We start from the raw sequence: 115,343 nt of genomic DNA, 5'->3' as shown, positions 1-115,343 counted from the left end.
CGAAGTTTCAGAAATACAGGTACGGTCTTTTCGCCTAATATTTTTGGAATTCAGAATGTTGCTCTTTTTCTGCTGATAAATCATTTTGAGAAAAGGTCGCTTGTAAAGCGTATCTTACTTCCATTGTTGCTGTTGGTTATTTTTTTCACGGCAACACGAGCCCCTTTTGTAATCCTTATAATTTCGCTGGCAGTCTATTATGCTTTGTACAGCAAGACAAAGATGATGAAGATTCTGCTTTATGGCATTCCGATATTCTTCATAGCAATGGATAATCTTCCGGAAACGAGCATGATTGGAAAAGCTGTTAATAGTGTTATCGATATCTTTCTTACTGGCGGACAGAATACGAGCGGAAGTTCCGTAGAGTTGCGCGAATCTCAGTGGGAGGTTGCTGCTGCCATTGGTTCTACAGCGCCGTTTTTTGGACATGGAGTTGGTTTCACCGACAATCTTATAACCGAGACTGGAGTAATAAAGATGGCATATATGGGTGGATTGTTTGGTGCCGAAGGATATCAGTTTTATCTTGCCATAGACTATGGCTTGATATATAGCCTGATGGCCATTTTCTTCTTTTTGTCAATGTTGCATTTTTTCATGAAGGGATATTTTACTCAAAAACGTTCGGAATACGCAATCCTTGGGTTTGTGCTTACGGTTTTCGAAATATTTTTCCTTTTTTCTTCGCGTCCACAAGCTTCCTGGCAGGTAACAATGCTCTTTGCCGGATTGTTTATGAAATTGTTGTGTGATGCAAGGCATAATGCAAATAATAACGAGATTTTTATTCAAGTAGAATGATATGAATATAGCTTTAGCTTGCGATAATAATTTTGCTCCATTCGCAGCCGAGGTGATAGCATCGGTTCTCAGAAATGACAAGAACGTAAGTTTCTTTCTGCTGTCAGACGACCTCGACAAAAATAATTCAGACAAACTGTCGGAGATGACACGCCAGATGGGCGGAAACTTGAAGATTGTTTATGTAGATAAAGGTTTGTTCAAGGATTTTCCAATGCCGGATGCTGGCGAAGGTGTCAGTCATATAAAAATATCGACATACTTCAGATTGTTTCTGCCTCTGCTTTTGCCAAGTACGGTAGAAAAATTGATTTATCTGGACTGCGATATTGTCGTAAGACATAGCCTAAAACCTCTGTTCGATGAGGATATTTCCGACTATTATCTTGGAGCTGTTTATCATACCAACGATGCTCCGATAAACAATGGCTCGTTCGTCAGACTTAACATTCCGCAGTCGCAGGGATACTTTAATGCCGGCGTTCTGCTCATAAATTTGGAGAAATGGCGGCGAGATGGAATCTATGAAAAATGTATGGCCTTTTTGCACACGGATGCTGATAAAATCGTAAACCACGATCAGGATGTACTGAATGTGGTTTGTGGCGGCAAGACGAAGCTTCTGCCATGCACTTGGAACTGTACCAATGGCTTTTTCTATCAGTTTTTTATGTCAAAGGACGACCGCATAGCAAGGATATACAAAGAGAATATTGACGAAACGATAAGCGACCCTGCCGTTGTGCATTTTGCATACAGACCAAAGCCATGGGAGATGATATGTGTTCATCCTTATAGAACGGATTTTATAAAATGTCTGAAAATGACTCCGTATAAGAAGGTGAACTACAAATGGCCTACGCTTTTTGAACTTGTAGAGTATTTCATTAAGCCTCAGTTCTTGGGATATGGAAGATTCAGACGCGGATTACACAAAAACAGTTGAAGTAAAAACATCTACGCAAATAAATAAAAATACATATATTATGTTGAGACATGGCTTCTTGATTTTAGCTCATTCATATCTTGATCATCTTGGCAGGATAATTGATGTATTGTCAAGTCCTAATCATTACTTTTTCATCAATATAGACCGAAAAGATGTTGATGGAGGTAGCTTTATGCAAAAATACGCGAATCGGGAAAATGTATTCTTTCTTACTGGAGATGAACGTATGGAAGTTGCTCATGGTGGCTATACTCTTGTTGAATGTACCATGAGGCTTCTGCGCTTGGCAACGAAAAATGGAATGGACTATTGCCATCTTATAAGCGGTCAGGATTTTCCATGCAGGGGAAATGAGGAATTTGACAAATTCTTCGTTGAGCACAATGGCTATTCTTATATGTATATGGATTCTGAGGAATGCAGAAAAGATTTTATAAAGCATAAATATCCTTCACGGGTAAAACCTTGGTTCTTTAACGATATTCCGAACAGAAATATACATTTGGTAGATTTATTGGTAAGAGGTTTGAATTTTATAAGTAGGCGAATATGGTGGAGAACTGACATTCCCAATTTGTGTGGCGGATGGCAGTGGTTCTCATGGCACAGAACCGTAACAGAATTCGTACTGAATGAAGAGGAGCGTAATCCGTCGTTTTTCAAAAGATTTCATCATACATCATGTAGCGATGAGTTGATATTCTTCACGCTCCTTTATAATTCGATGGAGGAACTGAACATCGTATCGGACAATTCACTAAGATATATAAATTGGAAAAAGGTTGTGCCTGGTCGCAAAGGTAAGCATTCTCCTTTAACCTTAAACGAAGAAGAATATGATGAGATAATTGAAAGTGGTGCCCTTTTCTGTCGAAAAGTTCATCCAGTTATTTCTGAAAAATTGATTACTTTGCTGGAAGAGCGAATGAAAGGACAGAGTTTGTGATGCGAAAAACTGAAATGTGATGAAAAATAAAAAAATTTCGTGGATAACTCCATTATGCTATGTAGATGTTGATTTGCCGATAATAAAGGAGTTGCAGAATGTTTATGATATATATTGGTTTGTCATCTTAAATTCGAAAGACGGAGAAAATACAAAAAAATATATAGAAGAAACACTTGGAGAGAACAAAAGCGTGCATATTTCATATATGTGGCAGATTCATCGGATACGTTCTCTTAAAAATCTTTTCTTTGTCGTTAATTTCATGCTGAAGGCAAGAAAAGTTAAGCCGGATGTATACTATACATCTGAGTACGCTTTGCCATTCGGAGTATTCTTCTATAAATTGATTTTCCCGAAAAAGAAAACCATTGCCGCTTGTCATAACGTTGTAACCCCAAAGGGAGCAAGCAATGAGCGATTTGCTAAGTTCTATACACATATATGGCTTTCTACATTTAAGAATATCCAAACATTTTCGGTAAACCAATATAATGCCCTGGTCGGGAAATATCGCAGGAAGAACGTATTGGTTGCGCATTTGGCACTAAAAGATTATGGAGAGCCGGTTGCAAGGACAAAGAGCGAAAAGATAAGATTTTTGGTCTTTGGAAATATTGTCAGATACAAGCGTATTGACTTGTTGCTGAAGGCTGTCAATATTCTTAATAATAAGGGCATCGACAATTTTGTCGTGAAGATTGCTGGTTCTTGTAACGACTGGGAAGAAAAATATGCTCCACTGATAGAATGTCCAGACAGATATGAATTGGATATCCGAAGAATTCCAAACGAGAACGTGGCTAATTTGTTTGGCGATAGCGACTATTTCGTCATGCCATATCAGGATATAGCCCAAAGCGGAGCAATAACTGTAGCTTTCCGTTATAACCTTCCTGTTCTTTGTTCGGATATCAATCAGTTCGCTGAGTTTGTCATAGACGGAAAAACAGGCTTTCAGTTTAAGAGTCAGGACGAAAATGCCCTTGCTTTGAAGATGGAGTGGATAATAAAGAATCATAATATTGTCTATGACGAAATAAGAAGCAACGAGCAGCAGTTTGTTGACGAGAATTTTTCTTTAAAGTCAATCATAAGCAAGTATAAACATTATATTGATAATCTATGAGTTTGCTCATGTTGGCGGACGAGAGGCATTGTACGGGCTGTTGTGCGTGTGTTGATTCTTGCAGCCATAATGCTCTTTCGGTTTATACTGCTGAAGACGGGCATTTGTATGTGGCTAAGGATAGCAAAAAATGTATATCCTGTCACAAATGCAAGAAAGTGTGCCCGGTGATGAACGGAATAGAATATTCTTCAAATGTCGTAAGTCACTCACAACCGTATTCTGTTATTTGCACAAACGATGATTTGTATGCAAAATCCACATCTGGTGGAGCTTTTGCGGCTATTGCCACCCAGTTCATAAGCGATGGTGGATATGTATGTGGAGCAGTTTTTGATTCAAACTCTGTAAAACATATAGTAAGCAATGACTTGGGCGATATTTCCCGAATGCAGGGCTCTAAGTATCTGCAGAGCTCGCTTGAAGGAGCGTATAAAGAAATATCTTCTTTGCTGAAGCAGGGAAAGAAAGTCTTGTTTTGTGGAATGGGATGTCAAGGGGCTGCAATGTATTCTTACTTTAGCAACAACAAGAATCGCAATCTGTTGTATATTGTTGATATGATATGTGGCGGTGTTCCATCATCTTTTCTGTTAGGAAAGTACTTGGAAAATGAAAGGAGATTCAAGCAAGTCGTAGGTTTCAGAAAAAAAGGTAAATATACCCTTTTATGTAAGAATCAACATGATGAAATTGAGGATTTGTCATATAATAATCTGCCTCTTATGGGCTTCTTTTCTGGGTTGACAAATCGTTACAGTTGCGGAGATTGCCGTTTCTGTGGAGTGGAGCGTCTGTCGGATATCACGATAGGAGATTTATGGGAGGCCGCCAAGACCGAGAAAAAGCAGAAGTCGGTTGCTATTGTTCATACTCCCAAAGGAGACGAATTATTGCAGAATAGGCAGGATATTACAAAGAGAACAACAGATTGGAATTTCATAAGATACAATTATCGTTGTGTTGTAGGCAAAACAATGAATAATTACCGTTTGCAAAGAATCTTGCTGGCATGGAATTTTAAGCATCTGTCATACAAAACACTCTGTGGTATGTATGGATGCAGTTCCAAAAATCCAATCTTCATCTTGCTGAAGGCATATAATTGTATATATAGGAAGATTGTAAATGTTTACATAAAGATAAGGCTGAACAATATCATCAGGCATCTATCTGAAAAATAAATATTGATAAACATGAAAGTAGGCTTATTAACATATTACGGCGACTTGAATTGTGGTACGAGCATGCAGGCGTTTGCCACTCTTCAGGCTTTGCAGAAGGCATATCCAAACGATGAGGTCGAGATAATTCCGTTTCATGGTTTTAAACCGAGAAGAAAGCCTTATAAGACCTATTCGTTGAAAAACATCTTTTACGATATCAAGCGATTTAAGAAATATCGTGATTTTACGGCACAGCAGTTGCAGGTTGCTAATGATATTATTATAAATAATGTTGAGGCTGCTTTGAATTACATAAATTCTCGTCATTATGATGTCATCTATGTCGGAGCCGACACTTTGCTTGAGTTAGATCATGTGCCAAGCGACTATGATGGCATTTCTGCATATTGGCTGAAAAATGTAAATGCAAAGAAAGTACTTATTGCCGCGTCTGCAAAAAATGTTGTCTTTGATAAATTGTCAAAAAAACGGCAAAATGACTTGAAGATAGCAGCCGGCCAATTCGCTCATGTTGGAGTGAGAGATCGCGTTACGATGGCACTTTTCAAGCGTGTACTTGATGATGACAAGAAGATTGAATACATCCCCGATCCGACATTTACTTATCAGATTGACTATTCATATATAGATTCCTATTTAAGCAACAAGGGCGTTTCGATACCAGAAAAATCGGTATTCGTACAGTTCTTCAGCGATGATTATTGGCTTGATGATGTGGCGAAAGACTTGAAGAGGCGAGGCTATACGATGGTAACAAACCGTGGCGTGTCTTGGAGCGACATTGTCCTTATTGATATGTCGCCTTTGGAGCAAGTCGGATTATATAAATATGTGTCTTTTGTTATAACTCATCGTTTCCACGACGGCGTGTTCTGTATGAAGAACCACACTCCTGCGTTGATTTATGTAAAGTCGGGTAAGGAATTTATGACAGAATATGGTGAGAGCAAGCACGTTTCATTGTTAAAGGATTTCGGATTATACCCGCAAGCCTTCTTAGGTGTTTTGGATTCGGAGGAAGGATTGTCTGATGTGTGGCAAAGTTTTCAGGACGTAAAGAATGTATTTGATGAGGAAAGAATAGATGAGATTTTGCGCAAAAACGAGAAAACATATCTGGAATATCTGAATGTAACGACAATCTAGATTCTCTTAAAAATGTTTTATATCCATAATGATATTTCTTCACGGGTACTCTTTTTGGGAGTATCAAAAAAGACAAAAGGCGGAATGACGGCGGTTCTTGTTTCGTATGACAAATATATCGAGAATATGCGATTCATTCCTACATGGAAACTTGGCAGTAAGTTTGTGAAATTGTGTTATGCAGTGCAGGCTTTGGTCAGAACATGGTTGCTACTGAAGTTCGACAAGCGCATAAGTATTGTTCACATTCACGGGGCTGCAAATGCCTCGTTCGACAGATGCCGAATGTTTATCCACATGGCTAAAAAGTACGGAAAAAAGGTAATTCTGCACGAACATGCCGCTGATTTTGTTGAGTATTACGAAGGGGCATCTCACAAGCAGGACATTGTGGCAACTCTTAGGATGTGTGACTGCCTGATTGTCTTGTCACAGTCGTGGAAGGATTTCTTTTCATCAATAGGGATGGAGAAGGATAAGATTCATGTGCTTAACAATATCGTTTCTCCTCCTCAACATTGTTCTTACAAAAAAACAAATGATGGCAGACTCCATCTTTTGTATCTAGGAGAAGTAAGTAATCGTAAGGGAGTTTTTGATTTGTTAAATGCCGTTGCTGATAACAAGGCTTATTTTGCAGATAAACTAATCCTTCGGATTGGAGGCAACGAGGTGGACGGAGACATCAAATCATATATTCGAAAAAATGGCCTGGAGTCTTTTGTGTCGTACGAAGGTTGGATTAAGGGGCAAAGAAAAATCGATTGCCTGAACTGGGAGGATGTATATATTCTACCGTCGTACAACGAAGGGTTGCCTATTGCAATTCTAGAGGCTATGGCATACGGGCATCCTGTTATTTCAACTCCAGTCGGTGGGATTCCAGAGATTGTTAAAAATGACGAGAACGGCATTATTGTACAGCCTGGAGACATAAATGCTATTGCTGGTGCAATAAAGTTTTATGTAGAGAATCAGACTGCAATCAAAAAGCATGGAGAGTGCGCTTATAATGTAGTACAGGCATTTTTCCCTGAAAAAGTATTCCACAACTTGGAGAATATATATAAACAAGTGTTGGCGGACTAAATATAATTTGAACAATAATACTATAATTCTGATGAAGACTGTAAAAATCTTAAATGTTGATATTCAGAATATAACTAGACGGGAACTTTTGGAAAATCTTGAAGAGGGTGTTCTTGTCACTCCGAACATTGATCACATGGTAAAACTTCAGAAAGACAAGGATTTCTACGATGTGTACAAAAAGTCGGAGTGGGTGGTGTGTGACAGCAAGATTCTTGGTCTGTTTAGTCGCTTGCTCAGACGCTCTGTCAGGGAAGTAATCCCTGGTTCTAGTTTCTTCACATCTTATTATATGTATCATAAGGATGATGAGGAGTGTAAGATATTTCTGCTAGGAGCAAAAGAGGGCATTGCTGCCAAGGCAATGGAACGTATCAACAAGAGAGTAGGGAGAGAGATTGTGGTCGGAGCGCATTCTCCTTCATTCGGCTTTGAGAAGAATGAGGAGGAATGCAAGGATTTGGTGCGAATCGTAAACGAGAGTGGTGCTAATGTACTTCTTGTAGGTGTTGGAGCTCCAAAGCAGGAGAAGTGGATAATAAGGTATCGCGACAGTATGCCAAATGTAAAACTCTTCATGGCACTCGGAGCCACTATCGATTTTGAGGCTGGCACTCTGAAACGTGCACCAGAAAGATGGAGAAAATACGCAATGGAGTGGCTTTACCGCTTCTTTAAAGAGCCAAAGCGCTTGTTCCGGCGCTATTTTGTTAGCGACGTTCAGTTTTTGTATTATTTTGGCAAGCAATTGGCTGGCATATATCATGATCCTTTCCGTAAAAAGGAAAAAAGGGTATTCGCTCCGTCTAAGCGCAAGCATTTCTTGCGTCGTATCCGAAAAGGATTTAAACGAAAGTGAATTATTTTTTCTGTTTATGTCACATAAAACAGATTTGTTCACTATCTTTGTAAAATCTTTATTTTATGAAAATGTTGCAGAAAAACAATGGATAAACATAGATTAGCAATAGTTGTACCATGCTATAAGGAAGAACTTGTGCTTCACGAAACCACCTCGCGCCTTACACAAGTGCTGGATGCTTTGGTTAAGGACGAACTCGTTTCGGCAAACAGTTACATTCTGTATGTAAACGACGGAAGTACCGACAATACATGGAACATTATCAGCGAGTTGCACGAGTCGAACAAGTATGTAAACGGAGTTAATCTGGCAGGAAACGTCGGTCATCAGAATGCCCTCGTTGCCGGTCTGTCGAGTGCCGTTGAAAACTGCGACATGGCAATCTCTATCGATGCTGACCTTCAGGATGATGTGAATGCCATCCGCGAGATGGTTGTGAAGTATTATGACGGCTGCGACATCGTTTACGGCGTTCGTCAGAGCAGAAAGACAGATACATGGTTCAAGCGCACTACGGCGTTGGGCTTCTATTCTGTAATGAAGTCAATGGGTGTGAAATCGGTCTACAACCATGCCGACTACCGTCTGATGAGCCAGAGAGCATTACGGCAGCTTTTGCTTTACAGAGAGCGCAATCTTTTCCTTCGCGGAATGGTTCCAACCATCGGTTACAAGACCGATTGCGTTTATTACGACAGGGCAGAGCGCTTTGCCGGCGAGAGCAAGTATCCGCTCAAGAAAATGATAAGCTTTGCCTTCGACGGCATCACCAGTTTCTCTGTCAAGCCAGTTCATTTTGTGCTGTATTTTGGAATTATATTCTTGATTATAGCATTTGGCATTTTTTGTTTTGTGATGTATTCACTGTTCATGGGACATGTAGTGCAGGGCTGGACATCTCTGATGCTTTCTATATGGTTCTGCTCGGGCAGTATTCTCCTTGGATTGGGAATAGTGGGCGAGTATATCGGCAAGATTTATGTCGAAGTTAAGGATCGTCCAAGATTTAATATCGAACGTATTCTTATGCATGACAAATAATATTTTTGTGTCATAAGCAAAAAATTGCTTATGACACAAAAACGAGTAAGTTCTTTTTTTTTGAATATTGAATAAATTTTCCAATCTTGCCTTGTGGTAAAAGTTAGGAGTTTTTTTTGTTTTTGTCATTTTTTCTCTGTATTTTTGCATAATAAGAATAACTAGAGGTGATGTTTTTTTATTATGTCGCTTTTTATAAGTACGTGAAAAGAACATACTTCCCTTATTTTGATATTATTGTTCCCATCGTATAAGTTGATACTTTGGTGTCCCCTTTGTGTATATGTGTGGTTGTGGATGGCTATAATGTAAAACTTTAATTTGATACTCTAATTACTGTCAAACATGAGAGCTATTTTAACTTAAATCAATAATTTTATTTTTAGATTATTCGAATTAATACTTATTAGACAATATATAATATTCATTGTCTAAAAAATATAATTTCAGATGGTTCAATTTATTCAAGGATTTTGGGTATTGCTAATTGTTTTCTTCCTACTCTTTAAATTTAGGATAGGTCTGGCATTCTATTTAGCATACCTTATTTTAGTTCCTTATATGAACATTAATTTTTTGGGTTTCAATTTCCAATGGAATTTGATAAATACACTGCTGCTTTTATGTTTCATTTATACGTTTAAGACTAAAAAATACACAATTGATTATACTCCATTTTTACCTTTTATTATATATTTTTCTGTGTCTTTGTTACTGATGTTGTTTCAGACAGATACGCCGTTTAGTTTTGAAATTAGCACGTGGCGAAAAAAAATTTTTATAACACAACTTTTTCCTTTTATTCTGTGGAATCAGATAAAAGTTGATTATAAGTCTTTTTTCTTATACAAGAAAGTATTATTGATTTGTATTTCTTTGGTCGTTTTGTATGGCTTATTATTAGCCGCTATTCCTGGAAATAACCCATATATTGGTCTAATTTCGATAGCAAATGGTTCGACGTTTGATGATGAATATGCGTTAGCTGATGGTGGTGGACGCTTATTTGGAAGAATATCTTCTGTTTTTACTCACCCTATGAGATTTGGCTTCTTTTTAGGGGTAGCAATGATATATGTATATAATCTCTATATAAAGTACACAGGCACTGACAAAATGAAGTTTTTTTTGTTATCGCTTATTTTACTTATTGGAGTCAGTTTTGTAACATGTGGAATCCGTTCTGTTTTAGGTGGTTTTTTTGTTACTTTTATTTTTTATTTATTGCAAGTTCGTCAATTCAAAAAAATTTTTTTATCGATAGTATTCTTTTTGATTTTATGGTTAATAATAAAAAGTATTCCTGATTTGATGGGCTATTTTTCTTCAATGGTGAGTTATGAAAGTTCAAGTTCTGAAGTGCGTGGCTCGTCTATTGAACAAAGAATGCAACAGTTGAATGGGTGCTTTGATGAGGTGAAAAATTGTTTTATTCAAGGTAAGGGATTTGAATGGCATAAGTATGATTTTTATGTAAGGGGATATCATCCTGTAATTTTATGTTTTGAAAGCTTAATTTTTATAATATTGTGTGATAGTGGCTTGTTGGGCTTTTTTTTATGGGCCTATATGGCATTTATTTTGTTTCGTTATAATAAAAAAATTTGTGGAAATATAACTCAAAGAAGTGTTTTAAATGCTTTATTCGTTTTTTACATTTCATATTCTTGTGTGACAGGAGAATGTGGTTTCCTAATAAATTTTATGATATTTTATGTAATGATGATTGGGGAGATTTATACAAATAAGCAAACTCTTTTTCCTTAAGTTAGCCTTGGGGAAATGTCTATAATTGTAGTTGAATATTTTTAATAGCATGAAGTAAGATAAATCGTTACATGATACGAAATACAAAGCAAATAGCAAAAAATACACTATTCCTATACATTAGGTCTATTGTGGTAATGTTTATTGGTGTATATACGAGTCGTGTTGTATTGCAGACTCTTGGTGTTGATGATTATGGTGTTTATAATGTTATCGGTGGCTTTGTCACGATGTTTTCAATCCTTAGTTCTTCGCTTGTTCATGCAAGTCAGAGGTTTATTTCTTATGAGATGGGGAAGGAACATCCTCAAATGGAAAGATTGTTTTGTGGCACAGTATCTATTCATTTATTGTTTGCTTTTTTTGTTTTTATTCTATTCGAAACAATAGGTCTTTGGTTTCTAAATACTCGGTTAAATATAAATCCTGAAAGAATTGTGGCTGCAAATTGGGTATTCCAGTGTAGCGTTCTTGTCTTTTGTGTTAACCTTATTAGTATTCCTTATAATGCTACTATTATTGCTCATGAAAGAATGAATGTGTTTGCGTATATTAGTATTTATGAGGTGATTGCTAAACTTGCGGTTGTGTCATTATTACCTGTCATCGGTTTTGATAAACTGATTGTTTATGCAATATTGATGCTAATGATAGCTGTGTCTTTACGTTTGATATATGGCATATATTGTTCACGTAATTTTGAAGAATGTAAATTTCACTTTGTTTATGATAAGCCTTTGTTTAAAGATTTGTTGAGCTTTTCTGGTTGGAACTTTATAGGGAGCACAGCAGCAATACTGAGTACTCATGGTATAAATATTTTAATTAATATATTCTTCGGAGTTGCACTAAATGCAGCACGTGGTCTTGCTGAGCAGGTAAACCAAGCTGTTAATTCGTTTATTACGAATTTTATGACGGCTATGAATCCTCAAATAACAAAGAGTTATTCTGCTGGTGATTTAGAGTATATGAACAAACTAATGGCAAGAGGGGCAAAATATGCGGCTCTTTTATATTGGTTTATAGTTCTTACGTTTTTTGTCGAATCTGAAAATATTCTGGGAATATGGCTTGTTGAGGTTCCGCCTTTTTTGCCGCTTTTCTTGAGGCTTACAATCATTTATTCAATTTTTCAGGCATTATCACACACTCTTTATATAGGAATGTTGGCCTCTGGTAATATTAAAATATATCAGATAGTGATGGGAAGTATCTATTTCTGTTGCTTCGCGTTGTGTTATGTACTTTTTAAGATAGGTTTAGGACCCGAATTTGGCTATATTACTACTATATTGGCTGTTGTTATAGCGTTGTTTGTACGTTTACATTTATTAAAAAATATTATACCCGCTTTCTCTCCTAAATATTTTTTCAAAGAATCTGTAATGAGATCATTTGTTGTTATAATACTGTCAGTTGGATTAGTATTTTTGTTCAAATATAATGTTCCAATCGAAAATCGCTATTTTGAGTTGTTGACAATTTTATTGCTTTCAATGACTGTTGTGGTCGTGTTAGCATTGACATTGGCATTTCAAGAAACAGAAAGAACCTTTTTGTTTAATCGTGTCAAGGGATTTTTCAAACGTGAATAGGGATAGGAAATTTCAGAAAAAATATACTTTCACTGTGATGTAAACAGTTCTAAACGTTTGATGTTTTGTGTATCTAATATTTGTAGACTTTGATATAGGTGAGGAACGAATGTTAGATTGAAGAATTATTGTAAACGACAAGAATAGATCCTAAGAATATTTGAATAATTCACATTGATTATCAGCAAAAAATATAAGTGGTATTTGTCATAAAATACTTTTTATGAAACGCTAGTTTTTGTGATAGCCACCTTATTAGGTGGGGAGATGGCGAGAAGATTTAACCTTGAATAGATTGCCTGCGCAAGTCCTAAGTTATTGATAATAGTGAAGAGCGAGTAGCCTGACTTATCCCAAGAGATCTGAAGGACAGAAAATGCGGTTACTTGGATATTTATAGCTGAAATATGGATTTAAAACAAAATAAAGTTTTAGGTTATTATATAGGGTATGCGAGTGAGCAGAATTTGCGTTATAAGGCGAGTTCTGGTGGAATAGGTACTGCTTTACAAAAGTATCTTTTATCACTTGATGATTTTGGTACTAGTGTTACGTTCGTATTTAATAGCAATAAATGTATGTATGAGCCAAAAATGATTTATACATCTGATGATATCAATGTATGTGGAAGTATATATCAAGATGTTGACATTTTTGAGTTTGTAAAAGATAATATAAATAATATTCGTTCGGGAATAGTTGTTACTTGTCCTCCATGTCAGGTATCTGCGTTGAAGCAGTTGTTTAAAAAAAATGGCATACAAGCATTTATAATTTCGTTTTGTTGCTCAGGTCAGACAACCATTGAGGGAACATGGCGTTATTATGAGTTCTTGGGAATAAAGAAGGAAGATGTGGCGAATATGCAGTACCGGGGGAATGGATGGCCCAGTGGTATTCAGATATGGTTGAAAAATGGAAATTTTATTTATCGTGACAATTATACTGAGCCATGGAGTATTATTCACAAGTCTGGTTTATATCGTCCGAAGCGCTGTTATTATTGTAAATTAGATACAAGCTATAAGGCTGATATTTCAATTGCAGACCCTTGGTTGAAGAATTATAAATTGAACGATAAGATCGGTAATACTTTATTTCTTATTAATACTGAGCAAGGAATGGATGTTATATCAAAGATGCAGGAATTAAATCTAATAGACTGCATTAAATCTGATTATAATTCATATTACAATGCTCAGAAGAATAATATTGAAAAAGTAAAAAGAAATTCTGGCCAGCAGGCGTTTTTGAACAATATTACAAGGCTTGTATCTTGTGGACTTTATGTCAGTTTGTTTTCGAAAACTTTGTGGTTGATGAAACTTCATGTTTGGATAAAACGTGGTCTTTTTGTTGTTTCTTCAAAAAAGAATTTTAAAGACTATATTTTAAGGACTAACAAATAAAATCAATATAAATATAGAAGTTGGGTATTATGAAAAAATATATAAATATATCTGGATTCAATATACGTTCGGCAAATAGAGGTAATGCTGCGTTGACTTATGGAACTGTATCATTTTTGGAGAATAAAGGTTTGCTGAAAGACGGTATGGAGATTATACGCTATCATTCTTTCAATAATCCTTTCAAATTAAAAAATTTGTTGACTCAATCAGAAATAGTAACTATAAACGGCAAGCAGTATGTGCATAAGGAAATACCTATCTTCTCTTTAGAGAAAATGCTCATTAAAAAGTTTGGGATTATTTTGCCTTTCACTCCATTTGGACGTACTGTTAATAAAATAGCTTTGGAAGCTGCAGATTATGGTGGCGATGGCTTTTCTGATATCTACGGGGATGAAACTTTTTTAGAAAGAATGCGTCAGACCTTTCTACTCTCAAAGGCAAATGTTCCGCTTGTGATGCTTCCACAAACCATAGGCCCGTTCAAGAAGAAGCAGAACTATGATTTGGCCGTAAAAATAATGCGTTATGCCAGGGAAGTGTATGTTCGTGATGAAAAGTTCATTCCAGAACTCGAAAAGTTGGGGATTAAATATACATTGACAAAGGATATATCATTTTTTATGAAGCCTGAGCCTTGGGATATTGAGATTAAAGAAAAGGCTGTCGGACTGAATGTCAGTGGTCTTGCATATGGCAATAGATTTAAAGGACTAGAAGGACAGTTTGATTCATATCCAAAGCTGGTTTCTGAGATAATTGAGAATTTCAGAAAGAAAGGATGTACTATATATCTAATACCACATTCATATACATACAACAAACCTAATGATAATGACGACATGTTAGCTTGTCGCGAGGCTTATGCGCGTTTGTCTGACAAGTCGAATGTTGTGCTTGTTGATAAGGATATGACATCTCCACAGGTTAAGTATGTTATAAGTCGTATGACATTTTTCATTGGTGCTCGTATGCATGCAAATTTTGCTGCAATATACACAGGTGTTCCGGTTTTTGGAACAGCATATAGCTATAAGTTTGAAGGTGCTTTTAATGCTAATGGATTAAACGGCAAGGAGCAGACGGAAATGATAAATAATCTGAAAAATGAAGACATCGATGCTTATGTCAGGAAGATTGATTCTGTGTATGCGAAATATTGCGAGTAATAATTATAATAATAAAATCAAATAATTGTAAGAACTAATAAATGGAACAGAATAAACCAAAAGTTATAGCATATTATTTGCCTCAGTATTATCCATTCCCAGAAAATAATGAATGGTGGGGAAAAGGATTTACAGAATGGACAAATGTAGGAAAAACTCGTCCATTGTTCAAGGGACACTATCAGCCGAAAGTGCCTGCTGATTTAGGTTATTACGATCTTCGATTGCCAGAAGTTGCCGAGCAGCAGGCTGAGTTGGCTAAGCGTGCTGGTGTTTATGGTTTCTGTTATTGGCATTATTGGTTTGGCAACGGAAAGGAGTTGCTGGATATGCCTTTCAAACGTGCATTGGAGACAGGCAAGCCTGATTTTCCTTTTTGTTTAGGATGGGCAGCCGAGGGATGGATGGCAAAGACCTGGAATAAGGATAGCAACTCTGGAAGATGGCTTATTCAGCAGGAATTTCCAGGAGAAGATGACAACTTGAATCATTTCAATCAGTATCTGAAGGCATTCAAAGACCCAAGATATATCAAGGTCGATGGACGTCCATTTTTCCTACTTTATGGCTTGAAAAATTTCCCTGACATACAAGGTTTTATGGATCAGTGGAATCGTTTGATAAAAGAAGCAGGAGTTGCAGATTCTTTTTATTTTGTTGGCTTGGCAAAAAATATGGATGAGTTAAATGCTTGTCCTGGAAAGTTTGATGCCACTTCTGTGAATAATTTGTATATATCTTCTTATTTTTATAAGGGAACTTATATGAAAGGCTATCGTTTCATAGAGCGTATTATCGGAAAATTACGTAAGCGTCCTATCATGATAGATTATCGCGAAGTTGTGGATAAGATTTGGTACGATGATTGTGAGCGTGAGGATTTTATTCCAACTATAATTCCTAATTGGGATCATACGCCAAGAAGCGGCTACAATGGAACGATGTTTTACAATACCACTCCAGAGTTGTGGGATGAGATGTGTAAAAAGGTTGTTGGAAACACGCTTAAAAAGAACAACAAATTCATCATGTTGAAGTCTTGGAATGAGTGGGGAGAAGGTAACTATATGGAACCGGATTTGAAGTACGGTACTAAATATATTGATATTTTGGCTAAATACACAAAGTAGTTGTCATAATATTGACAAAATATAACGTTTGAAGATAATAATTGATATACATATGAGCAATCCAATATTAACCATTGGTATTCCTACATATAAAAGGCCAGAGCAAATACAGCAAACTGTAAGAATTCTTCTTCCGCAGTTGACTGATGAAATTGCGCTGGTTGTATATGATAACTGTAGTCCTGTTCCGGTTTCTTCATTGTTTACGGACGAAGAAAAAAAACATTTTACAATAAAACAGAACAAAGCCAACATTGGTGGTGATGCTAATATTGCTGGCGTATTATATAATTGCGATACCAAATGGTGCTGGACGTTAGGTGATGATGATTATATTAGAGAAGATGCTGTTGAGGTAGTTTTAGCACACATTAAGAAATATCCAGATTTTGCATTCTTCAAGTTCAATTCTCCATATGTTCAAGAAACACATGGGTTTATGGATGTTGCAAAATTGTGTAAGCGTAGAAAAATCTTTTCGGTATACAGTAGATTAACGTTTATGTCAACAAGTATTTATAATATGGAAAAGATGCACGATTATCTTTTCTATTACTATAGATACCTTTCTACTAAGAATGGACAGAACATTTTCTTGCTGAAATATTTGGAGGCAAATGACGATGCTGTTTGTCTCTTTACGGAAACTTCTATCGTAGATTTAAAGCCTTCATCGGTAATTCCTGCTTGGAGTTATGAAGATCTTATAGTATCTTGTCCTTTGTTGTTTTATGCATTTAAGGAGAAGAGAAAACAAATGAATGGAACACTTTTCGTTGGAATAACATTTGGATATTTTCATGGAATATTCTTTTCTAACCTAAGTTTATTTAAGGGATTAAAGTGGTTCTTTTATGTGGTAAGAAACTATGGTGTGGTAAACACAATACGTTATCATGGCATATTGTTGACAATGTATATATTATCTTTGTTTGTTCCGAAAAAACTGGTTGAAAAGGTTAAGGCATATAGGCGAAACAAAAAGGGATGATATGAATGTAAACTATACCTATAGCAATAAATTGTGTACAGGTTGTGGCATATGCGAGGACGTTTGTCTTAAATCAGCCATAACCATCAAGCGTATAGATGGAGAGTACAAGCCAGTAATAGACGAAAGTTTGTGTTTGGGTGATAAATGTAGTAGGTGTCTGAAGGTATGTCCGGGAGTAGGGTGTGACTTAACACAGCGGGCGAAGGATTTATTTGTTGAGGAATCGGTAAAAGAAGATAAATATATAGGACGCTATGTCGGACTGCATACAGGGTGTAGTCTTGACGAAGATATTCGATATCATTCGGCAAGTGGTGGTATGGTTAGTCAGTTCCTGATATTTTTATTGGAGAATAAGATTATAGATGGTGCTGTTGTAACCGGGTTTGACAAAGACAAAATTACGCCATACTCTTATATAGCAAAGACTCGTGAAGATGTTATTGCTGCGCGCAGTTCCAAGTATTGTCCAGTAGCACTCAATAAAATCGGAAACGAAATCATCAAGGCCGAAGGAAACAGATACGTAATAGTTGGTGTTCCTTGCCATATCCAAGGCTTGAGAAAACGCGCATCAATAGATCGTAAATTCCGTGAAAAGATTGTCGGATATTTTGCAATATATTGTTCTTCGGGAAGAAATTTTTATTCTCAAGATTATATTTTCAAACACTATGGTGTTGACAGAGAGAATATAAATAATTTCCAGTACCGCGATAACGGTTGCCTTGGATATTTAACAATAGATACTGTTGATGGTTCTTCTGAAAAGCATGTCAAAGTGCCGTTTACAACATTCTACGGACCACTGTTGCGTAGTTTCTTCAAACCGCATCGTTGTTTGTCATGTATCGACCATTATGGCGAACTTGGAGATGTGTGCTTTGGTGACATTCATATAAAGCCTTATTCTGATGATAAAATTGGAATAAGTTCTTGGATTACAAGAAGTGAATATTGGGAAAATTTATTCAGAACGGCTGCTGACGAAGGATATATAAAAATGGATGAGCTGGATGCACATACGCTCAACGAAAGCCAGAAGGTCATGTTGTATCCAAAGAAACGAAAAGCTGCAGTTGTGGTTGTGATGGATAAAATGATAGGCAGGAAAACTCCTGTTTATGATAAAGAATTTGAAAAACCAATGTTAAAAGATTATATTGCAGTTTTAGTGTGTCATGCACAAAGATTCATTGGCAGACACAAGAAAATCTGGTGGGCTTTGGAAATAATAAATAAAGGAAAGTAATTTGGATATGATTGGTTTGTGTATAAAATGTGAAAATGCTAATTACGGTAGTAAGTTGCAGGCACTGGCAACTATACGTATGACTGAAAATTTGGGTCATGAGTGTAGGGTGATTCATTATGGAAGAGCAGGTCTGTGGTTCAAAATAAAATCTTTGCCTAAATTTTTTCTTTGTTCCAGTTTTCGCCAGGATTTGATTGAGAACTGGAGTCGTAACAGGATTTACAAGAAACATCCGAAATGGACTCCTCTTTTGAAGCTGCGTAGTGATATTTTCAAAAAATATGATGAAAATCATTTTGACAGATACGATGTCTATGGAGCCTATTTCAAGGATATTCAAAATATTGCGAAGAAATTCGACGCTGTTATGACATGCAGCGATCAGTTGTGGTCGCCATCGGGATATGGAACAGATTTTTACAACTTGATGTTCGTTCCTGATAATGTGCGCAAGGTTTCATTCGCATCAAGTTTTGGAGTTGACAATATACCTTCTTATCAGAAGAAGGGGACAGCTCGGTATATCAACAGAATAGAATATGTCAGTTGTCGTGAAAACCGAGGCGCAGAGATTGTAAAAGAACTGACCGGTAGAGACGTTCCTGTTTTGATGGATCCTGTGTTCGGTTTTGACAAGGAACAATGGGCTGAAATGGTCCCAGTTGAAAAGATATATGACGAACCTTATATATTCTGTTATTTCCTGGGAGCCAACAGCAGTCATCGTGAGGCTGTAAAGAAATTTGCAAAGCAGAAGAATATGAAGGTCGTATTTCTGAAATTCTTGGATCAGTACGTTGAGTGTGATGAAGATTTCGGTGATATAACTCCTTTTGATGTCGATCCGAATAAATTTCTTAATATTATTCGTGGGGCAGAATACATTGTTACAGACTCTTTCCACGGATGTGCGTTTAGCATTATAAATCAGAAAAAATTTGTTATACTAAACCGCTATTCTTCATCATCTGGTGCGTCAAAGAATTCACGTATTGATACTGTTTGTGGAAACTTAGGACTTCAGAAAAGACGAGTTAATGCAGACTCGGACATTGCCGCTATTATCGACGAGCCTATAGCATGGACTGATGTGTATGAGAAGTTGGATGTGTACAGAAACAGAATGTGGAACTATCTGAAAGAAGCGTTGAACACAAAGTAACAGATTTTCATGATAGTTAGGGCGTCAGATAAAATCCAGGTAGACTTAACAAGATGTCAGCAGTGCGGTTCGTGTATTTCTGTTTGCAAGAAGAATGCAATAGAGTGGGGTACGAACAGTAATACAGGTTTGCTTGACATAACGATAAATCAGGACAGATGCGTAAAGTGTGGACATTGCTATAACATATGTCCTGCTAATAAAGATACGCAAGTTGATGATATAAACGGATTGATAAACTCTCGCAGTTTTTATTTGGGGCATAGTAAGGATGATGTAGTAAGAACCAAATCTACTTCGGGAGGAGTTGTTAAAACAATAATTGTAGAAGGCTTGAAGTCTGGCTTTTTTGATGGGGTTTATACGTTAAGAAAGACAAACAAATACCCTTTTGCTGAGGGACATTTATTCACCTCTGCAGACATCCCAGATTATACTGACATTCCCAATTCTGTATATCATTCAGTACCATTAAATTTGAATATGGAACAGATCCGTGATTGTAAGAGACTTCTGATTATAGGAACAGCTTGTCAGTTGTCGGCTCTGTCAAAATATGCAAGAAAGCAATGTTCTGAATTGTATAGCATCTGTATTTTCTGTAAGCAGCAGAAGACTTTCGATTCAACACGCTTTATTGCAAAAATGGCTGGCGAGAAGCTAAGAAATATTGACGATTTGAGGGCTGTTGAGTATCGTGGCAACGGGTGGCCGGGAAGATGTAAGTTTAATGATAAAAAAATACCGTGGGAGAAAGCTGCTACATTACCATTTGGAAAAAAACTGTGGTGTGTTCCCGGATGTCATATTTGTGGTAATCCTTACGGAGAAGACACAGATATAACAGTAATGGATCCGTGGTGGCTTAATGTAGACAGAAAATCAGGTCAAAGCCTCTTTTCTGTAAATTCGGAAGGTGGACAAATTCTGCTGCAAGCATTGTCTTCTTATCTTGATTATAACGCGAAAAGTGTATCTGATGTAACCCCTGCTTTGTCAATAAGTGTGCTTAACGAGAAAAATAAGTTCATTCCTTATTTCAGAGGAGAGGCTGTAAGTGATGATTTAAGGAAGAAAGGCGATGATATTGTCAGAAAAAGATTACTTTTGGAACGAATCCTGACATCGTTGCCAAGGATGCCAAAATTATTTTATAAAGTTATAAATCGCTTGTTCTGATCATATGGAAATAAAAGTAATAACAAGACATGCCCCGATTAATTATGGTTCTGTGTTGCAGGCATTTGCAACAATCAGAATCCTTGAGAAATTAGGACATAATGCATATATCATAGATTATAGACGTCAGAGTGCATATTCTTTAAGGAATTTGTTAAGACAGATTAAATTAAGTTCAGGAATAAAAAACGTTTTTTTCAGTGTGTTGCGAGCATTCTTTATCAGTTTCGAGCATCGTAATGTGGAAAAGAAGTTCGAACAAATGCGTGGACGTTATTTGAAACTGACGAATGCGTATTATTCTTGTAATGAGATAGTTGGCTTGAAGGCTGATTGCTTCGTTACTGGAAGTGACCAAGTTTGGGGAATAGACAGATATGATGAAACATATTTCTTACCTTTTGTAAAGGAGGGGAAGAAAATTGCATATTCTGCAAGCTTTGGAAAAACAGATATTGACGAAAAGTATTTTGATAAATATACAAAATGGCTGAAGCAATATAGTCATATAACAGTCAGAGAAAATACGGCTGTCGATTTGCTTAACAAGATGGGAATAGATTGTCTTGGAGTGGTGCTAGACCCTGTTTTGTTATTGACAATGACAGAGTGGAACGAATTTATTGAAGAAAAGAATGATAATACTGCATGTGATGACAAATTGTTAGTGTACTATTTGCACAACAATCCCGAGTTGAGAAAGTATGTTAAGAACTTCTCTAAAAACAGGAATATAAGATATGCAACAATGTCAGCGACATGGCATCATCTGATTTCGGGAGGCGATAAAATCTTTGCTCCAGAAATAAAAGATTACATCAAGACTATAAAACATTGCAAGTATTTTGTTACTGATTCTTTTCATGGAACGGTGTTTGCAATTTTGTTCAATAAGAAATTCTCGGTAATTCTACCGAATGATGGTACGGGAACGAGAATAAAGAGCATTCTTGAAATGACACATATGGAGGATCGAATCATTACAGACTTGAGTGATTTTTCAGTGGTAGAACGTGAGATTGACTATAATCAAGTTAACGAAATTATTGCTAATGAGCGTGAACGTTCAATAAAACTGTTGGACATGATGATAAAAAACTAACGCTCTTACAAATAACAGATTAGAGTCCAAGAGAAAAGGATACAATGGCAGCAATTGTTGCTGAATTTATGGAAAACGGAAATATATGAAAGTTGTATTGTTAGCTGGTGGTTTTGGCTCCCGCATTTCTGAGGAGTCGGTGTTTAAGCCAAAGCCCATGATCGAAATAGGTGGAATGCCTATTTTGTGGCACATTATGAAGGAGTATGCCTACTACGGACATAATGAATTCATTGTTTGTGCCGGATATAAGCAGGAGTATATAAAAGAATGGTTTGCAAACTATTTCTTGCACAACAGTGATGTGAGTTTTGATTTTCGTGACGGAAAGAACGAGATGACAGTGCATCAAAGCAAACTTGAACCATGGAAAGTTACTGTGGTAGATACAGGTTATAATACCATGACTGGTGGACGCATCAAGCGAGTGCAAGAGTACGTCGGAAACGAGACTTTTATGATGACCTATGGCGATGGTGTATGTGATGTTGACATCAACAAACTTTTGGAATTCCATAAAAGCCATGGCAAGACCGCAACTTTGACAGCTGTTAAGATGATGCAGGAAAAGGGTGTTTTGGATATCAAGAATGGTGCAGTTAAGGCGTTTCGAGAGAAGAATCAGGTTGATGGCTCTCCGATAAATGCCGGCTATATGGTTCTTGAACCATCTGTTTTTGATTTGCTTGACGGTGACGACTGTATTTTTGAGCGCAAGCCGCTTGAGACGCTGGTTGCTAATGGAGAACTAATGTCATACATTCACGAAGGTTTTTGGCAGTGCATGGACAACATCCGTGAAAAGAATATGCTTGAGAGATTACTGCAAGCAGGTAATGCTCCGTGGAAGAAGTGGGAACGTGTTGTACCTCAAATATAATTTGTATGATTGATATTTTTAATAACTTCTATAAGGGCAAACGCGTTCTTGTAACTGGCCACACTGGTTTTAAGGGCAGTTGGCTGTCTATCTGGCTTCATGAACTTGGTGCTGAGGTGGTAGGCGTTGGACTTGAACCATACTCAGAGAAGGATAATTTTGTCCTTTCTGGCATCGGGCAGAAAATAAAGGCCGATATCCGTGCCGATATCCGTGATGGAGAGAAGATGAAGCAAATATTCAACGAATATCAGCCTGAGATTGTTTTTCATCTTGCTGCACAGCCTTTGGTTCGTCTAAGCTATGAGATTCCTGTAGAAACTTATCAGACCAACGTGATGGGAACTATCAATATTATGGAAGCCATCCGTGCAACGCAAAGCATAAAGGTTGGTGTGATGATTACCACTGATAAATGCTACGACAATAAAGAACAAATGACTGGCTATAAGGAGAACGACCCTTTTGGTGGTTACGATCCTTATTCCAGCAGTAAGGGAGCTTGCGAGATTGCCATTCAGAGTTGGAGACGCAGTTTCTTTAATCCCGAAGATTATGGAAAGAAACATCATGTAAGTTTGGCAAGTGTTCGTGCCGGAAACGTGATAGGCGGTGGCGATTGGTCTAAAGACCGCATCATCCCAGATTGTATCCGTGCCTTGGAGGCAGGAAAGCCTATTGAGATTCGCAGTCCTAAAGCCGTACGTCCTTGGGAGCATGTTCTTGAACCTCTGAGTGGTTATATGCTTCTAGCCCAGAAAATGTGGGAAAATCCTACAGAATATTGCGAAGGCTGGAACTTCGGGCCAGAGCAGGAGAGTGTCTTAAATGTTTGGGATGTTGCTACGGCTATGGTCGAAAACTTCGGTTTCGGAGAACTGAAGGATGTGTCAGACCCTAATGCGCTTCACGAGGCCAACTTGCTGATGCTCGATATCACCAAGGCCAAGACACGCCTTGGCTGGAAGCCTCGCTTGGACGCCAAGCGTTGTGCTGTATTGACATCAAGTTGGTACAAGAGATATAAGAACGAGGATGTCTATGACATCTGTATTGATGAAATAAATGAGTTCTTAAAGTAATGAAAAAACTGCTTATAACAGGTGCTGGGCCTAATGGAATTACTGGAAGGTTGATAAAAGAGTACTTTGCCGATAAGTACGTTCTGTTTACGCCCGGAAGCAGGGACTTAGACTTGACAAATGATGCAAGCGTTGCCTCTTATTTTACTCAAAACAAGATAGACTATGTTATCCATTGTGCCACATTTCGTCCCACATCGGTAGACAAGTCTCATTTTGTTGATGAGGAACTGGAGAGTAATCTGCGAATGTTCTATTCATTAGCTGCACAAAGTGACAAATTTGAAAAAATGATTTATTTTGGCAGCGGAGCGGAGTTTGATAAGAGTCAACCAATAGTTAATGTTTCTGAAGATGACTTCGGAAGAAGCATTCCTAAAAATAAATATGGCCTTGCAAAGTATATAATGAATGATTTTGCAAGGACAAGCCGTAATATCTACAACTTTAGGCTTTTTGGCACGATTAACAAGTACGAGCGTTTCACCAAGAATGTGATATCTAATCTCTGCGTAAAGTCTATCAAGGGACTTTCTGTAAAATTACGACAGGATTGTCGTTTTAGTTTTGTGGATATTAGTGATATTTTGCCGCTTCTCGATTATGCTCTCAGTAATAATCTTAATTATCATGACTATAATATAGTCATGGATCAGAATTATCTTCTTTCTGATATTGCGAAGATTATTATTGATTTGACAGGCAAAAATCAAGAACTAGAAATAAACAATCCAGGATTAAACTTGGAATACACTGCGTCAAACGACAGAATAAAGAGTGAGTTTTCTGTACGTTTTACTCCTATAGAGGAAGCCGTGAAGCAGGTTTATGATTATTATTACCAAATAAAGGATACAATTGATATATCAGATATTGACGCAAGATGGAAATGAAAATAAAGGTTTCAGATTATATTGTTGATTTCTTGGAGAACTGTGGCGTGAAGCATGTATTCATGCTTCCGGGCGGTATGGCTATGCATATCAACGATTCTATTGGCTATTCCAAACGACTAAAACCGGTTTGGATGCTTCATGAACAAGCTTGTGCATTTGCAGCCGAGTCATATGCTAGAATCACCAACAACTTGGGAGTTGCTTGTGTAACATGCGGTCCAGGTGCAACAAATACATTGACAGGCGTAGCATGTGCATGGATAGAATCAACTCCTCTTCTTGTAATAACAGGTCAGGTAAAAAGAGCTGATATTGCACAAGATCCCAACTTGAGACAATTGGGCGTTCAGGAAGTTCGTATTGTAGAGATGGCTAAACCTGTAACCAAGTACAGCGTGCAGGTGTTGAACCCTGAAGATATTAGATTTGAACTTGAAAAGGCTGTGTCAATTGCACAGGAAGGTCGACCGGGTCCTGTTTTGTTAGATATTCCTGTAGATGTTCAGGCATGTAAGGTAAATCCAGAAGAATTACGATCATACATTCCTCAAAAGAATGATTATTCTTGTTCTGAAAAGACTATCGACGAGGTCGTATCTCTATTGAATAATGCAAAAAGACCTGTATTCTATGTCGGAGCCGGAGTTTCTATTGCAAAAGCCAAGCAGAGTTTCCGCGAGTTAGCCGAAAGACTGAATATTCCAACCTTATGTCATTGGAACGGAATGGATATCTTGGAAAATGACCATCCTCTGTATATGGGACGTCCGGGAGCCGTTGGTCAAAGAGCTGCTAATTTCGTTCTTCAGAACGCCGACGTTCTGATAACCATAGGAACTCGTCTTGCTTTATTGCAGACAGGTTTCAATTTTGCAGGATATGCTAAGAATGCAAAGCATGTGATGGTAGATATTGATCAGGCAGAGCTTGACAAACCAACATTGCATCCTTATCTGAAGGTAAGATGCGATGCTGGAGATTTCATCAACAAATTGAGCGCAAGAACTGATATTCAGATAGGTGATACTACAGGCTGGATTTCTATATGTAAGTCATGGAATCAGAAGTATCCGTCGCTTAATCCAGAATGGCTAAAGAATTCAAAATTTGTTAATTCATATTACCTTATGGATGCAGTTTCTTCGCAAATGACCGAGAGTGACATCTATGTTGGAGGTCGAGCTGGAACATGTGTTGATGCAGCCATACAGGCTTTTAAGGTTAAGAAGGGACAAGGAGTCTATGTTACAAAAGGTCTGTCTTCAATGGGTAATGGACTTCCTGCTGCTATCGGAGGCGCCTATGCCACAGGTAAACGTGTCGTTTGTGTAAATGGCGATGGCGGTTTTGTGATGAATATTCAGGAACTGGAAGTTGTTAAGAGGGACAATCTGCCATTAAAGATATTCATTTTGGATAACCGAGGTTATTCGACAGTTAGAAATACTCAGACAAATGTCTTCGACAAACATTATATGGGATGCAGTCCTGAGTCTGGCTTAACAGTTGGTAGCATAAAGCGCGTTGCTGAAGCTTATGGTATAAAGACATACGAGATATGTAACCATGAATCAATGAACGATGTCATAAAGGAAGCTTTTGCCTATGACGGACCTGTGCTGGTAAATGTGATTGTAGATCCAGACCAACCAATTGTTCCTAGACAGGCTAATTATAAGACACCTGAAGGACAGATGGCTTCTAGACCTCTGGAAGATATGAAACCATTGCTTGATCCGGAGGAGATAAAAGAGATTATGTCTGTATCACAAATGTAAAAACAATCTATCAATATTGTTTTTAGGCAAGTTCGCCAGATAATGAAAATACTACAGATAGACGCTTATCATCATATTTTGGGCGGAGCAGAAAAAGTGATGTTCAATACGGCCGAGTTGTTGAAGGAGCACGGCCATGATGTCGTTTTCTTTTCGCTGTGCTGGGACGAGAATTTTGATTCTGAATACTCATCTTATTTTGCGCCATCAAGGGAGTCGAGAACAGGCTTGTTGAGGCCTCTGAAAAATGTGGCTTCATATTTTTACCATACCGAGGCGGCAAAGAAAATCGGACTGTTGATTGAGGTTGAGCATCCTGACATCGCCCAGATTCATTTGATGTGGGGCAATATTTCTCCATCTATTCTTGATGTTTTAAAGAAGTACAACGTACCAGTCATAATGACGGTTCACGACTACAGAATGGTTTGTCCTGCGTACGTATTCAAGAATGGCAAAGGAAATATTTGTGAAGAGTGCGACGGACATAAGTTTTGGAAATGTATTACAAATAAGTGTTGTAAGGATAGTTATTCAATGAGCCTTATGATGACGGCCGAGATTTATTTCCGAAACAAAGTACTTCATGCGCCTGAGAAAATTGACGGTTTCCTTTTTGTAAGCAATTTTGCAAAAGAGAAGCATGAACCGTATATGCCTTTCCTGAAGGACAGAAAGACCGTAGTAATGTACAACTTTTCGGAAGGTATAGATGCTGAACGGAATATACCTTCTGGTGAAAAATATATTTTGTACTTTGGACGCTTGTCTAAGGAGAAAGGTGTACACACTCTCCTGAATGCAGTTAAGGATTTGAATAATGTACAACTGAAAATAGTCGGAACAGGTTCGGAAGAAGTCCTTTTGAAAAATTTTGTAGCCGAAAATAATATAAAGAATGTTGAATTCTTAGGCTATAAGCAAGGAGATGAATTAAAGTCGTTGGTAAAAAATGCTTATTTTATAATCGTTCCGTCCGAGTGGTATGAGAATAACCCTATGACAATAATCGAGGCTTATTCGGCTTCAACTCCTGTTATAGGTTCGAGAATCGGCGGAATTCCGGAGATTATTGTCGATGGCGAAACAGGATTTAGTTTTAAGTGGGGTGATGTTGCAGAGTTGCGAAGTGTAATATCAAAGGCTGATGCTTTGTCTAGAGACGAGTATTTACAGATGCGTAGGAAAGCATTGGATTTTGCGCATAAGCATTTTGACAGGGAAGACTATTATAACAGATTGATAAATTTTTATAAGGAGTTCTTATAATAAAACTCATTAAACAATGAAAAAGATAGCAATCACAGGAGCATCTGGCTTCATTGGCCAGCACTTGCTCAGACATTATTTGCAGGAAGGAGCACATGTTGTTGCCATTGTACCTCATCCTGAGAAAATAGAACAGTATAAAAAGTTTGAGAATCTTGAAATAATAAAGGTTGGTTTTGAAGATTTTGATAAAATATCAACAATGACAGATGTAAAGGATATCGATATCTTTTATTATCTGGCATGGGGCGGATATGGAAAGGCTACAAACGACTATGTTGCTCAGTCGCAGAATATAAAGCCGTTGTGCGATGCTGTTAATGAGGCAGCAAAGATGGGATGCAAGAGATTTCTCTTCTCTACATCATTCTCTGAATATATGGTAAGCGAGAAAGAAACACTTAGCCATACAGCAGGAGCACATTGTAATGTATATGGTGCGGCAAAGCAGGCTGCCCGTGTGTTGGCTCATGCAACAGCAGCTCAGAGAGGTATACCATTCTTAAGCGTGGCCTTTGCAAACACGTTTGGTGTGGGTGATTGTTCACGCCGCTCTACAAACTTGTTCGTGCACAAGTTGCTTAAGGGAGAATCGCTAGACTTGACTGAAGGCATACATTTGTACGACTGGAATTACATCGATGATACTCTTTCTGCTCTTGTCTTGGCTGGAGAGAAGGGCTTGCCAGATTCTGTTTACTATATTGGCAGCAATTTACGATTGCCTTTGAAGGATATTGTAGCGCGTGTTCGCGATATAATATGTCCTGATGCAGAGATCCGTTTGGGCACTTATCACGAGGATTTTCATGTTGACTATACAAGTGTTGATGTTACAAAACTCTATAGAGATACAGGCTATCAGCCTAAGTGGAACTTTGACGATGCAGTCAGAAAGACTGCCGAGTGGGTTGCAACATTAGATTGGGATTAATGTAAAAAAATATATACTATGGCAAAAAAGAAAATTTATATAGCTGGTTGTGGCGGAATGTTGGGTGAGGCTTTTTACCAGCAGTTCAAGGGTGATTACGAGATTAAGTGTACCGATAAGGATGTAAATGCCGATTGGCTTTCATTTCTCGATTTTCGCGACTTCGAGGCCTACAAGAAGGATGTCATGGATTTTAAGCCTGACTATCTGTTTCATTTGGGCGCTTATACAGATTTGGAGTGGTGCGAGAATAATGCTGATGAGACATATCTGACTAACACATTGTGTGTTGAGAATGCTGTATATATAGCCAACGAATTGGACATACCATTGTTATATATTAGCACTGCCGGAATTTTTGATGGCAAGAAGCAGTTATACGACGATTGGGATATGCCAAATCCGTTGGGCGCTTATGCACGTTCCAAGTATATGGGCGAGCGTTTTGTTGTCGAAAATGCAAAGCGTTATCTTGTTTGTCGTGCAGGCTGGATGATGGGAGCTGGTCCTTCAAAGGATAAAAAGTTCATTCAGAAACTGATGAAACAGTTGAAAGAAGGAAAGAAAGAACTTTTTATTGTGAACGACAAGGACGGAACTCCAACATACACACAGGATTTTGCAAAGACAGTCAAGAATCTGATACAGAAAGAGTACTGGGGGTTGTATAATTGTGTATGCGGTGGACAGACAAGCAGACTTGAGGTTGCACAGGAACTTTTGAAATGTCTTAATTGGGAAGATAAAGTAAAGATAAATGTCGTAACGTCAGAATATTTTGCCAAGGATTACTTTGCTCCTCGTCCTGCATGTGAACGCCTTTGGACTCGCAAGTTAAATCTGCGCGGGGTGAGCGCAATGAGAGACTGGAAGGTTTCTTTGAAAGAATATATTGATAATTATTATAAGGGATATTTAGATTAGTCTTCGGTTTCCAGAGAATCTGAAGAGAATTTTTTATGGAAGAAAAGAAAAAAATGCGTATTGCTGCATTTGGCGGTTTTCGTGATATTCCGCCAAGAGCTGGTGGCGCAGGTAGTGATAAATTTGCAGTTGAGTTATATCCTCGTATCGTAAAGAGAGGATATTCTCTTTTGGCATATACGCGTATATATCCGAACGAAACGCGCGAAGATAAGAATCTGGAATACGAGGGAATACGCCTAAAGCCATTCAAGACTGTTAGCAAGGCTGGTTTTGACAGTCTTTTACATTCTTGTAAGTGTACATGGGACGTTATTGTTCACGATACAGCCGATGTTGTACATCTGCACAGTGGAGCAAACAGTTTGTGGGCTTTGTTTCTTAGATTGGCAGGAAAGAAAGTTGTCGTAAGCCAGTTCGCAATGGACTGGAAGCGCGATAAATGGCCATGGTATGGGAAATTGTATTATCTGTTTTCTAACTATCTGACAGCTCATATCCCAAATGCTGTTGTGTTCGACAATGTATACACAAAGGAGTATTACGAAAAGAAATATAACAAGACGTATGATTTTATTCCATACGGCAGTGAAGTTCCTGAACCGTCTGATAATACGGACATTCTTGACAAACTATCGTTGAAAAAAGGAGAATATTTCCTGTTTGTAGGTCGTTTCATTCCAGACAAAGGATTGCATCTGCTCAAAGAGGCTTTTGAAGGACTGAAGACAGACAAGAAGTTGGTTATGATTGGCGGCTCTCCAAATCCTAATGAATACGAGAGCAAAATTAAGACTACATCAGATTCGAGAATCATTTGTCCGGGATATGTGTATGGTGAGGATACCAATATTCTAATGAAGAATGCCTATGCATATTGCCAGCCTTCGTTGATAGAGGGACTTTCTCCTGTGATTCTAACGGTTATGGGACTCGGAACTCCGCTTATCTGTAGTGATATCCGCGAGAACACTTTTATTACCAAGGATAATGCCATAACTTTTGAGAGTGGAAATGCCATGGCACTTCGTGAAGTTCTTCAGAAGGCATTGGATAATCCTGAACTTCTGAAGAAAAACGCAATTGATGGACAAAAGGACATAAAAGAACGTTTCAATTGGGAGTCAATAACTGATCAGTACATTCATATAATGAGACGAATAAATGGATGAAAAAAAATATTTTGAAGAAATCGATATTACTAAGGGATTTGCAATTTTGCTTGCTGTAATTGGACATTCTTTTCCCGATGCAGAAATAGGGTGGAAGATTGTAGGCAAAGATTCTTTCGCATTTTTCTTAGAAAAGTGGATTTATTCATTCCACATGCCTGTGTTTTTCTTGTTTGCAGGTTTCTTGTTTATTCCCAGATTGCATAAGATAGGAGTAGGCGCAACTCTTTTAAAAAGATTTAATAGGCTAATGCTGCCATATTTGTTTTTTTCTATTTTATATATTTTGATTAAAACAATTGGAGCCTCATATGCCAACCACCCGCTGTCTCAAAACTTTTGGGTGGAAATGCTTTGGGGAGTGAGTCCGGCAAATGGATGTTGGTTTCTTTGGGTATTGTTTGTAATGTCTTTAATATGTGTTGTTTTTAGGAAAATAGGAACGTATGGCTTATTGATATTGTCTGTGTTGATGGCTGTAATATCTTTTATTGACAGTAGTTGGATGATTGGACAAATAAAGCATGTGTTTCATGATTTTGTTTGGTTCGCATTAGGAGGTGTTCTTGCCAATTACTATGATGTGGTGAAATCTCATTTGAACAAAGCTGTTATTGGAATACTTGCCTTTGTAGTGCTTACATGCTTGCGTTTTGTTGCATATTTCCCTTTTAAAGAATATGTTATTACGCTAAGCGGAATTATAATGATGTTCTATTTGGGAATACGAATTTCTGAGACTGGAGAGAATGTTATTCATAACGCGGCGAAGACATTAGGACTTTATTGTATGGATATTTATATATTGTCGATGTTGACAGTGATACCATTAAGAGTGCTGTACATAAACTTTCACTTCTCAAATTATGTTCCATACTATTTGTGGCTTGTTTTTGTATCTGTGTTGGGGTGCGTAATACCAATTATTCTTTCCAAATATATTGTCAGGAAAAATAAATGGCTTAGTATGTTTGTTATTGGTAGATAATAAACAGAGTCCGATAGTATTGTTACAATTAACATACTTAATTTGAAAAAAAAGTAATAACAATTTTTTTTGTAAGAAAATTTTGTATATCTTGCGAGCCGTTTTAAGCTATGGTTCCTTTATCGTATACAATAAGAAAATATATTTTATGATTAAAGCTGCAATTATAGGATTGGGAAAGATGGGAATGAGCCATGCTGCAATCCTTGGAGGTCTGCCAAACGTGGAGTTGGTGGCCGCTTGTGATATGGATAGTCTGTTGCAGAGTGCTTTTAAAAAACTGACTAAAATCCAGATGTACACTGACTATAAGAAGATGATTGATGAACAGAAGCCAGACTGTGTATATGTGGTAACTCCAACAAAACTGCATTATGATATGGTAATGTATGCTATGGAGAAAGGTTGTCATGTATTCTGTGAGAAACCTTTTGCCTTGACTATTGAACAAGGCGAGAAAATGGTTCAGATGGCCAAAGCCAAAGGCTTGGTTAACCAAGTTGGTTATCACAACAGATACATCGGCACATTTAACGAAATGAAACGTCTATTGGCCGAAGGCGTAATAGGTAAGCCTTTCCACTTTATGGGCGAGGCCTATGGTCCTGTTGTGTTGAAATCAAAAGGTGGTACATGGCGAAGCGATAAGAAGAACGGCGGTGGCTGTATAGAAGACTATGCTGCCCATGTTCTTAACCTTATAAATTACATTTGTGGCAGTAATATTGTAGATTGTCGTGGAACTCAGATGCCTTCTATTTTCTCTTCTGAGGTGGATGATGCTGTATATGGTTCACTTTATCTTGCAAACGGACTGAAGGGACAGATTAGCGTAAACTGGAGCGATGATACAGTGCGCAAGATGACAACGAGTCTGAAGATTCAGGGAGATAAGGGAAAACTTGAGGCTGATGCTACAACTCTGAAGATTTATGTAAAGGAAGACAAACCTGAATATGGACTGAAACAGGGATGGAACTTTAAATATATTACAGATTGCACTCCTATGGTCGACTTTAACCTTCGTGGAGAGGAATATACTGCTGAGACTGCAGCTTTCATACACGGTATTGAGACTGGAGAGATTGATGACAGAAATTCTTTCGAATCGGCTTTGCAGACAGATTATATCATTGCAAAGATGGAGAAAGATGCAGAACTTCTGTAATGTGTAATATAAAAAACTAAATCGTTGTAAACTATGGATAAAGTTATTCTGGGAGATAATCAGTTCTTTGCCGTTAATCACTTGTCGGATGAGAGAAGTAGGGCACAGGCAATCCGTTTTAAGGAAGACAAGGCTATTATTGATGTGCTTGACAACGCAAGAGCATGTGGCATAAATACATTTATGTGTACTACGCACGACCGTATATATAACATCTGCAACTATATGCGCGAGCATAAGGAAGAATACAAGGATTTCAAGTTTCATCCATGTATGCCGTATGCGCACAAGTATGCTAATGCAGTTACCGAACTTGGCATTTTAGGCACGCTGAAGGCTTATATCCCTGGAAACATTTTGGCTGTAACAGGCAAGGCCGGACTCGCATTTATGCGTAAGGATTTCCCTGCATTGATGGAACTTCTGATTGATGCTGAGATGAAGATGTTCGATGGTCTTAACACACCTGTAATATTCTTGCAGAATGTGATTGTCGATTTGCTCATGGGTTTGGGGATGGATGAAATATTCGTGGCGTATGCGAAATATGTCAAGAAGAAATATAATGCTGAACCTGGCTTCATTACAATGAATATGCCTCGCATGGTTGATTTGTGCGAGCGTTTGGGCATCGAGAATCCAATAATTTGTTCATCTATCAACAAGATAGGCTTCCGTATGTCAGGAAGCATTCAGGAATATGAGGAATACCTCAATTCAGACAGAAAATTCCGTCCTATGGCAATGCAATGCTTGGCTGCAGGTGCTTTGAAGCCGGATGAGGCTATGGAATACGTTACACGCTTCCCTAAGATCGAGAGCGTATTGTTTGGAGCTTCAAGCCGTGCACATATTCAGCAGACCAAAGACTTGATTATCGAGGGCTTTGCTCGACATGAGAAGTAAAGATCTTCGTTCCTTGTAGTAAAAGGACGATTTGATTTTTCTATATTTTATAGAAGGCTGTCATCTGAAAATATTCGGATGACAGCCTTTTTTTATCATTTTATTTGTTCGTTTAACTGAATTTGCTATATTTGTGAAACATTAATCATAAAAAACTCAGAATTATGGGAAAGGTTTCAGTTTTGGACACATGGTGGGTATCGCTCACTGTAGGTCAGAAAGAGCGCATTGCATCTAAGGCAAACAAGAAAACTACGCTATATCCAGAATGTACAAAGTGGTGGATGAAGCAGGAGAGTGACAGAAAACAGACAATCCACGACCATTGCGTAGATGTTCACGGATATTTGCTGCCGGAATGGACCGACAGGGTAGATGCAACGATGAGTTACTAATTTTTCTGTTTAATTTAATAGAAACCAAAAAGGCTTCACTTATCAAAAGTGAAGCCTTTTTGCGGTGCGTACGGGACTCGAACCCGTGACCCCATGCGTGACAGGCATGTATTCTAACCAGCTGAACTAACGCACCTGAAATCTAATATTTTAAAGGTAAGTTAACTTATGTGGAACCTCTGTTCCCAAAAGCGATGCAAAGATACAAATAAAATTTGAATATGCAAATTTTTTGCCGATGAAAATGCACCTGTCTGAAACTTATTTTCTTGCTGAAAAGCCCTTAAAATGGGCAATCTTGCTAAAAATCAAAAGATTAAATCGTTTGTATGCTCATGAAAAAAAATGCAGTTTTCCGTCATTATGAATCGTTTTTTCAGAATGGGGCAGAAAGTGGCATTGCTCAGTAACCGTGTTTCCGTAGGCTCTGTGTGCTGAAATGATACGAATATCGTTGAAATTAAAATCTAATAGTTATCCGTAAAGTACCTAAAATTGATAATCCGTTTTTTGGGGGTAAAGTAAGAATGTTACCCCAAAATTCGAGTAATCCCTTATCGCAGAATTCGTAAGACGAACGAAAAATCCCTTGCAGGGCAACGCACATTCTGTTGCCTCTGCAAGGGATTTTGTTGTGAAAACCAATTACCAATTAATTGTGAATTGTCAACTTTACTTTGTAAACCAATACACGCCCTTTTCTGCCTTTTCGCCAAACGCGTATTCACCTTTTATATTGCCTGAGATTTTCTTCACCTTTCCCGTGCTGTCTATTTGGTAGAGCGTGAATTTTCCGGCAGGGAGCGAAACCTTTGCCGTTGCGCTGCTTAGGTAGACGAGTGCGGCATTGTCGCCCTTCATAACTTTGATGTCATCGTTTGCTGCTTCGGGTTTCATGCAGGCAACCGATGCAAGGAACTTCTTTCGGAAGGCATCATCAACCTTGATATTGGCGCACGAGCCGCCAGCCATCAGCACCGCCCATCCGTTCTTGTCGAAGTTCTGAGCCGAGTATGTAACCGCCTTCTCCGGGTACTTCTGCTTGTATTCGCTCACAGCCTTGAACACCTCGTTAAATCCTGTTGAGCCCGGCTTGAACTTGCGCTGCCATTGGCGCGGTGACAGATTCTTTCCGCTCTCTATTGCCCACAGACCCTTGGTGTTGTAATGCCAGTATTTTATGTCGATGATGTCGACCACCGATGCTCTCGAAGGGTCGGAGAGGATTGCGTCCTGAACATCTTTCGTAACCGAGAGGGCAACCTTCACTCTTCCGTTCTCAGCCTCCCATTCCTTTATGCAGTCAATCCAGAACTGCACAAAGTGTAGCGGACCTGTAAACTCCTCGCTGATAAGATGAACGACGTTTTCCTTGCCCTTGAACTGGTCGAGTTGCTGGCGGATGTATTGTCTGTGCAGTTCTGCCATCTTCGGGTTGTTGATGTCGTAGAAGAACGTTGCCACGAATATTCGCTTGTCGCCGGTGAATGGCACAGGCTCAGGAAATACCGAGCCGTTGATGTTGTTTACCGGACGCCAAGGACTGTCAACCCAATGCGCTCCGGCTTCGAGAATGTTATGCTGGAAATAGTGGTGGAAGTACAGCAGACCGTCGAACTTGTCTGCAAATTCGTTAAGACGTGCAAAGTACCATTTGTTCGGCTTCGTGAGGTCGTATTTTGTCATTCCGTCCCAAGCCGTCTCCTTGCCCGAGCGTGCCAGAGGCTGCTCGTAGAACGGTGCCCACACATCGGCATCGCGGCGTTTTACTCGCAGATGGTCGTCGCGGCGACGGTCGGTCCACAATCCGTAGTTCTGTGCAAATATGCAGAAGTTGTTTTTGTCCATGTAGTTCACAACCGAGTCTATGCGGTCGGTCAGTCCCGTGCCTTCGCGGTCGGGAACGAAACGGGTTACGGCTGGGGCAGAGTAGAAGCCCTTTACGAATGACGGACGTATGTTTCCGCGCCACCACGGAGTGCTGTACAGATTTCCGGCTATTGCGCTGCCGTCTTTCGTAATCTGTCCGTTGGCGATGGCTATGTTATGGTGTGTTGCCTCACTCTTCTTTGCTGGTGTGCTGATGACCTTCGCCTTGCCCTGAGCCAGCAAATCGCTGTTGAATACGGCCGAGTCAATCCACGCCTCGAGCGTTACGCGCGGAACGGTTCGGGCTTCCTCGGCAAGAATCTGAGCGTCTTCAACGGCAGGATTGCTGCTTGCGTTGGTGTTTCGCATGTATATGCGGCATTTCTCGGCATTCTTTGCGTTTGTCCTGTCCTCAAGTTGCTGTGCGAACAGGCTTCGTGGCTTGCCGAAGTTGCCTCCGCCATACCAGTCGCCGTCGCCGCTCTCTTTCGACCAGTTGTAGTAGCAATGGTTGGTGTTGTCGGCATCGGGCGAGTAGCAGAAAATCTCGCCGGCTGTACATTGCCACAGCATACTGTTGGCTGTGTTCCAGCCTGCGCCGTTCTTGCTCTGTCCGAGGTTGCAGAACTTTATGTCGTTTCCTATGATGTCTACGATGTCGAACAGCAGACCGCAAGCCCATGCCTCAACGGGGCCGCTGTAGCCGTGGGCATTCATCGCCTCGCATTGTACGAAGGCATTAGGACCGGCGGCGCACCATCCGGCAGAGAAGTCGTGTATTCCTTCTTCCGAATAGCATCTCTGGAACAAGTTCATCTGACCGAGAGTGTAGAATGTCTGACGGCGTGCGCCTGCCACTTCGCTCTTTGGCTCGTAACTCTTGCAATCCTCAACGGTAGTCATGCTTGCTCCGCGCTGAAGTATAACCGCGCTTCCGGCAAAGTGGCGGAAGTTTACCATTCGCACCCAACAGTTTTCGGCATTGTCTACCGAGATGCCTGTCCAGCAATGATTCTCGTCGAGGTCGCTCTCGTAATCCGATTCGAGGGTGAGGTTCTCCACTCCACATTCACCTATTATATTATAAACGGGCATTCGTGCCACTATGGTGTTGGCAAGGCTCTTGTTTAGAGTCATTGTAAGCGGAACGTCTATCGTAATCTCGTTGCCCTTTACGGCAGTTACGCGTCGTGTCCATTGCACGTCGGCATCGCCCTTGTGCCAGCCAAGAGTGCTGTTGGTTGGCGAGAATCCTGCGCAGCCCAGCGAGTTTATCCATTCGTTGGTGCTCTGCCATGTAAGGCTTATGCGGTCGCCAACCTTGTAGTTCGTTGCGTTGGCAAGACGTATTGTCTTGTCGTTAACATATACAAAGTCCTGCGCCACGGTGGTGCTGTCGGTATATTTCACATCGCCCTTGCCTTCGATGAGCAGGAGCGACATTCTGTCTACGCCTTTCTTTCGGATTATGGTCTTGTCTCTGCCCATTCCGCGCAGAACCACGCCGTTGTTGGCAATGTGCAGACGCTGTGAAATCTCGAAAGTCCCTTCGCCCAGCAGAACAGCTCCGCGATGTCCGTTCTTGTCGGCCGGTAGTTTGCCCACATAGTCGATGGCAGCCTGAATAGCCTCGGCATCGTTCACCACAGCCTTTACCGGAACATCGGGTATGTTGGTGTCAGACTGGCGGTATCCGCAGAAAGAATAGTCGACATAGCGGTAGGTGTCGTATTCCATCTTGCCGTTCTCCAATTTGATGTGGGGCTTCTTTGGTGCCGGCTTCTGGGCAAAAGCCATTCCGCAGACGCTGCAAAGCATAAGTGAGAATATTATAGCTTTTTTGTTCATTTGTAGAATTTTTTGATTTTACCTATTTGTATTTGTAATGTTTAGTGTGCAGAAAGAGTTGAATTATTTAAAACATGGTCTGCCCGACGCATATTTTTAATTTTTTAAACTTGTTTTAACTTTTTAGCGTACAAATATATCTATTTTTTCACTACCTTTGATGCACTTTTTAGAAAAAAGTTAATGTAATACTTATAAAAATATTATTTAAATGAAACCTACTTTATTTCTGTTAGCTGCAGGAATGGGAAGCCGTTACGGCGGTCTGAAGCAGCTCGATGGTCTGGGTCCTAACGGCGAGACTATCATGGATTATTCAATTTATGATGCTATCCGTGGCGGATTCGGTAAGTTGGTGTTCGTTATCCGTAAGGATTTCGAGCAGGACTTCCGCGAGAAGATTATAAGCAAGTATCAGGACAAACTTCCTGTTGAACTTGTATTCCAGAGCATAGACGACCTTCCAGAGGGCTTTACTTGTCCAGAGGGCAGAACAAAGCCTTGGGGAACAAACCACGCTGTGCTCATGGGCAAGGACGTTATCAAAGAGCCTTTTGCCGTTATCAACTGCGACGACTTCTACGGCCGTGATACATTTGCCGTTATGGGCAAGTTCCTGAGCGAGCTTCCTGAGGGCGCAACAAACCAGTACTCAATGGTTGGCTTCCGCGTTGGCAACACTCTTTCAGAGAGCGGAACTGTGAGCCGTGGCATCTGTTCAACAAATGCCGAGGGACATCTTACAACCGTTGTTGAGCGCACTAAGATTCAGCGCATCGACGGCGTTGTTAAGTATCTCGACGATGACAATACAACTTGGGTTGCCGTTGACGACAATACTCCTGTTTCTATGAACGTCTGGGGCTTCACTCCTGATTACTTCAAGTACAGTCAGGACTTCTTCGTTGAGTTCCTGAAAGACCCTAAGAACATGGAGAATCTGAAGGCTGAGTTCTTCATTCCTCTCATGGTAAACAAGTTGATTAACGAGGGTACTGCAACAGTTAAGGTTCTCGACACTACATCAAAGTGGTTCGGCGTAACTTATCCAGAGGACCGTCCTGAGACAGTAGCCAAGATTAAGGCTCTTGTTGAGAGTGGCGAATATCCTGAGAAGTTGTTCTAAAGATAGAATATTTAGAAAGGCGTGTCGCAATGTGGCACGCCTTTTTTTTATGCTCTGCTGTATAGTTGTCGTTGAAACTCGATGTACTGGTTGCGTATCTGTGATACGTCCATAGCGAGGTTGGCTTTGGCGTCGGCAATTGAGCCGTATTTCATATTGATGAACTTGCCAAGATTGTCGGACGTGAATTCGTGGTAACTGTTGCGCAGATACTGGGCGATAAGGAAGTCGATGAATTCTTTTTGAGCTTTAGTCTGCTGCTTGTAATAGTCTTGTCGCACGAGTTCAACGCGTTTTTCGCGTTCTATAGGCGTGGTTTCGTAGGCAAGATATTCGAGCACATCGAGCAGGTCGCAATCCTCGCGTCCCATCACAAACTGTATCTTCTGAAGTTTCTCTTCGTGAAAGCCTTCTTGTTCCAGTTGGTTGAGCAGGGCGCGACGTGTGTCGGGATGCTCCCATTGTTTTCGCAAATCCTCCGGTCCGTTGAAGAACGACGGCAATTTGCCGAAAAGTTTCTGTATAAATTCTTCTATCGAAATAAGTTCGTCGCCATACTGGAATTTCTCCGTCCATTTTGTTTTTAGTCCGAATGTGCGCTGTGCCGACAGGCGGACGATGATTTTCTTTTTCGGCTTGTCGCCACCTTCGCAGGTGCAAGGCAGATGACCGCAAATTGGGCATAGTTCAGGTTCGTGAATCTCGGTTCCACCCCCTTCATCCGAACCGTCAGAATACGGTTTCGGTTTTTTGTTGCAGGTGCAGGGATAATTGCCACAGACAGGGCAAAACGGGTCGCCGTCCCACTCGGCATCTTGAAAATTGCGACTCGCTCCCACAAAGTCGTAAATGGTGAAATAATATTTGTCGTCGAAAAGGCGTGTGCCGCGACCTATTATCTGCTTGAACTCCACCATGTTGTTTACAGGACGCATCAGCGCTATGTTGCGCACGTTGCGAGCATCCACGCCAGTAGATAGTTTCTGCGATGTGGTTAGAATGGTCGGCAACTTGTGCTCGTTGTCTTGAAAGAGTCTCAGAGCCTCTTCGCCATCCGCGCCATCGTCGGCAGTCACGCGCTCGCAGTAGTTCGGCGCAGGATTCTTCTTGTGCTGGTTTATCATGTCGCGAATGATGTGCGCATGAAGTTGTGTGGCGCAAAATACTATCGTTTTTTCGTCGGGGGTGATTTGCGAAAGGAGTTCCTTCACTCGGTATTCGTCGCGCTGTCTAATCTCTATTTTGCTATTATAGAAATCGCTTTCTGTGTAGGTCTTTTCGGGGTCTATCTCGCCTTCAACCTCATCGTCGGGGTCGTAGGTGTATTCATCTATGTTACTTTCCGAAATACGTACGCGGAATGGCGTGAGATAGCCGTCGGCGATGCCCTGTTTGAGCGAATAGGAATAGACAGGCTCGCCAAAATATTTGTATGTGTTGGCGTTGTCTTGTCGGCGCGGCGTGGCGGTCATACCAAGTTGGTAGGCAAACGAGAAGTACTCCATCAGTTCGCGCCATTGGCTTTCGTCGTTTGCACCTCCACGGTGGCACTCGTCTATTATGATGAAATCGAAGAAATCCGCTGGATATTGCTTGTAGTAAGGCTCGCCACTCTCGTCGGCACACATGAAGGTTTGAAATATTGTAAAGTAGAGATGACGCGCCGTTGGCACTTTGCCATGGTTCTTGCGCAGCTCGTCGGGCGTGATGCGCACCATGGCATCGTCGGGAAACTGCTCGAAGTCGTTTATTGCTTGATTGGCAAGTATGTTGCGGTCGGCAATGAAGAGTATGCGAGGACGTTGCTCTGCTCCGTGCAAGTTCCATTTGGTCTGAAACAGTTTCCAACAAATCTGAAATGCCGTGTACGTCTTGCCCGTACCAGTTGCCATAGTGAGCAAAATGCGATTCTGCTTGTTGGCTACAGCGTTGAGCACGTTGTTTATGGCGTTTGCCTGATAGTAGCGTGGTTCACGGCCTCCGCCACGGTTCAGAGGTTCAAGGTTGAAGCGGTCGCGCCACTCGTTATCTTCGGGGAATGACATCTGCCACAACTCTTGCGGCGATGGAAATTTGTCTATGAACTTCTCGGTTGATGGCACAACATAGTTGCCGTGTGCATCCTTTACGCCCATATCTATGAAGTAGATGCGGTCGCCGTTAGTAGCGTATGTATAGCGAATCTGTAGCATCTGGGCATATTGCTTGGCTTGCGGCACACCCACCGATACGCCTGTCTCGTCGGACTTTGCCTCTATTACAGCGAGTTTTATGCCCTTATATTCCAGAATGTAGTCCACCTTCTTGGGGTGGCGTGCCTTCAGTTTTTCCACACGACCGGGCGCAATCAGGTATGCGCGTTGTTCGTTGAGTATCTGGCTTTCGGGCACTTGCTCCCACCCTACGGCATAAAGCGCAGGGTCTATCTTCTTTCGGCGTGTTGTTGATTCGTCCATAGTTATTGGCTATTTCCCTTTTTTATTTTCTGCTACAATTTTTTTTTCTAAATCTTCCAGCATTTTCATATCTTCGGCATCGGCTGTTTGCGCCTCCAATTGTTTACGCTTGTTGTTAAAAACATCATATATTTGTTTCACCGTTTTCTCTGCTTCATAGTTTGTAATGCTACCTGCATCTTGCAGTATGTCTTTTTCTTGGAATGTCAACAGGTTGTCCACATTCTTGCGCCAATAGTCAAGTGTAAGATCCCGGCGATTCTTTACTCGTTCTTCGGCACTTGTCAGGAAGATGTCTACCAGACGATTCAATGACTCTATTTCATCATCGTGCAGATAGTTCTTTGCAATGATAACGTCGCCTTTGCGCACGATGCTACCTTTCCATGTGGTGAGTCCCATATTAGGTTGGTTTGCGTCGGCCCTACTGACAATAAGTTCGGCAGCCGTCTTGTGGGCTACGGCATAGAGCAGTTTGTTCTGCGTTTCGGCAAAGAACATCTGTGTAGCCTTGTCGCTCTTGTCGTAGTCGCTGCTTAGTGCAAAGAGGTCTCTTATCTTCTGATAGAAACGTTTTTCCGATGCTCTAATGTCGCGGATGCGCAGCAGCAATTCATCGAAGTAGTCGGGTCTTCCGTCTGGATTCTTCAGACGCTCGTCATCCATCGTAAAACCTTTTATAAGATATTCCGTCAGATGCTCTGTTGCCCATTGTCTGAACTGCGTGCCACGAATGCCTCGTACCCTATAGCCTACAGCTATAATCATTTCGAGAGAGTAGAATACCACGTTGTAATTTTTGCCATCTGCGGCAGTTGTCAAATATTGTTTTACAACTGAATTTTCGTTTAGTTCGTTCTCCTTCAGTATGTTAGCTATGTGATGACTAATCAATTGCTTCGAGGTGGCAAAAAGTTCTGCCATCTGTTGTTGGTTAAGCCATATATTTCCATCTTTAGCAAAGAGTGCAACCGAAGCTCGTCCGTCTGCTGTACGATATATGATTATATTCTGCTGTTCGTCCATAATTATGTTTTTTTATAATCCGTACAAATATACTAAAAATAATTAGCGGATTATGCAGATTTCAGTATGCTAATTTTGCTGATTTGGCACAAATTTATCCAAACACCTTTTTCAACAACGCCTGTTTCAGGTCGTTGCATAGGGTTATGGTTTCGGTGTAGTTAGTTTGCAATGCTTTCACATTGGCAGAGAGGGCGTCGAGTTTAGCAACACATTTTTCTTGACAAAACATATTTGGAATGTAAATAGCCAACTCTACAAAACGTTTCATCGGTATGCTTTTCACACCTGTCCCTTCTGCCTTTTTCCGAGCGTTATTCAAAAAGAAATCCGAACTAATAACATATATAAGGAACTTTGAATTTATCACCTTGTGATTAGGTGTTAATGCATAAATACCTTCCTTTATATTCCACGTTTCGGGTAGTGTCGTTACTAATGCTGTATTGCCAATAGTACCCGTTCCTGAAAATAAAACATCCCCTTTCAATAAGTTTGAACGCTTATTAATTCTATTCAATGCTTCTGCATTTACTTTGTCTGTTTTTTCATCCGCCACTATATCAAAACCTTTTAATTCCCTAACTGTTATATAATTATAAGTGGCATCTGGCGTATTAAGTTTGAAGTGTGTACGCGGATTAAGACCTGTTCTTAAATTAGTTATAACTTCTCCTAAATTCTTCTCCACCCATCCTTCTTTCGGTGTCAACAACTCTTTTAGAGCGGCTTGAAACAAGTCTTTGGCGGCTTGCAGTTGCGTTTCGGCATTGGCTTTTAGCGCATCTATCTTCTCAAATTCTGAATCAAGAAATGATACGATTTGCTGCTGCTCGGCAAGAGATGGGTATGAGATTTCTATAGATTTGAACTTCTTTGCACTTACGCCGCCAATTAGACCAGTGAGCAAACTACGGAATTGAACTTGAAAAGCTTCACTGCTGAGAAAATAATAAACAAATTTGCCAACTAAATGAGAATTCAAAGGCTTAACACAAAAGAGTTTATTTCCAAAGCAAACCTTTTGGGTTATGTATGCTATTTTCCTTCCTGCACTTCCACCTTCTACACATATAAATGCTGATTGTGGTTCAGCTATTTTATAGTCTGTATCAAATGGAATTTTTACACCATTATTATAATCAACCGTACCATCAAAAGCAACATCTTTTGTTGCAATAAAAGGGTAACCTTCTGCGAGACCTAAGAAATGTTCTTTTTTATAATCCGCGTTAATACTGTTTCCATTATAAATGGATGCAACATTATCTAATGTTTTAGTTTCCCATCCCTCTTTCATAGCAACTCTCTTATTTCGTTTATCAATCGTGCGGAATCGTCGTTGAGGTCGGCTATGGTGCTGAGAATCTCTTCGGTGGTTCGATTGTCTACAATCTCGGGCTTGTTAGGGTTCTTTACCGAAAGGTCGCAATCGTCGCCAAGCGCAGATGCGTCGAGCGTCCAAGAGTTTTCGCTCTCGGCTTTGGTCTGCTGCAACGCAACAAAGTCGGCAAGGTCGGCTTCGTTAAGTGGGTTAGTTTTGCCAAGCGTACGGCTGAGGTTCAGCTGGTAATACCAAATCTTGCGTGTTGACTCGCCCTTGGTGAAGAAGAGAACCACGGTCTTTACGCCTGCGCTGAATACGCCCTGCGGAAGGTCGAGAATGGTATGCAGGTTGCACTCTTCGAGCAGTTTGCGGCGCAGGGAGACGGCATCACTATTGCTTAGAAAGGTATTTTTTATAACTATGCCGGCGCGACCGTTCACCTTCAGCATCTTTATGAAATGCTGCATAAACATGTATGCCGTCTCGCTGGTGCGTATGTCGAAGTTTTGCAGCACCTCGGCGCGTTCGTTGCCTCCGAAAGGCGGATTGGCAAGTATAATGTCTTTGCGGTCGCGTTGTTGAATGGCGGCAAGGTTCTCGGTAAGCGTGTTGCCACGCACGATGTTTGGCGCAGCCACGCCGTGGAATATCATGTTCATGGTGGCTATGATGTACGGCAAGCCCTTCTTCTCCTTGCCGAAGAAGGTTGACTTTTGCAGCGTGTCGCTGTCTGCCACCGATTTTATCTGCTCCTGCATATAGTTGAACGCCTCGCAGAGGAAGCCAGCCGAGCCGCACGCAGGGTCGTAAACGGTTTCGCCAATGCGCGGATTCACCACCTTGACTATGGTGCGTATGAGCGGACGCGGTGTGTAGTACTCACCACCGTTGCGACCGGCGTTGCCCATGCGGCGTATCTTGTCCTCGTAGAGCACGGTCATCTCGTGCTTGTCGTCGGCACTCTGAAAGTGCAGCGAGTCTATCTTGTTGATAATATCGCGCATATTATAGCCGCTGTTTATCTTGTTGCGCAATTCGCTGAATATCTCGCCAATCTTGTATTCAAGCGTATCGGGCGACACGGCGGTATCTTTGAAATGTTTGAGCGAAGGGAAGAGTTTTTGGTTAACAAACTCCACAAGGTCATCGCCGGTCATTGCGTTGATAACGTCGAGTTCGCCCTTTGCGGTTTTTGGGGTAGCCCAAGCGTTCCAACGGTTGAAGCCGGTGATAATGCGGCGGTATTCCTTGCCGTTGAGTGCGGCTTCGTCTTCGCGCTCCGTTTCAAGGTCGTCGAGGTATTTCAAAAAGAGCAACCACGAAGTCTGCTCTATGTAATCGAGTTCGTTGCTGCATCCCGCCTCGTTGCGCAGGGTGTCATCAATTGCTTTGAATGTAGATTCGTATTTCACAATTATACCATGTTTAATACGAATGCTATTCAGGGTCTAAAAAACGAAAGCCATGCAGATACCTCTATATACAAAAAAGAACGTGGGACAATTTCTTATCCAACGTTCGAGGTACCTGGCATGACCCACTAATACAAGATAAGAAATGCCCACGCCATACGCGCAGGCATTTGCTTATTTAGTCTTGTATTAGTTCTTCTACTGCCAGGTTTCCGAACGTTTCAGATTAAATAGCAAACGCTATGATTAAATATTTCTGTATGTTATCTAAATTTTTATGTCTGTTTCGTTAAAAATCATTTTTTTGTGAACCACAAAATTAACCAAATTTTTCAAAAAACGCCGTTTTTTGCCGATTTTTCTCTCGTTTAAATGCCGTTTTAATGTGGCTTGCAGATTTTGCTTTTGTTATAATGTAAGATTGTTTTTACTTTTTCGGAATGTTTTATAAAATAGGTGTTCTGTTTTTGTAATCTTTGCAGCCAGAAATAAAAAACAAATAAAATGGATAAAAGACTTCTAACAATTCAGGATATTTCGTGTGTGGGACAATGTTCGCTCACCGTGGCTCTGCCTGTAATCTCGGCATGTGGAATTGAGACGGCAATATTGCCAAGTTCGGTACTGTCTAACCACACAGCAGGTTTCTCGGCATGGACATTCCGCGACCTTACTGACGAAATGCCAAACATCCTTGACAGATGGAAGAAAGAGAACGTTGATTTCGACGCCTTCTATACAGGCTATGTGTCAAAGGCTCAGATTCCTCACATCCTCGACATTATGAATCAGGTGGCTCGTTCGGGCGCGCTCAGAATAGTAGACCCTGTGATGGGAGATAACGGCAAACTCTATGCCGGCTTCGACGACGATTTCCCAATGGAGATGCGCAAGCTGGTAAATGGCGCGGACATCATTCTGCCAAACATGACCGAGGCTGCCTTGCTTCTTGGCATTCCTTATCAGGCTGGAATCTACACACAGGAGTATATTGAGAAGGTGCTGAAGGACTTGTATGCTCTTGGCGCAAAGAATGTTGTGCTTACAGGCGTAAGTTTTGAGAAGGGCAAACTGGGCGTGGCATGTTACGACGGCTCAAAGTTCGACTATTACTTTACCGAGCATCTTGATGTGGCTATGCACGGAACAGGCGATGTGTATTCATCATCTTTCGCCGGTGCTCTGATGCGCGGCAAGTCAATAATCGAGGCTGCATCCATCGCCGCCGACTTTGTTTGCGAGTCAATCCGCCAGACATTGCCAGATGCCGACCATTGGTATGGCGTTAAGTTTGAGAAGGCTCTGCCTTACCTCATCAACAGACTTTCGTAATTTTGTAAAAATATCACATGATGAGGAAGATGTCGCTCCCGTTTGGGACGGCATCTTTTTTGTTGGGGTGGGAGTTGGCAATTGAAAGTTGAAAATTAAGAATTTTTGTTGCTTGTTCGTATTTGCCGGCTGCCTCACATCTGAGGGGAGAGATATAAGATTTTGAGCCTTGACACAGTTGTATTTACACGTTCAAATGCAGAAATTTTTTCTGCATTTGAACGTACCTTGAACGTACCTTGAACGTACCTTGAACGTACCTTGAACGTACCTTGAACGTACCTTAACGTACCTTGCGGCTTGCTTCCCCGTATCTACTCCGTTACTACAGGCTTACTATCCCCTTGCTATCGGCTTATCAGAACGACCCCTGAACGAACCTTCCGGCTTACTTGCCTCTTACTTGACATAATCTTTCAAGTTTTTATTGTGAAAGCAATTGGCAAGATTCCTTCGAGATGCGTTCGGGACGAGGGGCTGTGTTTCAACCTGTGAGTAAGGAAAAATGAAATAAAGTTCCTTGTCATAGCTTTCATTTATTTTTAGAGGATATTGTGCAGTTGATTTTTTTAGTACCAATGTAAATAGATAAAACTCTCGTTCTAACGGTTGGGGGTAATTTTGCTAAAGTTTCAGGGGAAATATTTAATTCCTGAAACAAGCAACATTATGACAGAAAAGAAAATAAAATAAAAGGTTTACAAGTCCTTTTAAAACTTGTATTTTTGTGTTATCTGGATCTCTACAATGGGTGTCCTTTTTGTTGTCTTTGTATTGACATCATTGAAAATTGGCAAGATATAAAGCTGTGTTTACAGAGGGTATTTTGTTAATGATGTGTCATTCTTTGATGTTTTAACAAAAAAAATCGCAACCCTCAGATGAAAGTTGCGATTTTTGTTCCTTAGTGGGGTGGAGCTGGAGGGATTCGAACCCTCGTCCAAACAGGGAACTAATATGCTTTCTACATGCTTATTCTGGCCTTCGGTTTTCGTGCGCATGCAAGACCCAGACCACCAACATGCGCCTTATCCTCTAAAATCTCATCGGATGCGCGAGGCCACACCCAACTATCCCCGACTTGACTGCACCACTTAACCAGAATGTTTCGGAGCAAGAGCTTCTGAGTGATGTCTTGTCTCAGCACCTTGTGCCGAGATTAAGCTAACCTACTGTGCTTCGGTTTAAGCAGCAAGAGCGTAGTTATTCTCGCCAGATAAAAGTTTGAAAGCCGAGATTAAAGTGCCGACCAGCGGAGCACTGCATGCTTACATACCACCTCAACCCGCTGTCAAAACCGGTCAACCCCGTGGATTTTGTAAGTAATGAATTGCAAAAGTATAAAAAAATATCGGTGCGCCAAACTATTTCAGAAAAAATATGTACCTTTGCAATAATTATGCCTGCGTGTAGTTATTCTATATAATGGCAAGCCTGATTTATAAATGAAACAATATATAAAACTTATAATAATCATTGTTCTGCTAACTATGGGCGCAACACCTGTCGTGGCACAGTCTATGTCCGACGACAAGGTTATTGAGTATATTCTGAAGGAACAGAACAAAGGTACGTCACAGTCGCAGATTGTAATCCAACTTATGCAGAAAGGCGTAACCATCGAGCAGATTCGTCGCATAAAGGCTAAGTACAACAAGCAGAAAAGCGGCGAAGTGGTGGGCGCAAAGAACATATCGGGCATAGACGACGAAAAGCAGAAGTCGGCATCGCGCCTGCGCAACAAGAAGAAAGACGACAAGGAGAAGAAAGAAGATAACTTCAGAAAGAAAACTTTCGACGACGAAAAGGAAAAAGACGAGGAACTGACCGAGAAACAGAAGCGCATAAAACTGAAGGACATGCGCCGCGAACTCGATTTCATCATGCCCGATTCGCTCGACGAGGATTTCGATTTCCTATTAGAAAAGAAGAAAAAGCATAAGCGCGAGATTTTCGGACGTAACATCTTCAACAACAAGAATCTGTCGTTCGAACCGAATATGAATATTGCCACACCATCTAACTACAAACTTGGTCCGGGCGACCAAGTGTTCATTGATGTGTGGGGGGCATCGCAAAAGACGATAGAATCGACAATCTCGCCCGACGGCACAATAGTCATCGACGAAATTGGTCCTGTTACGATAGGCGGAATGACGGTGGCTCAGGCAAACGCATACCTGAAGCGTAAAGTCGGCTCAAACTACGTCAACTCGCAAGTCCGTCTTACGGTGGGCGACACGAAGACCATAACCGTAAACATAATGGGCGAGGTGGTTACGCCCGGAACATACACAATTTCGGCTTTTGCATCTGTTTTCCATGCCCTTTACATGGCTGGCGGAGTGAACGAGATTGGTACGATGCGCGACATCAAGGTGTATCGCAACAGCAAACTGGTAAGCACGGTCGATGTGTACGATTATATCCTTAACGGCAAACTGACTGGCAACGTGCGACTTGCCGACAACGATGTGATTGTGGTAGGAGCGTACGACTGTCTTGTAAACGTGGCAGGAAAGGTTAAACGCCCTATGTTCTACGAGATGAAGAAGAACGAGAGCGTGGCAACGGCACTTAAATATGCTGGCGGATTCACAGGCGATGCCTACAAGCAGAGCGTGAGGGTGTTGAGAAAGAACGGGCTTGAATATCAGATATTTAATGTAGAGGAGTTTGAACTCGGTAAGTTCCAGGTATCCGACGAAGATTCGATAACCGTAGACTCGGTGATTCCTCGTTTTGCCAACAAGGTTGAGATAAAAGGAGCGGTATTCCGCCCCGGAATGTATCAGAGCGACGGAAACATAAAGACCGTGAAGGAACTGATTGAACGTGCCGGCGGTCCTAAGGAAGATGCCTTCCTCGACCATGCCGTGATGCATCGCCGCCGTTCGGACATGACTCTCGAGGTGCTCTCTATCGACGTGGCAGGACTTCTGCACGGCAGAGTGCCAGATATCCCGCTGCGAAAGGAAGACGTGCTCTTCATACCAAGCAAGAAAGATATGCAGGGCGAGCAGATTCTTACCATCAAGGGCGAGGTGCGCTATCCCGGCATCTACGAATATGCCGCCAACGAAACGCTCGAGGATTTCATTCTTCAGGCAGGCGGACTGAAAGAGGCGGCATCTACCGTAAAGGTCGATGTGGCGCGCCGAATAAAGAACCAGCAGGCTACAGACTCGGAGGACTTCATGGCGCAGACATTCAGTTTCTCTCTGAAAGAGGGCTTCGTTGTTGAGGGAGAACCGTCGTTCACCCTTGAACCGTTCGACGAGGTGTATGTGAGAAGAAGTCCGGGCTACTACGAGCAGAAAAACGTGTCGGTAGAAGGTGAGGTTCTCTTTGCCGGAACATACACGCTTGCACGCAAGAGCCAGCGACTGAGCGAGCTTGTGCAGAGCGCCGGCGGACTGACAAAGGAGGCTTACATAAAGGGCGCGCGCCTTGAACGCGAGATGACTGCCGAGGAGAAACTTCGCGTGGAGACGATGATAAAGGCGGCTGCCAAGGAGAACGACAAGGACTCTGTGTCGGTGGCAAAGACGCTCGATGTGGGCACTACCTACTATGTGGGCATCGAACTCGACAAGGCTCTTGCCAATCCGGGCGGCGAGAACGATATTGTGCTGCGCGAGGGCGACAGACTAATCATCCCTACATTTACAAATACCGTAAAGGTTAATGGCGAGGTGATGTTCTCGACAACCGTGGCATACAACAGCAAGCAGAAACTTACGGATTATATAGATCAGGCCGGAGGCTTCAGCCAGAAGGCAAAGAAGAACAGAGTTTATGTAATCAACATGAACGGCATGGTTTATCGCATTAAGGGCAGCGGACGCAAGTACATAAATCCGGGCTGCGAGATAATCGTGCCGCAGAAGATGGCTTCGAAGAAGATGACCATCTCCGAGATTCTGACAATAGGAACCTCAACGGCTTCTATTGCCACAATGATAGCGACTATCGCTAATTTGGTGCACTAAATAGAAAGAATATACTGATGAGTAATTATTATTATGTGATTTTGGCATTTGTGGTGTCTTTGGGATTCACCTTACTAACAATGCCTTTGTTGTTGAAAATCTGTTACAAAAAGCGACTGTACGACATTCCGAACGAGCGTAAGGTGCATAATATATTGGTGCCACGACTTGGTGGTATACTTTTTTTGCCGGCAATGCTTGTTTCTATGTCCGTCGTACTTATGTTTAAGATTTATACCGAAGGTGTAATGGAGTTGAGTTCTTGGACATTCATCTTTATTTCTGGAATATTCATCATTTACATTGTTGGTGTCTTCGACGATTTGCTAGGACTTGGGGCAAATGCCAAGTTTATAGTGCAGGTTGTAACAGCCTTGGCTTTTCCGCTGAGTAACGTGTATGTTAACAATCTGTACGGACTTTTTGGCGTGTATGAGATTCCATTCTATGTGGGATACATAGTAACCGTATTCTGCACGCTTTTTATTATAAATGCGATGAATCTTATAGATGGTATCGACGGCTTGTCATCGGGCTTGTCGGTGATGGCTATGCTCGGCTTTGCCTTTCTTTTCTACATAAACCATATTTACATCTATACGGTCTTTGCTCTTGCTGCTGTTGCAAGTGTGGTTGTTTTTATGTACTTTAATATTTACGGAAGTGCAGAGAAGCAGACAAAGACTTTTATGGGCGATACTGGAAGTCTTACGCTCGGCTATCTGCTTAGTTTCATGGCTGTAAAGTATTCTATGAATAACGAGAGCATAATGCCTTATCGCTCAGATGCACTGTTGATATCATATTCTTTGCTTATGATTCCTGTGTTCGATGTTGTAAGGGTTATTCTGTACAGAATGCGCAAGCATAAGCCGCTGTTTGGGGCAGACAAAAGTCATATTCATCATAAGTTGCTGAGAGTTGGTTACTCTCAGCATAAAACATTGCTGACGATTATTGGACTGATGGTGTTTTTCATTCTGTTGAATATATCACTCAGAAACATTCTTAATTTCACTCTGATTGTTGTGATTGATATAATTTTATGGGCTATATTCAACTTGTGGCTTGACAAAAAGTGGAAGGCTGTAAATAGATAGCAAAAGGCGGGCAATTCATCGTTGTCCGCCTTTTGCTATTGTCACAGATTCTTGTAAATATCGTTCATTACCGAAACTGCAATTTCTGCCGTAAAATGCTTTATAATGCGTTCTCGTGCCGCTTCGGCGTAGGTGTGTTGCAGATTGTCGTCGGCAAGAATCTTGTCTATGGCATTTGCGTAGGCTTTTATATCCTTTAACGGAACTTCCTCGCCAGTCTTGCCGGCTACAGAAACCCAGTTTACTCCCGAACCTTTGATGTTGAATACAACCGGAACAGACTTACAATACATTGCCTCGCTTAGGGCAACACCGAAGGCTTCGGCCTTTGTTACTGAAGAGAAGGCGAAGATATCTGCTGCATGAGAGTAGCATCGTAAATCCTCGTCGGACAAGCGTCCGAGGAATTTCACTCTGTCTGAGCATGGGATCTTCTTCAGAACCTTGTCGTGAGGTCCTTTTCCGACGATTAGAATCACGCAGTCGTTCTGGATGTATTTATCAGCCTTTATCAGAAAGTCGATGCCTTTGTAAGGGATATGTCTGCCAACAAAGTAGACAATCTTTTTTCCGCCATACATCTCTTTTATCTGCTTGATGCGCTCCTCATCGCCCGGCTTAAGCTCGAAGTCGGCGGTGATAATGCCGTTTTGTGCAACCTTTACTTTATCCTTATGCTTTAACAATGGCTTTGAATAGTCGATGTAGTTTGGACTTGTTGCGATTATCACATCGGCTCTGCGGAGAACTTGATTCTCGAAAGGCTTTATTATGTTGTACATCGCACCTTTGGCAAGAATGTCTGAATGCCAATGCAGAACAAGCTTTGTGTCTTTGCTGATTGCCTTTACAACCAATGGATATACGAATGGGTTAGGGCAGTGGAGATGCGCAAAATCGGGCTTGTGAAGTTTTATTATCTTTTTTAGAAAGTAAAAATACTTGAATGCCACATCTTGGCTCATGAACGAGAAGGTTACAGGTATGCGATATACTTTCACACCGTTCACATCGTCCTCGTGATACTTTTTGTCTGTAGAAAAGCAGATTACGATATTGTTGTATTCTGTCAGACCTTCAGCAAGATATTTTGCAACAGTCTCTATACCTCCCAAGTCGGGATAGTAGTATTTTGATATATGCAGGATTGTTTTCATTCTACCTTTTGTAATGTATTTATCAAGTTTTCAACAGATTTCTGCCAAGAGAATCTCTCGGCATTTTCAAAACCTTTCCGGATTATTGAGTTTCGTTCTTCATCGCTTTTCGAGAGCATGGCATTTATAGCTGTGCTGATACTGGTTGCGTCTGTAGGATTAAAGTATATGGCAGCATCTTGGCAAATCTCGTGTAAAACAGGAATGTCTGACACCAAGACTGGACAACCGCACATCATAGCCTCGATTGGAGGCAATCCGAATCCTTCGTAGAGTGAAGGAAAGATGAACGCTTTTGCACCGTTATATAAACCGACAAGCTCTTTATCTGTAACGCGGCCAAGGTATTCGATATTGTCCTGACATTGCCTGATATTATTGCTGTTGTTAAATACTCTGTTCTGTGCTCCGACGATTTTCAGGGTGCAGTTTCTGATGTTCTCGAACGATTTTATCAGTTGGGCAAAATTTTTTCTTGGATCGATGGAGGAGACGGCGAGAATGTAGTTTCCAGTCTCTTTTCCCTCTTGACTAAAGAAAGTACTGTCGGCTGCATTGTACACGACCGAGATTTTTTCAGGCTTTATAAACTTGTAAAAACGCAGAATCTCGCTTTTCGAAAATCTGCTTACGGTTATAATGTGCTTCGAAGTCTTTACAGCCAAGGGAGTCATGAACTTGTAATAGTAGTAGTATGCGGCAGAGAACCATTTGCGATTTTCGAGAAACGAGAGATCGTGAATGGTCATCACCTTATTTGGTACAAAGATGCTTCCGAGTCCTGTAAAACTCAGCAGAATATAGTCTTTCCTGCCAATGAAGTAGAACGGCAGAATGAGCTGTTCCCATACGTGCGACGACCCTATTCCGAAGCGCACAATGTTGAATTGCGACACGTCGTAGCAATCGTTAATAACTCCGTTTTTCGGAATTATGATTGTGGCATCGTGCTTGCTGTCTGCTAACGTTTTGCACATGTTGTATGCAAAGCGTTCAACTCCGGTACATTTTTGTAGCAGAAACCTGCCGTTTATATAAATCATAATCAGTTGTTTTCTTTGTCTTCTTGCCTTTCTTTTGGGGAGTATTCACTTTCTGATAAGAAATGTGTGATTCTCTGGCTGAGTGTATCGATGTAAACTCTTGACAAACAGAGGGTATCTCTTGTATCCCATCAGTTTATAAAGGATGAGGAACAAGAAATTAAGCATTTTTATTTTCTTGTCCATTCCTTTCATATTCTGAGGGGTAAGATTGTCTATTTTTTTTGATGAAAACATCGATTTCTTCTTTAGAATGTGATGAAATGAAGTCTTGTTTGTTGTGAAGGGATTTCCAGGAACTCTGCCTTCTTTTTTCAGTCCATTGTAAATTCTACGATGGAAGTTTTCTATTTTTTCTCCATTGTCATACTCGTTATATGAGTATTTCAACGAGATGAATGAATTAAAAGTATCTTTTTGTTTTATCAGCTCATTGCTGTATATGTTTGTTGCTAATTCGATGTCTTTGAACTCTTCCGGATTTGACAATCTTTGGTGCGTAACAACGTTGTTCATTAGTTGCTTATAATCGTAGCCTGAGAAATGAACGAATATTAGAGGAACATCTTCAGTATGGTTGTCTTCATATCTGTATCTTACCATAAGATTTCCGTTGTCGTTTAAGAAAATCTTTCGTTCAAAGAAGTTCCAAGGAGCAAGGTTCATTCCTAAGTGTCTTGTTACAAACAGGCTGTTTCCCATAAATGCCGGTGCCCAATCCATCCATTTCTGGTCTGTAAATGTTCCGACTGTTCTGTCGCAAAATGCCTGGTTTTGCAGCCTTATTCTCCACCATTTCATGAATTCTTTTATGCGCTGCGTGTTACTAACGGCACAGAATCCCAAATTGAATATTCCTGTTACGCAAATGGCCCATTCATCCTCACCTTGATAACATGGGTGAATTCCGGCAACATGTGGAGTCAATACCATTTCGTGCGACTCTAATGCGTTGAAAATGGCAGAAAGAGAAGAGAATACATAAATATCAGGGTCGAAAAATATAATTCTTTCATACCCATTGTTAAAAAAATGCTGGAAAGTTGCGGGCTTGATGGCTGTGCAAAACTCTGTGAGAGTATATTTGAAAGTCATATCTACCCATTCATCTTCTGAATAGTCAAGAACATTTTTGGCAATAATGGTGTTGGCCGGAAGCGTAATGCCTTCCTGCTGGAATTCGTCGGCGACAACAATGTAGAAATCAATATCATTGTTATGCTGCTTTATTGAATTTCCAAGGATTTGTGCTAATCCAATGTAATTCTTGGCAACTATAGTGAAAATACAATCTTTGTTCATCGTTTTGTTTTTTTCAAATCATAATTCATTCCATCCCATATTCCTTTAATCAGCATTTTTAAGCGTCCCAGTTTGTCTTCTTCTGCAAAAATAATGCGTATTAGTTTCCACATGTAGTATTCCTTGAATATTTTACGTTTCTCGTATGCTGTGAACCATGACTTATGCTTTCTGTATTTAATGAGATGTGTCTTTGCTATGCTGTAGGTTCTCTCTCTGCCATAATCGTTGGTAAAGAGATTCAGAAATCGTGACCTTTTAGGGTGTCCTACGGTATGATAGAGCATACAACATGTGATACATGCAATTTGGTAGCCTGCTTTTTGAATACGTATAGCCAAGTCGTGGTCTAAGGCATCTAGTGCAAAGGTTTCGTCGGCACCGTCTATTGCATTCAAAATTTCAATTGGAATGATTGTTCCTGAATTGATAAATACGCGCTTGAAATGAACTTCATTAAAGATTACCCAGTTGTCGTTTCCTGCGATATATGGAACGAAAGTCCATTTATTGCCTGTCAGGTAGTAATGTTCAACTTTTTCTCGGTAAAAAGAAAAGTTTGCCCAATGACTATCCTGATCCATTATGAGCAAGAGATCGTATCCTTGCTCCTTTGCATATTCCCATGCAAAGTTTATGGCCGGAGCGATACACTTGTTTTGTCCATCTCCATGCCATACAATATGGTCTTTCTCATCAGTCATTAGGTCTATGACCTGTTGCTTGATGTTTGCTTCAATGGGCGAATTGTCCCAGATGATGAGTTTGTCGATATCATGAATGTATCGTTTTATGTTTTCTGAAGCTTCCTGTGGGTTAGGATTGTATAGTGTTACCAATCCTAACATCTTGGTATTGTATGTTGTCATTAAACTATTTTTGTTCTAAGTTAATAAATTTGTTTGTCATATTTTCCAGATGCCTGTTGCCGTACCATTTAGAATTTTGTGAAACTGGATGGTATTTGCAATAAGTCCCGGGAGATTGCAGAAACACATAACAGCCATAAAGCAGATTATACTATGTGTGTAGTAGTTTACAATCCATGCTAATGGTATGAAAACTGCTGATGAAATCGTCATATATAACTGTAGCCGTAGTGCTCCAACACCATTGAGAAAGAATGAAAATCTGTTGCTTAGAATCATGAGTAATATATACAATGCCATCATTGCTGTCATGTTTAAGCTAACGGCGTTTTCATCCTCAACCCAAATTTTATAGACGAATGGCGATATTATGACAAGTATAACTATTAAAACGGCAACAGCAAGTGTTATCCAATTCATTCTTGTACTTGCTTTTCTAATCCATTCCATGTCTCCTCGTTCGTATGCATCGGTTGTGGCATTCCAGAAAGGCATGCAGATAATAGTGAAGAAAACCATCATAATGCTCATGTATCTGTATGCAATTTGGTATGGTGTTACCATCTCTGGGCTGAAAAACCTGGCAATAAGGATGTTTGCTGATAGAAACTGTATTATGGCGGCAATCTGCAACCAAAAGAATTTCAATCCGATGTTGCCGAGTTCTAAGGCTGATTGTAGATTTATTCCCTTAATTGTTGGCCTAAGTTGAGGAAACTTAATGTAAAAAGTGTAAGGGTATGACAAAATGTACACTATTAGTGGTGCTGCAGTGTTTGCTACAACAATATTAAGGAATGTTGCATTGTTTGTGTAATACAGTATCACTGATAATATTAGTGCCAGAGTCTGTCCTAAAGACAAAATAAGATTACTAACCGCTGGCAATTGCATACCCATGTATACATTGCCTATGATTTTCAGAATAAATGTCATACAGACAAGTGTAACAGCAACAAGAAGTGCTGTTCTCAGTTCTGGAATTATACTTTCATCAACATTAAAAAAAGTGTATATGTCGCAGTATATGCTAAGTGAGCACAAAATAATCAGGATAGGAAACATTATGAATACCAGCATGGCAAATGTCGAACTTATAATGTTTCTGGCTCCTTCAATGTTATTGTGTGCCATATATGATGTAAGTTTGTTTCTTAATCCGTTACCTAAGCCGATGTCCATTTGGTCTATCCATATAAGCAGACTGCTTATGGTAAGCCATACACCATTCTTGTATTTTCCCAGACATTCTAATGTTAATGGAACCATAATAAGTACAACAAGTGCAGACCATCCTTTTATAAAGAATGATGCCAACACGTTAAGCATCAGAATTGATGAACGGTTTTTCTTCTGAAATATGTCTTTTACAAATGATAAATTCATTTTGTTATTTTTTTGAACGAAAATTTAATTCTGTTTTGCGTGATGATAGCTAATAGTATCAGCATCTGTCCGAAAAGGGGCAGGTTCGCAGTTATAAATTCGTCAAAGAACTGTAATGTCAGAACGTATACAAAATATGTATATAGACATGTCCCGAAGTTGTTACCATTGGTTTTCAGACGGTATGCAACTCCTAATAATACTCCGTATAGAAAGGCAAAGAATGCCACTCCTGTGTTGCCGAAATCTGTGTAGAACGGACGCATCACGGTGTAGACATTAGTCCACATCGGAACAGTAACAAACTCCTGAAAAGGTGTGTGAGGGATAAAGTCGCCAGACAGCCATTTGCTGAGGTAAAGATAAACGCCCCAAAGGGTATCTGAACCAAACTGGTCGGATAAATTTTGATGCAATTTGCAATAGGCAACAGGCCCCGACAGGATGTACATTCCGATGAAGTCGAACAGTGTTTCGTTCTTGCTGTAGTTGCTGTCTTCGCCCGAACGGGCAAGGTTGAAGAAGTAGAAACCGATAAACAGGAAGAATCCTATTACAACAATGGTTCTGACAGAGATAACCCTTCGCTCGAACAACACGAACATTGATGAGATAAACAGTAGAAATACCGTAATCTTCTCCATGTTTCCGATTGCGTACAGAATGCAGGCTATTATTATGGTTGTAAGCTGCCACCATTTTATCTTTGGATAGAGCCACAGGGCTGTCAGCAGTAAAACCTCGTTAACCACAAATGTATAGTTTAGAAAGCCATATCCATCGCCGTGAATTGCAAGTTCGCGTACATTGTTCATCAAGTCTTGGGTGTCGAACATCGAAACCAGTTTGTAAATCTGGTACAGATATAGCGGAGTGATAATCATGGCAATGATATACAGCGCGTTAAACATTGTCATGTTTACCTTGAACTCATGATTCGCGGTTGGAGTCTTCTGCTCCATCAGGTTGAAGGTTACAAAAGATGTTATGCACAAAATAGGAACCCATATACTAATGCTTGTATAGAATTGGCTTGTTAGCGGATCCATAAGATCGCCGCTGAATATAATCGATGCAATGACGGCTGCCCAGACACCAATTGTTATGCTCCATGGCGAGAACAATCCGCCAATCTGAATTTTTTGTGGATTCTGTTTCCGCTTTTTGTATAGAGAGTAGCCTTTGGCTAATAGCAGCGAGAGAACTACGAATGCAACAATCCATCCGCCGAGATGCGTGTCTTTGTGTGTTGGAACAGTATTGCTTCTGATAATTGCGAAAGATGAATATGAGCGTTTTGACAGCATTTTCTGTCTTACGCTCTGTCTTACGCTGTTTTCGTATTCTTTCTGTGAGTTCTCAAGGATGCCCTGAAATAAATTCATCTCCTGTCTTACCGATTCGGTCTTTGTGTTCCGGTGGCTGTCGGCATACGAACCGTAATCGTTTCTGCTCTTCTCCATACTTTCTTTGGCAGATGAAAGCAGAGCCGTTTCATTGTCGAACTTTTTGGTTGCAATGAAGCGTCTTTTCTCAGAAATGAATTTTTGCAGTTCGACTGTCACGCTGTCGAGCATCTGCGCGGCTATCTCTGGATTATCATCGGTAAACTGTATTATTAGTGTATTCTTTCGCGAAGAGTAGTTGTAGTAAATGTTATCTTTTATCGTTCCGATGGTATCGTCGGTATTCAGATACTCTCCGTATGTGGCGTTTCTGCCTTCGAGTTTTTTATGGGAAATTTTTCTTGCAAATTCATCCGAATTCAGCACGTTGGCATAAACTTCCATATCGTTAATTCCAACGTTGCTGTTCATCATCTTCTTTATTTTTGCGCTAAGTTGATCCAATCCAACTGCAAGGTCGGTTTCCTTGTACTCGTCGCACAGTTTTACCTTTGCTGCGTATTTGTGTGGTACGACAAGCCATGCCGCAATAGCAAGAACTATGGCGGATACAAACGCTATGATATAGTTACGGAAAGACAATTCTGTGTTAATTTTTTATATATTTATATACATCTTCCGGTTTTTCCATACAAGGATTACGAAACGTATGATAAATCCCAAAATCATCCAGATGATGAGTGTTGCGGCTTTCGATCTGTTGCTGTGCTTCAGCGGAACCGATGCGCCCTGCACAACCGTAAATGCCGGAGTTCTTTCCTGAACTTTAGCCTTGGCAAGTTGAATTTGCTCAACAATCTGCTGGTAGATGTTGTATTTCAGATTCATGTCGTTCGAGAGTTCGTCCTCCTTCAGTTTGTACGACTGTAGGTTGGTGTTGAGATGCGAGTCGGCATACGCTGCGTACTTTCTTCGTGCATCGTCGTATTGACCTCTTGCCTCGCTGTATAGTTGCTCAAGATATTTCAAGTCGTTTCTCGACTTCTGAGTTCTGTATTTTGTAATTGCAACTTGCAGATGCGTTTTCACCGAGTCGGCAAGTGTCGCGGCAATAAGTGGATCTTGGTCGGTCACTTTTATGGTGATAACGCTTGTTTTCTTGTCTACCGAGCAATTTATGTTTGTCCTGATTTCCTTTGCAATTTCAAACTCATCTTTTGTCAGACGGAAAGGGTTAGTGTTTACACCGCTTTTCTTGCCGCTGTCATCCTTCGGTTTTACAAGTTCGATGATATACTTCAGACCGAGCAATGGATATTCAAGTACTGCTTTTTTCTGATGTTTTTTAATGTATGTGTAATAGTCGAATGTTTCGTTGGTTTTGTCTGTTGTAATTTTTACGGGAAATAACCCAACTATGAAATCAGTCGATTCCATTAAATCAGGATATATTTCTGGATAGATAGCATCGCCGTTCTGACCGAATTTCATGTTCATTCCCACCATCGAGGCGAGTGACGAAATGCTACCAGAAAAGCCTGCTCCAGACTCTTCTGGAGCAAGCATTACCGTTGATTCGTATTTTTTAGGCGTTCCGAAGGCGAGTGCAACTCCTATAACGCCTGATATCAGACTGTAAATACAGATCTTTTTCCGGTCTTTCTTCAAAAGTCTAAGAGTTTCCGGAATGTTTATGTTTAAAACCTTGTTATCCATATCTTTTTATTTTAATGCTGAAATCAAAACGGCTGCTACTGTTGCCAGAACGCTTGCTGCACTTATCAGCAATGATGTATTTTGCATGTTTGTTTCCTTTTTCTGCTTTGTCGGAACAACAATCTCGCAACCCGGCATAACCTTACCTTTGGATAAACGGCTTACCTGACCGTTGGCATAGATGACATAGGCTTTCTTCTTGTCGCCAGTCTTGCTAACGCCGCCGGCTTGGTTAAGATAGTAGCTGCCTCTCTTGCCCTTTACATAGCTTACGGTGTTAGAGTAAAGCACTTCTCCGTTTATTCTCACGGTGTAGTCGTGCTGAGGAATGATAATCTGGTCGCTGTCGCGAAGTACGACATCTTCTGAGCACCCCGGATTCTTCATCGCCTTGTCGAGGTCGATACCAACGTTGTAGTATTCCTTGATTTTCAGTTTCTTGATATCTGTTGAGTCGAGGCTGAGACTCTGAGTCTTCTCCTTGTCCTGCATCAGCGAGCGGCGCTCAATCTCTACAAGCTGAATCTTACGCTCGCGCTCCTCTGGAGTCATCTTTCTGATGAGGCGCGCGTTTGCTCCGGCTGCTGCGGCTGTCAGACCGCCGGCACGCTTTATTACGCTGCTCAGACGCTCGTTCTTTCCCGTAAGTGTGTAAGTTCCGGCATACAGAACCTCGCCATTTACGGTAATTCTTTGCTGCTGCTGATATTCAGGCGAGCGGTGGATTGAAACCATATCGCCCGGCTGTAGGGTGAACTTTGAGCCTTCGTTTATTGGCAGACCGTCTTTCAGCGTAAACTGATATACTTTTGCCTGTGTGTTGTAGGTCGAATCTTTCGTGTGTGTGTAAATCAACATTCGCGAAACCTCAACGTTTAGGGTAGTGGCTGTCTCTTTTAATCCGCCAGCCGAAACGATTGCGTCCTCGATTGTAAGTCCTTCGGCATAAGGCTGTTCGCCCGGTACGAATACTTCACCGTAGACGTAAATCATCTTCTTCTTGTTGATTTCCTCTGTAGATGCGATGACGAGCGAGTCCTCGTTCTGAAGAAGTACGTCAGGAGCCGTGTCTTTGGTAATTCCTGCGATGTCGATGGTCATAGCCATTCGGGTGCGGTTCTCCTTCATACGGTACAGAACGCCTCGGTTAATGAAGGCATCTTCGGTAAGACCGCCAGCCTGTTTCAGCAGCGATTTTACTGAGTTTACCTCCTTGCTAAGCTGATATTTTCCCGGGAAGAATACTGCGCCCGAAACAGAAAGCATATTCTTGTATCGCTCGATGGCTGCCTCTACATAGATTGAGTCGCCGTCGTGAGTAGTGAAACTTGCAAAATCCTTCTCGTTCACGCTGTAAACTGTCTGACCCTCGCTGCTCTTGCGCTCAATGTGAATGCTGTTTTTCAGCGCATCGCCCGTGAATCCGCCGGCATATTTGAGGAGAGCCTCAAGACTCTCGTCCTTCTTCATTTCGTAGAACATCGGACGCTTTACATGACCGGTAATCTCAACGAGATTCTCGTAAGGGCCAACGATGATGGCATCGTTATCCTGAAGCATCACGTTCCCTGCCAGTTTTCCGTTTACGAGATAGTCGTAGACATCAATCTTCGAGATAACCTTGCCTTTTCTTGTCACCTTAATCTCGCGGAGCGTACCCGTGTCGGTAACTCCTCCGGCAAGGTAGAGGGCGTTGAAAACTGTAGAAAATGCTGAGAGTGAGTAAGTTCCCGGTGCGGTAACCTCGCCGAGAACGTTTACGGCAATAGTGCGTGTCTGGCCAACCGAGAGTTTTACTTGCGAGCCCTGGTAATACTGGCCAACTCGGCTTCTTACTCTTGCCTGAGCCTTTGCAGCCGTGAGTCCGCTTACATATACCGGACCAACGTCCTCGATTGTTATCGAGCCGTCGGGCGAAACCTTGTATGTGTTGCTGCTCTGCGATGCGCCGTAGATGTCAACAGTCACCTCATCGCCCGGACCAAGGACATAGTTTACCGGAGTGGCAATGTTCATGTTTGGCTCGAACGAGAGCGATTTGTTTCTGAAAATATCGTGTCCGTAGATTTTTTTCTCTGGCAGTTCGATGTCGCCGAGGATATCGTCCAAATCCTCGTCGCGCTCTTCGCCGTTGTTCTTTCTTGTTCGATTATCATCTGACGAGAGGTCTTTAAGATTCTTCGACGAAGAGCCTGATTTCTCTTCCTTCTTCATCTTTTCGTACTTTTGTTTTAGGCGTTGCAACTGCTGCGGAGTAACGCCTTTTCTCAAAAGTTCCTTGGCAATTTCTTTCTGATCTGCGCCGCTTTCTACGCGTTTTTTTACGTATTCAACAATCTGTTTGTCAGTCATTCCACTCTGTGCGTTTAGGTTTTGTGATAGTGCAAAGAATAGTGTGAGTGCGATGACTGCGCCCCTGAAAAACTTGTTATGTGTAATCGTCATAATGTAATTGTTTATGAAAAAACGTACAAAGGTATATCTTTTTTGTCTATCGGCAAAATTTATTAGTATTTATTAAGAATAATTAAAGAATACGTCAGTTCGGCATGAATTCAATGATGTTCCTTTTCTTGCAATGGGGTATTAAGAATTTTACAATCCCGATTGTCTTGGGGAGTGTGCACATTCACAAAAAAAATAGTGAGCAGGTATGGCGCTTGTAAGAGAAGTATCTTTGTTGTTGCATCAATATACGTTTCTCGAACCTACCATCTTGCTACCTACTTACTATCTCCTTGCTTACCCGAACCTATCCCGTACCTTAGAAGTTGTTTTTAGCGTTTTTTTCTGCATGATAATTCATTGTTTTGTATGTTTTTACACAATTGCTCATGCCTAACTCTCGTAAAGAATGGCAGATTTGGCTTTTTCGTTATGCCATGTAATGATTTTTTGAATTTATGATGTATCTTTGCAAAGATTACATTGATTTTTATAATGGAACTGACAACAAAACTTCATGAAGTTAATCTTGCAGAATATCGGAATCTTATATTGAAACACAAGAAAAGATTCGCAATAAACATAGGCGTGGCTGCGGTTGCGGCAATTGTCGTGGCATTCAGTATTCCGCGGCAGTACAAGGCCGAGGTTAAATTGGCTCCCGAGGTGCAGAACTCATCGCTGGCAGGAAATCTGTCGTCGCTGGCATCGATGGTTGGCGTTAAGATGAACGGAAGCAGCGAAGATGCCATTCAGCCCGAACTTTATCCCGACGTGAAGTCGTCGTCAACCTTTCTTGCCGATTTGTTCGACGTAAAGATTAGAACCCTCGACGGAAGCATTAATAAGCCATACCGAAATTACATTATCGAGGATACAAAGGTGGCTTGGTGGTCTTTGCCGATGAAATGGCTCTCGTCGAGCATGAAGAAAGCCGATTCATCGACATCTGCCGAGATGCAGAAGAAGACCTCAGCCAACATCTACACAAAAGAGGATAACAAGATTATCAAGACGATAAACAAGCGCGTGCAATGCAGCGTAGACAAGAAGACCGACGTCATAACCATCGAGGTTACCGACCAAGACCCGCTTGTTGCTACGCAGATTGCCGATTCTGTGAGAATCAGACTTCAGAAATTCATAACCGACTACCGAACCCAGAAGGCGCGCGAGGAACTTGCCTATGTTACCGAACTTCATGCCAAGGCAAAGGCTGAATATGTTGAATCGCAAAGACGATATGCGCGCTTCTCCGACCAGAACCACGATTTGGTTTCGAACTATTTCAAGGCGGAGAGCGACAATCTGGAAAACGAGATGCAGATTTGCTTCAACTCGTATCAGCAGGTGTCGGCTCAGTTGCAGTTGGCAAAGGCAAAGGTGATGGAGCGCACTCCGGCTTTCACCATTCTGAAGCCTGCCGTCGTTCCCGAACGACCAGATTCGCCTAAGCGTCTCGTGATTCCCGTCACGGTAGTTTTCCTTACCTTTATCGGAACATTGTGCTATTATAAGCTTGTATGATTATTGCGCTGGTTGTGACATTTGTTTTGGCATGGGCGTTTCTGTTCTACCTTTACAGAGACGTTTTTTCGCCGTGGAGCGTTACTCTTGGCGTGTGGAGCGTGATTCTGTTCATGTACCTAACGCTTAATCATGAGTTGTATGCCGTGTCTGACCAGTTTGTTATCTGCCTTATTCTGTGGGTTGTAGGACTTGTATCGACGTCGTTTCTCACGTTCAGGTTTCTGCCGGTTCGAAAGGTCGTTGTGTGGCAGCCGTGCGAGACGAATATCAACATCCTCACGGCAATTTCAGCATTGCTTGTGCCTTATATGTGCTACAAAACCGTGATGTTCGCGCTTTCTAACGGAAGCGTGGTCGAACTGGTCTACAATATCCGTCAGCAAACCGTCGATGATTCTTACGGATTCAGCCTCGGCCCTGTAAGGTACTTTGTCTTTGTGGTTTATGTCCTTCTGCTTGTTGAACTCGACCGCAAGAAGATAAACCGATGGCGGCTTGCCCTCGTCTTCTTCATGGGACTGATGTTCTTCTTCTGCACAATGGCAAAGGTAATTTTCTTCATGCTTTTTCTGTCTTCGTTCTACATGCTTTACACGCGCGGCAGAATCAGTCTGAAGCCGATAGCCATTGCATCGGTAGTCTTTTTCTTTTTCGGATTTGTGTTGACAAACGTCAGAACCTTTGTTTCCGACAGCGGAGTGGAGGAGGGCATGACTGTTATGGATTTCATCGGAATGTACCTTCTTGCGCCGATTGTGGCTTTTGGCTACGACACGGCAAACTCGGCTATGCTTTGGGGCGAGAATACTTTCAGGGGATATTACGTTATTGCCAATGCCCTTGGATGGACGAGTGTCAAGCCGATGGTTTTTCAGGATTTCGTTCCGTGTCCCGTACCTATAAACGTAGCTACAGCCATGTCGCCTTATTTCAAGGATTTTGGCTATGTTGGAGTGCTGATTTTCGGCATAATAGTGGGATTTGTAACCGGAGCGACGTACAAACTGGCGCAGAGCGGACAAAACATCATGAAGATGCTCTATGCTTACTTCCTGATAACCCTTGCGTTGCAGTTTTTCGACGAGTTGCTGTTCGTAGGCTTATCGTCGCTGTTCCAGATTATAGCCGTGCTGATTTTCTGTTTCGTAAAAATATCGTTCCGTGAAGATTCTTCCAGTAATAGTGCTGTATAACGCCTTGCTCGGCGAGCAGAAATCGTATCTGTCGTTGTTGCGCGACTGCCGATGGCGCGAGTTTGTGGTTTACGACAACTCGCCCGAATCGTTTGTGCAGAAAATCTCGGACGAACGGGCGGTATATGTGCGCGATTCTTCCAACGGAGGATTGTCGAAAGCCTACAACAAGGCTGCCGAAATTGCCCGAGAGAAAGGTTACGAATGGCTTCTGTTGTTAGACCAAGACACCACTTTCCCAGTTGGTGCTACAGACGAATATCTCAGATTGGCAGATGAGGTTTCGGCCCAAACCATCATCGCTCCGGGGCTTGTTTCTTCCGACGGCAAACATCTTTCGCCATGTCGTCGCGGCTTCTTCGGAAAATCGGTTGCCGGAAATCTGAAATCCGGAATTTATCCGCTTGGCGAAGCGATGCCTGTAAACAGCGGAACGTGTCTCAGAATAAGCGAGATTTACCGATGTGGCGGCTACGATGCGCGCCTTCATCTCGACTTTGTCGATTTCGATTTTATTGGCAGATTCGCCAAGACATTTGCTTCTGCCAAACTGCAACTTATGGATTCCGTTGCCATTCAGGACTTTGCCAACGATACTGCCGATGCCGAAAAAATGCTAATCAGATTTAAATCCTTCTTGAACGATGCCCGAACGAATCCCGAATCATTGACGGTTGTGCTGCGTCACACACTTTCGTTGACTATGCGCACGAAAAAATTATGTTTTATTATAGAATTTTTCAAAATATATTTCTAAATTTGCAGAATGATTTCGGTTTGTATAGCTACGTATAATGGTCAGCAATACATATCCGAGCAGTTATCTTCAATACTGTCGCAACTTGGCGAAAACGACGAGGTAATTGTGTCGGATGATGGATCGGTAGACTCTACATTAGACATTGTAAGAGGTTTTGATGACGATAGAATCCGTGTTGTTGAAGGCCCTTGCAAGGGTGTGGTATGCAATTTTGAAAACGCCTTGAAACATGTTAAGGGCGATTACATTTTCTTTTCAGACCAAGACGATATTTGGACAAACGACAAGGTTGCCGTATCGCTCGAATATCTGAAAACGTATGCTTGTATCGTTTCCGATGCCTACGTTGTAGATGCCGAATCGAACAAAGTGCTCGATTCTTTTTTCGAATACAACGGAACACGGAAAGGTTTTCTTAAGAATCTTCTGCTGAAAAACGGCTATACGGGCTGCTGCATGGCTTTCCGCCGCGAGTTGCTCGACAAGGCTCTGCCTTTTCCCGAGGGCATTCCGATGCACGATATCTGGATTGGAAATATTGCCGAAATCTTCTACTCGTTCAGTTTCGTGCCCGAAAAACTCATCCGCTATCGCCGCCACGGAAGCAACGCAACGATGACATTGCGCCTTACAAGCCGTAATTCGCTACTTAAAAAGATTTTTATCCGCGTAAAAGTTCTGATTGCCTTGCTGAAAATCGTGGTTTTCGGCACACATCGCAAGCAATCTTAGTAGTTAAGATTGTTTAGCGTTTCCTTGTTCATGGCTTTTCTCTCCTTGTCGAAGAGCCAGCCCCATTTGTTGAAGTACTTAATCATGTTCACGATGTGAATTCGCAGCATCTTCAAATCGCGTGTTGATGCGGCGTTGTGAACGTGGTAAATGCTCACGTTTGGGTAGAATATCGTGCGATATTTGCGATGTATTCGGCGTGTGATGTCCACATCTTCCGAATACATGAAGAATTTCTCGTCGAACAGTCCGATTTCCTGCAAAATTTCAAGATTGAAGAACATAAAACAGCCAGAAAGATACGGAATATTCATTATTTTATTGTAGCCTGTAAATTTCAGCTGAAATCTGTTTAGTCTGTTTCTTGTAAGTCGCTTCGGAAGGAATCTCTTTCCGATTAAGTCCATCGGAGTTGGCGACAACTTGCAAAGATGCTGCAAACGTCCGTCGGGATAGAATACCTTTGGCATTATCTGACCGACATCTGGGTTGTCGTCGGCATATTTCTCCAGTTCATCGATAACCTCCGGACCGAACTTTACATCTGGATTGAGCACAACATGATACTTCGCACCCAACTCAATACTTTTTCTGATTGCGATGTTGTGCGATGTTCCGTAGCCCAGATTGTCGCTCGGAATGTATGTTATGTTCTTGAATTTCTTGCAGTAATTGTCGATGTTCTCGTTGTAGCCTGAGTTGTCGATGATATACAGCCTGCTTATGGATGAGTTGGCTACCGAGGTAAAGACGTCATCCAAATCTTTTTCCTTATGCTTGTATGTAACGATAGAAGCTGTAATCATTAACTTGTCGTTTATTCATCATTTTGCATTAAACCGCAAAACGGCTGCAAAAATAATAAAAGCTCAATAAATAAACGATTGTTTTCGGCTTTTATTTTGTTGAGGTCGTAAAAAATGATTCTTTCCGACATCTTTTTTCTTGTTGAATAAGAATGCAAAATGCGATGCTTGCACATGGAAATATCAAAAAATATGGTCTTTTTGTTCTGTTTTCGTGTTATTTTGGATATAATATTAAACCTATTTATAAAAAATTAATATCTTTGCACCAAATTTTAGTACTAATTTATTTTTGAGGAATTTTTTTATAATCTCCTACATATTGTCATGAGAATAAAAAGAGAGATTGCTGTTGTTTCTACAAAAGGACATGATTTAATGCGCTTGGCGCTTCTTTTGTGCGTTATGTTTGTCGTAACGGTGCCTTCTTCAGCGCAGTTTACGCTGAAGAAAAAGAAGAAGGAAACTATTGACACTTTGAATGTAAAAGAACGTTTTGCTTTCCGTACTAATGGTATTGAATGGCTTATGCTTGTTCCAAACTTTGCTGTAGAGTTCGATTTGGGCAAGACAAACTATAATCATTACACAATTGGTTTGTCGGGAAGATACAACTGGCATACTAATCCAAAACTGAAATCATACAACGTGTTCAATGTTGCCGAAGGTCGCATCGAGGTGCGAAACTATTGGCATACCCGAACAAAGAACGGCGGATACTCAAACATCTTTGAGTATATGACATCGCGCGAGCGTCATAACCCTCGCTACTGGAGAGCATATTATCTCGGCGGATATGCTGCTGCCGGAACATTCTCGTTCAAGTTTGCCAAGGAAGGCTATCAGGGACGTGAAGCCAACGCAGGCGTTACGTTTGGTGGCATTATCCCGATGTACACATATAAAAAGAGTTTTCTTGACCTCGAACTCGGTGCGAGCATTGGTGCGTTATACTACGATTATGACAAATACCGACTCGACAGGGAGAGCAACTGCTATGTCAGAACATCGTCTAAGAAAGGTTTCTTGATGTATCCGGTCATTACCGATTTGAGAGTCGCCATGGTCTACCGCTACGGACATTCTATCAAGAACAAGTACAAGTTCGATCAGGTTAAGCAGCTTGCCCGTGTAGAGGCCAAGACAATCTACAACAAGCACCGACAGGAACAGCGTGACAGCGTGAATGCCGCTCGTGAGAAGGAAAGAAAGATAAAACTCGCGGCAAAAGCCGAGAAGGCAACCGCCGACTCGATAGCTAAGGCAACTGCCAAGGCAGAAAAGGCTGCGAAGGATTCTTTGGCACGTGAGCAGGCTAAGTCAGCCAAGGCTGAAAAGCAGGCAAACGAAAAAGCTATGCGCGATAAGGCTAATGCCGAAAAACAGTCTAAGAAGTCTGCCAAGAACGAGGCTGTTAAGGAAGAAAGGGCTAAAAAGTCTGAAAAGAAGGAAAAGGCTGAGCCAAAGAAAAAAGCCGAAAAGGAGAAAAAATCTTCTAAAGATAAAGAAAAGGTAGACGAGTATGCCGACAAGATAGCCAAGGCAGAAAAACAAGATGAGGCTGCAAGGAAGAAAGCCGAAAAAATAGCTAAGAAGCAGGCTGAAAAAGATGCTTACGAGCAGAAACAACTTGAAAAGAAACAGGCTGCCGATGAAGCTAAGGCTGAAAAGAAGTCGAAGAAAAAGAAATAGTTGTAAAAACAGAAAATGATGAGCATAATAAATATAAATAGGATAATGGGATATGCGGCAGCACTTGTGTGCCTCACCGCTTGTACCGATGTCGAGTTGTTCGAGGAGGATAACTATAAAGAACTCCACAGAACCGTCATGACGGTTGACTATGATGGTGCAACATGGAGTTCTGCTCCCGATTCAATGTATGTTTTTGCAAGCCGAATAACTCTTCCAACAAGAACATGCTACAGAGTGAATCCTTCTTCGCTCAATGGCGATGTTATTCATGGCGATGTTGCCGAACAGGATGAGATTGAATCGCCGGCAAAGGGCTTCTATCTGCGCCACAGCCAGTATCATTTCATGAGTTTCAATATTGCCAACGGAGTTGAATCGAACTATAAGGACTATATTCAAAATCCAAACAAGGACGAGGATATCCGAAAGTTGTACGTTGGCTATCCAAGTTCAGAGATTAAATCGCCTTTCCCAACTTCTTACTATGCAGTTGAGAAGTTTTACGAGGTTGATGAGGATAATCATCACCTTACATTCTCTCCAAGAAAGGTGGGACAGGACATCACCATCAATCTGTCGATGGTTAAGGCATCGCCAGACTTTACGGTAAAGAGCATCGAGGGTTCGCTTTCTGGAATTCCATCGAAGTTGTATCTTACAACCCGCTATGTCGATGCAAAGAACTGCTATTCTATGAATTTCGATTCTGGAAAATTCAGCGCGGGACTGGCACAGCAGGAGAGCGTCGATACTTGTCGGTTTACGCTGAAATTCAACGCGATAGCTTTGCACGTTACCGAGGAACAGTATCACAACTACGATGTTAGTCCGAATGCACCGGGCGTTCTCAGACTCAACGTTACAACCGTTGATAATGTTGGAAACGAGAGGGTTATGAAGGCTGTAATTGGATTGTATTGCAGCATCACCGAGGCAAATTCTTTGAAACTTGCCGACAATGATGCCGATTACAAACTGACATACAATCAGACTCCAGTTGTAAACGTGGTAACTCCGCTTGTTCTGGATTCCGACGAGATTATAGTAGAAAACAAGCCAAATGTTGATATTTGGCAGAGAGATGAGAATTGATTTTGAGAGAGATTCTAATATATATGAGCAGATTTAAAATATACATTGCTTTGATATTCTGTTGTGTGGCGCAGATTGCTGGCGCACAGCAGATTGCAGTCAAGACCGATGTCTTGTTCGACGGACTTGCAACTCCAAACTTGGGCTTGGAACTCGTAACTGGAAACAAGACTACATTAGGCATTTCGGCTATGGGATGTTCTCAGCCTTACGGAAAGGACATTAACTTTCTGGCAGTTCAGCCCGAGTTCAGATATTGGTTCAACGGTCGCCCGATGACTCGCGAGTTCGTGGGTTTAGGTGCAATCGTGGCATCATACAGATTGCAGTGGAAGAATGAGTTCTACCGTGGTTTTGCCGGCGGTATCGGACTTACTTTCGGATATACTTACAATATTTCAAAGCGTTTCAACGTCGAAGGATATTTCGGCTTCGGAGCGGTTGCCTATCGCCATTTTGACCACGAGAGCGAAGTGCCTCTCGAAACATACTACAACGACGGCGATTCGAAAGATTACGGTAATGTAACCGGCTATATGCTTATGCCTACAAAGATTGGTATAGCCATTTCTTATATTCTTAAATAATGTGGAGGACTTTGGTATGAGAAGAATTTACGGAATATGCTTTATTCTTTTTGCAATGCTTTTGATTGCAGCCCCGTCAAAGGCTCAGTATAAGCGCATTACGGGTAGAGTCCTCGAAAAACAGTTTGGTAACAACAAGCCAAAGCCTTTCGAAGAAGAAGTAAGAGTGTTGGGTTACAATACAGTTTCGGCAGCCAAGAAGGATAAGGCGATGATTGACAAGAACAGTACGTTCATGCTCGATGCCGATGCCGAGACCGTTGCCGATGAAAATGGTTACTACTCAATCGATATCGCTCCGACTGGTGCGTTGATTGTAATCGTAGGAACAACAAACGAGTTGCGAGAAATCAAGAAGCGACTTGAGCATAACTTCGTTATAGAAGGCGGTATTGCCCTGAAGAATACTGTCGTAACGGCAAAGGCAAAGGTTGCAACCGTCGATTCTATGGAGGTTATCGATACAGGTTCAACCATCGAGTGCAGTTCAATTCTTACAATTCCTGAAAATATCGGACGCGATTTTGCGCGATGCGTATTCCAACCGTTCGTAATCGACTGTCAGACAGGCGATACAATCGAGTATCGTCAGCCAAGAGTATACGACGGAAAAGACTATGCCTTGACTCAAGACCGCCGAATGTTCTACGATATGAACAACGATATTCTGAAGCCATACATTCAGAGCGACCCTCTGACATCGGGCTTGTTGCAGATTCGTTGGTCTGATTCTATTAAGAAGCGTAACCTAAAGCACAGCTACACTTGTATGGCTGGTCTGATGGTTGCCGATTATAATAATGTGTATTACAAAGACGAGAAGCAAGTTTCGTCTTGTCTTGCACGTCGTCCGTTCCAGTTCTTGGAGTTTTCAACAGGCTGGTTCGAACTCGACCCTATGCAATACAAGGAGAATCCGAGAGCCGAGCTTCGTGATGGTGCGGAAAACATCTCGCTGTCGTTCGTTGTCGGCAAGGCAGAACTCGACCCTAATCCGGAGAATGCCGAGGAACTTGACCGTCTGAACAAGAAACTTCAGGATATTGACCAGAGCGGCGATTATCAGCTTAAGCGAATTGCACTTACTGGTTACGCTTCTCCTGATGGTTTGTACGACAAGAACTACAAACTTGCTCAGCAGCGTTCAGAACTTGCAAAGTCGCTCATTTCTAGAAACTTCAAGCGCGAGATATTCATTTATAGCAACAAACCGGTCGTAGTAGGCTGGAACGTTGTGGTAGACTCTCTTAAAGCCAAAGGCTTGACAGAGGAAGCCGAGACCGTTGATGCCATAATCAAGGCAAACAAGATTATTGATAGACAGACGGCTCAGATTCAGAAACTGAAATTCTATGCAACGGCAATCGCGCCGATACTTCCGAAATTGCGTATCTTCAAGTGCGAGTACGCATATCAGACAACCAGAGCGTTGGAGCCTGAGCAGATTCTCGACAACTATCTGCACAATCCTGATTTTCAGGAAGGCGGAAAGAAGATGCTGTCGCACTACGACTATTGGCATCTGTTCAACATGATTACCGACCCTGTTGAGGCGGAAAAACTCTACAAGCGTGCCTTCTACGAAAGTAAGAAGAACGAGGCTCGCCCTTGGGTTTATGCTGCTAACAAACTTGTTGTTTCGTACTTGAAGCGCGACACGATGGATTTGGAAGTCCTTCGTCCGTTTGTCGACATCAACGTTCCTCATGTAAATGTTGAGCGAAGAACTTTTGCCGGTCACAAGTATTATGTGAATATCGACAGGGTTGTGGCAAACCAGATTACCGAGTATTACAAGGCTGAGCACAACGATACGGCTTACTATCTGGCAAAGATGCTCCCTGATGTAGAGGAGTTCCGCGAGATTCGCAGTTTCTCTATCGTTAAGGGAACGATGTTCAAGAAGAACAAGACGCCTGAGCAGAAAGAAGAACTGGCAAAGGCAATCGAGGTGGTTCAGAACTCATCGCCAATAAACAAGGCGGTTATCCAGATTGCACAGAACAGAAACAAGGAGGCGGCAGAGACTGTTGCTTCGCTTAATGATGAAGATCCAAGAAAGTGGTATATGAAGGCGGTACTTGATTCGCGCGACATGGACTTTGTTGCTGGAGCAACAGATCTTGACCATTGCTTCCAACTCGACAAGAAGTACATTGTGATTATGGAAAACGATGGCGACATATCCGACGATGTTAAGGAGATGTGGCAGGATATGTATGGTAGCGCGATGAGCGAGTAGTAACAGAAAAGAGATTGTTAGAATGATGAAATCTATAGTAAAGATACTTATAATAGGTGTTTCTATAATAACTCCGTTGGCAGGTTTTGCACAGGAGAAGCGCGATACGATTTCGGGCTTCAACGCCATGGACTATCTGCTTCAGAATAGATTCAGGAATGCCGGATACCCATTTAAGAACAAATCGATTCTCGATCATACTTACATGCAGGTGGGTGTCGGCGCAAGCTATATCATGCCGGTAGAGAACATTCGCTACGGCATGATAAAGAATGTGCATTTTGCTTTGGGTAAGGACTTCTCTCCATGCAACTCTTTTCGAATTGGAGTTGACTACGGAGCAGGACACCGTTCGCTGACACATCAGGAACTTAGACTGCTCACCGGAACCCTTGACTATGTCTTCAATCTTACGTCATACATCTACGGATATAATCCGATGCGGAGCTTCGAGATTATGCCTACGCTTGGAGTCGGATACACCCGTTCTTCGTATCTTGGATATACAGACAAGGCTTACGACATTCATGTTGCTTCACAGTTCAGATTTGCTGCCGGAAAGGATGCGTTTATCAGCCTCGAGCCGCGCGTAACGTTGATTACCGACCAGATGGACCATTCGGGAACGGTTAACTGGCATGGAATTGACATGATTGCCGGCGGACTCGTTAATTATACTTACTACTTCAAGCCTTTGATTGACGACAAGACGAAGATGAAGAATGTTGATTTCAGTCACAATTATTTCGTCGGAACATCGATGGGTATGCAGATTCAGAACATTTCGGGAATGAATCTGCTCGAGACATCGGGTGCAACCTACGGATTGTCGTTCGGTAAGTTGTATGAGAATGGTCTCGGTTTCAGATTCTCTACTGATTTTGCAACGAACAATTATCGCCAGTTCGATTACAACAACTATAAGATTCGTACAACAGAGCATTATATCGACCTTCGTGCCGAGGTTTTGGTTAATCCGGTAGCCTTCTTTGTGAAGAAATCTTCGGAGAAACTCTTTGGTACAAACGTTGCGCTTGGTGCTGCGTTTGGTCGTATGCACAAGTACGATTACGAAGGAAAGTCAAGTTTCAACTACTTTGGCTATACAACAGGCTTGCAGGGGTGGGTTAGAATGCAGAAGGGACTGAAACTCTTTGTAGAGCCTCGTGCCATGTTCGTTGTAGACTATTACACGCCTAACGAGATTTCTACGAGATTCGAAAAGAAGACAAATGTATTGTACGATTTCGACTTGGGTCTGAACATGGAGTACGGCTCAAAGGAAACTCGTAACGAGAACCGAAAGAACAGTTTCGACAAACGAGGATTTGTTCAACTTGGCGCGGGAATCGGCAACTATTTCTGGAACAAGAATTACAATGCCGGAAGTAGTGACCTTGATGCAAATCTGAGTTTTGCATACGGATATCGTTTTTCTCAACTTCACGGATTTAAGGCTGTGCTGAGTGCCAACCGCTTGGCATTCAATCAGAAATTACCAGAGTCGATTTGGAAACGCGACGGATATTTTGCTTCGCTGTCTGTAAACTATATGTTCAACATGCTGAATGCCCTTCAGCTTTATGATCCGAACCGCAAATTTGATGTCGATGTCTACGGAGGTCCGGTTGCGGCATACATTGGATACGACAGAATAAAGAGACTTTATGCTGAGGATAAGTATGGCAAAGGTTTGCATAATACAAAGGACAAGAGACTTGCCTTTGGCGGCCAGTTTGGCTTGCAGTTAAAGTATCAGCTTTCCGACCAAATTGGACTTTTTGTTGCTCCCGAGGCGTTGTTTATTGCCAAGAACAGCGACAACACAATCTTCTCGCAGAATCTTAACAATATTTTCCGCGTAAATGCCGGCGTCGACTATTCTTTTGCCGATGGCGAGGAATTCCTCGAGGGATTGTTCCCTTCTGCACGCAACGAGGATGCAGGATTGTTCTCGAAGTTCTTCTTGGAATACGGAATGGGTGCTTCTGTAACTGATGGAACAGAATTGAATAAAAAGGAATCATTCGGTCCTACATATCATTTTGCACTCGGAAAGTGGTTCTCACCAGCCTTGGCTGTCAGATTGAAGGGCTATGGCTCATGGAACAATGTTAAAATGGATAATGATTGTAAAATTCGCCACGGGCGTGTGTTCGGAGGAGCTGATTTGGTGTTCAATCCGCTTGGCACGTCATCTGATTACAAGTTCGATTCTCCTGCAGGCGTAAATATCTTTGCAGGAGCAGTTGGCGGATTTGTGTTAGGTAGTGATAGGTTGCGACAGCCTGGTATTGGCACAAATGCAGGTATTCAAGGCTGGGTTAGATTGCAGAGAGGAATCTCTTTGTTTGTAGAGCCTATATTCGAAAGATATACATATAAGTATAGTGACACTCGTAAATATATTAACTCTCTGAAAGCCTTTGCTGGAATCCGAATGGATTACCAGAAGCCTTCTGAGCGTGCTTCTGATGGTCGTGGCGGTTCAATCGACCAGAAATATGTGTTCGGACAGTTCGAAGGCGGACTTGCTTATCGTGTGGCACAGCAGCAGTTTGATTGCGATTTCAATCGCTTGAATTCTGATTGGGGAATGTCGTTGGGATACAGATTCTCTAATATGTCTGCTATCCGTGGTTCGTTCAATCTTTTGTCATATAATCGAGCTCATAATACAAGATATACCGCCCTATCACTTAAGTATCCAAAAACAACGATGGGATTGTACAATGAGCGTTCTCTTTATCTCTATCTCGACTATATGCTTAACATGAACACATTCATGCGAGGATATGCAAACGACGACAAACTCGACGTGTTTGCATATGTTGGTCCGGGATTGCAGATTCCGATGAAGCAGTCGTTCGATTTAGAGTGTGCTGGCAATGATAATCTGGATTTGAGCAAGGTTAAGGTTCTAAATAAATTCGAGGATGAAATGTCGCTTGGTTTTAGAGCCGGATTATTGTTCAACTGGCGACTGACATCAAAAATGGGCTTGTACTACTCTCCGGAATTCAGAGTTCATCATCGTAGAGGTGCACAAAACTCAACGATTTATAAAAAGGGGCTTGAGCCGATGCTTCTCAGCAAGGTAGGTGTTTCTTATCGTTTCGGAAACAACGATAACCAGTTGTATACTAACAGTATCTTGCAGCATCAGAGCGAGATGGCAAGTTTCTTGGCTCCAGTATTCTTCGAGTGCTCTATGGGACTTCAGAATTATAACGATGGAGAAGGCTTGAAGGGCAAGGACGGCATTGGACCGCGTTATACCGTATCTTTGGGCAAATGGTTCGTGCCATTCCTCGGAATGAAGGTTTCAGGAACTCTGGCATCATCGAGATGGGATAATATCGATGTTACCGATAACTTCAAGAATTTGGCTGGTGCCTTGACCGGACGAGTTTCTGCAATGGTCAATCCATTCGCTTTGTCTGAAAGTTATAACGAGGATACTCCTGTAGGTGTAAACTTGACATTCGGACCAGAGTTCGGACAAATCAGGAGGTTTAATGCATTGGTTAAGGACAAAAGCTATTCTTGGATGAAGGGCTCTTATCAGGGATGGCATGCAAGTGCACAACTGTGGGCAAGAGTTGCAAGGGGCAGTCGTCTTTTTGTTGAGCCATTCTATGCCAAGGGCAAATTCAATTATCAGTACAGAACAATCATTGCAAAGCAGACTGGCGTGAATGTCGGTATGACGATTGATTGTGTTGACAAGCAGGATAGAGGTGATGACGATGCTTATTACAAGACTGGCTTCTTTGCACAGGCTGGCGTCGGCTCTGTATATCATATGAAAGGATTTCAGGCTGATGTTGAATACAAAATCCATCCAACGTTTAATGTCGATTTTGGATATCGTTTCAGCACATTGTCTGGACTCCGCTTCGGATTCAGTTATAACAATTATGAAACGCAAAAACTTTATTATAATGATGCGAAGTTGAAGGTAATAGACCAGAAGCAGGATTACATTGTAGCATCGCTTGCATACCAGATGAATGTCAGCAATTTGTTGCTTGGCACAGACAAGGATCGCAAGGTGCAGTTGGAAGTCTTTGCTGGACCTGCCTTGATGTTCCCGATGGAATGTAAGGAGAGCGTAGAAGGCAATCCTAATGCAAAAATATATAATAAGGTCGATAACTCTGGCTCTAACTTTGGTGCTGTTGGCGGCTTCCAGTTGTCTTACAACGTGAGCGACAAGGTTTCGCTGAACGTAACTCCTGAAGGCAGCGTATTTAACAATACCAACGGAAAATTTGCAGGAAACTCGCATATCATCTCTTTCGATACGAGAGTTGGACTTGAATACAAATTTTAATTGATTTAGCATTCATATTTTACAAAAAAGTATTTTCTTTGTAAAGTCAAATCGGTTTTATGAAGAAAATACTTTTTTTATACCTATTTATAACTTGCTTTTGTTGTCGCCTTAAAGCAAATAACTATAATTTCAGGCATCTTGACGGAAGAAGCGGACTTGTTAACAATATGGTTAACGGAATCTGCCGTGACCATGTAGGCTACATGTGGTTTGCCACAGGTGGAGGCCTCTGCCGATACGACGGATATTCATTCCGCACCATTGGAGTTGCTGAAGGAATGATGCTCGACAACAAACTTATTTCGGTTCAGGAACTGGCAGACGGTCGCCTTCTGATTTCCGATGCCAATCTTTATTGCCTCTTCAATCCGAAGACTGAGCGGTTTTCTCAGTTCAGCGAACTGCTCGATGTGTTCGATGTTAAGGGATATGCCTTCAAGATTCATGTTGATAGAAACAAGAATCTGTGGTGCTATGTTATGGGACATGGCGTTTATTATTGCGATGTTAAGACGGGCAAGAAGACCACATTTTCGATGAACGGAGACAATCCGGCGCTTCCGATGGGACAGATTTCTGCCATCTGTGAGTCGAAAAACGGGGCTCTTGTTGTGTATAACGATGCAACTCTGGCTTCGATTAACGGTAAGACGGCGAGGGTTCTATGGCATCACAACCGGTTGCTCGATTTGGGCGCATCGCCACGAAACCAGTACAACGTGTTCGAGGATAGCGGCGAGAATGTGTGGGTTTTCTCTGCCCGACAGGTCTTTATTTATTCCAAGCAGCATCGCCGTTGGTTCTCGTCTGTTGCCGACTTCTGTCAGGCTAAGGGGCTGAAGTTCGACAAACGGTTTGCCGACAGCGCGGTTTGTAGCGCGGTCGAGGATGCTTCGGGCAACGTTTGGCTTGGCACAGACCATTCAAATCTCTTCAAGATTGATTACAAGCATGGCGAGACTCTTCTTGTTCCGTTGTACGAGGAGTCTAAGACAATTTCGGCAACCAATCCGGTTTCGACATTGTTTTTCGACAAACAGAATTCGTTTTTGTGGGTCGGAACGTACAAAAACGGAATTTCTTACACTTGCAGAAACCTCTACAATTTCGGATTTGTCGGCATTGAAGATGTAAATACTATGGTTCAGGATAAAGCCGGAAACTATTGGTATGGTACGAACGGCAACGGAATTATCTTCTACGACAAGAAAAACGGCAAAGAAAAGCGATTTAACAAGCAGAATTGCAAGCAACTTCTGAGCGATATCTTCGTGAGTTCGCTCGTGGCGCGCAATGGCGATGTGTGGTTCGGCTCGTATTGGGGAGGATTGTACCGCTTTGGGAAAGACGGCCGAATTACGGCTTACAGAAACGATTCTTCCAATCCTAATACTCTTGCCAACGATAACGTGTGGTCGCTTGCCGAGGACGGGAAAGGTAACATCTGGATTGCCACTCTGGGCGGCGGATTGCAGAAATTCGATGTATCGTCAAATTCTTTCACAACATTCAACTCGGCAAACTGCGGAATCCTTTCCGATTATCTGTCGTCGGTTGTGGTTGATGGCTGCGGCAACATCGTTCTTGGCGGTTCAAAAGGCATCTCGGTGATAAACGGCTTGGACTATCATATAAACAATTATGTCGGAACCATTCATCACGACAAGCAATTTTCGAAAGGAAACGTAAATCAGGTTTTTGTCGATAGCCGGGGACTTTATTGGATTGCTACGGACAACGGTCTGAACATATTCAATGCGCGGGACGATGAACTCGACATTCTCGACGAAAGCACAGGTCTTGCCAGTTCCGTTATCTGCGGAATTGCCGAAGACAGACAGCATAACATCTGGATAACCACGTCGAAAGGACTATCGAACATTGTCATAGACTCTGATTCTAAAAAGAAATTCAAGGTTTACAATTATTACGAATACGATGGACTTGTGGGCTTGGACTACAATCTGCGCTCAATCTTGATGACACATTCGGGAGAGATTCAGATTGGCTGTACCGCCGGAATCAACGATTTCAATCCACAGAGCGTGATAAAACACAAGAAGCTGCCGAAGGTTCTGTTCTCGCAGATTCAGCTTTTTAACAAGAATGTTGTGGTTGGCGAGAAGTACGACGGTAGGGTAGTGATGAAAAGTGCCGTGGCAAACAACGGCATTATCGAACTGAATTACGACCAGAATGTGCTTTCCGTTGCTCTTGGATTGGACGATTATCGGTTTACCGAGAAGACAAGATTCAAATATCAACTCGAAGGATTTAACGATAACTGGCTCTTCACAGATGCCAATCAGCATGTGCTGACTTTTACGGGACTTGAATCCGGAACGTACAAATTGCGCGTGAAATGCGTAAACGGTGACTACGAGAGCGATGTCGAGAGCGTGCTGACCATCGTTGTGCATCCGCCGTTCTGGCGCACTCCGTGGGCTTATTTCTTGTATGCCGTTCTGCTTGGCTGCTTCTATTGGTATCATCATAACCGTACAATCCGCAGGCAGAAGGAGAAACTCCGCATTGAGCAGATTAAGCGCGAGGCTGAGAAAGACCACGAGGTTGACGAGATGAAACTGCGATTCTTTACCAACGTGAGCCACGAACTACGCACGCCTCTGACGCTCATCATCACGCCAATTGCCAATCTGCTGAGCAACGAGACCGACGCAGCAAAGAAGAAAACTCTTTCGATGGTTCACAACAACGCTGTGAAACTCTTGACGCTCGTAAACCAGTTGCTCGATTTCAGAAAGAGCGATATGTCGTCGTTCAAACTGAACAGAATCAACGGAGATATCGTAAGTTTCATTCAAAACATAACAAACTCGTTCAGCGAGTTGCTCGACCGCAAATTCTGCATCACTTTCTACTCGTCTCAGCCGTCGTTCTATATGATGTTCGACGAGGACAAGATGGGCAAAATAGTTATGAATCTGTTGTCAAATTCGTGCAAGTTCACGCCCGAAGGTGGACGAATTGACGTGTCGCTTCAGGTTTTGGAACGCGAAAACTCTCAGCAGATTTTCGAAATCAGAGTTGCCGACACTGGCGTTGGAATAAAGGATGAGGATAAAACTCGCATCTTTGAACGTTTTTATCAGACTGAAACCGAAGGCGTTACTGATGTCTGCGGCGGAAGTGGCATCGGACTTAGCCTCGTAAAAGAATTTGTTTCTTTGCACGAAGGCACGGTCAAGGTTGTTGACAATGTTGGCGGCGGTTCAGTCTTTATTGTCGATATTCCTGTTGTGTTGGAAAAGAAAATTCCGGCTTCCGAGACCCGAAAATCTGTTGCAAAAGAATGTTCAAAACTTATTGTTGAGAAGGACGATATGGTCATTACAGGGCAGAAAAACGCTCCGCTGGTGATGATTGTAGACGACAGCAAGGATTTTCTCGACTTTATGGAAGAATGTTTCTCTTCGAAATATCAGGTTGTCTGTGCGCGCAACGGTGAGCAGGCATGGAAATTCTTGCAGATGTGTACGCCCGACATCATTCTTTCCGACGTTATGATGCCGCTTCTCGATGGCAACGGACTCTGCAAGCGTGTTAAGGAAGACGAACGTTTCAGGCACATTCCGTTCTTCATGCTCACCGCCCGCCTTGCCGAGGAACACAAGGTCGAAGGACTTCGCAGCGGTGCCGACGATTACATAACCAAACCGTTCAACCTCGACATGCTCATGCTCAAAGTCGAAAGAATCGTAGAGAAATCGGGTTCTCACGAAGAAACTCAGAATCGTGAGCCGGAAGTTGAATCGGCAGAAGCCGAGACGACAAGGCAATATTCTGTCAGAGACGAGAAACTTGTTGAGCGTGCAACATTCTACATTAACGAGAATATCAGCAAAATCGACCTTACCGTTGAGGAACTAAGCGAGAGTCTGGGCATCTCGCGCGTTCATCTGTACAAGAAGATTCTTGGCGTGACGGGCATGACTCCGTTGGAACTTATTCGCGCCCTTCGCGTTGAACGTGGAAAGCATCTGCTTCGCGACAGCCAGCTGAACGTATCTGAGGTGGCTTACATGGTAGGATTCAACAGTCCGAGATATTTCAGTAAATATTTCAAGGATATGTACGGAATGTTACCTTCGGAGTATCAAAAGAATCATTGCACAAAATGATTTAACAAAAAAACATAAGAATTAACAAAATTGTATCATTTTTGCGTCTAATTTGTACAATTTTTATTGAAAAGTTCTGCTTATTTTTGCAGAAATAACTTTTAATAAAAAAATCAATGAAGAACGCTAAAATGATACTATGTGCAGGTTTGCTTGCACTAAGTCAAGGCTTGTTTGCTTACGACAAGGTCGGAAACGGTATTGTTATAAGGCTGGAACAGAAGGATTCTAGCAAGCCTAAGGCCGTGAAACTACAGGTTGTTGGCGACAAGATCATCCGTGTCGAGGCAACTCCCGATGCTGTGTTCCCAAAGAGCACAAGCCTGATAATCGTGCCTCAGAAGGCAAAGCCAAAATATACCGTTGCCGAAAACGACAAGGAGGTAACGCTCACAACCCAGTCAATCAAGGCGGTTGTGTGCAAAAAGACTGGCGAGGTTAAGTTTACCGACCTCACCGGAAATGTTATTCTTAAGGAAGATTCGGAGAAGGGAAAGACATTCACTCCATACAACGTAGGCGATACAAAAGGATACAGTTACCGAACCGTGTTCGAAAGTTCAGACGATGAGGCCTTTTACGGCTTGGGACAACATCAGGCCAACGACATGAACTACAAGGGCAAGAGCGAGGAACTCTATCAGTATAACACAAAGGTGTCAATCCCGTTCATAATCAGTACGCACAACTATGGAATCCTTTGGGACAGTTATTCACTTTGCCGATGGGGAAATCCGAACGACTATCTTCAACTTCAGAAGGCATTCAAACTTTACGACAAGGACGGAAAGGCTGGCGGACTGACGGGAACGTACATCCCGCTTGCGATTACTGGCGCAAAGAAGGTTGTCAGAACCGAAGATTCGCTCTATTTCGACCATATTTATACTCGCAAGAATTTTCCAGAGGCTTTCCCTCTAAACGGTTCTCACGTTCAGTATGAGGGCTATATTCAGCCCGATAGAGATGCCCTTTACCGTTTCCTTCTATACTATGCCGGATACATGAAGGTCTACATCGATGGCAAGGAGGTGGTTTCTGAACGTTGGCGCACGGCATGGAACCCTAATTCGTATAAATTCAACGTTGATTTGAAGAAAGGGCAGAAGCATCATCTGTTAATCGACTGGTATCCTGATGGCGGCGATTCTTATTGCAGTCTTCGTGCCATTGCTCCGGAATCAGAAGAAGAACAGAAAAAGTTATCTTTCTGGAGCGAGATGACCCCGTCGCTCGACTATTATTTCATTGCCGGAAAGAATATGGATGAGGTTATCAGCGGCTACCGAACTCTTACCGGAAAGGCTCAGGTTATGCCTAAGTGGGTTCTCGGATTTTGGCAGAGCCGAGAGAAATACAACACTCAAGATGAGATTGTTAGCACTCTGAAGCACTTCCGCGACAATAATCTGCCAATCGACAACATAGTTCAGGACTGGCTTTACTGGAAAGAAGACCAGTGGGGCTCTTTCGAGTTCGACCCAAAGCGTTTTCCAGAGCCTCAGAAGATGATTGACTCAATTCACGGAATGCATGCGCACTACATGATTTCGCACTGGCCAAAATACTACGTCAATACCGAGCATTTCAAGGAGTTTGAAAAGAACGGCTGGATGTATATGCAGGCAGTAAAGGACAATATAAAGGACTGGGTCGGACCGGGTTATGTAGGCTCGTTCTACGATGCTTATTCGGCTGGCGCGCGCAAGCTTTTCTGGAATCAGATGAACGAGCATTTGTTTAAATATGGCGTTGATGCTTGGTGGATGGATGCCTCAGAGCCAAACATTCGCGATTGTACTCCAATGCCTTACCGAAAGGCTCTTTGCGGTCCTACGGCTCTTGGTCCTTCCGACCAGTATTTCAATGCTTACTCCCTGCCAAATGCGATGGCAATTTACGACGGACAGCGCAGCGTGAAGCCAAATCAGCGCGTGTTCTTGCTTACTCGTTCGGGATTTGCCGGCGAGCAGAGATATTCAACTGCCACATGGAGCGGCGACATCGGTACACGCTGGGAAGATATGGCAGCACAGATTACTGCTGGAGTGAACTTCAGCATGTGTGGAGTGCCATTCTGGTCTATGGATATCGGCGGATTTTGTGTAGAGAAGCGTTACGAAGAGGCTCAGAAGTTCTTTGAGAAAACAGGTCTCGAGAACAACGACCTCAACGAGTGGCGCGAACTGAATGCACGTTGGCATCAGTTTGGAGCATTCGTTCCGATGTATCGTACTCACGGACAATTCCCATTCCGCGAAATCTGGAATCTCTCGCCAGAGGGAACTCCATGCTACAATGTGATAAAGGAATATACAAAACTCCGCTATAATCTGATGCCGTACTTGTATTCTATGGCAGGCTGGGTTCATTTCAAGGATTACACGATAATGCGAGGCTTGGCTATGGATTTCCAAGACAAGAACGTGTACGACATTGCCGACCAGTATATGTTCGGCCCGTCGTTCATGGTATGTCCGGTTCTTGAGTACAAGGCGCGCAGCAGAGAAGTTTATTTCCCTAGTGGCACAGGCTGGTATAATTTCTATACAGGAAAATATGTATACGGCGGTGGAAAACAGACAGTTGATGCTCCTTACGAGCAGATTCCGCTGTTTGTTCCGGAGGGCGCAATAATTCCTTTCGGTCTTGATTTGCAGTATAGCGATGAGAAGAAGCCTGAGAACATTACGTTGTATGTTTATGCCGGAAAGGACGGCTCGTTCCAGCTTTACGAAGATGAGAACGTGAACTACAACTACGAGAAGGGCAAATATTCGACTATCGATTTCATCTATAACAATGAGAAGAAATCTCTTACGATAGCCGACCGCAAGGGCTCGTTCGACGGAATGCTCCAAAGCAGAACATTCAACATAATTTTGGTAGATAAGGACAATGCTAAGCCGTTCAATCTCAACGAAAAAGGCATTGAAGTTAAATATTCTGGAAAGAAAGTTGTTATAAGACTATAAATTTGTATATTGCGGGCAAATTTATTGCATTATGAAAAGAATTGTTAACTTCATTTGGATTTTACTATGCACTGTAGTGGTCCATGCCAGTGGTTCGGGCGATGGCAGACAGGTTGAAAACTTTGATTTCGGATGGCGATTTAGCCTCGACCCGCATCTAAACGAGAGAAAAGCGATGAGACAGTCGTTCGACGACGAGGGTTGGAAATATTTAAATCTTCCGCACGATTGGGCTGTCGAAGGATATTTCAGCGAGAAATATCCTTCGGGCCCGGGTGGCGGTGCTCTGCCCGGTGGAGTGGGGTGGTATCGCAAGCACTTCAAGATTGACAAGAAAGATGCCGGAAAACGCATCTACATTCATTTCGACGGTGCTTACATGAATACATCCGTCTACTTCAACGGAAAGAAGATTGGATGGCGTCCTTACGGATATATTCCTTTCGAATACGAACTTACAAGTCTGGTTAATTTTGATGGAGATAACGTAATTCTCGTGAAGGTTGATAATAGCGACCAGCCAAACAGCCGTTGGTATTCGGGTTGCGGAATCTATCGAAATGTCTATCTGATTAAGACGGGCGGAGTTCACGTCGTGACAGACGGAACTTACATAAAGACAACAAGTCTTACTGAGAAGGCTGCCGAACTTGAGGTTGTGACGACTCTATGCAACAAAACAGGAAAGCAAGAGACAGTCGAGGTCAAGTCTATTCTGAAAGACCGCGACGGAAATGTCGTAGATGAGGCAGAGTCAAGACCGATAATTGCGCCTACTACTGATTCTAACACCGACATCGTACACACGCTCGATGTAGCCAATCCGCATCTCTGGAATCTCGACGATACATATATGTACACTCTGTTTACCGAGATTAAGATTGACGGTTTCCTTGTTGACAGTTACGAAACTCCTTACGGAATCAGAAACATAAAGTTCACAGCCGACAAAGGCTTTTTCCTTAACGGAAAGAACATGAAGATAAACGGCGTATGTCTTCATCACGATTTGGGATGCTTGGGCGCAGCCATCAACAACGTGGCTCTTCATCGCCAACTTAAGATGCTGAAGGATATGGGGTGTAACGGAATCCGATGCACTCACAATCCGCCAGCCCCCGAGTTGCTGAACATGTGCGACACAATGGGCTTTGTGGTTATGGACGAGGCTTTCGACATGTGGCGCCGTCGCAAGACCGCGAACGATTATGCGCGTTTCTTCGACAAGTGGCATGAGGTTGATTTGAGGGATATGGTCAGAAGAGACCGAAATCATCCGTGCATCGTTATGTGGAGCATCGGAAACGAGGTTCTTGAGCAGTGGAACAGCGCAAATGCCGACACTTTGTCGCTTGCGATGGCAAATCTCGTGCTTAATTTCGGTCATAATGAAAAGCAGGAAATCGAGAGCGGGAAAAAGAACATGAACACGCTCCTCACCGAGCATCTTATCAAGATTGTGAAGGATTTGGACCAAACGCGCCCTGTAACAGCTGGATGCAACGAACCGTCTCCAGCAAACAATCTGTTCAAGGCTGAAGGACTCGACATCATCGGCTATAACTATCATAATCAGAATATTCCCGATGTTCCGAAGAATTTTCCCGGAAAGCCTTTCATCATAACCGAAAGCGTTTCGGCTCTTGCTACTCGCGGCTACTACCGAATGCCGAGCGACTCGATGTTCATCTGGCCAAAGCGTTGGGACATTCCGTTCGAGGATGCAACATTCTCATGCTCATCATACGACAACTGTCATGTTCCGTGGGGAAGCACGCACGAGGAAACGCTCGATGTCGTGAAGAATAACGATTTTGTAGCCGGACAGTTCCTATGGACAGGCTTCGACTACATCGGCGAGCCAACTCCTTTCGGATGGCCGGCAAGAAGTTCGTTCTTCGGGGTGGTTGATTTGGCAGGCTTTCCGAAAGATGCTTATTACTTGTATCAGAGTGAATGGTCGGACAAACCGGTTCTTCATCTCTTCCCGCATTGGACATGGGACGAGGGCAACGAAATTGATATGTGGTGCTACTACAACAATGCCGATGAGGTGGAACTCTTTGTTAATGGCGAAAGCCGAGGCGTGAGGAAAAAAACAGAACATTGCTATCATGCCGTGTGGAATAAGGTATTCTATCGTCCGGGCTCTGTTAAGGTCGTTGCCAGAAAGAATGGTGCGGTTGTCGGAACAAAAGAAATTTTCACGGCAGGCAAGCCGAGGTCTATTCGTCTGACAGCCGACAAAACAGTTCAGAAGGCTGACCGCCGCGATTTGACGTACATAACAGTCGAGATTCTCGACCAGCAAGGACATCTTTGCCCTGATGCAACCGACCTTGTCCGCTTCGTAATCTCGCAAGGAAATGCCAAGATTATTGGAGTAGACAACGGTTCGCCAATCTCTTCAGAGAGATTCAAGATTGACTGCCGCCGTGCATTCTATGGAAAATGTCTGGTGGTCGTTCAGAACAACGGCGATGCCGGAAAGATTAAACTCACGGCGTCCAGCGGAGTACTTACGCCTGCAAGTGTAGAAATAGATGTAATTCGTTAAAAATATAATATGAAGAAAATAATTGCAGTATTGATGGTGGCACTGATTGCCAAGCCTGTTTTGGCTCAGTTGCCTGTGTATCTTGATGAAACAAAGCCTATTGAAAGTCGCGTTCAGGATGCTTTGAGCAGAATGACGACTGAAGAAAAAGTCGCAATGTGCCACGCGCAGAGCAAGTTCACAAGTCCGGGATGTCCGCGGCTTGGAATTCCTGAGTTGCACATGAGCGACGGTCCTCACGGAGTGCGTGCCGAGATAAACTGGGACAATTGGGGCTATGCCGGCTGGACGAACGATTCGTGTACTGCCTTTCCATCGCTCACGGCTCTTGCTTCGACATGGAACACCGATTTGGCAGCGCAATATGGTCAGGCTCTTGCTGAAGAATGTCTGTACAGAAACAAAAACGTTATTCTCGGTCCCGGTGTAAATATTGCAAGAACGCCTCTTAACGGCCGAAACTTCGAATACATGGGCGAGGACCCGTTTCTTGCAGCAACATTGTGCGTGCCTTATATTCAGGCTGTTCAGAAAAATGGAGTGGCAACGTGCGTAAAACATTATGTGCTTAACGATCAGGAACTTTGGCGCGGTCATATCAATGTTGAACTCTCGGACAGAGCGTTGCACGAAATCTATCTTTACCCATTTAAGGCTGCCATCGAGAAAGGAAAGGCATGGAGCATAATGGGCGCGTACAACAAAATCCGCGGTCAGCACGCTTGTCACAACGATTTGACAATCAATAAAATTCTGAAAGGTGACTGGAGGTTCGATGGCTGCGTGATAACCGACTGGGGCGGTTGCCACGACACATACGAGGCTGCTATGAACGGACTAGACATCGAGATGGGTTCGTATACCAACGGACTCACATCCGAAAGCAAGTTCACATACGACGATTATTATCTTGCAAAGCCGTTCCTCAAAATGATAAAGGAAGGAAAAGTGCCGATGACTGTTCTTAACGACAAGGCTTCGCGAATCCTTCGTCTTATTTTCCGCACAGCGATGAACAAAAATCGCGGATTCGGCTCAATGGCGAGTGCCGAGCATTACAATGTGGCTCGTAAGGTTGCCGATGAGGCTATCGTTCTTCTGAAAAACGAAAACAACATCTTGCCTTTGAAGTTCGACGATTACAAGAAAATACTCGTCGTAGGCGAAAACGGTCGCAGAACGCTCGTTCAGGCTGGTGGCTCTTCAGAGTTGAAGCCAAAGCACGAGACATCTCCGCTCGAAGGCATCAGTAAATTGGCTCCGGGCAGAGTAAAGTATGCCGAGGGTTATCGTTCTGGAGCATCAATGTTCGGTCGTGTCGAGGTTATTTCCGATGCAGTTTACGAATCGCTTCGTGCCGAGGCTGTCGAGGCTGCCAAGGATGCCGATTTGGTAATCTACGTCGGCGGCTTGAACAAGAATCATGAGCAGGATTGCGAGGCTGGCGACCGCACAACATTCGGCTTGCCTTTCTGTCAGGACAAACTCATCGAGTCTATTTTGCAGGTTAACAAGAACTTCGTTATGGTTCTGTGCAGCGGGAATCCGGTTATGATGCCTTGGCTGAAAGATGTTCCGGCAATAATCCAGACGTGGTATGGTGGTTCTGCCGCAGGCGATGCCATCGCCGATGTCCTTAGCGGAAAGGTAAATCCAAGCGGAAAACTTCCGATGACATACGGAGTAAAACTCGAGGATTACGGAGCACATTCGTTCGGCTCAATCTGCTATCCGGGCGACAGTATAAATGTGGAGTATAAGGAAGATGTTCTTGTGGGCTATCGTTGGTTCGATACAAAGAAAATCAAGCCTCAGTTCCCATTCGGCTTCGGATTAAGTTATACAACGTTCGAATACGGAAAGCCAACCGTCTCAACAAAGACAATGAGTGCCGGTGGAAACATCATCGTTCGCGTTCCTGTAAAGAATGTCGGAAGCGTAGAAGGAAAGGAAATTGTCCAACTTTATATCGGCGATGTAAAATGCTCAGTTACACGCCCTCTGAAAGAACTTAAAGGCTTCGAGAAAATCTCGCTCGCGCCGGGTGAAGAAAAGGTCGTTTCGTTCACCATTACAGACGATATGCTTAAGTTCTACAGCGACCGAAAGCACGATTGGGTGTTCGAGAGCGGAGCGTTCAAGGCTTATATCGGCTCAAGTTCTCGCGACATAAAGTGTACCGTTCCGTTTACTTTGAAATAAAAATGCTTTAGTTATTTCTGATGCCTCGCGAATCTTTATGTTTATTCGTGGGGCATCTTTTTTATTTTCTGATTTTCGGCAATAAAATGCCTTTGTTGCTGAAAAAACAGAATTTGTTTGTGCATTTGGATAAAAAGAAGTATTTTTGCAGCGTTTTAACAAGATAATGATTCAGTGGATTTGTTCGATGATGAAAAGTTCGTTTCTGATGGAATGAACATTATAGAACGAAAAGTAAAGCGAGTGATTGACTGCTTGCTTGCTTTATTGTGTCTTGTTGTATTCTCTCCGCTGTTCGTGGTTCTGTATATCCTGATAAAGCGTGAAGATGGCGGAAAGGTAATATATAAGCAAGAGAGAATCGGGTTGTTTGGTCGCCCATTTTACATATACAAGTTCCGAAGTATGAAACTTGATGCCGAGGAAAAAGGACCTCAGTTGTGCATGAGCGATGAAGTCAATGACCCGCGTCTGACAAAAATTGGAAGATTCCTTCGTGAACATCATCTCGACGAACTTCCGCAGCTATGGAATGTTTTTGTAGGCGACATGGCATTTGTTGGGCCGCGTCCAGAACGAAAATACTACATTGACCAGATTTTGGAGCGCGACTCCAGATATGTGTATTTGTATCAGATACGTCCGGGTGTTACAAGCTATGCTACTTTGCACAACGGCTACACCGACACGATGGACAAGATGTTAAGGCGGTTGAGATATGATTTGTTCTATCTCAAACACCGTTCATTTTTTTTCGATTGCGCAATACTTTGGCAGACTTTTGTGAGTATTGTGTTTGGAAAGAAATTTTAGCTTTTTGAAAAAAGTGTTTAATGTATTTGTTTTAATGATAAATTTTGTTTATTTTTGCGAACTAATTAGAAAATATTGATTTATATAACTGTTTGAATCGGATATGAAAAAACAATTCTGTTATCTTGCTGCTGCGATGATTCTTGTTTCATGTGGCACGCCAAAGCAGATAAATTATTTTCAAGATGTAAAGGATGGGCAGGTTGTAAATATACAATCTCCTTTAGAAATAAAGGTAAGACCTGAAGACAAATTAAGTATTGTCGTCAGTACTCGTGACCCTCAGCTTGGACAGATGTTTAACTTGGGTGTTACAGGAAATTATGTAGGCTCAACAAAAAGTTATGCCTCGCAGATGATGTGTAGTTACACGGTCGATGCTAATGGCGAAATCGATTTTCCTATACTTGGAAAGATAAATGTTGCAGGAAAGAACAGATTTGAAATAGCTGAGTTAATAAAGGACAAACTGATTTCAAGCGATTTGTTGAAGGATGCCGTTGTAACTGTTGAGTTCGATAAAATGTTCTATTCCGTTATGGGCGAGGTCGCGCGTCCAGGACGTTTTGCCATTGAAAAAGACCGTGTCACAGTTCTCGAGGCTTTGAGCACTGCAGGTGACCTTACTATATTTGGTGTGAGAAAGAATGTTGTAGTGATGCGTAGTGAGGGCGAAAAAAACAGAGTTTATCGTCTGAATTTATGTTGTGCTGACAGTTTGGCAATGTCTCCTGCATATTATATTCAGCAGAATGATGTGGTGTATGTTGAACCAAACACTATGCGTGCCCGTCAGTCTACTGTAAACGGAAACAACGTCCTTTCTACTTCATTTTGGATTTCAGTTGCCTCGCTGCTGACATCAATTGCCGTTTTGCTTAAGAAATAATAATTATTATGGAACAAGGAAATACATCGACAAAACAGCAGAATATACGGGTTGTAAACCCTGTTCAACAGACTGATACAGCAGATTCTTCTGTAAACATTCAGGATTTGTTGTTCTTGTATCTTGCAAACTGGAAGTGGTTTGTTATTGCTGTTGTAATTGCGTTGGGTTGCGCTAAGTTATATCTTCTGCGTAAACCAAAAGTTTATACAAGATCTGCTTCTATTCTTATAAAAGAGGACAAAAATTCAGGTTCTTCAATAGCCAATGAGCTTAGCAATCTTGGAGATTTGGGATTGTTTAACAGTGCTACGAATGTAAATAACGAACTTATTTCTTTGCAGTCGCCAGCAACAGTAATGGAAACGGTAAAGCGACTTCACCTTGATTATAATTATAGTGTTGACGGCACATTCCACGATGTGACTCTATACGGAAAGACTCTTCCTGTTGTGGCTAACGTTTTGGAACTTCCTGATTATTCGAATTGTAGCTTTGAAATGTATATTAATAATGGAGAAGTAAAACTTTCAAAGTTGGCAAGAGACGGAGAGGTGTTCGACAAGGAATGTTCAGGTAAGCTTGGATCGCAGATTAAGACACCAATCGGTACAATTGTTGTTAATCCTACAGCCTTTTATAAGGGTGATGAGGATATGAATATCAAGGTTGGTCGCACAAATCTGATTTCCACAACAGATAGATATGCTGGTGGTTTGAACGCAACACTGAAGGATAAGAACGCAACAGTAGTAGAACTTTCTTATAATGATGTTTCTATTCAGCGTGCCGAGGATTTCATCAATACGCTTATTGTTGTATATAACGAGGAGTGGGTATCTGATAAGAACAAGATTGCAATTAGTACTTCGCAGTTCATTAATGAGCGTTTGGAGGTTATTGAACGAGAACTTGGCAATGTCGATAATGATATTTCTTCATACAAGAGCGAGCATCTTATTCCTAATGTAGAGGCGGTTTCGTCATTGTATTTGAATCAGGCAAATGCGGCAAGTAATCAGGTTGTTATGCTTAATAACAATTTGGCTATGGCTAAGTATATCCGTACTTATCTTAGCGACCCAAGCAAGAAACATCAACTATTACCTGTCAATTCAGGTATAGGAAACACAGCAATCGAGGGGCAGATTTCCTCATTCAATACAATTCTGTTGCAGCATAACAGTTTGTTGGCTAACTCTTCTGCAAGCAACCCTTTGGTTAAGGACCTTGAGCAGCAGTTGGAGTCTATGCGAAGTGCAATTATCGTTTCTGTTGATAACCAGATAAAGACTCTGAATCACCAGATTCGCAGTTCGCAGACTACCGAGGCTAAGAGTAACTCTGTTATGGCTTCGAACCCTAAGTTGGCAAAGCATCTGCTTTCTGTTGAGCGTCAGCAGAAGGTAAAGGAGGCTCTATACTTGTTCTTGTTGCAGAAGCGTGAGGAGAACGAGTTGTCTCAGGCATTTACGGCGTACAATACTCGTGTGATAACTCCTCCGATGGGTAGCAACTTCCCTACATCTCCATCGACAAGTAAGATTTACCTTATTGCTTTTGTTGTCGGTCTTGCTATTCCGGGAGGTATCATATTTCTTCTGATGTCAATGAACACATCGGTTCGTGGAAAGAAGGACTTGGAGAATATGGCAGCTCCGTTTGCCGGAGAAATTCCGTTGTTGCAGGCACCTAAGACTCATTTCTATGAGAAGAAGAAACCTGCAATCAATACGACTACGGCTGTCGTCGTTAAGCAGGATAACAGCAACGTTATCAACGAGGCTTTCCGTGTAATGCGTACCAACTTGGCATTTATGCTTGGCAAGGATAAGAAGGTCATTATGTTTACGTCTGCAAATCCGGGTAGTGGTAAGACTTTCATTTCTGCTAACTTGTCTGTAAGTTTGGCTATCCAGGGAAAGAAGGTTGTGGCTGTTGACCTGGATATGCGTAAGAGTTCTTTGTCTAAGTATCTCAATCGTCCAAAACCGGGTGTGGCTAACTATCTGAGTGGCCAGTACGATAATGTTGAGGATATTATTTACAAGGATTCTCTGTGTAAGGGATTGGATGTTATCCCTGTAGGAACAACTCCTCCAAACCCGGCCGAACTTCTTGATAACGATAGACTTGCAGTTCTGCTCGGTAAACTGAGAGAAAAATACGATTATGTCGTAATTGACTGTCCTCCTGTTGAGATTGTGACAGACCCAACAATCATCACCAAGCATGTGGATATGACATTGTTCGTTATCCGTGCTAACTTGATGCAGAGAGAGTTGGTTCCTGAGATTGACAAACTGTACATAAACAAGCAGATGACAAATATGGCTGTCGTGCTTAATGGTACATCAGATACCTTTAACTATGGTTACAGCAAGTATGGCTATCACTACGGCTATCGCTACGGTTATCGTCGTTATGGTTATGGCTCATACGGCTACGGCTATGGTTATGGAAATGATGATTCAAAGTCATAAAATTGAAATTTTGACGGCAAAATAATTGGGCGCTTTTATTAGCGCCCTCTTTTGTTTCCGATGACAACTTATAATGTAAACGCTTAATTTATGATATTCTATTTTTCTGGAACTGGCAATTCCAAGTGGGTTGCCGAGCAGATTGCCTCTTGCCAAAAGACAAAGTTGATGCCGATAGGCGATGAGATTAACACTTCATGCAGCTATCATCTTGAACCCGGCGAATTGTTGGGCTTCGTATTTCCTGTATATTCGTGGGGACCTCCGCAGATTGTGCTCGATTTTATTGATAAGGTTAAAGTTGATACGCTTGATGGTCGCCCAGATTATTTGTTTTTTGCATGTACCTGTGGCGATGATGTTGGCTATACAGATAGAGTGATGAAGTCGGCTTTCGAAAGAAAAGGGTGGCGACTCGACAGCTGTTTTTCTGTTCAGATGCCGAATACATACGTCTTGCTGCCGTTTTTCGATGTTGACAGTCAAGATTTGGAGCAGAGCAAGCTTCGCAAGGCTGTTAAGAAAGTGGCAAGAATAAACACGATACTTGGTGCACGTTCAAATTCCTTCGCTTTGCTCGTTACGTCTATTCCGTGGATAAAGACATACTTAATCAGACCGCTTTTTAATCTGAGTCTGAAGAAAGTTGATTCAAAATATTGGGTTACGGATGATTGCATTGAGTGTGGATTGTGCGCGAAAGCCTGCCCTGTTCATAATATCGAGATGAAAAACGGAAAACCGGCATGGAAGTGCGATGGCTCATGCGTCGGTTGTCTTGGTTGTTACCACAGATGTCCAAAACATGCAATTCAGAACGGAAAAATAACCTTGAAAAGAGGACAGTATTATCACAAGCAAAATTGATTTTTAATAAGTAAATATATGTTTTGAAACATGTTTTTGTAAAATTATGATGTTTGTTTAAATTATTTTTTTACATTTGCCATCAAACATATTTATATTTTATGCTATGACTGCGAGGACTAAGAAAATACCTGATTATATATTTGAATCCAGTTGGGAAGTCTGCAACAAGGTTGGTGGCATCTACACGGTGCTTTCTACAAGAGCGCAGACTTTACAGAAGATGATGAAAGACAAAGTCTTCTTCGTTGGACCTGATTTTTGGAGAGATAAGGAAAATCCGTTATTTATCGAGGATAGCACGTTGTTTCCTAAGTGGTTGGAAGCATCGCACGGCGAAGGTCTGTCTGTCAGAACTGGTAGATGGAACATTCCCGGAACGCCGATAGTTTTTCTTGTAGATTTCAATCCGTTCTTTATCAGAAAGAACGAAATATATACAAACGCGTGGAACGACTACAAAATTGATTCGCTTCATGCCTATGGCGATTACGACGAAGCTTCGATGTTCTCTTATGCGGCTGCCAAAGTCGTTGAGAGTTTCTATAAGAACGAAATTACAAAGAAGTCGAAGGTTGTTTATCAGGCACACGAATGGATGACGGCTCTCGGTGCGTTGTACTTGCAGAAATATGTTCCTACAATCGCAACAATCTTTACCACGCACGCTACAAGCATCGGCCGTTCTATTGCTGGAAACGGAAAGCCGCTCTACGACTATATGTTTGCCTACAACGGTGACCAGATGGCAGAGGAACTGAATATGCAGAGCAAACATTCAGTCGAGAAGCAGGCCGCGCACAATGTCGATTGCTTTACGACCGTGAGCGACATCACCGCTGCCGAGTGCAAGCAGTTGCTCGAAAAAGAGCCTGATGTGGTTCTGAAAAATGGCTTCGAGAATGATTTTGTTCCGAAATTGCCAGAATATAATTCAGTAAGAAAGAAGGCTAGACAGAGAATTCTTGATGTTGCTTCGGCTCTTACCGGCTGTAAGATGTCGAACGATGACACGATAATCGTCGGCACTGGCGGAAGATACGAGTTTAAGAATAAGGGCTTGGACATCTTCCTCGAGGCGATAAAGCGACTGAGAGATTCGGATTTGTCGAAGAATGTGCTCGCTGTGATAAATGTGCCGGCATGGGTTGGCAATCCTCGTCAAGATTTGAAAGAACGCCTTGACGGAACAGATTCAACGCAGCGCAGACTTGCAAATCCTGTCATCACTCACTATCTCAATAATTTCGAGGACGACAAGATTCTGAATGCACTTCGCTATCACGGCTTGAACAACAATCCTGAAGATAAGGTGAAGGTGATGTTCGTGCCTTGCTATCTTGATGGAAAGGACGGCATTTTAAATATGTCGTACTACAACTTGATGCCGGCTTACGACCTTAACGTCTATCCTTCGTACTACGAGCCTTGGGGCTATACTCCGCTCGAGAGCATCGCGTTTAAAGTACCTTGCATCACAACCGATCTTGCCGGATTCGGACTATGGGCAAACACCCTGAAGCCAAACGGCTTGTACAGTCAGATTGAAGACGGAGTAAAGGTGGTTCACAGAACCGACAGCAACTACGACGAGGCTGCCGAGGAGATAAAGAACACGATCCTTGTTTTTACCGCTCTGAAGGTTGCCGAGCGAAACGCAATTCGCCGAAAGGCAAGACAGATTGCCGACAACGCATTGTGGAAGAACTTCATCGAGGACTATGTAAAGGCATACGATGTTGCGCTTTCTAATGCTGCAAAGAGAATCAAATCTAAAAAGTGAGAATACTTGTGTTATAAATAAAATAAATTTGGGAGACTATGAAGATAAAGGCTAGTAATTCAAACACACCTAACTGGAAAGAGGTGAATGTGAAATCGCGAGTGCCAGAAGAACTTTCAAAACTTTCTGAACTTGCACACAACATGTGGTGGTCATGGAATCATGAGGCTACCGACTTGTTTAAATCGCTCGACGAGGATTTGTGGAAGCAGGTAGGGCAGAACCCTGTCCTGATGCTCGAACGCCTCAGTTTCGAGAAACTGTCTGATTTGGCAAAGAACAAGAGCGTCATTAAGAAGGTTGACGAAGTCTATTCAATTTTCCGTCAGTATATGGATGTAGAGCCTGACAAGAAACGTGCATCTGTTGCATATTTCTGTATGGAGTACGGTTTGAGCCATGTTCTCAAGATTTATTCTGGCGGTTTGGGTATTCTTGCCGGCGATTATCTGAAAGAGGCATCAGACAGTAATGTTGATATGTGTGCTGTAGGTTTCTTGTATCGCTACGGATACTTTACTCAGACTCTGTCAATGGAAGGACAGCAGGTTGCCAAGTACGAGACTCAGAACTTCGGTTCTCTGCCTTTGGAGCGTGCTCTCGATGCCGACGGAATGCCGTTGGTAGTCGATGTTCCTTACGTTAATTATATGGTTCATGCCTATGTTTGGCAGGTGAACGTTGGCCGAATCAAACTTTATCTGCTCGATACAGATAACGAGATGAACTCTGAGTTCGACCGTCCAATCACTCACGCACTTTACGGAGGCGACTGGGAGAACCGCTTGAAGCAGGAGATTCTGCTTGGTATCGGCGGTGTGCTCACTCTGAAGAAGTTGGGCATCAAGAAAGACATCTATCACTGCAACGAGGGACATGCAGCATTGTGCAATGTTCAGCGTCTTGTTGATTATATCGAAGAGGGCTTGACATTCAATCAGGCATTGGAGGTTGTCCGTGCATCTTCGCTTTACACTGTGCACACTCCTGTTCCTGCCGGTCACGACTATTTCGACGAAGGCTTGTTCGGCAAGTACATGGGGCAGTATCCTGCCAAGTTGCAGATTTCGTGGGATGAGTTCATCGGAATGGGACGCAAGAACCCGGATGACCACAACGAACGATTCTGTATGTCTACATTCGCTTGCAACACTTGTCAGGAGGTTAACGGCGTAAGCTGGCTTCACGGCAAGGTTTCTCAGGAGATGTTCTCTGACATCTGGAAGGGCTACTTCCCAGAGGAAAGTCATGTGGGCTACGTTACAAACGGCGTTCACTATCCAACATGGAGCGCAACAGAGTGGAAGGATATCTACAATAAGTACTTCGACAAGAATTTCTTGAAAGATCAGTCTAACCAGAGCATCTGGGAGGCAATCTACAATGTGCCGGATGAGGAAGTTTGGAAGACTCGTCTTGCATTGAAGAACAAACTTGTTGAGCACATCCGCAAGGCATTCCGCGAGGATTGGCTGAAGAATCAGGGCGACCCTTCAAAGATTATGTCTATCCTCGAGAAGATAAATCCAAATGCCTTGATGATTGGTTTTGCCCGTCGATTCGCTACTTACAAGCGTGCCCACTTGTTGTTTACCGACCTCGACCGCTTGTCAAAGATTGTAAACAATCCTAACTATCCTGTTCAGTTCTTGTTTGCAGGAAAGGCACATCCGCACGATGGTGCAGGTCAGGGCTTGATTCAGAAGATTTACGAGATAAGCCGTCGTCCTGAGTTCCTTGGCAAGATTATCTTCCTCGAGAATTACGACATGCAGCTTGCACACCGCCTTGTCTCTGGCGTTGATATCTGGATGAACACTCCAACCCGTCCGCTCGAGGCATCAGGAACATCTGGCGAGAAGGCTCTTATGAACGGTGTTGTAAACCTCTCTGTTCTCGATGGCTGGTGGCTCGAGGGCTATCGCGAAGGTGCAGGCTGGGCTTTGACAGACAAGCGTACTTACGAGAATACCGCTTATCAGGATCAGCTTGATGCTGCAACAATCTACTCGCTCCTCGAGAACGAGATTCTGCCATTGTACTATGCTCGTAACAAGAAGGGCTATTCTGAAGGCTGGATAAAGACCGTAAAGAACTCTATCGCTCAGGTTGCTCCTCACTACACAATGAAGCGTCAGCTCGACGATTATTACGATAAGTTCTATCAGAAAGAGGCTAAGCGTTCGGCTCTGCTTCAGAAGAACAATTACGAGAAGGCAAAGGAAATTGCTGCGTGGAAAGAGGCTGTTGCCGAGCGTTGGGATGCCATCGAGGTGGTTTCTTCAAAGAAGGACGAGGCAATGATAAACGGCTCAATCTCAAGCGGTGTAACATATCATGCAGAGTTCGTTGTCGATGAGAAGGGACTTGACGATGCTATCGGCATGGAACTTGTAACCGTAAGGGTAGATGCCAACGGCAGAGAGCACATCTACAGCGTTGAGCCTCTGAAGGTAACAAAGCGCGAAGGAAATCTTTACACATTCGAGGTTACTCATAAACTGAGCAATGCCGGAAGTTTCAAGGTGGCATATCGTATATTCCCTAAGAACGACTTGCTTCCACACCGCGAAGATTTCTGCTATGTTAAATGGGTAAACTAATGTTCATAATGCAATAAAAATGGTGGTTTGGAATTTGATTTCAAACCACTTTTTTTTGATATTTATTTACAATAAGTAGTGATACTTTTGTAAAAAAAGTTATATTTGTAGCCGAAATTCACTAATAATATTAAATGAAAATATCACATGTGGTTAGCCTTATAGTTTTTTGCGTGATGAGCATAGATAATGCGCTTGCAGAAGATTATAAAGATGTTTCATATAAGAGAACCTCTGTGCACGATCCGTCAGTTGTAATCGATACTATCATTAACGAAGAGACGTGTACTTATTATATTTTCGGTTCTCACATGGCGGTTTCCAAATCTACCGATTTGGTAAACTGGACTTATGTTACCGGCGAGTCTACATCCTCAAAACTTTTCGGCAAGATGAATGGCGATGCCGTGCAGACTTGCAGTTACGATGAGGCCTACTTGGACAATGCCGTAAAAAAAGTTAAAAACTACAAGGGAGAAGAAGTGGATTTCGGAACATATAACATTCCCGAATGGCAAGGTGCGGTAAACAATTTTACAATTCGCGGAAACCAGTGGGCCCCCGATGTTGTATATAACAAGACTATGAAGAAATGGCTGATGTATATGAGCCTTAACGGTGACGATTGGAATTCTGCCATAGTGTGCCTTGCTTCCGATAATATTGAAGGTCCTTACGTTTATCAAGGACCAGTCATTTTTTCTGGTTTCACCGGAAAAAAGACATCTTCCCACCAAGACTTTCATAAATCAGATTTGGAGATAGCGATAGGAGAGCAGTCTGCGCTTCCGTCGCGATACAACAGAAATTCAAGTTGGGGCACTTATCTGCCTCATGCCATCGACCCATGCGTTTTTTATGATGAGGAAGGCAATCTCAAACTTTCTTATGGCTCGTGGAGCGGCGGAATCTACCTCATTGATCTTGACGAGAATACAGGTCTGCGCGATTATACCGTCAATTACGCTGCTGTAAATGCAGGAACAGCCGATGTAACCAGCGACCCTTATTTCGGAAAGAAGATTGCCGGCGGCTGGTATGTTTCGGGCGAAGGTTCGTATATCGAGTACATCGGAAAATATTATTATTTGTTCATGTCTTACGGATTCTACAGTCCTGATGGCGGCTACGAAATGCGTGTTTTCAGGGCTGATAATCCCGAAGGACCGTATGTCGATACCAAAGGAACAAATGCCATTTTCTCTGGAAAGTACGAGATGAATTACGGCACAACGGCAAGCGGAACGACTGGCAACCGCGGTGTTAAGCTGATGGGCAACTACAAATGGGACACAATGCCTGTTGCTGAGATTTCACAAGGGCATAATTCTGCCATGACCGATAAGGACGGCAGAAGTTTCGTAATCTATCACACCAAATTCAACGACGGAACCGACGGACATTCTGTAAGAGTGCATCAGCTTTTCCGAAACGAGGACGGATGGCTCGTGGCTTCTCCATACGAGTTTGCCGGAGAGAAAGTTACTCAGAACGAAATCGAATCAAGCCAGTTGTATTCGATATCAGAGATAGCAGGAACTTACCAGTTCATCGCACACAAATATAAGGTAAACTACAAGAACTTTGAAAATCAGACTCCTGTAAATATCATTCTAACCAAAGACGGGAAGATTGAGAGCAACGACGGTTATAGTGGCTCGTGGAGTCTGAAGGAAGGCACATCTTTCATCACGCTTAACATAAACAATGTTGTATATAAAGGTGTGCTCACTCGCCAGACAATAGACTATACCGACATAAGCGCATTGTGCTTTACTGCCGTTTGCAGTAGCGGAGGCGTTGCCGGCACAACCCAGGGTCTCGAGATATGGGGTTCTAAGGCAGATGCCAAGGGCGCAATAAGTTACACGCTTAAGAATCTTAATATCCCGATTACCGATGGCACATCAGTATGTGCCAATTTGTCTCTGCCAACAAAAGGGCTGCTCGGTACAACTGTTTCTTGGAAATCATCGGACGAGGACGTTCTGAAATCAGACGGAACAGCGGTGGCTAACGGAAAGACTAATCTAACGCTTGTTATAAGCAAGGATGAAGAATCATATTCAAAACAATATCAGGTTGTTGTTGATTTTAATATCCGAAAAAACTTTACTGATATTGTAGGCTATTATCGCTTCGAAGACGGTTTCGTAAATAGTGCGAATACATCTCAGACAGGTGTTGCATCGGCTCAGGCAAGTGCAAGCAAGCCAAGCATCGTTAGCGATGCTACTCGCCAGAGCAATGTCCTGAAACTTAATTTTGGCTACGATTCGGCATCAACATCAAATTATGTAGAATTTCCCAATCCGCTGTTGGGAGCAGATGTCTCGAATGGTGTAACGGTTTCGATGTTCGTAAACAGAATGGCTGCCAATTCGTTCGATGCTATCTGGGCGTTCAAGGACAACAAAGGCGCGGCGGGACGAATTTACATGACTCCTAATGTGTATCTCGGATATAATGGAACATACGGTTACTACGATGTCAATCATCCCGACAAGGCAACAAACAGTCTGTTGGGCACTAAAGAATGGCATCTGCTCACAGCCACTTTTGCAGACAACGGATTTTCAATCTACATCGATGGAATTCTGAAATTCACGCAGAGCAATAATCTTGCATTTGCTTCGACATGTACCGATTTCAAGAGTTCAAAAAACATCTTCTCCGAGTCTGATGTTTTCTATCTTGGTTACGGCTCGTGGTGGGGAACTGCTCCTGTGATGATTGATGATGTGTGCATTTTTAACAAGGCTTTAAGTGACGAGGAAGTGGCACAGTTGTATTCGATACAACAAAATGTAAAAAACGATTTAACAACCGATATTCGTCGACAAAAAAGAGATGAAAAATCTTTAGCTGATGGCGAAATCTTTGATATTCAGGGACGTAAGAGAGAAAGGCCGCAGAATGGAATTTATATACTAAATGGCCATAAAGTTTTTATTTCTACTAAATAGAAACATTTTTCAACCGTTTTTTTATAGTAGAATAGTACATTTGCGATGTTTAATATTGATACTATCACTAATAAGAATCTAATTTAATTAAATAGCATGAACAGCAAAACCATTATTAAAGGAACTATCTTGCCCGTGGCAATGATGTGTTCGGCTTTGACGTTCAACCCACTCACTACCGTGGTGGCAAATGCGGCTGAGCAGTCTCAGCATGCACAAGGCATCACTGGAACCGTTCTCGACGATCAGGGTGAACCAATTATTGGTGCAACTATCGTCATTCTGAACGGCAGCAATCAAGGTACAATTACCGACCTTGATGGTAGATTTAAGGTTAACGTAAAGCCCGGTACTAAGTTACAGATTTCATATGTCGGTTATGATACTCAGACCGTTGTTGCAAAGAACGGAATGAAGATTACGCTGAAGTCAAATACCGTTGATATGGAAGGTGTTGAAGTCGTAGCATACGGCGTGCAGAAGAAAGTCACTGTAACCGGTGCGATTTCGAGTGTTAAGTCAGAGGATCTTGTCCGTACATCAGTCAGTTCTGTAAACAATGTGTTGGCAGGTCAATTGTCTGGTGTAACAACAGTGCAGAGTTCTGGTGAACCGGGTGCTGATGCTGCAACAATTTATGTTCGTGGTCAAGGAACTTGGGCTGATTCTTCTCCTCTTATTCAGGTAGATGGTGTAGAACGTGAAATGTGGGATATTGACCCTAACGATATTGAGTCTATTACTGTCTTGAAAGATGCATCGGCAACTGCCGTATTTGGTGTGCGTGGTGCAAATGGTGTTGTGCTTATCACAACAAAGCGTGGTAAGGAAGGAAAGGCAAAGATTAATATATCTACAACATTTACAGCGCTTACTCCAACCAAGATGATTGATTTGGCAAACTCTTATGAGTATGCTACATATCATAATCAGATGAGTCTTAATGATGGTAAGTCTCCAGAATTTTCTGAGGCTGTACTCGAAAAGTTCAGAACAGGTTCTGACCCTATACGCTTCCCAAGTATAAATTGGGCTGACTATATTATGAAGGATGTGACTCTTCAGCAGCAGCACAATATAAACATATCTGGTGGAAATAATAAGGTTAAATACTTTATTTCTGCTGGTATGTATACTCAGGACGGTATCTTTAAAGAGTGGGGCAGGTCTTGGAATTATGGTTATGAATATCAGCGTTTCAACTATCGTGCAAATTTGGATATCAATGCAACTAAGACAACTCAGATTAGTGCTAGTATTTCTGGTAAGGTAGACGATAAGGATACACCTCGTACAGGACAGGGTGCTTCAGGTATGATTAAGGCTATATATTATGCAACTCCATTCTGTAGCCCGGGTTTTGTTGATGATATGTTTGTTGTAAACTCTGTTGAGCCTACAGACAACCGTTCTAGTGATCCTACGAACAAATTGCCTTTCGTTGGTTCTCACCCAATGACATACTATGCATATCAGCCGGGTGGTTACCACAATAGTAACAGTAAGATTTCCATAGACCTTGCTCTTAATCAGAAACTTGATTTTCTTACTCAAGGTTTGAGCTTCAAGTTGAAGGGCGCATATAATACATCTTATAATATTCTAACAACAACAACTGCTAGTGTAGCAACTTATTATCCTGTGCTTCTGGAGGATGGCGAGACTATTATTTATCGTAAGACTGGCGATAATGTAGACCCAAGCTACAAGACTGAGCAGAACGGTAAAGGCAGAAACTGGTATATGGAGAGTAGTTTTAACTACAACCGTACTTTTGGAGAACATACTGTTTCTGGATTGTTGCTTTACAACCAGTCTAAGGAATATTATCCATCTACATATTCAGACCTTGCTCGTACTTATGTAGGTATTGCAGGACGTGCAACTTACGATTTCAAGAGTCGTTATATGGCTGAGTTTAATATCGGTTATAATGGTTCTGAAAACTTTGCCCCAGGCAAGAGATTTGGTGTATTCCCTTCAGGATCTGTTGGTTGGGTAGTTTCAGAGGAGAAATTCTTTGAACCATTAAAGAAAGTTGTAACTTTTGTTAAGTTGCGTGCTTCTTGTGGTCTTGTTGGTAACGACAAGATTGGTGGTAAGCGATATATGTACCTTTCTGACCCATATAACGTAAATCAGGCTGCATTGCTTGAGCGTGCTGGTAAGGATTCAGGTGCATTTGGTTATAACTTTGGTGTTGAAAACGGTACTGTTTCAAAGGGAGCCGTCGAGGCTGACAAGAATAATCCTGATGTGTCTTGGGAAAAGGCATTCAAGCAGGATTACGGTATTGATATGAATTTCCTTGATGACCGTTTACATGCTACATTCGATTATTATCGCGAGCATCGTAAGGACATTTTGTTGCAGAATCAAACAACTCCTACGTTCCTTGGTATCACGTTGCCATACTCAAATCTTGGTGAAGTTAAGAGTTGGGGTTGGGAACTTACTCTTAATTGGAATGATAAGATAGGAGAGAATTTCCGCTATTGGGCAAAGATGAACCTTTCATATAACCAGAATAAGATTATCGAACGTTATGAAGCTCCGCTTGCAAACGAATACTCAATGCTTAAGAATAATCGAATTGGTTCTCGTTCTTTGTATAAATTCTGGAAGTTCTATTACGAAGGTTGTGAAGAGGATTACAAGAAAGAGTTTGGCACTGAGTTCCCAAATCAGCTTGTGTCTAATATAAAGCCGGGTGATTGTGTGTATGTAGATCTTGACAAGAATGGTAAGATTGATGCGGATGATAAGATCCGTGGTTTGGGCTACACTGATGACCCTGAGTATATTTGTGGTCTTACTCTTGGCTTCCAGTATATGGGATGGTCATTCAATACTCAGCTTACTGGAGCATGGAATGTATCTCGAGTTGTAGGTAGTTTGTTCCGTGAGCCATTTGCATCTGCTGCGTCAGATTCTGCTACAGATGGTGGCTTGGTAAGATACCATTTGGACCATACTTGGACTCCATCTAATCCATCACAGGATGCGGATTATCCTCGTGCAACTTGGGAGAATGCAGCACAGAACTATGTAGACTGTTCTTTGTATGAGAAAGATGCTAAGTATCTCCGTTTGAAGACTATTCAGTTGAGTTACGATTTTAAGGCACCATTCATGAAGAAGATTGGTATGACTCAGCTACAGTTATCGTTGAGTGCTTACAACCTGCTGACTTTCACTCCTTATATCTGGGGTGATCCTGAGGCTCGTGCAAGTAATTCTCCATCTTATCCACTTCAGCGTACTTATACAGCTGGTTTAAGAGTTGGATTCTAATCGATGTTGAATTTTATTTTAGTTCATCGATAAATAATAACAGAAATCATGAAGAATAATAAAATATTTACAGGAATCTCCGCTTTTTTGTTGTCTGCGATGGCATTTACTGCTTGTACAGATGATGTGAAGTTTGCTGATTCTTTTATAGAAAAGTCGCCGGGTAATACAGTGTCGCTTGATACTGTGTTCAATAGTGCTACATATACAAAGCAGTTCCTGACAGGTATTTATGCTTTGCAGTACTATGGACTGCCATATTCAAATAATAGAACTCCTCATAGCTCTTTTTCATTTACATCTAAACTTGATGCTATGACAGATTTGTATCAGCATCACTGGAATGGTGCAGATGCTTATAATCTGTATTATGGAGGAACTCTTACTGCACAGTCTACCCCAGCTATCAGCTATTCAGACGATTATGTCTGGAATGCTGTTCGTCAGGCATGGATTCTTATCAACAATGTTGATCGTGTGCCTGATTTAAAGGAAAACGAAAAGAAGAGTTTGGTTGCACAGGCAAAGTGTCTGATAGCATCTCGCTATTTCGATTTGTATTCTGTTTATGGTGGACTTCCATGGGTAGGCAGAACTCCTTTTACTGGAACTGAAGGTGTATATGAGAATCCACGTCTTACTGCTGAAGCTACTTGCGATTCTATCGTGGCTTTGCTTGATGAGGCAATAGCATCAGATGCACTTCCATGGAAGTATTACGATGGCGATGGAGTGTCTACAGAAATGGATGCAACAAACAACACTGGTCGTTGGACAAAGGGTGGCGCTATGGCATTGAAGGCTAAAGTATTGTTGTTCAATGCCTCTCCTATATACAATTCTGACAAACCGTATTTTGATGGTAATACCGAGGCTGAACAGCAGCATCTTGTATGGCATGGTAATTATGATCAAAAGCGTTGGCAACGTGCCTTGGCAGCATGTCAGGACTTCTTTACTGCAAATGGTGAATCAGATCCGGGCGATAACAAGGCTGCAGATGTAAATTCAACTCTTGGCGACAGAACATATCACCTTAACGGTACTCAGGGAGCTGCATGGGAGATTATATCTTCAGGCTCTAAAAAGACTTCTGATGCTGCAAAGGTTGATTATTACCGTCAGGCATACCGTATGGGTTATATCTATCAGGGTAGTGCTGAGGTTATACATTCAACTCGTGTAGCTACCGTGTATGGTTCACAGGGTACATTCAGCTGGTGGAGTTGGGCTAATCCTGCAAATGGTATAAACCGTAACTCATATAACCCAACAGAGGAATATGTAGAAATGTTCCCTTGGAGTAATGGTGAGCCTTTTGACTGGGAAAAAGATTCAATAGCCAATAGAATTTATGGTGAGAAAGGAAAGTTGTTCTACCAGTATGTTTCAGTTCGTGGTGGTTTGAACAAAATTGCATCTCGCGACCCTCGCTTGTATGAGAATGCATTTGTAAACAGTCAGCCTAAAACATTGGCTTGGTCAACAGGTGCATCTTCAGGTGATATCTTTGAGTTGTGGCTTGGTGGTAATGATGCAAGCACAAATGCCCTTAAACTTGATGATGACGGAGTAACTCCTATAGTAAACGAAAAGCTTCTTTCGGCTTTTGCTACAGGCTATGGTACAGTAAAGTATGTACTTGGCGAGGAATACCACCGCAAGTTTATGCACTGGGTATATTTGAGTTATGACGAAATGTTGCTTATGTTTGCCGAGTGCAAGGCTCAGACTGGCGACCTTGAAGGAGCATTGAAACTGGTTAATCGTGTTCGTGCTCGTGTTGGTCTTGGAAAGTTGGAGACTTATAACGATTCTTATTACAAGAGTCATGGTGGTGATATTACAACAGACAAGGATGCACTTATAGAGCAGATTCTTAGAGAGCGTGCTTGTGAACTAGGTATGAGTAATAACCGTTATTACGATATGGTTAGATACAAGCGTACTGACTGGATGACAAAACCGCTCCATGGATTGGGAATTATCCGTATGAAGAAGAATTCATCTAATATTTATGTGCCATCTTATGACCCATATATTGGTAATGATAAGAATGCAGGTTTGAAAGAACCAAATGTCTTCGATTATAAGAAGTTCCGTCTTCAAAATAGAGAGCGTGTTCTTTGGGCTTACCAAGATCAGCCAAATAATCCAGAGGTTACAAAATGGCTTCTTTGCCCATTCCCAAGCTCTGAGATTATGAAGGGATATGGCTTGGTTCAGAATCCGGGTTGGTGATGCCTTCTTAATTTGAATTCTTATATATTGAGTTTTTATTTATGAAATACAACAGTTTATATATAATGTCATTACTGGCAACGCTTAGTTTGCCAGTAATGGCTCAAACCGAGGACGAGAAGACTGGTAACGATTTTGTTAACCAGAAAATCTCAATAGGTCTTGATAAGGACTTCTCTCGTGAGCAGTCTACTCAGGCTGTATCGGTTATCACAAATAAGAGCGTGGACAAACGTTCTTCGAGAGAAATAGGTTCTTCTATTATCGGTCAGGGAAATGGTTTGATTTCTTTGGATAATGCAGGAGCTGCTACTGTTAATAATCCAACATTCTATGTGCGTGGATTACAGACTCTTAATAGTAATACAAAACCATTGGTCTTGGTCGATGGTGTTGAGAGAGATATTAGCATCGTAAGTCCTGATGAGGTTGAAAGTGTTGAAATCTTGAAAGATGCTGCTGCTGTTGCTCTTTTCGGATATAAGGGAGCAAACGGTGCAATCTCGATAAAGACAAAACGTGGTATATATAAGACTAATATTGTTAGTTTTACATACGACCATGTTATGAGTAGTATGATTGACAAACCAAAGTTTGTCAATGCTTATGACTATGCTAACGCTATGAATTCTGCATTGGTGGCAGACGGAAAAGAACCACGTTATGACGCAAATGCGTTGGCTGCCTTTAAGAATGGTACTTATCCTTATCAGTATCCTAATGTTGATTGGGTAGGCGAAACTTTCCGCGATAATGCCGTACTTAACAAGTATGGTGCATCTTTGCAGGGTGGCGGCGAAAAATTCCGTTACTATACATTGTTGAACTTGATTTCTGACAAGGGATATATTAAGAGCCCTAATCTTAATGATGGTTATTCAACACAGAACAAGTATGTACGTGGTAATCTGCGTATAAACTTGGATATCGACTTGTCTCCAAAGACTCTGCTGAAGGTTAATATGCTCGGCGTTTTGAGTGAACGCTCTCAGCCTGGTGGTCTGGATGATGACAAGAAAAATATTGATTTGTGGAAGATGGTTTACAATGTTCCTTCTGCCGCTTTTCCTGTTAAAAACGAGGAAGGCTCATGGGGTGGTAATTCTACTTGGAAGGGAACATCGAACCCTGTTGGTATGTCAACAGATGCTGCATATTACAAGTTGCATGAGCGTGCTATTTATTCAGACATGACACTTGCTCAGGATCTTTCTTCTATTACAGAAGGATTGGGAATGAATATCCGTTTGGGATATGACAATTTTGCAACTCTTTACGAGGATCATAGCAAGAGCTATGTTTTTGGTATGTATACTCCTGTTCTCGGAACAAAACAAGAGAATCTGAATGATAGATGGAACGCAGATGGCACTCCTGTCGTAAATGACTTCTACACAGATGGTACTCGTACAGAAATGGGTACAGGTGCACAGAATTCTCTATATTCTCGCAGACTTGTTTTTGATGCAGGTTTGAATTATAATCGAACTTTTGGCGACCATGGTGTATATGCTCAGGCTAAATATGGTTATGAGTATGTAAATACAACTGGTAGTAATACTACTATCTACACTCAAAAAGTAGATTTGTTTGGCCATTATGCATACCAGAACAAGTATATTGCAGATGTAAGTTTGTCGTATATGGGTTCAAGCCGATTGGCAAAGGGCACAAAATGGGCTTATTCACCAACTTTGGGTGTGGCTTGGGTCTTGTCGAAAGAAGATTTTATGAAGAATTTGTCTTTTGTTGATTTTTTCAAGCTTCGTGGTTCGTTCGGTATTATAAATGCCGACTATCTCCCTGGAATGGAGAATTGTGACCCTACTAAAGGTACTTGGACTTATGATGTTCAGAACTATACTACTCCAGCTTCAAGTTATTATCTTGTTGATGCTACTGCTGCACAGGAGATTATCGGCAACAGAACAGAAATTGGTCAGATGGCTTGCGTAAACCCAACACACGAGAAGGCACGTAAGTTTAATGTTGGTTTTGATGCTACTCTATTTAAAGATTTGAATGTTGAGTTTGATTATTACAACAATCAGCGTTACGATATCTTTGTTAAGGGTGATGCAGCATATTCTTCTGTTATCGGATTTACAGCTCCTTATGTAAATGACGGTAAGGTAAATTCTTACGGTTTTGAACTTTCTGCCGACTACACTCATCAGTTTGGTGATGTTACATTTAACGTAGGTGCAACTTACAATCTTAATAAGAACAAGGTTGTAGAGCAGGGTGAAGAAACACAGGCCTACAGCAACCTTGTAACCACAAATACTCCGCTACATGGTATTTGGGGATATGTTGCAGAGGGCTTGTTCCAGAGCCAGGCTGAGATTGACGCATCTCCAAAGCAGAATCTTGGCTCAACTCCTCGAGTTGGTGATATTAAGTACTGTGATGTTAATGGAGACGGCGTTATTGACTCAAACGATAAGACAAAGATTGGTTATAGCAATATTGCTCCTGAAATTTTCTATTCATTCCATTTAGGTGCTGAATATAAGGGCGTAGGCTTGGATATGATGTTCCAAGGCGTTGGCAATTATAGTGCAAACCTGAATAGTCAGGGCTATTTCTGGGGACTTATCAATAACTCAAACCTTTCTGAATATGTATATAGAAATAGTTGGACAGCAGAAAATACTAATGCTTTGTTCCCACGTTTGAGTTCAGAAAGCAATGCAAACAACTATCAGACAAGTACGCTTTGGTTGCGCGACAGATCTTATCTGAAGTTGAGAAATATTGAGGTTTACTATAAATTCCCTAAGTCATTGCTTGACAAGACAAAGATTGTAAACAATTTGAAAGTATATTTGCGCGGTACAGATTTGTTTACTATCGATCACATGGATGAGGTTGATGCTGCTTCATACGGAGTTAATGCTCCTTTGAACAGAAGTGTGATTCTTGGTGCTTCAATTTCGTTCTAACAGATAACTAATAAAGTTTTTTCAACATGAAATTCAGAAAATCTATTATAGCGGCATTATGCGGCGCAGTTGCTTTCGCATCTTGCTCTGATAAGATGGATTACCGTGAGGTTTCTGTTTACGACGAGGATTATGTAAAGACTACATTCTCGCGTACCGGAGGTCTTATTTCTCAGATTTACACTTATTTGGAATCTGATTTTGGTAATTACAATGGCGCGGTTATGGGATCGGCTACAGATGAGTCTGTTTATACAAGAACTGGCAATTCTGTTCAGGGATTTTATAATGGTGCATGGGGACCGACAAATAATCTTGACGGTGGCAGATGGTCTAAGTGCTGGGCTGGTATCAGTTATGCAAACCTTTTCTTGGACGAATTCAACAACGAAAAGTTCTTGGAATACCAGACTGACTTGAATTACAAGGCAGAGATGTTCCAGTATAATAATTTTAAATTCGAGGCAAGAGCCTTGCGTGCATATTATTATTTTGAACTTGTAAGAATGTTTGGCGATGTGCCTTTGAAGACAACATCACTCGATGCTGCTTCTTCAAATGCGTTGCCACGTGTTCCTGCTGATGAAATATTCAAGTTTATTGATGATGAGTGTGTTGCCATCAAGGATAGTATTGTAAAAGACTATGCTAAGATTGCAGATGAAAACGGCATATCTATGAATCTTGGCGGTAAGGTTGAGTCTGGACGTGTAAACAACTTGTTTGTTCTTGCACTTCGTGCCCGTGCTGCCCTTTATCACGCATCTCCGTTGTTTAATCCAAACAACGATAAGGAATTGTGGAGAAAGGCAGTAGAGGCAAATCAGGAACTTATTGTTGCTTGTACAACTCGTGGAATGAAACTTAATGCTGATTACAGTGCTCTGTTTGGAACAGACAACTGGTCAAATGCAATAGAATGTATCTTTGTGCGTCGAAATATTTCGGCTTCAAACAATTTTGAGAAATATAACTTCCCATTGGGTATGGGTAATGCTAATGGTGCAAACTGCCCAACTCAGAATTTGGTTGATGCTTATGAAATGAAGAACGGTAAGGCGATAGATGAGGAAGGTTCTGGCTATGATGCACAAAATCCTTATGCCGATCGTGATAACCGTTTGTCATACACCGTTGCTGTTAATGGCGAAATGTGGCCAAGTTCAAATACCAATGCCTTGCAGACTTATATAGGAGGTATGCATCATGGTTCTGCTGTATCTTATGGAACAAACACTGGTTATTACTTGAAGAAGTATGTAAATAACTCAACAATAATTAGTGGTTCTCAGGAAAACTCATTCCGTCATCATTGGGTTATATTCCGTTTGGGTGAGTTCTATCTTAACTATGCCGAGGCAATTTTGAATTACACTGGTAGCGGATATGATAAGAGCAACTATAAGTGGACGGCTGCCGAAGCTCTGAATGTAGTGCGTAAGCGTGCAGGACAGCCTGATGTTGCAGAGGGCTTGGATTTTGAGCATTTCAAGCAGAAATACGAGAATGAGCGATTTGTTGAACTTGCATTTGAAGGACACCGTTTCTATGATGTTCGCAGATGGAAGGAGGCAAACAAGTACTTTACAAGCATCCGTAAGATGGATATTGTGAAGAACGAAGACGACACATTTACATATACTCCGGGAGTTTTGGAAACTCGTCAGTGGTCTGATAATATGTATTTGTTCCCACTCAGCCAGTCTGAGATTCTGAAGTCTGGCGGAAGCCTTGTTCAGACAACTGGTTGGGCTAAGTAAAAAAGATACTAAAAAAACAGAAGGAGTCTTGTACTCCTTCTTTATATCCTTTAATTTTTTATCAATAATTAAAATTTTCAATTTATGAAAAAACTTAACATCTGTTTACTTGCGCTTTTGGCAATGTTCTCCTTGAGTGCAAGAGCTGGTTACCGAGTTCTTTTTACAGAGAACTATGAGTCGGCAACTTCTGTGTCTGACACAAAGTGGGGCTCAAATGCAAACTATGCAGGTCTCTCTATTGCTGGCGATGACTATGGTAAGTATGTACAGATTTCTGCTGGACAAAATAACCAGCGTTCTTACAACACTTTCTGGGGTAAGGATATCTATACTCCACTTGGTAATCTTGATGAGTACGAAATCCAGTTTGACTTCTGTGTAAGCGCAATGGGTACTAACCAGTATAACTCAGAGGTTGCAATCATCACAGAGGACGCTGCAAAGAAGGAGAATGGTCCGACTTCTGGCGGCTGGTTGTTCAAGTTGGATCAGGTGAAGAATAATGATGATGCTTCAATCTTGAACTACACAGTTAACGGTAATGCAAGTGATGTATGGACTCCAGCTGTTGGTACATGGTACACTTTCTATCTTACTGTAAATGTAGCAGAGCGTAAGGTTTCTTATTATGCAAAAGACCTATCTGGTAATACAGCTCTTGCCGATGGCGAATATACAGTTCCTGAGGACGTTGACATGAAGGCTTCAGGCTTGTGGTATGCTCATGCACGTTACCAAAATGTTGTGTTCTTTGATAACATCTCAGTTCTTAAGAACCTTGGTGACGGCGTAGACTGGGCTAACGATCCTGTTGTTGCGCTTACAGGTTTGAATCAGAATGAGCGTACATACACAATTTCTTTCATGGAAGGTGAGGATTTGCACTTTACTGGCACAGATGGTAATGAGCAGGTTGTAAGTTTCTATGATTGCGAGACTCAGGGACAGTTTGTTTACACTACTACAACATCAGGCTCTATTGTAGCTTATACTCAGGTTAACGAAACAAAGTCACAGTCTGTAACTGTTGATGTTGATGCAAGTGTTATTAGTTTGCCAGAGGCTACTGCCGAGATTACATCTGTACAGGAAGGCTATGCTAAGAAGTTTAAGATTAACGTAGACAACTCTAACGTTCCACTTCAGCCTGTTGTCGTATTCGATTACACATTCACTCCTGAGAACGGTGAGGCTGTTACTAAGGAAGAATTGACTTCTGGTTCAGTTATTGAGGTAAACGACAAGGGTACACTTGTTGTTACAACAAAGGCTTATGGTTATGCTCCAACAACTACTACTATTGTAAACGACAAGTCATATAAGGTTCTTAACCTTGTAAACTTCCAGTCACTTGCAGTTGATGAGTTGAAGGCAAACGGTTTCGAGTCTAAGGGTGTTCTTGCTGAGGCTACTGGTGGTGGCGAGAACACTTGGACTAGCGGTGGCAGACTATATGCTGAGTGGGTTAAGGGTACTGAAGTTGGCGATACAACAAGAGTATTCCCATACGGTCGTCCAGTTGATGGTGCTTATGTAGGTTCTGGTATCGAGCGTATGCAGTTGTTGCAGTCTAAGCTTACTCCAGAGAAGGCAAAGAACCTCTTTGACATTATAACAGTATGGAATAACACAATGACAAGCGTAACATCACTCGATGCTGATGGTAATTTTGCGAAGGATGATAACGGAAATGTTGGTGGTACAGTAAACGTTGAGGTTAAGGTTGGCATTGGTCTTATCAATCCGGGTGTTCAGGGCGATGCTCAGAACTACGACCCAGCAAAGGCTGGTTATGGTAATATTCGTGTAGCAAATACTCCTATCTATGTTGATGCTCCACTTGGCTCGTTTGTAGTTGCATACAAGATTTGTGGTTACGGTAATGACTCTGCTCACCCATATCTTGAGGGTACTTCAGAGGATGATATCATTGCTCAGTACAAGGCTATGAACACAGCAACAACTACAGAGGTATATCCTGTAAACGAAAATACTGTTGATGAGAACGGAAGAGTTTCATTTAACCTTTACAGAATTGATACTGCACTTGCTCGCGTAGAGGTTCTTGTTGAGGATGGCGCAGCTACTTCTGTTGCAGCTCCTGAGGCTGTAGAGGTTGTTGAGGATGCTAACGCACCTATCTACACAATCGGTGGTGTTAAGGTTTCTACAACTGAGGCTGGTAAGATTTACATCCAGAACGGTAAGAAGTTCTTGGCTAAGTAATCTTAACAAAACAATAATTGAACTAAGTTTTCAATGTTAATATTAGCCCTGCGGTTCGCAAAAGCCGCAGGGCTTTTTTTTGTTGTTTTGTTGCAATGGCAGCAAAACAACAATGGAGCAAAGCCGTTAGTTTTATAGAACATATCCAATTGCGAACACACTGCGGTCGCAATTGAACTGGAGTCAATATCGCATGATGATTTTTCAGTGGTGGAAATTTTTGCGTCCTTTCAGTAGCAAGATTCTGTGCTAATTTCCAAATTTTGCATAGGAAAAATAGGACATTTTAACAAAAGGGAAAAAGAAAACGGATTAGCACATGAGATTTAGTACCTGATTTGTGACCAGGTATCGCCGCAGTATATTTTCTATGGTTAAATTTCCTTTTTTCTTTCCGGTATTGTTGTATTTGTTGTATCTTTGCAGCCAACTAAGGGAAGTCGCTGGTGCCGTCCACCAGTTTTGTACTATCTCGTGTGGCTGTGTCGCATGGCGCAGCCACTTCTGTTAAAAAGGCGGATTTCCTTCCTTGTCAGCCGCGTTCCAATCTGGG

At 41.9% G+C, this 115,343-nt stretch carries 74 protein-coding genes, 1 tRNA gene, 1 other RNA gene and 1 pseudogene (1 of these 77 running past the window's edge); 61 read left to right on the top strand and 16 right to left on the bottom strand.

Annotated elements, in window-relative coordinates; genetic code table 11:
• The 32 genes and pseudogenes from T538_RS0101375 to T538_RS0101225 form a co-directional block, all read left to right on the top strand.
• Positions 1-804 carry the 3' portion of an O-antigen ligase family protein gene (locus T538_RS0101375; protein WP_155992937.1) on the top strand. Its footprint begins 444 nt before the window's first position, so the window shows 804 of its 1,248 coding nt (coding positions 445-1,248); the start codon falls outside the window, past its left edge; the stop codon is at positions 802-804.
• A 1-nt stretch (position 805) separates the two neighbouring features.
• A complete protein-coding gene (locus T538_RS0101370) occupies positions 806-1,750 on the top strand; it encodes a glycosyltransferase family 8 protein (RefSeq protein ID WP_031535419.1) in 945 nt (314 codons plus the stop codon).
• A complete protein-coding gene (locus T538_RS0101365; RefSeq protein WP_031540737.1) occupies positions 1,713-2,699 on the top strand; it encodes a beta-1,6-N-acetylglucosaminyltransferase in 987 nt (328 codons plus the stop codon). Before T538_RS0101370 ends, T538_RS0101365 begins: the two co-directional genes overlap by 38 nt.
• Before the next feature lie 19 nt (positions 2,700-2,718).
• Positions 2,719-3,828, top strand: coding sequence for a glycosyltransferase (locus T538_RS0101360; protein ID WP_031535417.1), 1,110 nt, complete (start codon positions 2,719-2,721; stop codon positions 3,826-3,828).
• Positions 3,825-3,986, top strand: a pseudogene (locus T538_RS19185) (4Fe-4S binding protein); the annotation flags it as partial. The gene T538_RS0101360 and the pseudogene T538_RS19185, both read left to right, overlap by 4 nt.
• A gap of 12 nt (positions 3,987-3,998) precedes the next feature.
• Complete coding sequence (locus T538_RS0101355; protein ID WP_231497047.1) at positions 3,999-5,012, top strand: Coenzyme F420 hydrogenase/dehydrogenase, beta subunit C-terminal domain; 1,014 nt, start codon at positions 3,999-4,001, stop codon at positions 5,010-5,012.
• 12 nt (positions 5,013-5,024) lie between these two features.
• Positions 5,025-6,161 carry a polysaccharide pyruvyl transferase family protein gene (locus T538_RS0101350; RefSeq protein WP_031535415.1) on the top strand — a complete coding sequence of 379 codons (1,137 nt, stop codon included), beginning with the start codon at positions 5,025-5,027 and terminating at the stop codon, positions 6,159-6,161.
• Between the two features lie 12 nt (positions 6,162-6,173).
• A complete protein-coding gene (locus tag T538_RS0101345; protein WP_031535414.1) occupies positions 6,174-7,250 on the top strand; it encodes a glycosyltransferase family 4 protein in 1,077 nt (358 codons plus the stop codon).
• Between the two features lie 31 nt (positions 7,251-7,281).
• Entirely contained in the window at positions 7,282-8,109 is an 828-nt protein-coding gene (locus T538_RS0101340) for a WecB/TagA/CpsF family glycosyltransferase (protein WP_081835040.1), read from the top strand.
• 87 nt (positions 8,110-8,196) lie between these two features.
• The gene (locus tag T538_RS0101335) at positions 8,197-9,153 is read left to right on the top strand and encodes a glycosyltransferase family 2 protein (protein ID WP_031535410.1); all 957 of its coding nucleotides are present in this window, start codon (positions 8,197-8,199) and stop codon (positions 9,151-9,153) included.
• 450 nt (positions 9,154-9,603) lie between these two features.
• Positions 9,604-10,920 carry a hypothetical protein gene (locus T538_RS0101330; protein WP_051655790.1) on the top strand — a complete coding sequence of 439 codons (1,317 nt, stop codon included), beginning with the start codon at positions 9,604-9,606 and terminating at the stop codon, positions 10,918-10,920.
• Positions 10,921-11,057: 137 nt separating this feature from the next.
• Positions 11,058-12,518: an MATE family efflux transporter gene (locus tag T538_RS0101325; protein ID WP_155992935.1), complete on the top strand. Its 1,461-nt coding sequence runs from the start codon at positions 11,058-11,060 to the stop codon at positions 12,516-12,518.
• 407 nt (positions 12,519-12,925) lie between these two features.
• The gene (locus T538_RS0101320; RefSeq protein ID WP_051655789.1) at positions 12,926-13,927 is read left to right on the top strand and encodes a Coenzyme F420 hydrogenase/dehydrogenase, beta subunit C-terminal domain; all 1,002 of its coding nucleotides are present in this window, start codon (positions 12,926-12,928) and stop codon (positions 13,925-13,927) included.
• 29 nt (positions 13,928-13,956) lie between these two features.
• Positions 13,957-15,099 (top strand): polysaccharide pyruvyl transferase family protein, encoded by a 1,143-nt coding sequence (locus T538_RS0101315; RefSeq protein WP_031535402.1) that lies wholly within the window; start codon positions 13,957-13,959, stop codon positions 15,097-15,099.
• A gap of 41 nt (positions 15,100-15,140) precedes the next feature.
• Complete coding sequence (locus T538_RS0101310) at positions 15,141-16,229, top strand: glycosyltransferase WbsX family protein (RefSeq protein ID WP_031535400.1); 1,089 nt, start codon at positions 15,141-15,143, stop codon at positions 16,227-16,229.
• A gap of 28 nt (positions 16,230-16,257) precedes the next feature.
• A complete protein-coding gene (locus tag T538_RS0101305; protein WP_155992933.1) occupies positions 16,258-17,220 on the top strand; it encodes a glycosyltransferase family 2 protein in 963 nt (320 codons plus the stop codon).
• 1 nt (position 17,221) lies between these two features.
• A complete protein-coding gene (locus T538_RS0101300; protein WP_031535397.1) occupies positions 17,222-18,475 on the top strand; it encodes a Coenzyme F420 hydrogenase/dehydrogenase, beta subunit C-terminal domain in 1,254 nt (417 codons plus the stop codon).
• A 7-nt stretch (positions 18,476-18,482) separates the two neighbouring features.
• Positions 18,483-19,640, top strand: a complete 1,158-nt coding sequence (locus T538_RS0101295; RefSeq protein ID WP_031535395.1) for a polysaccharide pyruvyl transferase family protein — start codon at positions 18,483-18,485, stop codon at positions 19,638-19,640.
• A 9-nt stretch (positions 19,641-19,649) separates the two neighbouring features.
• Complete coding sequence (locus T538_RS0101290) at positions 19,650-20,819, top strand: Coenzyme F420 hydrogenase/dehydrogenase, beta subunit C-terminal domain (RefSeq protein WP_031535393.1); 1,170 nt, start codon at positions 19,650-19,652, stop codon at positions 20,817-20,819.
• 4 nt (positions 20,820-20,823) lie between these two features.
• Positions 20,824-21,921, top strand: coding sequence for a polysaccharide pyruvyl transferase family protein (locus T538_RS0101285; RefSeq protein WP_031535391.1), 1,098 nt, complete (start codon positions 20,824-20,826; stop codon positions 21,919-21,921).
• Between the two features lie 85 nt (positions 21,922-22,006).
• Positions 22,007-22,801 (top strand): glucose-1-phosphate cytidylyltransferase, encoded by a 795-nt coding sequence (gene rfbF / locus T538_RS0101280; protein ID WP_031535388.1) that lies wholly within the window; start codon positions 22,007-22,009, stop codon positions 22,799-22,801.
• 5 nt (positions 22,802-22,806) lie between these two features.
• The gene (rfbG, locus tag T538_RS0101275) at positions 22,807-23,883 is read left to right on the top strand and encodes a CDP-glucose 4,6-dehydratase (protein ID WP_031535387.1); all 1,077 of its coding nucleotides are present in this window, start codon (positions 22,807-22,809) and stop codon (positions 23,881-23,883) included.
• Positions 23,883-24,776, top strand: coding sequence for an NAD-dependent epimerase/dehydratase family protein (locus tag T538_RS0101270; RefSeq protein WP_031535385.1), 894 nt, complete (start codon positions 23,883-23,885; stop codon positions 24,774-24,776). The genes rfbG and T538_RS0101270 overlap by 1 nt, the downstream gene beginning before the upstream one ends.
• Positions 24,767-26,557 carry a thiamine pyrophosphate-binding protein gene (locus T538_RS0101265; RefSeq protein WP_031535382.1) on the top strand — a complete coding sequence of 597 codons (1,791 nt, stop codon included), beginning with the start codon at positions 24,767-24,769 and terminating at the stop codon, positions 26,555-26,557. The genes T538_RS0101270 and T538_RS0101265 overlap by 10 nt, the downstream gene beginning before the upstream one ends.
• A gap of 42 nt (positions 26,558-26,599) precedes the next feature.
• The gene (locus T538_RS0101260; protein ID WP_031535381.1) at positions 26,600-27,826 is read left to right on the top strand and encodes a glycosyltransferase family 4 protein; all 1,227 of its coding nucleotides are present in this window, start codon (positions 26,600-26,602) and stop codon (positions 27,824-27,826) included.
• Positions 27,827-27,842: 16 nt separating this feature from the next.
• Positions 27,843-28,760 carry an NAD-dependent epimerase/dehydratase family protein gene (locus T538_RS0101255; RefSeq protein ID WP_031535379.1) on the top strand — a complete coding sequence of 306 codons (918 nt, stop codon included), beginning with the start codon at positions 27,843-27,845 and terminating at the stop codon, positions 28,758-28,760.
• Positions 28,761-28,769: 9 nt separating this feature from the next.
• The gene (locus tag T538_RS0101250; protein ID WP_304412932.1) at positions 28,770-29,684 is read left to right on the top strand and encodes an SDR family oxidoreductase; all 915 of its coding nucleotides are present in this window, start codon (positions 28,770-28,772) and stop codon (positions 29,682-29,684) included.
• A 35-nt stretch (positions 29,685-29,719) separates the two neighbouring features.
• Positions 29,720-30,856 carry a glycosyltransferase family 4 protein gene (locus T538_RS0101245; protein WP_031535375.1) on the top strand — a complete coding sequence of 379 codons (1,137 nt, stop codon included), beginning with the start codon at positions 29,720-29,722 and terminating at the stop codon, positions 30,854-30,856.
• Positions 30,849-31,844 (top strand): acyltransferase family protein, encoded by a 996-nt coding sequence (locus T538_RS0101240; protein ID WP_031535373.1) that lies wholly within the window; start codon positions 30,849-30,851, stop codon positions 31,842-31,844. Before T538_RS0101245 ends, T538_RS0101240 begins: the two co-directional genes overlap by 8 nt.
• A 148-nt stretch (positions 31,845-31,992) precedes the next feature.
• Positions 31,993-33,012, top strand: a complete 1,020-nt coding sequence (locus tag T538_RS0101235; RefSeq protein ID WP_031535371.1) for a Gfo/Idh/MocA family protein — start codon at positions 31,993-31,995, stop codon at positions 33,010-33,012.
• Between the two features lie 33 nt (positions 33,013-33,045).
• On the top strand, positions 33,046-33,918 hold the full coding sequence (locus T538_RS0101230; protein ID WP_031535369.1) for a hypothetical protein: 873 nt from the start codon (positions 33,046-33,048) through the stop codon (positions 33,916-33,918).
• Positions 33,919-34,082: 164 nt separating this feature from the next.
• On the top strand, positions 34,083-34,313 hold the full coding sequence (locus tag T538_RS0101225) for a hypothetical protein (RefSeq protein WP_031535367.1): 231 nt from the start codon (positions 34,083-34,085) through the stop codon (positions 34,311-34,313).
• Between the two features lie 62 nt (positions 34,314-34,375).
• On the opposite strand, the gene T538_RS0101220 is transcribed toward T538_RS0101225, so the two are convergent.
• Together T538_RS0101220 and T538_RS0101215 are read right to left on the bottom strand one after the other, a co-directional pair.
• Positions 34,376-34,449 (bottom strand) — tRNA-Asp (locus tag T538_RS0101220).
• Positions 34,450-34,985: 536 nt separating this feature from the next.
• Positions 34,986-38,030, bottom strand: a complete 3,045-nt coding sequence (locus tag T538_RS0101215) for a DUF6298 domain-containing protein (protein WP_081835039.1) — start codon at positions 38,028-38,030, stop codon at positions 34,986-34,988.
• A gap of 211 nt (positions 38,031-38,241) precedes the next feature.
• Here T538_RS0101215 and T538_RS0101210 point away from each other — a divergent pair, with 211 nt between their 5' ends.
• Complete coding sequence (locus tag T538_RS0101210) at positions 38,242-39,156, top strand: glycosyltransferase family protein (protein ID WP_031535363.1); 915 nt, start codon at positions 38,242-38,244, stop codon at positions 39,154-39,156.
• Between the two features lie 47 nt (positions 39,157-39,203).
• Here the strand turns inward: T538_RS0101210 and hsdR are convergent, their stop codons facing one another.
• The 4 genes from hsdR to T538_RS0101185 form a co-directional block, all read right to left on the bottom strand.
• Positions 39,204-41,612 carry an EcoAI/FtnUII family type I restriction enzme subunit R gene (gene hsdR / locus T538_RS0101205; protein WP_031535361.1) on the bottom strand — a complete coding sequence of 803 codons (2,409 nt, stop codon included), beginning with the start codon at positions 41,610-41,612 and terminating at the stop codon, positions 39,204-39,206.
• 9 nt (positions 41,613-41,621) lie between these two features.
• Positions 41,622-42,638, bottom strand: coding sequence for a virulence RhuM family protein (locus tag T538_RS0101200; RefSeq protein ID WP_031535359.1), 1,017 nt, complete (start codon positions 42,636-42,638; stop codon positions 41,622-41,624).
• A gap of 94 nt (positions 42,639-42,732) precedes the next feature.
• On the bottom strand, positions 42,733-43,938 hold the full coding sequence (locus T538_RS17480) for a restriction endonuclease subunit S (protein WP_051655786.1): 1,206 nt from the start codon (positions 43,936-43,938) through the stop codon (positions 42,733-42,735).
• On the bottom strand, positions 43,935-45,377 hold the full coding sequence (locus tag T538_RS0101185) for a type I restriction-modification system subunit M (protein WP_031535357.1): 1,443 nt from the start codon (positions 45,375-45,377) through the stop codon (positions 43,935-43,937). Before T538_RS0101185 ends, T538_RS17480 begins: the two co-directional genes overlap by 4 nt.
• A gap of 504 nt (positions 45,378-45,881) precedes the next feature.
• Here T538_RS0101185 and T538_RS0101180 point away from each other — a divergent pair.
• Positions 45,882-46,709 carry a pyridoxamine kinase gene (locus T538_RS0101180; RefSeq protein WP_031535355.1) on the top strand — a complete coding sequence of 276 codons (828 nt, stop codon included), beginning with the start codon at positions 45,882-45,884 and terminating at the stop codon, positions 46,707-46,709.
• 910 nt (positions 46,710-47,619) lie between these two features.
• On the opposite strand, the gene ssrA is transcribed toward T538_RS0101180, so the two are convergent.
• Positions 47,620-48,018: a transfer-messenger RNA gene (ssrA, locus tag T538_RS17940) on the bottom strand.
• Positions 48,019-48,154: 136 nt separating this feature from the next.
• On the opposite strand from ssrA, the gene T538_RS0101175 reads away from it, so the two are divergent.
• Positions 48,155-50,701, top strand: a complete 2,547-nt coding sequence (locus T538_RS0101175) for an SLBB domain-containing protein (RefSeq protein ID WP_031535351.1) — start codon at positions 48,155-48,157, stop codon at positions 50,699-50,701.
• Between the two features lie 17 nt (positions 50,702-50,718).
• Positions 50,719-51,801 (top strand): glycosyltransferase family 4 protein, encoded by a 1,083-nt coding sequence (locus tag T538_RS0101170; RefSeq protein WP_031535349.1) that lies wholly within the window; start codon positions 50,719-50,721, stop codon positions 51,799-51,801.
• Positions 51,802-51,842: 41 nt separating this feature from the next.
• Here the strand turns inward: T538_RS0101170 and T538_RS0101165 are convergent, their stop codons facing one another.
• Genes T538_RS0101165 through T538_RS0101130 form a run of 8 tightly spaced genes read right to left on the bottom strand, consistent with a single transcriptional unit; the run spans position 51,843 to position 63,065 of the window.
• The gene (locus tag T538_RS0101165) at positions 51,843-52,958 is read right to left on the bottom strand and encodes a glycosyltransferase (protein WP_031535347.1); all 1,116 of its coding nucleotides are present in this window, start codon (positions 52,956-52,958) and stop codon (positions 51,843-51,845) included.
• Entirely contained in the window at positions 52,955-54,001 is a 1,047-nt protein-coding gene (locus T538_RS0101160) for a glycosyltransferase family 4 protein (protein WP_031535345.1), read from the bottom strand. The genes T538_RS0101165 and T538_RS0101160 overlap by 4 nt, the downstream gene beginning before the upstream one ends.
• A 45-nt stretch (positions 54,002-54,046) precedes the next feature.
• Positions 54,047-55,303, bottom strand: coding sequence for a putative nucleotide-diphospho-sugar transferase (locus T538_RS0101155; RefSeq protein ID WP_031535343.1), 1,257 nt, complete (start codon positions 55,301-55,303; stop codon positions 54,047-54,049).
• Positions 55,300-56,151, bottom strand: a complete 852-nt coding sequence (locus T538_RS0101150) for a glycosyltransferase family protein (RefSeq protein ID WP_155992931.1) — start codon at positions 56,149-56,151, stop codon at positions 55,300-55,302. The genes T538_RS0101155 and T538_RS0101150 overlap by 4 nt, the downstream gene beginning before the upstream one ends.
• Before the next feature lie 57 nt (positions 56,152-56,208).
• The gene (locus T538_RS0101145) at positions 56,209-57,558 is read right to left on the bottom strand and encodes a lipopolysaccharide biosynthesis protein (protein WP_031535338.1); all 1,350 of its coding nucleotides are present in this window, start codon (positions 57,556-57,558) and stop codon (positions 56,209-56,211) included.
• Positions 57,555-59,546: an O-antigen polymerase gene (locus T538_RS0101140; RefSeq protein WP_031535337.1), complete on the bottom strand. Its 1,992-nt coding sequence runs from the start codon at positions 59,544-59,546 to the stop codon at positions 57,555-57,557. Before T538_RS0101140 ends, T538_RS0101145 begins: the two co-directional genes overlap by 4 nt.
• A gap of 15 nt (positions 59,547-59,561) precedes the next feature.
• Complete coding sequence (locus T538_RS0101135) at positions 59,562-60,620, bottom strand: GumC domain-containing protein (protein WP_031535335.1); 1,059 nt, start codon at positions 60,618-60,620, stop codon at positions 59,562-59,564.
• Between the two features lie 6 nt (positions 60,621-60,626).
• The gene (locus T538_RS0101130) at positions 60,627-63,065 is read right to left on the bottom strand and encodes an SLBB domain-containing protein (protein ID WP_081835038.1); all 2,439 of its coding nucleotides are present in this window, start codon (positions 63,063-63,065) and stop codon (positions 60,627-60,629) included.
• Between the two features lie 552 nt (positions 63,066-63,617).
• Here T538_RS0101130 and T538_RS0101125 point away from each other — a divergent pair.
• Genes T538_RS0101125 through T538_RS0101110 form a run of 4 tightly spaced genes read left to right on the top strand, consistent with a single transcriptional unit; the run spans position 63,618 to position 67,280 of the window.
• A complete protein-coding gene (locus T538_RS0101125) occupies positions 63,618-64,592 on the top strand; it encodes a chain-length determining protein (RefSeq protein ID WP_197025805.1) in 975 nt (324 codons plus the stop codon).
• Positions 64,589-65,788: an O-antigen polymerase gene (locus tag T538_RS0101120; RefSeq protein ID WP_031535329.1), complete on the top strand. Its 1,200-nt coding sequence runs from the start codon at positions 64,589-64,591 to the stop codon at positions 65,786-65,788. Before T538_RS0101125 ends, T538_RS0101120 begins: the two co-directional genes overlap by 4 nt.
• Complete coding sequence (locus T538_RS0101115; protein WP_031540568.1) at positions 65,757-66,545, top strand: glycosyltransferase; 789 nt, start codon at positions 65,757-65,759, stop codon at positions 66,543-66,545. Before T538_RS0101120 ends, T538_RS0101115 begins: the two co-directional genes overlap by 32 nt.
• Positions 66,546-66,554: 9 nt before the next feature.
• The gene (locus T538_RS0101110; protein ID WP_031535325.1) at positions 66,555-67,280 is read left to right on the top strand and encodes a glycosyltransferase family 2 protein; all 726 of its coding nucleotides are present in this window, start codon (positions 66,555-66,557) and stop codon (positions 67,278-67,280) included.
• Here the strand turns inward: T538_RS0101110 and T538_RS0101105 are convergent.
• Complete coding sequence (locus T538_RS0101105; RefSeq protein ID WP_031535324.1) at positions 67,277-68,086, bottom strand: glycosyltransferase; 810 nt, start codon at positions 68,084-68,086, stop codon at positions 67,277-67,279. The two genes, T538_RS0101110 and T538_RS0101105, sit on opposite strands and share 4 nt — an antisense overlap.
• Before the next feature lie 327 nt (positions 68,087-68,413).
• On the opposite strand from T538_RS0101105, the gene T538_RS17475 reads away from it, so the two are divergent.
• The 21 genes from T538_RS17475 (at position 68,414) to T538_RS0100995 (ending at position 114,790) form a co-directional block, all read left to right on the top strand.
• Positions 68,414-69,778 (top strand): DUF3575 domain-containing protein, encoded by a 1,365-nt coding sequence (locus T538_RS17475; protein WP_051655784.1) that lies wholly within the window; start codon positions 68,414-68,416, stop codon positions 69,776-69,778.
• 15 nt (positions 69,779-69,793) lie between these two features.
• Positions 69,794-70,873 carry a hypothetical protein gene (locus T538_RS0101090; RefSeq protein WP_031535320.1) on the top strand — a complete coding sequence of 360 codons (1,080 nt, stop codon included), beginning with the start codon at positions 69,794-69,796 and terminating at the stop codon, positions 70,871-70,873.
• Between the two features lie 23 nt (positions 70,874-70,896).
• The gene (locus T538_RS0101085) at positions 70,897-71,460 is read left to right on the top strand and encodes a DUF3575 domain-containing protein (RefSeq protein WP_031535319.1); all 564 of its coding nucleotides are present in this window, start codon (positions 70,897-70,899) and stop codon (positions 71,458-71,460) included.
• Between the two features lie 16 nt (positions 71,461-71,476).
• The gene (locus tag T538_RS0101080) at positions 71,477-73,702 is read left to right on the top strand and encodes an OmpA family protein (RefSeq protein WP_155992929.1); all 2,226 of its coding nucleotides are present in this window, start codon (positions 71,477-71,479) and stop codon (positions 73,700-73,702) included.
• Positions 73,703-73,724: 22 nt separating this feature from the next.
• Positions 73,725-78,038, top strand: coding sequence for a hypothetical protein (locus T538_RS0101075; protein WP_031535314.1), 4,314 nt, complete (start codon positions 73,725-73,727; stop codon positions 78,036-78,038).
• A 59-nt stretch (positions 78,039-78,097) separates the two neighbouring features.
• Complete coding sequence (locus T538_RS0101070) at positions 78,098-82,183, top strand: hybrid sensor histidine kinase/response regulator transcription factor (protein WP_031535313.1); 4,086 nt, start codon at positions 78,098-78,100, stop codon at positions 82,181-82,183.
• A 116-nt stretch (positions 82,184-82,299) separates the two neighbouring features.
• Complete coding sequence (locus T538_RS0101065) at positions 82,300-85,158, top strand: TIM-barrel domain-containing protein (RefSeq protein WP_031535310.1); 2,859 nt, start codon at positions 82,300-82,302, stop codon at positions 85,156-85,158.
• A gap of 31 nt (positions 85,159-85,189) precedes the next feature.
• A complete protein-coding gene (locus tag T538_RS0101060) occupies positions 85,190-87,715 on the top strand; it encodes a glycoside hydrolase family 2 TIM barrel-domain containing protein (RefSeq protein ID WP_031535308.1) in 2,526 nt (841 codons plus the stop codon).
• Positions 87,716-87,724: 9 nt separating this feature from the next.
• Positions 87,725-89,917 (top strand): glycoside hydrolase family 3 C-terminal domain-containing protein, encoded by a 2,193-nt coding sequence (locus tag T538_RS0101055; protein WP_031535305.1) that lies wholly within the window; start codon positions 87,725-87,727, stop codon positions 89,915-89,917.
• A gap of 213 nt (positions 89,918-90,130) precedes the next feature.
• Entirely contained in the window at positions 90,131-90,730 is a 600-nt protein-coding gene (locus tag T538_RS0101050) for a sugar transferase (protein WP_051655803.1), read from the top strand.
• A 103-nt stretch (positions 90,731-90,833) separates the two neighbouring features.
• Positions 90,834-91,619, top strand: coding sequence for a polysaccharide biosynthesis/export family protein (locus tag T538_RS0101045; protein ID WP_031535302.1), 786 nt, complete (start codon positions 90,834-90,836; stop codon positions 91,617-91,619).
• Positions 91,620-91,627: 8 nt separating this feature from the next.
• Entirely contained in the window at positions 91,628-94,102 is a 2,475-nt protein-coding gene (locus tag T538_RS0101040; RefSeq protein WP_031535300.1) for a GumC family protein, read from the top strand.
• 90 nt (positions 94,103-94,192) lie between these two features.
• Positions 94,193-94,969 (top strand): EFR1 family ferrodoxin, encoded by a 777-nt coding sequence (locus tag T538_RS0101035; protein WP_031535298.1) that lies wholly within the window; start codon positions 94,193-94,195, stop codon positions 94,967-94,969.
• Positions 94,970-95,075: 106 nt separating this feature from the next.
• A complete protein-coding gene (locus T538_RS0101030) occupies positions 95,076-96,752 on the top strand; it encodes a glycogen/starch synthase (RefSeq protein WP_031535297.1) in 1,677 nt (558 codons plus the stop codon).
• Positions 96,753-96,790: 38 nt separating this feature from the next.
• Positions 96,791-99,355: an alpha-glucan family phosphorylase gene (gene glgP, locus T538_RS0101025; RefSeq protein WP_031535295.1), complete on the top strand. Its 2,565-nt coding sequence runs from the start codon at positions 96,791-96,793 to the stop codon at positions 99,353-99,355.
• Between the two features lie 134 nt (positions 99,356-99,489).
• The gene (locus tag T538_RS0101020) at positions 99,490-102,321 is read left to right on the top strand and encodes a family 43 glycosylhydrolase (RefSeq protein ID WP_081835037.1); all 2,832 of its coding nucleotides are present in this window, start codon (positions 99,490-99,492) and stop codon (positions 102,319-102,321) included.
• Between the two features lie 96 nt (positions 102,322-102,417).
• Entirely contained in the window at positions 102,418-105,615 is a 3,198-nt protein-coding gene (locus tag T538_RS0101015) for a SusC/RagA family TonB-linked outer membrane protein (protein WP_031535291.1), read from the top strand.
• A 48-nt stretch (positions 105,616-105,663) separates the two neighbouring features.
• Positions 105,664-107,856 carry a RagB/SusD family nutrient uptake outer membrane protein gene (locus tag T538_RS0101010; RefSeq protein ID WP_081835036.1) on the top strand — a complete coding sequence of 731 codons (2,193 nt, stop codon included), beginning with the start codon at positions 105,664-105,666 and terminating at the stop codon, positions 107,854-107,856.
• Positions 107,857-107,921: 65 nt separating this feature from the next.
• Positions 107,922-110,801 (top strand): SusC/RagA family TonB-linked outer membrane protein, encoded by a 2,880-nt coding sequence (locus T538_RS0101005; protein WP_369794954.1) that lies wholly within the window; start codon positions 107,922-107,924, stop codon positions 110,799-110,801.
• Between the two features lie 26 nt (positions 110,802-110,827).
• Positions 110,828-112,561 (top strand): RagB/SusD family nutrient uptake outer membrane protein, encoded by a 1,734-nt coding sequence (locus T538_RS0101000; RefSeq protein WP_031535283.1) that lies wholly within the window; start codon positions 110,828-110,830, stop codon positions 112,559-112,561.
• A gap of 84 nt (positions 112,562-112,645) precedes the next feature.
• On the top strand, positions 112,646-114,790 hold the full coding sequence (locus T538_RS0100995) for a hypothetical protein (protein WP_031540479.1): 2,145 nt from the start codon (positions 112,646-112,648) through the stop codon (positions 114,788-114,790).
• The last annotated feature ends 553 nt before the right edge of the window (positions 114,791-115,343 follow it).

It is taken from the genome of Bacteroides sp. Ga6A2, assembly GCF_000702225.1.
GTDB lineage: Bacteria > Bacteroidota > Bacteroidia > Bacteroidales > Bacteroidaceae > Ga6A1.
The sequence above is the reverse complement of the archived record's forward strand: the minus strand, read 5'-3'. Positions and strand labels throughout refer to the sequence as shown.

Coding starts and splice junctions, on each gene's coding strand:
- T538_RS0101060 (WP_031535308.1), top strand. CDS start 85,190: ATGAAAAGAATTGTTAACTTCATTTGGATTTTACTATGCACTGTAGTG.
- T538_RS0101290 (WP_031535393.1), top strand. CDS start 19,650: ATGATAGTTAGGGCGTCAGATAAAATCCAGGTAGACTTAACAAGATGT.
- T538_RS0101010 (WP_081835036.1), top strand. CDS start 105,664: ATGAAGAATAATAAAATATTTACAGGAATCTCCGCTTTTTTGTTGTCT.
- T538_RS0101015 (WP_031535291.1), top strand. CDS start 102,418: ATGAACAGCAAAACCATTATTAAAGGAACTATCTTGCCCGTGGCAATG.
- T538_RS0101035 (WP_031535298.1), top strand. CDS start 94,193: ATGATATTCTATTTTTCTGGAACTGGCAATTCCAAGTGGGTTGCCGAG.
- T538_RS0101005 (WP_369794954.1), top strand. CDS start 107,922: ATGTCATTACTGGCAACGCTTAGTTTGCCAGTAATGGCTCAAACCGAG.
- T538_RS0101240 (WP_031535373.1), top strand. CDS start 30,849: ATGGATGAAAAAAAATATTTTGAAGAAATCGATATTACTAAGGGATTT.
- T538_RS0101325 (WP_155992935.1), top strand. CDS start 11,058: ATGTTTATTGGTGTATATACGAGTCGTGTTGTATTGCAGACTCTTGGT.
- T538_RS0101295 (WP_031535395.1), top strand. CDS start 18,483: ATGATTGGTTTGTGTATAAAATGTGAAAATGCTAATTACGGTAGTAAG.
- T538_RS0101170 (WP_031535349.1), top strand. CDS start 50,719: ATGAGTAATTATTATTATGTGATTTTGGCATTTGTGGTGTCTTTGGGA.
- T538_RS0101340 (WP_081835040.1), top strand. CDS start 7,282: ATGAAGACTGTAAAAATCTTAAATGTTGATATTCAGAATATAACTAGA.
- T538_RS0101270 (WP_031535385.1), top strand. CDS start 23,883: ATGAAAAAACTGCTTATAACAGGTGCTGGGCCTAATGGAATTACTGGA.
- T538_RS0101030 (WP_031535297.1), top strand. CDS start 95,076: ATGACTGCGAGGACTAAGAAAATACCTGATTATATATTTGAATCCAGT.
- T538_RS0101085 (WP_031535319.1), top strand. CDS start 70,897: ATGAGCAGATTTAAAATATACATTGCTTTGATATTCTGTTGTGTGGCG.
- T538_RS0101050 (WP_051655803.1), top strand. CDS start 90,131: ATGAACATTATAGAACGAAAAGTAAAGCGAGTGATTGACTGCTTGCTT.
- T538_RS0101200 (WP_031535359.1), bottom strand. CDS start 42,638: ATGGACGAACAGCAGAATATAATCATATATCGTACAGCAGACGGACGA.
- T538_RS0101065 (WP_031535310.1), top strand. CDS start 82,300: ATGAAGAACGCTAAAATGATACTATGTGCAGGTTTGCTTGCACTAAGT.
- T538_RS0101080 (WP_155992929.1), top strand. CDS start 71,477: ATGAGAAGAATTTACGGAATATGCTTTATTCTTTTTGCAATGCTTTTG.
- T538_RS0101245 (WP_031535375.1), top strand. CDS start 29,720: ATGGAAGAAAAGAAAAAAATGCGTATTGCTGCATTTGGCGGTTTTCGT.
- T538_RS0101135 (WP_031535335.1), bottom strand. CDS start 60,620: ATGGATAACAAGGTTTTAAACATAAACATTCCGGAAACTCTTAGACTT.
- T538_RS0101225 (WP_031535367.1), top strand. CDS start 34,083: ATGGGAAAGGTTTCAGTTTTGGACACATGGTGGGTATCGCTCACTGTA.
- T538_RS0101105 (WP_031535324.1), bottom strand. CDS start 68,086: ATGATTACAGCTTCTATCGTTACATACAAGCATAAGGAAAAAGATTTG.
- T538_RS0101110 (WP_031535325.1), top strand. CDS start 66,555: ATGATTTCGGTTTGTATAGCTACGTATAATGGTCAGCAATACATATCC.
- T538_RS0101130 (WP_081835038.1), bottom strand. CDS start 63,065: ATGACGATTACACATAACAAGTTTTTCAGGGGCGCAGTCATCGCACTC.
- T538_RS0101055 (WP_031535305.1), top strand. CDS start 87,725: ATGAAGAAAATAATTGCAGTATTGATGGTGGCACTGATTGCCAAGCCT.
- T538_RS0101020 (WP_081835037.1), top strand. CDS start 99,490: ATGAAAATATCACATGTGGTTAGCCTTATAGTTTTTTGCGTGATGAGC.
- T538_RS0101330 (WP_051655790.1), top strand. CDS start 9,604: ATGGTTCAATTTATTCAAGGATTTTGGGTATTGCTAATTGTTTTCTTC.
- T538_RS0101370 (WP_031535419.1), top strand. CDS start 806: ATGAATATAGCTTTAGCTTGCGATAATAATTTTGCTCCATTCGCAGCC.
- rfbG (WP_031535387.1), top strand. CDS start 22,807: ATGATTGATATTTTTAATAACTTCTATAAGGGCAAACGCGTTCTTGTA.
- T538_RS0101315 (WP_031535402.1), top strand. CDS start 13,957: ATGAAAAAATATATAAATATATCTGGATTCAATATACGTTCGGCAAAT.
- T538_RS0101145 (WP_031535338.1), bottom strand. CDS start 57,558: ATGAATTTATCATTTGTAAAAGACATATTTCAGAAGAAAAACCGTTCA.
- T538_RS0101345 (WP_031535414.1), top strand. CDS start 6,174: ATGTTTTATATCCATAATGATATTTCTTCACGGGTACTCTTTTTGGGA.
- T538_RS0101150 (WP_155992931.1), bottom strand. CDS start 56,151: ATGTTAGGATTGGTAACACTATACAATCCTAACCCACAGGAAGCTTCA.
- T538_RS0100995 (WP_031540479.1), top strand. CDS start 112,646: ATGAAAAAACTTAACATCTGTTTACTTGCGCTTTTGGCAATGTTCTCC.
- T538_RS0101365 (WP_031540737.1), top strand. CDS start 1,713: ATGGAAGATTCAGACGCGGATTACACAAAAACAGTTGAAGTAAAAACA.
- T538_RS0101155 (WP_031535343.1), bottom strand. CDS start 55,303: ATGAACAAAGATTGTATTTTCACTATAGTTGCCAAGAATTACATTGGA.
- T538_RS0101175 (WP_031535351.1), top strand. CDS start 48,155: ATGAAACAATATATAAAACTTATAATAATCATTGTTCTGCTAACTATG.
- hsdR (WP_031535361.1), bottom strand. CDS start 41,612: ATGGACGAATCAACAACACGCCGAAAGAAGATAGACCCTGCGCTTTAT.
- T538_RS0101235 (WP_031535371.1), top strand. CDS start 31,993: ATGATTAAAGCTGCAATTATAGGATTGGGAAAGATGGGAATGAGCCAT.
- T538_RS0101040 (WP_031535300.1), top strand. CDS start 91,628: ATGGAACAAGGAAATACATCGACAAAACAGCAGAATATACGGGTTGTA.
- T538_RS0101255 (WP_031535379.1), top strand. CDS start 27,843: ATGAAAAAGATAGCAATCACAGGAGCATCTGGCTTCATTGGCCAGCAC.
- T538_RS0101075 (WP_031535314.1), top strand. CDS start 73,725: ATGATGAAATCTATAGTAAAGATACTTATAATAGGTGTTTCTATAATA.
- T538_RS0101320 (WP_051655789.1), top strand. CDS start 12,926: ATGGATTTAAAACAAAATAAAGTTTTAGGTTATTATATAGGGTATGCG.
- T538_RS17475 (WP_051655784.1), top strand. CDS start 68,414: ATGAGAATAAAAAGAGAGATTGCTGTTGTTTCTACAAAAGGACATGAT.
- T538_RS0101300 (WP_031535397.1), top strand. CDS start 17,222: ATGAATGTAAACTATACCTATAGCAATAAATTGTGTACAGGTTGTGGC.
- T538_RS0101090 (WP_031535320.1), top strand. CDS start 69,794: ATGATGAGCATAATAAATATAAATAGGATAATGGGATATGCGGCAGCA.
- T538_RS0101230 (WP_031535369.1), top strand. CDS start 33,046: ATGGATAAAGTTATTCTGGGAGATAATCAGTTCTTTGCCGTTAATCAC.
- T538_RS0101165 (WP_031535347.1), bottom strand. CDS start 52,958: ATGAAAACAATCCTGCATATATCAAAATACTACTATCCCGACTTGGGA.
- rfbF (WP_031535388.1), top strand. CDS start 22,007: ATGAAAGTTGTATTGTTAGCTGGTGGTTTTGGCTCCCGCATTTCTGAG.
- T538_RS0101215 (WP_081835039.1), bottom strand. CDS start 38,030: ATGAACAAAAAAGCTATAATATTCTCACTTATGCTTTGCAGCGTCTGC.
- T538_RS0101265 (WP_031535382.1), top strand. CDS start 24,767: ATGGAAATGAAAATAAAGGTTTCAGATTATATTGTTGATTTCTTGGAG.
- T538_RS0101335 (WP_031535410.1), top strand. CDS start 8,197: ATGGATAAACATAGATTAGCAATAGTTGTACCATGCTATAAGGAAGAA.
- T538_RS0101160 (WP_031535345.1), bottom strand. CDS start 54,001: ATGATTTATATAAACGGCAGGTTTCTGCTACAAAAATGTACCGGAGTT.
- T538_RS0101000 (WP_031535283.1), top strand. CDS start 110,828: ATGAAATTCAGAAAATCTATTATAGCGGCATTATGCGGCGCAGTTGCT.
- T538_RS0101120 (WP_031535329.1), top strand. CDS start 64,589: ATGATTATTGCGCTGGTTGTGACATTTGTTTTGGCATGGGCGTTTCTG.
- T538_RS0101180 (WP_031535355.1), top strand. CDS start 45,882: ATGGATAAAAGACTTCTAACAATTCAGGATATTTCGTGTGTGGGACAA.
- T538_RS0101285 (WP_031535391.1), top strand. CDS start 20,824: ATGGAAATAAAAGTAATAACAAGACATGCCCCGATTAATTATGGTTCT.
- T538_RS0101045 (WP_031535302.1), top strand. CDS start 90,834: ATGAAAAAACAATTCTGTTATCTTGCTGCTGCGATGATTCTTGTTTCA.
- T538_RS0101350 (WP_031535415.1), top strand. CDS start 5,025: ATGAAAGTAGGCTTATTAACATATTACGGCGACTTGAATTGTGGTACG.
- glgP (WP_031535295.1), top strand. CDS start 96,791: ATGAAGATAAAGGCTAGTAATTCAAACACACCTAACTGGAAAGAGGTG.
- T538_RS0101210 (WP_031535363.1), top strand. CDS start 38,242: ATGAAACCTACTTTATTTCTGTTAGCTGCAGGAATGGGAAGCCGTTAC.
- T538_RS17480 (WP_051655786.1), bottom strand. CDS start 43,938: ATGAAAGAGGGATGGGAAACTAAAACATTAGATAATGTTGCATCCATT.
- T538_RS0101360 (WP_031535417.1), top strand. CDS start 2,719: ATGAAAAATAAAAAAATTTCGTGGATAACTCCATTATGCTATGTAGAT.
- T538_RS0101070 (WP_031535313.1), top strand. CDS start 78,098: ATGAAGAAAATACTTTTTTTATACCTATTTATAACTTGCTTTTGTTGT.
- T538_RS0101310 (WP_031535400.1), top strand. CDS start 15,141: ATGGAACAGAATAAACCAAAAGTTATAGCATATTATTTGCCTCAGTAT.
- T538_RS0101260 (WP_031535381.1), top strand. CDS start 26,600: ATGAAAATACTACAGATAGACGCTTATCATCATATTTTGGGCGGAGCA.
- T538_RS0101355 (WP_231497047.1), top strand. CDS start 3,999: ATGAACGGAATAGAATATTCTTCAAATGTCGTAAGTCACTCACAACCG.